We start from the raw sequence: 115343 nt of genomic DNA, 5'->3' as shown, positions 1-115343 counted from the left end.
ATCATAATATTGACGCCGTGCTGACCCAGAGCTGGGCCGATCGGAGGAGCTGGGTTGGCTTTTCCCGCCGTAATCGCCAACTTAATTACTGCAACAACTTTCTTTGCCATTAGTTAGTTCTGTTTCTGAACCTGATTGAACTCCAATTCTACAGGCGTATCGCGCCCAAAAATCGAGAGTAAAACTTTGAGTTTGTTTCGTTCCGGGCTAACTTCAATCACATCACCTTCAAAATCCTTAAACGGCCCGGAAAGTACCACAACGTGGTCTCCAGTAGACATCGATATTTTGACAACCGGTTCTGATTCCTGAGCGTTTCGGAAGATCCGTTCTACTTCTGAATGACTCAGAGGTAGCGGTTTGACGTGACCCCTGCCGCGCCCGTAGCGGCGTTTCTGCTCTGCCCCGACAAAATTAATTACATTCGGGGTATTCTTGATCACCTGCCACGTATCCTCGTCCATAAACATACGGATGAGTACGTAGCCGGGAAAGATTTTTTCATCTGACTGTCGCCTGGAACCGTCTTTGCCGACTTTGATCGCCGGAGTTTGCGGAATTTCCACTTGAACGATGCGATCGGCAACATCCAAAGTTTGAATCCGCTGATCCAAGTTTGCCTTCACCCGCTTCTCGCAGCCAGAGGCAACTTGAACAGCATACCAGCGAGCATCAATCTCCGGCACATCTGGCGATGCTGGCTGTCCCGTCGCTTCTGTGGAATACTCTGATTCTTCTGATGCAAAAGTCATGGCCCAAACACCTTTCCCGCGCCCCAGTTAAAGAAGTTATCCACCAAATAGATCAGGCTTGCTGAGAGGATTACCATCAAAAGCACGGCCAAAGACTCGCTGATTAGCTGCTGCCTGCTGGGCCAAACCACTTTGTCGAGTTCTTCTCTAGTTTCCTTTAAAAAACCCGCAGGGTTAAACCCAGGCGCCGTTATTTCTTGAGTTTCTTGAGCTTCGTCTTTTTTCGCCACGATTTAATCCCCCTTGCGATTTTAGATTTTAGATTTTAGATTTTAGATGGTGTGAGTGGCCCGCGGCTCTCAGATTTTGTGACACTAACCACTTACGCCCAAGTCCCAAATCTCAAATCTAAAGCCACGACTTTTTTACAAGCCCAACCAATCAACGGCGTAAATGCCGATCGCCGAAACCGATGATCGAGAAGCCACACCGAGCATTTGTTGATGGCATTTTTTGCGAACCGCCCACAAAAATTAATTCTACCCGAAAGTTTGCGGTTTTGACTGTTGCCAGCCAATAGTCCGGGCGCTTTCGGGCAGAATTTAATGTTTGGTGATTCAGCGCGCCCTGGAGGACTTGAACCCCCGACATCAGGTTTTGGAGACCTGCGTTCTACCAACTGAACTAAGAGCGCACAGGTGAGGTTGCTGAAATTCGCTTAACCTCTAGATTTCTATTTTAACACAGTGCGCTCGTAAATGGGAAACTTTTTTTTGAAATTTTTCAATTTCCCATGAACCATGAACCAAGGGAAAGCTGGGTGCATTCCTACAGGGAGCGATCGAACCGCTGTTTGACGCGAGTAGCTTTGCCCACCCGATCGCGCAGGTAGTAAAGTTTTGCTCTGCGGACTTTCCCGCGGCGCATCACTTGGATCGTGGCGATGCGGGGCGAGTGAATCAAAAACACCCGTTCCACGCCGACGCCCTGAAACACGCGGCGGACGGTGATTGTTTCATTAATCCCGCCGTTACGCATGGCAATCACAGTCCCTTCGTAGGGCTGAACCCGTTCTTTGTTACCCTCTTTAATTCTTACGCCGACTCGCACTGTGTCGCCCACGTAAATTTCGGGGACTTGTTTATTGAGTTCTTGCTTGACTCTATTTATTTCTTCCGTTTCGATAGAACGGATTATTTCTGCGCCTTTCATGGGATTTACCAAAACTCACAATCCCTTATCATATATCGAAATGCCCGTTTTATGTCAAAAAATTTCTATGTTAGATACCTCTGGGGTCGTATTTCTGCAACTAGGGGCAATGGCTGCACTGGCCTTGTACGTCGCCGCCAACTTGGGGGCCAACGATGTCGCTAACTCGATGGGGACATCCGTAGGCTCGAAGGCGCTAACGCTGCGGCAGGCAATAATTGTTGCAGGCATACTGGAGTTTTCCGGCGCAGTGCTGTTCGGCCAAGGAGTTTCCGAAACTCTCGCAACAGGAGTTGTGAATGCACAAGTGTTCGCTGCCCAACCGCAAGTATTTTTAATCGGGATGGTGTCAGTGCTGATAGCTTGCGGCTTGTGGCTGCAAATCGCTACCAGTCGAGGTTTGCCGGTTTCTTCATCCCATGCAGTGGTGGGCGCGATCGCGGGTTTTAGCTGTGTTGCAGCCGGAATTAATGCAGTTGATTGGCGAACCATCGGCACTATCTCCCTAACTTGGCTGGCGACACCTGTTGCCAGCGGTGCTTTAGCCGCACTATTTTACAGTGTGGTGAAGTATTCGATTCTCGATCGGCCAGATCCTCTATCTCAAATGCGCGAGTGGATACCTTGGCTGAGTGCAGCAATGCTGAGCGTATTTGGGATAATTGTACTGCCGTCTGTTGTGAATGTCGCTTTGGTGCAGACAGGGGCGATCGCCCTAGCGCACGATCGATTTGGCTGGAATCTTCCAACTCACGATATTGTCATTGGCATCGGGGCAATAGCTGCGATCGCCCTGACACTCAATAGCTGGAAAAAATTAGAATCAGTTGAGAACGAAGAAGGAAGAAGGAAGAAGGAAGAAGGAAGAGGAGATAAGGGATTCGGCCCAAGTACAAACTCGTCCCCCACTCCGACACTCCCCCACTCTCTCATCGAGCAACAAATGGCGAGATTTCAAGTCTTGAGCGCCTGTTTTGTAGCATTCTCCCACGGTTCCAACGACGTAGGAAATGCAGTTGCTCCCCTAGCTGCGATCGCCTACATCCGGCGCACAGGTTCCTTTCCCTCAGGCGATTTCAGCGTACCACTGTGGATTTTAGTCGTCGGAGGCGCAGGAATAGTCATCGGTTTAGCCATCTGGGGCAAAAATGTAATTGCCACAGTCGGCGAAAAAATCATCCAACTGCAACCAAGCGGCGGATTTTGCGCGGAATTAGCCACAGCCACCACAGTCTTGCTAGCATCCCGCTTCGGTTTGCCAGTTTCCACATCCCACGCTTTAGTCGGTGCAGTCGTCGGAGTCGGGCTGATCAAAGCTTGGAAAACAGTACGCTTGGAAACTTTGCTGTCAATTGGTTCCGCTTGGCTGGTGACAATTCCGATCGCAGCAGGTTTGGGTGCTATCATCTTCAGCATCGCGCAATCCATTGGGCAATTTTAGATTTTAGATTTTAGATTGAGGCATTTCAGAACAGTCCTCAGTCAACAATCACGGATGGGTGCTGCAACCAGAATTGATTGAATTAATCTGCGTTAATCTGTGTTTATCTGCCCTCATCTGCGGTGAAAAAAAGAGAATGTAAACCGCAGATGACAAGGGATTGACGCTGATTCACGCAGATGAAGATCAGATTCAGGACTAATAGCGCTTTCGCACATCAAACCCGGTGGCGGCACACCAGCACGCGGGCCACTCAATGACTTAATTCCCGATCCAAGCAATGCTTTAGCTGTTGAGCCAGCACTTCAACGTTGGGCTTTCTCAACATAGTAAGGTGATTCCCAGGAACTCTAATTACCTCTACTTTTTCCGTCGTTAATTCGCTCCAGCCAAGAGTCGGATCTTGATGACTCATGCTTAGCTGTTCCCTAGATCTAAACAGAGTAATTCGGTGCGGATAAATTTTCGGTACATAGCTTATAGTTGCTTGACTGTTAGCCTGAAATACAGTAAACATCGAAGGAATTGCCAGCTCGCGCCAGCTCCGTTCTTTTGACTCCTGAGATAGGATGCTAACCATAACGGCCTGTTTCCAATTCCAGCGATGCCAAAAATTAGCTATTAGATTAAGCATCTTATTTAATTTCGGAAACCTGGCAGCAATACCGCCAAATTGAACATTTTCCGCAGCAGCCACCAAGCGAAAATAATCTACTACAAAAGGCCAGATAGAGCGCGAAACAGTAGTCAGAATAAACTTGCAACCGTCCCAAAAAGAAGGTTTGTTAGCAGAAACCGGCGCTAAATTATCCAGCACAGCAAGTAAAGCCACTTCATCCCCCGCTGCGAGCAACTGTTGAGCCATCTCAAAAGCAACCAAACCTCCAAAAGACCAGCCTCCTAAAAAATAAGGCCCTTTTGGTTGAACGGTACGCAAGGCTGCGATGTAGTCAGTCGCCATCTCTTCAATGCTAGTTAACGGAGAACTTTCGCCGTCAATTCCCTTTGGTTGCAGCCCGTAAAACGGTTGATTTTCTCCTAGCTGAAACGCTAATTCGACATAAGGAAATACCACGCCAAAGATGGGATGGACGCAGAAAAACGGGGGATTTTTACCGCGAGGTTTAATTGCAACTAAAGGCGACCATTCCAGAGAATTTGTTTCTGAAGATAGCGAATCGGCTAAACCTTCAATTGTCGGATTTAAAAAAAGAGCAGACAGCGGCAACTCGCGCTCAAATTGCTGGTTAATCTCATTGATGAGGCGGATTGCCAGCAGGGAATCTCCACCCAAATCGAAGAAGTTATCGCGAATGCCAACGCACTCTGCGTTGAGGATTGTGGCCCAAATTTGGGCGAGGGTTGACTCGGTTGGTGTGCGAGGTGCAATGCAGCTTTTATCTATTGAATTGCTAGTTAGATTTCCCGGTGCAGGTAGGCGCAGGCGGTCGATTTTGCCATTGGGAGTTAGGGGCAGAAAATCCATCGCCACAAAAGCATTGGGAATCATGTAATTGGGCAGTTGTTGTTTGAGGAAATTGCGTATTTCCACAGGATTAATCGTCTGATTGTGGTTGGGGACGACATAAGCAACTAGGCGTTTGTTGCCCGACAAATCATCCCCAGCAACCGCCGCTGTTTCTTTGACTGCTGGATGCTGAACCAGCAGCGCTTCAATTTCTCCCAATTCTATTCGATAACCGCGAATTTTTACCTGTTCGTCAGTGCGACCTAAAAACTCAATATTGCCGTCGGGAAAATAGCGAGCTAAGTCACCAGTTTTATAAATTCGTTCTCCTGCTTTCTGGCTAAACGGATTAGCAATAAATCGCTGGGCGGTTAATTCGGGGCGGTTCAGGTAGCCTCGCGCCAATCCGCTGCCGCCGATGTACAATTCACCGGGAATTCCAACGGGTACAGGCTGTAAATTTTTATCTAAAATATAGAGTTGAGTGTTAGCTATTGGGCGGCCGATGGGCGGTTTTTTGCGTGAAGCGAAGCTATCCCGCAGGGAATCGCCAATTTCGGCCAAACTTGACCAGACAGTCGCTTCTGTAGGGCCGTAAGCGTTAAAAAATCTGCGCCCAGAAGCCCAGCGTTTAACAATATTCGGGGAACAAGATTCGCCAGCACAAATGATTGTTTGCAGTGCCGGAAGTTCGGCGTTTGGAAGGACAGCTAGCAGCGAGGGCGGGAGGGTAGCGTGGGTAATAGCATTGTCCTGCAAAAATTGGATTAATGTTTGTCCGGGCAACAAAGATTCTTTCTTGGCACAATAAAGTGTTGCTCCCGTCCCCAAGGCCATGACAATCTCAAAGATTGAGGCATCAAAACTCAGGGAGGCGAATTGCAAAATGCGGTGATTTGAGTTTAAGTTAAAAGCTTCTATTTGAGCTAGGGCTAAGTTGTAGAGTCCCCGATGTTCGATTAAAACGCCTTTGGGTTTTCCGGTTGAACCAGATGTGTAAATCACGTAGGCTAGGTTTTCTGGGAGGATTTTTATAGTTGGGTTTTTGGAGCTTTGTCGGGCGATAATTTCTCTGTCGGAGTCCAAACATACTACTGAAAAAACTCCGTTATTTTCCGGCTGCGTCAAGTTTTGGGCTAAGTGCTGCTGAGTTACCAAAATCGACACCTGAGCATCTTCTAACATGAAGTTAAGCCGCTCTTGAGGATAAGTTGGATCTAAAGGCAGGTAGGCTGCGCCTGCTTTGATAATGCCTAGCAATCCGACGATCGCATCTAAGGAACGTTCTACACAAAGGCCCACTAAAACTTCTGGTGCTGCTCCCAATTGCTGCAAGTAACGTGCAAGTTGGTTGGCGCGGCTGTTGAGTTGGCGGTAGGTTAAGTGCTGGTTTTCAAAGACGGCGGCAACAGCATCGGGCGTTAGCGCGACTTGCTCTTCAAATAGCTGATGGAAACACTGGTTTTGCGGATAATCTCTCTGAGTGTCATTCCAATCGATTAATAATTGCTGGTATTCTGGCGCTGTCAGCAAAGCCAAGTCGCTGAGGTGCTGTTTGGAATTGGCAACAATGGCTTCGAGCAGCGTTTGGAAATGTCCCGCCATGCGCGCAATTGTAGCGCTATCAAATAAGTCTGTGCTGTAGACAAATTGCCCTTGAATACTTCCTGCATCTTCCCACAAGTGGCACTCTAAATCTAGCTTGGCGGTTCCCGCGTCAAAGTCGATCGCCTCGAAAGCAATTCCCGGCAATTCTAGCGCTGCTACAGGAGTGTTTTGCAGGCTGAAACTAACTTGAAATAGGGGGTTGCGGCTCAACTCGCGATCGGGGTGCATTTCCTCAACCAACTTCTCGAAGGGCAAATCTTGGTGGGCGTAGGCTGCCATTGCTACCTTTTTTACCCGATGCAATAGTTCCCGAAAAGTTGGGTTTCCTGATAAATCTGCACGCAGCACTAAACTGTTGACAAAAAAACCGATTAATGCTTCTATTTCGCTCTGGTTGCGATTGGCGATCGGCGTTCCTACTGCAATATCTACTTGTCCTGTATAGCGGTACAGCAAAGTTTGAAAAGCGGCCAGTAGAGTGATAAATAAAGTCGCGCTTTCTTGCTGGCTCAATGACTTTAGCGCCTCGCTCAAAGCAGGTGATAGTGTTATAAATTGTTTGGCGCCGCGGTAGGAGGGAACGGCTGGTCTTTGCCTGTCTGTTGGTAGATTGAGTGTGGTAATTCCGTTTAACTGCTGCCGCCAATAAGCTAACTGGGTTTCTAATACTTCGCCCTGCAACCATTGGTGCTGCCATTCTGCAAAGTCGGCGTACTGCACGGGCAGTGCTGGTAAGTGCGAGATCCCATTTTTTACAAAGGCTGTGTAGAGCGTTCCCAGCTCTCGAATTAGCACTCCAATAGACCAACCATCAGCCACAATATGATGTAAATTCAGCAACAATATATGTTCTGTTTCACTGAGTTGTAACAGCGTTACTTTGAATAACGGCCCGGCGGCTAAATCGAAAGGGCATTGTGCTGCATCGGTTGCGAGTTGCAGTGCTGCGGTTTCCTGCTGAGTTGGCGAGAGATTTTGTAAGTCAATTGTGGGGAGGGATACGGTTAAAATGGGAGCAATAATTTGTACCAGTTCCCCTTCCAAAAGCGTAAAAGTGGTGCGTAAAGTTTCGTGCCGCTGCACAATTTCGTTGAAGGTTTGCTCTAAGGATCTTAAGTGGAGGGAACCTGTTAAGCGGAGTGCTGTTGAGACATTGTAGAAAGGATTGCCCGGTGCTAATTGATTGAGGAACCAAAGCCGCTGCTGGGCAAATGATGCGGGGAAGACGAAAACATCTGTTTCTTGCTGCATATTTATCGAAAGTGTACCCTGTTCAACAGCGCTCATTTTTATTTAATTTCTTGATTAAAAGATGATAGCTTCCTCCGCCGACTATCGCGCGAAATCGCCACTAAAGCCGGAGCCCCACTTTTAGCATTCTTATCTTTTAAATTCTCAACAATCTTAGACAATTCTCCGATTGTCGGTGCTTCAAAAACGCTGCGTAAAGGCAACTCTACCCCGAAAGCATCTCGCACTCTAGAAACAAGCTGAGTCGCCAGCAGCGAATGGCCTCCTAATTCAAAAAAATTGTCCCGGATACCCACTCGCTTTATCCCCAAAACCTCAGCCCAAATTTTCACTAAAACTTCCTCAATAGAAGTATGAGGCGCAACATAACCGCCAGCCCATTCTAACTTAATCGGCTGCGGTGCAGGCAAAGCGAGGCGATCGACCTTTCCGTTAGCCGTCACAGGTAGCGACTCCAGCACCACAAAAGCCGACGGAACCATATATTCCGGCAGTTTTTCTGCTAGATAAGCCTGCAACTGTGGCACTAATTTCCGTGCTACTTTACCTTGTAAGGGATTGTTAGCATAAGAGCGCCAAGGACGCAAGTTATCGCTTCTGGTTTCTTGCACAAAATCTCTAATTTCGCCCCGTGCAAACACTACATCGTAGCGCCCTTGACTGTCGGAATTAGACCAACTAATATTAACATTATACGGAACTTCTAAAGCATACCACGCTTCGGGATCTACTCCTAAATTCTCGACTTTTTCCACGGCTTTCTGCAACAGACCTGCTGTTGGAAATTTATCGACAACAGACAGCAATTCTGCCGCCTTAACTGCTGCCATTACCCGCGCATTAGGCACATTAGCAATTCTTAAAACATCGAGTTGATTTTGCAATAATATTTGTTGCACCGTGGTAAGAGTCTGATTCGGATTTTCCTCCAACCAATCCAGCCGTTTTTCTGTGCCCCACTCCCCTTTTGGCGATGATTCTGGGCGTGCTGTTTCCGACGCAATATGCAAAATAGCATTGTACCGAAAATTAGTTAACTCATTGTGATAACTACCGCGAATTAATTGAATCTCTACGCCGCCAATCTGCGGAAAACGGTGCTTTAATGCGCTAAAAAAATCTGGTTCAATAACTAACTCTGTTTCTTGAAAAATTTGCATTTGTACTCGCTGCTGCAACTGTTCGCCAGCGAGAGAAGGTTCGGCTTGATACAGTTGTACCGAAGCGTGAAAAGCTGCCAGCAACGGCAAGCTGCGGACATCTCCGATGAATATAAAGCCGCCGGGGGCAGTTGCTTTCACCGCACCTTCTAGCACCTGCACGAGATAGTCGATATTCGGGAAATATTGCACCACAGAGTTGAGAATTACTGCGTCAAAAGCTGCTGTCTCTACTCCTTCAAAGTCTGTCGCCATTTTCTGAAGCAGCGTTACATTAGCTAATTCTTGATTTGCCAAGTGCTGCCGAATATAGTTTAGCGAAATAGGTGAAAAGTCTGTTCCGCAATATTGAGTGCAGCGAGAGGCAATTTGGAACAGCAACAAACCTGTGCCGCAGCCAATTTCTAACACTCGGCTAGGCTGCAAAGCTAAAATTTGGGCGGCTTGATTGTTCGCCCAGTCGCGCATCTGTTCTGCTGGGATTGGCTGATTAGTATAACTGCTATTCCAGCCGACAATATTAAATGTTGGATCTGAGTCAACAGCAGGTTGATTGTAAGTTTCATTGTAGAGCATTTGCCACTGCAAAACCTGTTCGTCCTGCAATTGCATTATTTGGTTTTTTTCGCTGGCACTGCTATATTGTGCATTCAGGGCAATATAAGCTACTAAACGTTTATCTCCCTGTCCATCTTCCGAAGCTATTGCTACAGTTTGCTGCACCGCCGGATGTTGAGTTAATACTGTCTCGATTTCTCCTAATTCGATGCGGAAACCGCGAATTTTTACTTGTTCGTCAATGCGTCCTAAAAATTCAAGGTTGCGATCGGCTCTGTAGCGCACTAAGTCGCCGGTTTTGTAAATTCGCTCTGCTGAATTTGGTTTAAAAGGATTGACAATAAAGCTTTGTGCGGTTAAATCTGGGCGGTTGAGGTAGCCGCGAGCGAGTCCGTTTCCGCCGATGTACAATTCGCCAATAACGCCGATCGCCACTGGCTGCAAATATTTGTTTAATATGTAGAGTTGAGTGTTAGCAATCGGGCGGCCAATTGTCGGGGCGATGTCTGTTTGCTCTGTTAGAGGAATATAACCGGAAGTTGTAACGACGGTGTTTTCGGTTGGGCCGTAATTATTTAGTAGCTTAAATGGATGGGATTTTAAAGGATGTTGTTGCAGTTTTTCGCCGCCTGTGAGCAAGATTCGCAACGCTGTTGTTTGAGGCCAATCTAAGAGCAAAACTTTCTCGGCTAAAGGTGTTGGCAAAAAGCTAATTGTGATTGCTTTTGATACTAACCAGTTTTGCAGTTTTTCAGGATCTCGCCTGATGTCATCTTCTGGAAAGTAGATGCTAGCTCCGGCGGCGAGATAAGGCCAAATTTCCCACCCGCAAGCATCAAAGCCGATCGCTGCAATTTGCGTTGCTCGATCGCCCGCTGACACCCCAAACTCTCTTTGATGCCAAAAAACGAGATTTAACAAGCTCCCGTGCTCAATTTCCACTCCTTTCGGCTTTCCCGTGGACCCGGAGGTGTAAATCGCGTAAACCAGATTTTCGGCTGTGACTGCGCTGGTGGGATTGTCGGCGATTTCTTGGGAAATCATCTCCCAGTCTGTGTCTAGAAAAACAACCCTTGGATGGTGAATTTTATCATCTGACTGTGTTTCTAAATTTTGCACTTCGCCATCATCCACCAGGGAATAAATTCCCTGGCTCATAGCTGAAGTCGGCTGAAGCCGACTGGAAACTTGTCCTCCTTCAGTCGTCTTTAGACGACTTTCGCTATTAGACAGGGAATTTATTCCCTGGCGGGTAAGCAATACTGACACTTGAGCATCTTTTACCATAAAGCTCGATCGCTCAGCAGGATAGCTCGGATCTAAAATTAAGTAAGCTCCTCCCGCTTTCAGGATACCCAACATCCCCACGATCAGATCGAGCGATCGCCCGCAGCAAAGCCCGACTAAAACTTCCGCCCCAACCCCAATTTTTTGCAAATAACGTGCTAGTTGGTTGCTGCGGAGATTTAGCTCTCGATAGGTGACTCGCTCCTCTCCAAATACCAGCGCCACAGCATCCGGTGTCCGATCGGCCTGCATTTCAAATAGCTGATGGATGCACAAATTTTGCGGATAATCCGCCTGAGTATTGTTGCATTCAACTAACAAATGAGCGCGCTCTTTTGCGCTCAAATATTGCAAGTTGGCAATTCGCTGTTGGGGATTTGTCACAATGCTTTCTAACAAGGCTTGAAAATGCCCGATCAGGCGGGTAATCGTAGCTTCATCAAATAAATCGGCGCTGTAAATAACCATGCCGCTGATACCCTCCGAGCTATCAACCCACAGCTTATTGCTGGGCGATTGGTTGCTTCCCGAACTGTTGGGCGATCGCTCCCACAAATGAAACTCCAAATCAAACCGCGCTGTACCCACATCTAACTGCTGCGGGCTCAGTGTTAATTCTGGCAATTCTAACCCATTCCCCGGCGCGTTTTGCAGCGCAAACGCCACCTGAAATAAGGGATTTTGGTTCAACGCGCGATCGGGGTGCAGTTCTTCTACTAACTTCTCAAACGGCAAATCTTGGTGAGCGTAAGCTCCTAATGCTACCTCTTTGACTCGGTTTAAAAGTTCCCGAAAAGTTGGATTTCCCGACAAATCTGTACGCAGCACCAAACTGTTGACAAAAAACCCGATTAATGCTTCAATTTCACTGCGGTTGCGATTGGCGATCGGCGAACCTACAACAATATCTTCTTGCTGGGCGTAATGGTAAAGCAACGTTTTAAAAGCTGCCAGCATAGTCATAAACAGCGTCACTCCTTCGCGCTGGCTCAAGGTTTCTAAAGCCTCGCTCAGTTGTTTTGGCAGTTGCAAAAATTGCCTTTTGCCTCGGTAACTTTGAATTGCTGGCCTGGGTCGATCCGCAGGCAAATTTAGCATAGAAATGCCGTTTAACTGCTGTCGCCAGTAAGCAAGCTGCGTTTCTAAAACTTCCCCTTGCAGCCATTCGCGCTGCCATTTTGCAAAATCAGCATACTGGATCGACAAAGCCGGTAAAGGCGAAGGTTTTTCGCTAGCAAAGGCCGTGTAAAGTGCGCCTAATTCCTGAATTAGCACTCCGATAGACCAACCATCGGAGACAATGTGGTGCATATTCAGCATTAGTAAATATTCGGCATCATCTAACTGCAATAATGTGACTCGCAGCAACAAGTCATTGGACAAATTGAAAGAGCGTTGAGCTTCCTCAGCGGTGAGCCTGTTTGCTTCATTTTGTCGAGATTCCTTTGGCAAGTTTCGCAAGTCCACTACATTAATCGGGAGGTGGAAAGCAGCAGCTATTCTCTGAACTGGTTGCCCCGAAACTACTGCTAAAGTCGTGCGTAAAGCTTCGTGGCGGCGCACAATTTCATTGAAGGTTTGTTGCAGCGCCGAAAAATTGAGCCAACCTGTCAAACGCAATGCTGCAGGAACATTATAAAAAGGATTGTTGGGTACTAATTGGTCGAGAAACCACAAGCGCTGCTGTGCAAAGGAAAGCGGTTGATTTCCGTCCCGCCCCATAGGAACAATCGGTGTAGGAGTGAAACTAGAAGTACGATTAGCTGCTTTTAAAAATGAAACTATTTCGGCTTTTTTCTGAGAAATTTCGGCGCGCAGTTCGGGTGTAAGAATTCCTTCGGGAGCGTTGCAGCGCAGGATCTCGCCCTCAACAAAAATATTAATATCTAGACTGCGAAGGTAAGATAAAAACTCAACTAACTCCACCGTGACAGAATCTCTTGCATTTGGCGATGAACTCGATATTTTTGGCTCGGGCATTTTGAGTCATCCTGTCATTACTTGGGCACATCAATAAAATAAATTCTACCAGCGCACAAATTAAGAGCTTAACTTACCGCTTGCTTACTGTGGCCTAACCTGAGTATGATTCTGTTTGAATCCGCAACCCAAATTCTACCCAAGGTTTCAGCTTATGCCGTTCATGCCCTTCAATTTCCTGTTCCTATGGCTGGTAGGACTGCTGTCCATCGGGGTACTTGGCGGAGGTATATACATTATTTACGAATGGTACATCGGCGAACTTGTAGGGATTTCCTACTTAGTCAGCGGAGTGTTGATGCTTCTTTGGTCTGTTGGCGGCCGCTTTATCAGTTTGCCGCTGTTCCGCCGCCCCGGTGCTGACGAACCGAAGCCGACGCGGACGGGTACGGTTCAGCGGGTAGAGAGGCCTGATGGCACCATTTTACAAGTAGAATTCTACGGCCCAGAGGACGGACAGCCGATTATCCTCTCGCACGGTTGGGGGCCGAACAGTATGGTTTGGTATTACGCGAAACGGCAACTAACCGATCGCTTCCGAGTGATTGTTTGGGATCTTCCAGGTCTGGGAAAATCCACTAGACCAAAAAACAGCGACTACTCCCTAGAAAAATTTGCCCGCGATCTCGAAGCCGTCATTGCCATAGCAGGAACTAAACCTGTTATCCTACTCGGACATAGCATGGGCGGCATGATTTCTCTAACCTTCAGTCGGCTTTTTCCAGAACTTCTCGGTAGTCGAGTAGCTGGTTTAATTCTGGTAGATACGACTTATACTAATCCCCTCAAAACCGCTATTTTTAGCGGTTTATTACGCGCTTTGCAAAAGCCGCTGCTCCAACCTCTGCTCTACCTCACCATAGCTCTTGAACCAATTATGTGGGGAATGACTTGGCTGAGCTATCTCAATGGTTCACTGCACATCAGTGTAGAATTATCGGGATTTAAAGGCACTGAAACACGCGGTCAATTAGAGTTCTCAGCTTTATTATCAGCCTTGGGTTCTCCCGGCGTTCTCGCTCGCGGCACACTGGGAATGCTCAAATTTGATGAAACAAAAACTTTGCGATCGATTGACATTCCTGTGTTGGTGATCTGCGGCGATTCAGATATCGCCACTACGCCCCCAGCTAGCCTGCGAATGAAAGCAGAATTACCTCAAGCAGAGCTAGTTACTATACAGAAAGGAGGACACATGGCATTAATCGAGCACAACCAGCAGTTTGCAGAAGCTGTCAGGGCATTCTGCACTGAAATAGTGTAATCGGCGTACTAGGCGCACCATATTTCAATACGCTTGGGTTAAGGAAAATTAGACCTCTTGCAAAAATCCTTTTCCTCAATTAATGGGACGGGCTCTCCGGCCCATCTCACAAGAAAAAATAACTCTTGTGGGATGGGCCGGAGAGCCCGTCCTAATTATTTTTGCAAGAGGTCTATTGTAGCGAAAATGTTGGGCGGAGTGACACAGAGGGTTCGTTCCCTCCGGGCCCAACCTACGCACTGATTCGGTCTAGTTCCTAGACCTCTTTGTCACCCTCCCACATTTAACTGAAAATGCGCTTCAGGGCAGGAATACGAGCCAACACGAAATAATCCAACAGCAGAACGGTGACGAGTGAAAGTCCTACAAGCGGGAAGGCAATCCCTAAAACAGCAACGATTGCGAGTGGCACTTTCGATCCCTGAACATGGGTGGGCATTGCAGGCGCACCGAGCCAACCCGTCCCTTTCGGACGACGCTGCCACCACATCACTGTACCACTGACTGAAAGCACAATCAAAATTAAGGATGCAAACAACATCAGTAGTTGATTGCTCAATCCAAAATATTTTCCCATGTGAATTGAAATTCCCATTGATACGACTTTGGGTACTAACCCGTAATCCTTCCATCGCACATCTGCTAATACTTTGCCACTGTATTGATCGATGTGCAAAGTGATTTCTTGCGCCGGATTATTTGGAAATGCCGAAACCGTATACACACCCGTTTTGGATTCTGGAAAACTAACACTAAATCCAGGGGGTGCGCCTTTGGCTTGAGCTAAATTTACAACAGAATCTAGATTTACGGACGTATCAGCAAGAGTTCGCTCGATAACTTCGTTGTGTCCTGAATGATGCTCATATCTAGGCGTACTCGATTTAGGAATTGGTAATTGCTCTACTGCCCAAGGCACAACTTGATTGCCCTGCTGATTGAGGGAGCCTGTGAGTGTTGTCGATTGAGGCACGTTATCCCGCATTTGTGCAGGGTAGTAGTTCGACAAACGAGCGAAGGTATCTCCCCAAAAACCTGTCCAGGGTAGTCCACTGAGGATGAGGAAGCCAATTAGCAATACCCCATAAAATCCCGAAACGGCGTGTAAGTCCCGCCAAAATACCCGCTTATTCTGACTCCACAGACGCGGAATTAATGTTCCTAAAAAATTTACTTTGCCGCGAGGCAACCACAGATACAATCCCGTAATCAGCAGCACAAGCCCCCAACAGGAAGCAAGCTCTACTAAATAATCTCCCAATTTTCCGATCATCAGTTCGCCGTGAATCTTGCGTGCGATCGCTTGGAGATTATTGTTTTCATCGCGATCGCCTAAAATCTTAGCCGTATAAGGATTCACGAAAACGGCTAATGTTTTTTCATCTTTAGTCGCGATCGTCACTTCAGCACTACGATTAGACGCAACGCTCGGCGTAAATTTTGTTACTTTGGCATGAGGATAAGTTTGTTGAACAACTGCCACCTGTTGAGTATAAGGCATCACCACATCCGCAGGCTGCACAAACATATTCTGGTGATACATCGCAGCATCTAATTGCGGTTTAAACAGGTAAATGATGCCTGTGATTGACAAAATCAGCATGAAAGGAATAACAAACAAGCCTGCATAGAAGTGCCATCGCCAAACGGTGCGATGAAAACGATTACTGGGATGTTCAGCAACCAGTGAAGGCTTCAAAACGCTGTTCAATTTACTCATTGTCGTTTGCCAAAATATCGAGAAAAAATTATTATGCTACACAAGTATGAAAAATGTCAAAAGACGGGCTGTTAAACAGAGTTGCTGCTTCTGAAGTTTTTAGCCGTCAGTAATCATGATGAAAATTTATTCAACAGGGAAAGTAACTAAAGACCAGTATATTGCAATACCGTTTAATTAAGGCTGCCTATCTTTTTTTAGCATAAGCGATGCTCAATATTTACTCCATCAGGGTTTGAGAATGTTTATTTATCCCTAAAGTAAAAATATTGAAATTGCTTCGACTAGGGCGTGTTTTATTGACCAGGAGAACCTCCCTAACCCCCTTAAAAAGGGGGAAGAGCATTATTTTATACCATATTTTTATTCTTAGTCTTAATGTCCAGAACTAAAGAAGAATCTTTGATAAATTGATAATAAAGCTTGTCCCCTTGCCCTCTGCACTTTCAACCGCAAGTGTCCCTTTATGGGCTTCAATAATACTCTTTGCTAAAAATAATCCTAATCCCCAGCCGGTTTGCTCCTCGGCACAGATGGTTCGACGAAATTGTTGAAAGAGGATGGATTGAGCGTCTAGGGCGATCGGATCGCCTTCATTATGGATAGTAAGGCTGATCTGCGTTTCAGTTTGCTGGAGCGTGAGTGTAATCGGCGTACTAGGCGCACCATATTTCACAGCGTTAATTGCTAAATTTTCAATCACCCGCCGTATTTCTTTACGGCTGCAAAAAGTCCTCATATCAGAATCAGAGACTACAACAAACCGCTCTCCATACGCGAAGCTCAAATCTTCTACCACCTCTTGGACTAGCATCACAAAATCGCATTCATCAAATTCAATCTTTAAGCTCTGCCCTGCCCGCAGCCGACTCGCATCAAGCAGATTTTGAATCATCGAATCCAGCCGATTGATCGCACTGAGCATCCTCGCCGCCACATCGATATGGCTGTCTCCTCGTTCAAGCCGCCGCAGAGTTAGTTGAGTTCCCATTTTTACGACATTGATGGGATTTCTGAGGTCGTGAGTTAGCGTCACCATAAATAGTTCTTGAATATCTCGCAGCGTTTCGGAAAATTGAGTGGCCGCGTCATTAACGGCTTGCTCAATGGAGCCGATAATAATGTCTCTATCCTGCACTCCTAAAGGTGCTTCTTCTTCTAAAACTTGAAATATTACTTGACGGAGGAGGTGATACTCGAAAATGAGTTGAGTGATAGAGTAGTCAGCATACCCCGCCCGTTCCTGCCCATGCAGCTTGCCAATCCGCGTACTTTCTACCTCGTCGGCTGTGATTCGGGCAGATGTCCTGACAATTCTGTTTGAGAGTTCATCTACCAGTTGGTTTAAGTACAGAGGTAGGGAATCTTGCAAGACAAGAGAATTTTGATGCGTTGATGCACCGACTTCATCACGCGCCCGCTTCTCCCACATCCGCATAATTTTTTCAGAATTTTGTTTAAGACGGTCAGACGCTTGGTTGGACATCGTTTTTGATTTTCTGGATGAGTGGCTGTTGAGAGAAGATTTTCTCCCTTATTTGTAATGCCCCGCAAGCAGTTTTGCAAGTATATAAGCCGCCTCAGCCTCTAAGGAATGAGAATTAAATAACTTAGAATTTTGATGGTTCTTGTGGGATGGGCGTCCCGCCCGTCCAGAAAGGGCGGGCTAAGAGTGTCCAACCCCTACTCCCCACAAACTTGTGTAAATTATTTAATTCGCGATCCTAAAAGGTTAGCAAGTAACAGGTATAAATCTCCTCGTGAAGCAGGCTTGAATATCAGTTCCCATTGCGGTAATTTCTACCGACAGGGCAGATGCCAATTCCACAAAACAATCAAAATCATCCCCCAATTATGTAAGGCCTTAAAATTCCACATCTTCGCGCTCATTTTCGTCGGTTCTGAAAGTATCCAAACCTTTCGCAGCCCAGCGCATTGTCTCAATGTATTTTACCAGACTCGCCACAGTCGGAGCCTCAAACAAACTGCTGACCGATAACTCAACTTGCAAAGCGTCTCGGATGCGAGAAATCAACTGAGTTGCTAGCAGGGAATGCCCGCCTAGTTCAAAGAAATTATCGTAGATACTAACCTGCTGTTTTCCCAAAACTTTAGCCCAAATTTTCCCGATCGCCTTTTCGAGATCAGTCCGAGGCGCTACATAATTTTCTGTTATATCCTCGCTGTCTGTATCTATATCAGGCAAGGCGCGGCGGTCTACTTTGCCATTAGGCGTCAGCGGCATATTCTCCAACACTGCATAAGTTGCAGGAACCATATATCCTGGTAACTTTTCTTTCAAAAATTGGCGCAAGTCACTTGACTTGAGATTGGGAATTTCTAATTTTTCATCGATGCCGTCAGGAATAACATAAGCTACCAAATGTTTATCGCCTGGGATGTCTTCCCTCACAATTACTACTGCTTCGCGCACTTGTGGATGCTGGCACAAAGCCGCTTCAATTTCTCCCAATTCGATGCGGTAGCCGCGAATTTTTACTTGGTCGTCAATGCGACCTAAAAACTCGATGTTGCCGTCAACCCAATAGCGACCTAAATCACCTGTTTTATAAAGACACGAACCAGATTTATTGCTAAAAGGATTAGGAATGAATGCAGCCGCCGTTAAATCTGGCTGGTTGAGGTAGCCTTTCGCCAATCCGTCACCGCCGAGGTACAATTGACCTATAACACCGATCGCCACCGGCTGCAAATCCGCATCGAGGAGATAAATTTGCGTGTTGGCGATCGGGCGGCCTATGGGGATAGATGTTGCGGTTTCGGGTACGTCTTGCACGCAATAATAAGCCGAAAATGTGGTATTTTCTGTAGGCCCGTAAACGTGAATTAATTTAGTGGTTGGATTTTGTTTGAGAATTTTTTTAACCCATCTTATATCGACCGCTTCTCCGCCAAACAGCAAGCAGCGCAGCGAATTAAAAGCTTGCGGTAAAACTCTAGCAATTTGTTGAAATAAGGCAGTTGTTAAAAACAAGACGGTGATGCCTTGTTGGCGCAGTTCTAAAGCTAAATCGTGAGGCGAAAGGGTAATATTTGTGCTAATTCCCACGAGTTGAGCGCCGTTAAGCAAGGCTCCCCAAATCTCGAATGTGGCTGCATCGAATGAAGCGTTTGATGCTTGGGCAATTTTATCGGTAGGTTCTATTTTTATATAGTTGGTGTTGAGTACCAGCCGATTTACTGCTTTGTGGGTGACAGCAACTCCCTTGGGTTTTCCTGTTGAGCCAGATGTGTAAATAACGTAAGCTAGGTTGTCTGCTGTTACTGTGTTGGCAGGATTTTCGGCGCTTTCTTTGGCTATGTCTTCCCAGTCGCGATCGAAGTAAATCACCGAGTTTGAGAAGTCTCGGAAATTCTCAATCAATTTATCTTGAATTAGCAAGACTTTAACTCGAGCATCTTCCAGCATCAAGTTTAGCCGATCGCGCGGATAGCTCGGATCTAACGGTAGGTAAGCTCCTCCCGCTTTCAGTATAGCCAACATCCCGACAATTAGGTCGATCGATCGCTCTGCACAAAGCCCCACTAAAACCTCCGCCGCGACGCCCTTTTTTTGTAGGTAACTCGCCAGTTGGTTGCTGCGACTGTTGAGTTCTCTGTAAGTGAGGTGCTGGCTGTCGAAAGTTAAGGCGACATCCTCCAAATGCTGCCGGGCTCGCTCTTCAAATAACTGATGAATGCACTTATTGTGAGGATAATCTGTCCGAGTATCGTTCCATTCTCTGAATAATTGATTCACTTCATCCTCGCTCAATAAAGGTAAGTTAGCAATTCTTTGTTCTGGATTAGCCACAATGCTTTCCAGCAGCGTTTTAAAATGCCTCAGCATTCGGGCGATCGTAACTTCATCAAATAAATCTGTATTGTACACAGCTACGCCTCGGAGCCCTTCCGAATCTTCCCACTGTTCGCCATATCTGTTCCTAAACTTATCCGAAGCTTCCCACAAATGCAGCTCTAAATCAAAGCGGGTTGTTTGAGTCTCCAAATGAAAAGAACTCAACTTTAATTCTGGCAATTCTAGCTCGTCCACAGGCCCATTTTGTAGCCCGAATACCACCTGAAACAGCGGGTGGCGATTCAACGATCGCTCTGGGTGCAATTCCTCGACTAGCTTCTCAAAAGGCAAATCTTGGTGAGCATAAGCTCCCAGGGTTACTTCTCGCACCCGGCCCAAAAAATCTCGAAATGTCGGGTTTCCCGAGCAGTCTGTTCGCAGCACTAAAGTATTGACAAAAAAACCGATTAATGTTTCTATTTCGCTGCGGTTGCGATTGGCGATCGGCGAACCTACAACAATATCTTCTTGTTGCGAGTAACGGTAAAGTAAAGTTTGAAATGCTGCGAGCAGTGTCATAAATAAAGTCGCTCCTTCTCGCTGCGAGAGCGCTACAAGTGCGTTTTTCAGCTTTTTCGGCAGTTCTAAATATTGAGTTTTTCCCCGATAATTTTGCATAGCTGGTGCAGGGCGATCGGTCGGCAAATTTAACACAGAAATCCAGTGCAATTGCTGCCGCCAATAAGCAAGCTGAGTTTCTAATACTTCACCTTGCAGCCATTCGCGCTGCCACTCGGCAAAGTCGGCATATTGAAGTGATAATTCTGGGAGGGGAGATGGCTGTTGATTTATCAAAGCTGTATAGATAGCCTCCAGTTCTCGAATTAGTACCCCGATCGACCAATCATCGGAGGCTATGTGGTGCATATTTAGCAATAGAATATGCTCGGTCTCTGTCAGCCGCAGGATGGTGACTCGCATCAACGGCCCGGTGGATAAATTGAAAGGGCGAAGAGATTCTGCTGCGGAGAGTTTCTTTGCTTCTGTGTGGCGTTGTTCGGGCGGCAAATGTTGCAGTTCTAATAGTTGTAAATTAGTCTTTAAAGCGGAAGAGATTATCTGCACTGGTTGCCCTGATACCGCGGCAAAAGTGGTTCGCAAAGTTTCGTGCCGCTGCACTATTTCGTTGAAGGTTTGCTCTAAGGCTGTTAAGTTCAGGGAACCAGTTAAGCGCAGTGCTGTTACTACATTATAGAAAGGGTTTTCCGGTGCGAATTGGTCGAGAAACCACAAGCGCTGCTGGGCAAATGATGCCGGAAAGACACACACTTCCGCATCCTCAGAAATATTCAGTCTTTCTACATCGTTTGTAAAGGAATTGTCATAAATTTCGGATGCCATATCTGTTGCTCTTAGGGGATGGGATGTGTTAATTTTTTGATGGCGCGGGGTGGCTTTTTGAGGGTGCGATCGCCTCTTAAAACTTTCGCGAGCAAAAGATCGGAACTTTTAAAATCATAAACCTGGGTGTGCGAGTGCGGCAGAAAGGCGGGCAAAAGAAACCGGATTTCTGGCCGCAGGATCAAGTTATCCGTTGAGGGGCTAGGAGTGCCACCCCCCAATCAAATTTAGTCGCTCAACCGAGTGTTAGGCTTGTGATTCGGGTGCAATCGGGTGAGTTAGATGCGAGAATTACCGGGAGCAATCGGTGGAGAGGTCACGCTGTAGTATGATTTCTAATTGCACAAAGTGTTCTTGGGGGGATTAAGAGCGGGATAGCTTTGCTTCACGCAATTTTCTCACATTTCTAGCTTAGCGACTACTATTGATTAAACAGTGTTCGCAATCTTTTAGATCAACTCACTATAACTTGCGACCTGATGCAGGCAAAATACTTAAGAACACTGAACGTGCAGTTTAAATTAGAGGTTATAGGCTAATGGCGCAGCGGAACGTATACTCGTCAAAGGGCGAGCCAGAGGATGCACAATCAGCAGAAGAAGTCCTTCACTCAGTAATGCAAGAACTGGACGCTTTGCATGAAAATGTCAAAGGCCAGTTAAATCAAGACATTACTCGGCTGCAAACTGAAAAAAATCACCTGATTGAGGATATTGAAGACCTCCGGGAGCAATATCGCAAATTGCAGTCTCAGCAAATGGAATCTCTGTCGGGGCGATACATTCAACAGCAGCAATTGTGGCTGAAGCAGTTGGCTCAAGTTTTGGCTCACAATTTGCAGGATTTGTTGGTGCAGCGGTTCAACGAACTCAGCGCTAATTCGGGAAATTCTCTCAGCAGCCCTATTCCCAGTGGCGAGTTCCCGATACCCTTGCCACCGAGCAACTACGACGAACGGGCCTCGCAGTTGCTGGCGGCGCTGGATGAAAGGATCGATCGCAGTTTCCAGATGCTGGAACAAGATTTAACCAGTTACGAAAGCGAGCTTTCCGTGCGGCTCAACAACATGAAAACCCTGGAACTGCAAGGGGAAGAGCTGTTACAAAATCTCGTAAACCGCATCAGGGAAGAACTCGAATCAGAAGAAGAATATCTTGAGAATCCTTTCGATGCTCAAGATTCCTATGTCGAGGAATCAACTAATTCTGTTAATTCTGTTAATTCTGTCCGCCCGCAACTTCAGCAGTCGCCAACACCTGTGGAAACGCCGCGAGAACCGGTTCCACAGCCTTCTTCAGCGCCACCGACGGCACCCGCTAAAGTAGCTTCTCAAGTGCAGACAGGTTTGGTGCTGGCTTTGTCTTCGGCGGTGGTATTGTCGCTGTTTAATGTTTGTTTGAGAATTCTGATTAAAAGCAAAAATCCTCGGATGGTTTTTGGGTTGTTTGAATTTCCGGGGGTGGTGACTCCAGGTTTTGGAAATTCTTTGTTGATTTTGTTGATGCGGCTGATCGTGGTGATGGCTTTGATGCCGATATTGGCGACATTTCTGTATCCTTCTGTGTGGAAAGATATTAGACGGTTGTTCCAGTCGGGCGATCGAGCTTTGTGGAGTAAAGTTTTAGGAAGCGCATTTTTTCTGTTTTTGTCTCAGGTTTTGATTTATTTGGCGATCGGCAATATTCCGGCGGGGATTGCGATTACGATTTTCTTTATTTATCCGATCGTCACCGTACTAGGTTCTTGGATCTTGTTTGGTTCTCGGCCCAGCACAGTCGGCTTTTTGGCGATAGTCGGGATTACCGCAGGTCTGATTTTAGCTGGGTGGCCGAGTTTTGCGGCCCCAGCTCCGGGCGGCGGCAATGTCGGGGTGGGAGTCACGGCTGCACTGGCTTCTGGGATTACCTTTGCAGGTTACGTATTGCTGACCCAAATGGCCGCGGGCAAGTTGCACCCAATTCCTTTTAGTTTAGTTAATTTCGCCGCGATTTTTGTATTTTCCGCCCTGAGTTTGTGGGTGCCGCTGTCGGACAATTTTGCTCCTAAAATCGACCAAAATGTTTGGCCTGGTTTGATTATGGGAGGTGTTGTTTTAGGGGTGCTGACGCTGTTTAGCTATCTTTTGAATAATTTTGCCATCCGCTTTGCGGGGGCCGCCTTAGCGTCAGTAATTGGCACTTTGGGGCCGGCGATGACCGCACTCTTCGGTTTTCTAATTATCAATGAGAAGTTGCAGCCTGTGGCAATTCTGGGCATGGCTGTGGTGACGTTGAGCGTGGCTGCTATGAGTGTGGAACGCATAATGACTCCTCAAAAGAAGGCTAGTTAATATCAATTCCGGTTGCACTCCTCCGGAATTGTTGACTGTTGACTGTTGACTGTTGACTGTTGACGGGCGGGTCGAAAAACTGAATGATTGAGTGTTAACTGTTGACTCGATTTTATTATTCCGATGCAACCGGAAACGATATAAGGCAAGAATTTGGGCGATCGCCCATTCCCAAACCCGGTTTCTTGAAGAAACCGGGTTTCTCCATTCCGAGACAATATCAATAGGCTTATTGCATAAATCTTTGATTGATAGGGAAACGGTAGAAGCATTTCAAGATAGGAGAACGAATGCCTACAATTGGAGTCTAAACAACAGAAAGAACCACTCGAAAACCCACAATACTAGCCTTGCAATCCGGCTGATATCTGAGGCGGCACGCGCTGCGACAATTCGGAGGATGATCGTTCCAAGAACCCCCCCGCAACAACCTCAGCGAAGAGTCGCCGTCAGACTCCCAAACGCTACCATCAGCAGGCGCACCGTTATAATTATTGTGCCAAGAATCCGCGCACCATTCCCAAACATTTCCGTGGAAATCGTACAATCCAAAAGCATTAGGTTTAAAACTGCCAACATCTGTCGTTTGAAAGCGATAAACTCCCTTCGGCGCATCAGCGTAATTAGAATTTCCGTTGTAATTGGCTAACTCGCTGGTAATCGTTTCCCCAAAGTGAAACGGCCCCGTAGTTTGCCCCCGGCAAGCATATTCCCATTGGGCTTCGCTAGGCAAGCGATAATTCTTACCAGTTTTGCGAGAAAGTCTAGCGCAAAACTCCACAGCCTCGTACCAAGATACATTTTCTACAGGTCGATTTGCACCTTTAAAACGGGCTGCATCGGGATTGAGAAATATTTTAATTTCCGGCAGCGCCGCAACTGCTGTCCACTGAGCCTGAGTAACTGGAAATTTGCTAATATAGAAAGATTCTAAAGTTACTGGGTGCTGCGGTTTTTCGTCGCTATCACCCCGTTCTTTGGGAGAACCCATGAGGAAAGTACCGCCAGGAATAGATACCATTTCCAGCACTGTACTGCTACCAAGATGTTCTTCAAAAAAACGCGCTTTGCCGCTGTTAACATTAGTTTGCTTCCCGCGCTTGTCTACTGTCACCACCTGAAACTCAAAAGTGCTTTTGACAGGGGCAATTTTCTGCGATGCCTTGTTCGGAGGCGGATTGGTGTTGGATTTTTCCCTGGGATTGACAGAGATTTTGCTATTGATTTGCCCGCTTTGATTGAGCGGGAGATTGATAGCAAGTTGTCCTCCTTTTGTGAGAAAAGAATTTATAGCAAGTTGTCCTCCATTGACACAATGGGGTTGGGGAGGTAAAGAATAGAGATTTAAAGCTTTGATTACTTCATCAGCAGATTGATATCTATTTTTGAGATAATCTTGAATTAATTTGTCTAAAACATTTGTCAACTCGCTGCTGATTTTTGTGCCGACTGGCAACCGTTCTCTCCAAATCCAGCCACCGTTTATCGGGTCATAAAGGTCATCTGAACCGTCCATTTTTGGCAAACATTGAGTTAGCAGTCTCAGGCAAGTTATCCCCAAACTGTATAAATCGCTTCCGGGGAAAACTTGACCGCGCATTTGTTCTACAGGCGAATATCCGGGCGTTCCTACCGTCGTGCCTACTTTGCTCATTAGCGAGCCCGTCACTTGTTTGGAAATGCCGAAATCTATCAAAACTAACTCTCCGCGCCCTCCTCTTCGGAAAGCTGAATTGCGAAAATTGCCCACCTTTGGCAGGGAGGAGCTAACAGAGGTGCGACGCCGCATGATATTCTCAAGTTTGATGTCTCGGTGAATGACATGGCGATCGTGCACAAATTTCAAAATCGGCAGTACATCTGCGAGTAACTGCCAAATTTTTTCTTCGCTAAAAACACCCTGCTGAGTTAATTCTGCTAGTAAAGTTTGCCCCTCAATCAACTCTTGTACTAAATAAAGTCGCTTGTCTTGTTCAAAATAAGCAATTAATCGAGGAATTTGGGGATGTTCACCGAGTTCGTAAAGTCGTTTCGCTTCTTCCTTAAACAATTCGGCGGCTTTTTCAAGTGCTGAGGTTCCTTGAAATTGGGGTACAAACTGCTTAATTACGCAGGGATCGTCCATGCGATCCGTATCTACCGCTTCATAAGTTCTGCCAAATCCCCCTTCGCCCAACAGTCGAAGCACGCGGTAGCGGTTTCTGAATAAAGGGTTGAGGCCTTGCGAGCCGCAACTTTGACAGAATTTAGAATTGTCGGGATTGAAAGGATGGGAGCAACTTGGATTAGAACAGTAGAACATATCTGGGAAGAAATGATCCGGTTAAGATTATGATATATCTTTTCGGCTTCCTCATGGAAGATTAACAATTAATAATTGGTTATTGACAATTGACCGTAGGGAGGGCATTACCCGCAGCTTGTGTCGCCCCAAGGGGGAAAGTAGAAGGCAGAATTTAAAACGCCCTTTAATCCAAAGAAAGCGATTTGAGGGCAAAAAATGCCAGCGGGATCGACCGATTTTAGCAACCCGCTTACGGCCGATATTCGTCTGGGTATCTTGGTAATTCCTTTACAGATGCCCGTATAGTATAACTTGGCGATCGCCCAAACCAAAAAGCGATCGCACTCAAAGGACTATCCGACTAGAAACTAAGAAAGCGATTTCAATAACCAATTCCATCGCTTCATTGGGGCGTAAGAGTTCTACAAGCTCGATCGCCCTTAAAGGCGATCGGGTAATTTCACGTAAAATGTCATATTTATGCTGCTTTTAGCAATTTTGTCGTTCCGCTAAATAACTTTATTTGTGAAAATCTTGACTGCTAAAATAAGTAATAAAAACAGACCACAACATGATAATGCCACTATTGTTTCGGTGATATTTGGTGATATGAATATGATAAATCCCTGCTCTTTAATCAAGGCAGAGAAGCTTGAGACACAAAATGGCATGAGATATAACCTGAATGTCTGCCAATTATCTCTTTTGCCTTTACTAGAAGAAACACTTAGCATCAGACCCGTACCGATTACAACACTTATACCAAGTGAATTAATCCATATCTTAACCGAAGGGTCGAAATGAAAAAAAACTACTACCATATACCAAATGAGATAGCACCAGAGAATAGCTTTATCTAATTTGATTTCGTAAAGATATTGTATCAACCATTTCATAGATCTAAAAAGGCTTTTACCTTTTTAATTTTTTTGATGACTACAACCCGGTAGATTGAATAATTAGAGAGGGATGGAGAGCAAAAGAGTCTTCTAACGAGACAAGTTGATACCCCGCATCGGCTGGTGACACAACTGAGATAAAAACCAATGGCTCATCACCGTTGTTGAATACTCCATGTACACATCCGGTATGAGCGACTACAACATCCCCAGCAGCGATCGACTTCGTAGTGCCTGCTTTATCCAAATAGTAGTCTCCCTTCCCGCTTAAAACAGTCCAAGTGTCTTGCCCGTTGGGATGGGTGTGCGCGGGGATTGCCTGACCTGGCTTGATATACCAGGCGACAACGACAGCATCCTTAGATTCGGTAACGATCGAACGAACAGGCTCTCCATCACTCGGTTGAAAAAATTTAGAACTGCTGAATATCCTAGTTCTCCCCATCTTTGCATCACTCTTTGAAAAACTTCTCAAGAGCGATCGTCTCACCGATCGCCTACAAAGAACTGTCTCACCGATAACTTTACGGAAAAAACTTTCCCTGATTTGTCTCGAGCACCCCAAAAAAATAAAAAACCCTCAAACTAATTTAAAAATCGTGGTTTGGGGGTTTTCTTCCTAAAACCCGATCGAATCACAACTTGCAAGCAGCGCGATCACCCTTGACAAAGATCGTACTCTTGGCAGAACAATCAAGTTAGAAACTAAGAGAAATATCGTACCCAATTGAAGAGCGATCGCACCACTGGTAATTTTGAAGTGTTGAATATTGTGATCGCGACCTAACTATTACCGTGACTTGTTCTGCCACTGTCAACTACAAGCTCTGACAATCTTATTTCTAGGCGGATTTCTTAAACAGTTTGGACGCAGCACCTCTCAAAATGTGCGGTACTAACTTTGGGCCCGGCAAGAAGACAATCCCTAATTGCTGCATTAATCCAAGTGCATCGCCCTGCCCCCAATGCTCCGCGATTTTACCGTTCTCGACTCGATCAATGTGCATAATCGCCAAGCTGATTTGTTTGCCCGTTGGCGGCAGGCCCTGAAATTCTCCGAGGTGTGTTGCTGTGAAGGTTCCGCACGTCACTATTTTATCGCCTGCAACCAGGACTTCATCAAAAACGTGTTTACCCTGACTGAAAGCTAGATAAAATGACATCCCGAACTGCTTGAACCCCTCCCCGTCCAATGGCTCCGGGATTCCCGCCATGCGAGCAATAAAATTCGGCGCTAGAAGTTCTAAGGCTTGTTCCATTTTGCGATCGTCGAACGCTTTGTAGAACTGGAGAACGATTGTTTTGTTTTGGTCACTCAGCATACAGAATTTTGTTTTGAGCTAAATTGTAAAGCTTTATTAAGCACATTACACGGCATTGGGGTTTAATAATTGCTCTGATTATCAATAACTGCAAACTGCTCGATCGCCCAAACCAAAAAGCGATCGCACTCTCCGTATAACAATAAGGCTAGAAACTCACAGAGCGATCCTCTTCGAGGGCTCCGCTAACGCACCGAATTGAAGGGCGATCGCTCTACAGTAATAGCGTACCTACGTGCCAAAGTGGATAATGGCTGCGCGGATCGCGATGAACCACACCGCGAGCGTGGCAAATAGGTAGAGGTAGAACCGAAGTATGATGAGATTGAATGTGCAATGGACAGCACTATGCAATGTGCGAAACACAACGAATACCCACGCGGCGTTCACATACACTGTATCCACCTGCTTTGTGATGAACAGATATAGGACAAGCGCATAGAAAAGTACCGGAATCTCGAACAGGTTTTTTAGGTTATCCGATGGATTGGATACGCTTGGTGGCGAAATTTGCGCCAGTGCGCCCGGTACAGCAAGTTCTTTCGGGGTGAGCTTTCTACTGGTGATAAAACTGATACGGCGGATGTACATATACACCCAGACGAGGAATGTGAGAAACACTGTTGCAAAGAAGGGGCCCAAGATTGTATCTTGCGTCATTTTTACCTCTATCTTAACTTAGTAAAACATTGTAGTTAATGCTCGATCGGCACATTTGCTAGACGGCTCCACTCATTCCACGAGCCGTCGTAATTTCGCACATTGGGATAACCTAGTAAATACTTTAAAACAAACCAGGTACACGCCGATCGTCCTCCAATTGCACAGTAAGGAAACACTTCTTTATCAGCCGTAATGCCCTGGCTGCCATAGAGGGTATGTAACAATTCTGGTGACTTAAAAGTTCCATCTTCATTCAGAGCTAGGATGTGTTCGAGATTTACTGCCCCTGGAATATGACCCGCGCGTTCCGTTCCTTCTGGCGGCTTCATCATGAATAATTCGCCACGATATTCTTCAGGGGTGCGAACATCTAGCAACACGCAATCCTTCCGATTCAAAGATGCGTGAACCTCTGGTTGTAACACCCGCAAATTAGCATCGGGGGATTTCGCATGATACTGTGCGGGTGCGAAGTTGGATAACTCCGATACCAGTGGGCGACTTTCTGCAACCCATTTCTGATATCCACCGTTGAGAACATACACTTTGTCATGTCCAAAGGTTTTCAAAAGCCAGAAAATCCAGGCTCCTGTGTTAGGATAGCTGCCATAGGCGATCGCAGTTGTTTCAGAGGAAATTCCCGATCGCGAAAGCAATTTTTCGATCGCCTTTGGATCGAGATTCATGCTGAAATCGGGTCTTAGCAAATCTGTAAAGATATTCCAGAACACAGCACCGGGAATATGAGCGTTTTTGTACGGTTCTGGACTCATATCCACTTCAATCACCCGCACGGTTGGATCGTTAAGACGATCCATGAGCCATTGCGTATCGACCAAAACTTCAGGATGAGCATATGGGGACATTAGTTTTCTCCGATCTTTGGCACGCTTAGCTAAGATTAGGATGGGTAGATTGGCTTGCCCAGTCCTCGATCGGGTACTCTTTTTGACAATCAAGCAATTTGGTTACAAGCCCCCGGATTCATCCGTGGGGTCAATTCTAAAATCTAAAATCTAAAATCTAAAATCGGTTGACACCATGACTATGAAAAGTCCCTTGCAGCTTTTATTTGAAGCGATCGATCGGGTAAAGGACGAACAAGATTTGCGATCGCAAGTCGTGCCGAAAATCGGCGAGTATTTTGTAGCTAAGCGATCGGGAATCTTTTTCTTCGATCGACTGCCGTTGGTAGATAGCAATCTTCAGAAAACACTGCAAATTGGACTATCAATCGAACATAATCCTGTTGTGCGTTATCTAGTGGAGCGTCACGCTCCTGTCCATGAAGCATTGGTGGCATCTCCCAAGGTTTGGACAATAATTTGTCCTCGACCCGATCATTGGCACGTGATGGCGGGACCGATCGTCAGTCGCGGTCAATTAATGGGTGTAGTGGGTTGTACGCGCGATCGGTCAATGCCCGCCTTCGATACCGAAAATCTAGCGGATTTGAGTGCGATATGTTTGCATTTGTCTGTTTGGGCTGCAACAGTACGCGCGGCGAAGCTATCCCCTAGGGAATCGCAACACCAACCTTTCAAGACCTCACGCCTCACGCCTCGTGAATTGCAAATTGCCGAATTGGTTGCTTTGGGGCGAACCAACGCAGGAATCGGGAGGGAACTTTGGATTACAGAGAATTCAGTGAAGCAAGCTTTGAAGCGAATGTTCCGTAAGCTTGAGGTTTCGTCTCGTGCAGAAATGGTTGCACAGCTTTCGGCGACCAAATACCATTTGTCAAGTGTACAAATGAAACATTAAACTCCCCGGAAACCGACCCGATGTCAAGATAGATTTGATGATGGCGGATCATTTTGGGGACATTGTAGAGAATGGTTTAGACCTGTTGAGTCGCATTGGTAATCGTCTGGATAGTTCCCTGATTAGCGATCGGATCGGCACGACTCGCCGCGTCACAGTGGCAACAACAGGCTATTTTGAGCAAGTTCTCAAAGGCTTATTTGGAAGTTCTTTTAATAGCAATATTTCCTAGATTATCGAAGCTGGGCGATCGATCGGTTTTCCATCTGAATCGAAACAGGACATGGCAGTGGCTGGAAACAATTTAATCAATTCTCTCTTCATATCGGGATAATTATCAAATACTGTCATCCATACAGAAAAGAAACCCTCGCTTTGAGCAACTTTCAGCACCAGATCTCTAGCTTGAACGCATCGATCTAAAGTTTCAAAAAGATCTCTACATTTTTCTGCTGCTGTCCATATTTCTTCACGCTGCTGCCATCGTTTATCCCTTGGTGCTGGCCTATCCCAACCAGGGGCTTGATGCCGTTGTAAACCTACTAAATCTAGCAATGCTTGCGCTTTAGTTTTCTGCTGGTTATTCATATTATCGGTTAACCGCACAAACCCACCTTTTGAGTAAACAAAAGCAAGCAAAGTATTATCACGATCTGGCCAGAGAAAGTCGTCAATTTCAACGGTTCGATCGCCTTTAACCGAGTTGCAGTTGGGACAACCCAATCAAAAATTAGTCCACTCAGTTTCCAGCTCTGGATGCAAAACTTTGGGGATAATATGCTCGACTGCCAGACCTACAGGGAGACTACGTTCGCAATAGCTGCAATAGATGCCTAATCGTCCTTCAAGATCTCCAATCGCATCTTGATATCGGATATAGATTTTGGGGGCTACTCCGCGTTCCACAGGTCTCATTGGGTTCTCTCCTTAGCCTTAGCCATTGCCTCCAGCTTGAGCAATGCACTTAATCCAGGATTACTGGAGAAGGGTTCCACTGCTTGGCGATAGGCTGCTTCTGCTGCTTCTAGTTGCCCAGAGTGGCTTTCTTCTGGGTTTTGGAGTAGTTCAAAATATCTTTCTGTGGCTTCATTTAGTTCGTGAGCCTTTAAACTTTGTTGCGGAACTTCCACCAATTGAATATCTTCGGCAATGTCTTCGATCGATTGGTTTTCGTATTCTAGAGACTCTATATCTTCAATATCGAAGCTTCTCAACTCACCTTGACTGATCGATTGAATGATAAAGGGTGAATGGGTGGTGCAAACAAACTGAATTGATGGGAATGTCGTTTTGAGGTCATCTACGACTTGACGTTGCCATTTCGGATGGAGATGTACATCTATTTCATCAATTAGGACTAGCCCTGGTGTTTCTTGCAAAATCAGAGGTAATTTTTGACTAGATATATATTCTGATTTTTCTGTTAGGAAAGAGGCATTTTGAGTAACGATTTTGATGGCAATATCGGCAATTAGACCTACCATCATTTTTTGACCTGCACTAAGGTTACTAAAGGGTTGGGGGTTGCCTTGGATAGAAATAACTATTTCCGATCGCTCTGGGTCAAACCATAGGTCATCTGCATTGGGAATACAACGCAAAATAGCCAACTTTACCACCTTGTAACCAGGGCGCATTTGTCCCTGTCGATTGACCGAAGCGATCGTTTCTTTCTGGAACCAAGTATGGAGATCGGCGATTCTAATCCGTTCTTCAAAGCAGTCATAGAAGGCATCCCAACGGCGGGCGGGGCTGCTCTGGGTAGTGGCTTTGGGGTCACGTTGGTTGGAGGGTAGCCAAGCTCGACCTGCTCCGTAGTAGGCGATGATGGGTAGCCAAATTTTTTCGCCTGCTGCAACCTGTTTAAATAAAGTGGAGATAATTTCTAGAGCTTTTTTGGCTTCTGTGTTGGAGGTTTTAGAGCCGTTAGTTTTGATTTGTCTGAGCCATTGGACTGGCTGACTGTTAATCGTGCCGATCGCTTTAATCTGGACGGGTTTTCGTTCTATAAATTGGGTGATGGTGCCGGATTCGATCGCTTCTAAGCGAATTTCTGAGGGAAGAATGTTACGGCGGCTATTGTTGAGGGTTGTGTCGGGGGAGTTGACCAGCCAAATTCCAGCCGCGATCGCCAAAGCATCGAGGATCGTCGTTTTACCTGTGCCATTGTCCCCAACTAGCAAGGTAAATTGGGGATGCAAGTCAAGGGTATAGTCTGAAAATTTCTTGAAGTTTTCGATTTCTACTCGGTCAATTCTCATGGTAATGTCCCACTGTTGATGGGTATTCAGCTTGTAATTTGTAGCATAGAAATCATCGTAGTACCACACCAACAGCTTTAATTATAGGATATCTATATGTCTCACAAAAAAGAACGATCGGACTAGAAACTAAAAGAGCGAGCACACGCTCATGGAATGGCGCTTGACTCACTGGTAATTTTGAATTATTGGGTATTGAGTATTGCGATCGCTAGCAACCTCAACTGATTACGCCTCAATCTTTCACCGCTACATCAGATCGAGCTGACAATTTTGGGCCCGAGAAGGAAACACAAGGAAACACTAGGTAGGTGTCTTTTTTCTGGGCTGTGGAAATTACACGTGTATCACAATAGGATTACTCCTATCTGCTTGTTATGGAAATAAATTGTGTGCCATTTCTCAATCGCCTCCGGCGCACTATGTCCTCTGCAGAAGCTTGGGGCTTTAGTGTGGTTGGATATCTGATGTGGTTTGCCTTAGCGCCGTTGATGCAAGCAGAAATTGGCTCCGCATCGCTGTTGGTTTGGATTCCTGGTGTTATCGTCGGAATTCTGTTTAACCTTCAAGTTCAGAGTTTGGGTGAGAAATATCCAGATGTATCTGGGGGAACACCAAATTACATCACGCGATTGCTCCATCCTTACCCTGCTCTTTCCCGGTACTTGGGGATTGCCTACTACTTGGGGTGGGTTTCCTTTCCGCCCATTAATGCGATCGTCATCACAGATTTGATCCAATTCCATTTAGAACCGATGGGGCTGAATATTCCAGAAAAAGTGTTTGAGATCGGTTTTACTGCGATCGCTTACTTTTTAGCATTCAGTGGCACCCGCGCCGTCGCCATTCTGCACCTCTTTTTTATCTTTCCTTCGATCGGCTTTTTACTTCTCTTCTGCGTTCAGGGTTTAGGCTGGCTTGCCTTGGAGCCCCAAAGCCCCGGACTCTTGCCCAGCAGCATTGATGCCATCAGTGTCCAGGACTGGCTGAAATGGTACTTGTTTGCCGCTTATAGCTTCTATGGCTGTGACACAGCTTCATCCTTTGTAGCAGACAGTCTCCACCCAAAAGACACCCTCAAGGCGCTGTCTTGGGTTGCCTGGTTCATGCCTCTGGTGTTTGTGGGTGGCAGTTTAGTGTTGATCCAGTTGGCAACCGCTGCCGGTTTACAAGGCAATTTGTACGGCAATTTCTTGGTGGCTGCCAAGCCTTTCTGGGGAGACGCTGCCCCTGTCATAGTCACATTGCTGGTTGCGGCTAGCTGTTTGTTGGGATCTGCGACTAGCGTTTGCAATACGCCCCGCATCCTTTTTCAACTCGCGCAGGATGGGCTGTTGTCTCCAGTGTTTGGCGCAGCGTCCCGTCGGGGTGCTCTAGAACCAGCGCTGTTGCTAACCTTTATCTGTAGTTTAGGATTTTTAATATGGGGCAACACCACTCGAATTGTCGTGGTATCAGGGGTGAGTTTTTTCATTTCTATCATGGGGTTGCACTTGGGGCTGTGGATGCAGCGCAACGATCCAGTCGTGCGTTGGGGGCGACTAACCTTAGCATTACTGGTGGTGGAGTTCATTTCCCTGGTGGTGGGTGGCGTTGCCTGGGGATGGATGGATTTTGGCATCGGGTTGCTGTTGCCGTTAGCAGTGATAGCGATCGACGCTGCGATTCTGCGGATTCCTTGGCCATCTTTGCACTTACCGTGGTGGGATAGACTCCATAGCAAGCCAGTAACTGCTCCTAAAAACGAATACTTTGTGGTGCTTCAGGTCGGAATTTTGATTGCGCTGATTTGTGGTACAGCGACGATCAGTTGGCTGATTCGCTCCTGGCTGCGGGTAGAAGCCGGAACCAACAATCCCTATCTGCTGATTATTGTGTTGATGACGCTGGCATTTGTGGGAGTGGCGATTGCTTGCTGGACAAGTCTGCCCCAGGTTGCTGCGATCGAAGAACTAGCAATCTCCTCGACCGCGCAAGCTAAAGAACTGGAGACAACCCTAAACGAACTGAAAAAAGCCCAGATGCAAGTTATCCAAAGCGAAAAAATGTCTAGTTTGGGGCAGTTGGTTGCGGGAATTGCCCATGAAATCAATAACCCGGCCAACTTCATCCACGGTAATCTCACCCACCTAGATCAATATACCCAAAATCTGCTGCAGATGATAGAACTCTATCAACAGCGCCATCCCAGCAACGATCCAGACGTGCAAGCAATGGCAGAGGAAATCGATTTGGAATTCCTCACTGAAGATATCCAAAAGATAATTTCATCTATAAGGGTAGGAACCGAGCGAATTCGCGGTATTGTCGTCTCGTTGCGAAACTTTTCTCGCATGGATGAAGCAGACTTCAAAAATGTTGATATTCATCAGGGGATTGAAAGTACATTGCTGATTTTGCAACACCGACTCAAAGATAAACCAGATTGTCCCGGCGTGGTAACGATCAAAGACTATGGAACATTGCCCAATGTGGAATGTTTCCCCGGACAACTCAATCAGGTATTCATGAATATTTTGGTCAATGCCCTGGATGCCCTAGATGAGATGAAAACCAAACGCTCCTATCAGGAGCTTAAAGACACCCCGAACCAGATTAGGATTCGGACTTCTGCGATTGACCATCAATGGGTGGAGGTTGCGATCGCGGACAACGGAATCGGTATGCCAGACCGAGTGAAGCAGCGCATTTTTGACCCGTTTTTTACCACCAAACCCATGGGTAAAGGTACGGGTTTGGGAATGTCGATTAGTTATCACATCATTACTGAAAAACATCGCGGTAACATCAAGTGTTTTTCTACACCTGGCTCAGGCACTGAGTTTGTGATTCAGATCCCCATTCGGCAACAGACAATTTCAGGATTCCCGATCGCTGCTGAATCTTAACCTCTTCAGGTTCAGTGCAGCCCTCAAACAATCTGAGGCGGTACAATAATCAATCGGGGTGTCAATTACCGCCAACTGCTTGATCTGAAGCCGTAAGAATCAAAGATAGCGCGATCGCCCTTTCCAAAGATCGCACTCTCCGTATAAGAATAAGGATAGAAATTAAGAGAGCGATCGCCTGTACTCACGTTCGATCGACCAAATTCATCTTCAAAATAACCGATCGCGGGGAATTCTCTACAAACTGTTTGCCACATTCCTTACAGCGATAGCACTGCTTCCCCCGTCGATAACCGTTTTTGGACAACTGCTCCGATTGACAATGAAGACATTTCATTACTTTCATTACATTGCTTGACCGACCTTCCCCCACATATGGCTCTAAATACGACACCAACAAATCCTCAATCTGCTGTACCAGTTGTTGGCGATGCTGTAGATCCCGGTTGCGAAGTGCCGACAGAATGACCGCATTACTGCTGTGAACGCAAACCTCCGCTAACAGGCTACATTGCGCCTCCCTCAAGCTGGGATTTCTTTGCTTCAAAAGACTCGCCATAAAGTCAATCGCTTCCTGAGTCATACTTTCATCGATCGACTGGAAAATCTCGCGCGCTATATAAAACTGCACGAACACCACCCGCGATACAGGCTGTTCAAACATCTCTGCAACAGCAGTGACAAGGGTATGGATCATTTCACGCAGCGGTGACTGAATGATTTCCGCTGTGTTCGCCTGCGCCCACATAGCCTTAACGCGATCGGCATGACGCAGCTCCATTGCGTTAAAAATGGCAGCTTTATCAGGAAAAAACTGATACAGAGAACCGATGGCTGTCCCTGCTTTTGCTGCAATTAGATGGGTAGTCGCCTCGGAATAGCCCACCTCGTCAAACACTGCTGCTGCTGCATCCAAGATTTTTTCGACTCTTTCTTTACCGCGCTGCTGTTTCGGTTGACGGCGCAAACTGCTTGACGAATGTGAATATTCTGTCATATTCTAGAAAAGCGACAAATCTCTCACAATTTTATGTCTAAAGGAGAACACCATGCAGTCTATGCTTCCCGGTGCGCCTTGGCTGTTGGCACATAAGTCAATGCTGGCAGCGAACCAACCTCGAAAAATTTCCTTGTATGGCACCGACTATGTGGTGTGGAAAGATATTGCCGGAACTATCCATGCCTTGCCCAATGCCTGTCCGCACATGGGAGCAATGCTGTCGGAAGGATGGTGCGAAGCCGAAAGCGATCGCACAAGCGGTGTCGTCTGCCCGTTCCATGCCCTGAAGTTTGATGCTGAAGGCTGCACCGTATTACCCGGATCTAATAAAAAAACATTGCCCTTACTAAAACCGTTAGACCTGATTATTCAAGATGACTTCATTTGGTCTTATGGGGGATACGAGCCGCAAGTCCCCATTCCCAATGTGCTCAAGGAAATCGCAGAAACTTACTACTTCATCGGGCATACCGCCGATCGTAGTATCGAGACGGATTTGCTGACCATGCTGCTAAATATGCACGACTATAATCATCAAAACGGCACTCACCGGGACTTGTTTAGGATTACCGATGTGGAATTTCATCAATTTATTGATGAAGGACATCAATCTCATGCCTTTTACGATATGCCTACTGCCCCTTACAGCTTGGCCGAAAAGCTCAGAAAGCCAGATTTATTGCTACTGCCCAGCACCATTAAAGCGCACCTAGAAAATCATTTCCCATCCCTAGTAATTTTTCATGGAGAAATGCCATTCGGCAAAGCTGCACAGTGTCATATATTCGTACCAGAAGCCGAGAATCGAACACGGACTTATATTTTGCTGTTCGGTCAAGCAAAGCATCCTATATTTAAGGTGTTGGGGGGGACGTATCTCAATTTTGGCAAAGTTGTCGTGGATCAAGATGCGGATATTTTAGGAAAAATTTATCCCGATACGCCTCAGAAAATTAAACTCAATAATGAAGTGGGGATGGACTGGGTACGACGCAATTTTGAAAGCTTTCCAAATGTGAGGGAGCCTAATCTTTCAAGGTAGATACTGAAGATGGCTTCAGCGTCAAGCCACACCGATAGCTTAAGCAGTCAAATTGGGAAGTAAATTTGGATTGATGAGAATTCTGTGAAGCAAGGTTTGAAGCCAATGTTCCGTTAGTATTCTCTTGTATTCTACCAAGTATAGAAACAAGAAAAATTAAGACTAAAAACTAAAAGAGCGATCCTCTTCGAGGGCTTCGCTAACGCACAGCATTGAAGAGCGATCGACCAAATGGTAATTTTGAAGTATTGGGTATTGAGTATTGCGATCGCTCTTCGGCGCGACTCGGTTCTGGGGCTTCCAGAAAACTTTGCAACGTCACACTTGGTTTTGGTCAGTCCACTTCAGGAGATTTTTCAGCGGCTGTTGATAACTACACTTCTAGCGAGGGTGGTGTTCGCCTAGCATACCAGGCATGAATCAGCAGGGTTTGTAAGAACAATACTGGTGTATCAAAGCCACTGGATGCAATTATTGATTCGACTTCAAGTGGCGGTAGCACAGCAACATCTCGACCATAAGAAGCACGAAACTTTTCAATCTCCTCAGCAGGCATTTCGGAATACCTCAGCATTCGCAGCCAAACCTCGGAAAGGCTTTGGTAGGCTGAAGTAGACATATCGGAAGCTATATCGGCACTTACCAAATATCCGTTAGGGCAAAGTCGCGAAGCAATTTGACTAAAAAAGTTGCGCCGCCGATCTTGTTGCATAAAGAAGTGAGAAACCAGAAGGCAAGTGGCCGCATCGAAAGAGTGCGATTCGGGCAGCGAATCGAGATAGCCTTCGTGAAAAGTGCAACGTGACGCGATACCACACTCTTCGGCGCGCTGGCGACAGATGTCAAGCATCGGTGCCGCAGGCTCTACCGCAGTAAACTGCCACTGTGGAAACGCTTGAGCGAGATAAATCAATTCCAAGCCTGTTCCCGCACCGACACAGAGAATCCGTGCATCGGTAGGAAGTTCAGAAAGTACAAAGCGGATCAGTAAATGAAGTGCGTCGCGCATCGGAGCCAATTTAGCGAATCTTTTGTCGTAGGAAGAAGCGCGTTCTCGATCGAAAACAATAGGTGACTCTTGATTTTGCATTCTGGAAAGCCAATAAGCTTGCAATCTGTATTTTAATAGCTATCGGAATTGGATTTTAGCCCCTCGCTTCAAAACTTACTGGGTTCGGGCCAAACAAAAGTAATATAGCGATCGCAAATGGTTTGTAAATCATAAATAATGTATAATGAGGGATGCAGATATAAGTAAGAGTTAAGATGTCCCAAAATAAATGGTCAGAAAAATTCGAGGAGCATGAAGTCCAAGCTTTATTAGAACTCGAAAATTTTATTGCCAGTAATCCCGACCCCAGAGAATTAAAAAGAGCCTTGGCTGTCCGGATGCTAATTAAAGGTATCTGCCGCGAAACTATTCAAAATATCTTGGGAGTCTCCTCTCCATTTATTAGCAAGTGGAAAATCAATTATGCGTTGCATGGAATTGAAGGATTGCTCTTAAATTATCAAGGCTCGCAGGGACAACTTAAGCCAGAAGAACAGTCGGAAATCATCCAATGGTTAACCAATAAAGACCACTGGGATTTATCCGCCTTAGAAAATTATATAGCAGAGCAGTATCAGATTGAATTTCAATCTAAAACTAGCTACTATCGACTCTTTAAGTTAGCAGGGATTAGCTGGAAAAAGTCTCAAAAAAAGAACCCAAAAGGTGATGAAGAACTCGTCAAAAAAAAGCACCAAGAAATTTGTGAAACTCTGGAAGAACACCGGGAAGCTATAGAGTCGAGAAAACTTGTGGTGTATTTGATTGATGAGTGCCACCTTCTCTGGGGAGATGTCTGTGGTTATCTTTGGGGAAAGCGCAATCAGAGAATAGAAATACCGCTGGTGAATGAAAGAGAAAAACAAACTTATTATGGCGCAATAAATTATTTAACTTTCACAGTTTGTTCTCCGAGAATATGCGACTGCAAATTCCGAAAATACGGTCGCTTTTTTAAAGGATTTACAATCTTTAAATCCCGAGGCGAGACATTTGATTATTTGGGATGGAGCTAGCTATCATAAATATAAAGAGATGAAAGCTTACCTAGAAGAAATTAATCTCGGCAACAAAAAAGATGAATGGCCTTTAACTTGTATCCTGTTTGCTCCTAATGCTCCCGAGCAGAATCCAGTAGAGGATATTTGGCTAAATGCCAAGACTTGGCTGAGAAAATTTGGGACTCGTCTGAGCTCTTTTTCCTTGGTTAAATGGTTCTTCAATTTTACCATACAGCAGCAAAGCTTTGACTTTCCCAAACTACACAAGTTTGGTGATTTTCAGCCAACATTCTCATGAAACGACTGCTCGATCGAATCCTCGATCAATTTATGAATGATTTGCGATCGCTATAAGAATCCTAAAAGCTCGATCGCCCAAAACAAAATAGAAAACCCCAAGACCCGTTTAATCATCGAGGTTTTGGGGTTTTCTTCCTCGCATCCGGTTCAAATTACAACTTGCGAGGGTGCGATCGCCCTTGACAAAAATCGCACTCTTGGCATAACAATAAGGATAGAAATTAAGAGAGCGATCGCAATACCGAAATGAAGAGCGATCGACCAAATGGTAATTTTTAAGTATTCGATTTTGCGATCAGGCGTTGAAACTACAACTCATCAATCGTCACTAACCCCCCCTCAGTGAACTGAATCACAAGTTCTTGCTCGTCCAGCAAAGCAGTTCCAATCAGAGGCCTTCGCCCTGTAGCAAATACACGAACTTCTCGTTCTTCCCCGTCCCAAAGGATGATGGCTTCGTGAACTGCTACTAGGACTTCACTGTTATCTGCTAAGTTTACAGGCATATCGTACAGGAACGGCAACCCCAGTAAGGTAACTGCCTCCGCTGGCAAACATAGGTAGTCAGTGAAGCCCGTATCTATGACAAACTCGATCGGGAAAGTAGAGCCGCTTGGGAGGAGAAACGTCAACGCGACGATCGCGTGCCGATCGGTCACAATACCAGAAATCACTTGTTGACACGCTCCATTACACCACCCAACGAAGCAGCCACATTGTAACCAATACGAATGCCAAAAAGTCGAGCATACGGATGCTTTGCCATCAGACTACGTGCGGCTTTTAGCCCAGTTTTATCAACTTCGTAGTCACCTGTTTCTATATCAATGATGACCATCTTGCCAATATTCTCTTCTAATTCAATTTTTTGGCGGATGGTGCTCTCATACAAATGTTTCGCACGACGAGCGACTTCTTCACGACTCAAAAGGATTGTTTGCATACATTCCCTCTTTTTTATAACTTTTGATCCTGTTATGGATATCATACCTCACTTACCATTGTTCGCACCGAATTGAAGAGCGAGCGACCCACTGGTAATTTTGAAGTATTGGGTATTGCGATCGAAGCAGGATGAGTTCCTGAAAATTCTCAACTCCACCTTCAACGACCTCGATACAGTCGGCCTACAACGGGCTTGTTATATCAAGTCCGAGCTGCATAATTTAATTAACTCACAAGTTATTTGATTGCCAAGATTCAGCGTTTCATGAACTTTTTCTTTCAGCTTATTGAAGTCCGTAGAGGATTTTTCCGTTAAATCAAATACCTCTTTCAGGTCTGAGTCTGTGTAGAAGCAACTTGCCAAAGGGTGTAAAGGCTTTGTATTAAATCCGAAAATCCCACCCTTAGAATCTATATACATGGGTTTTGAATTAACCAATTCAATTCTATATCTCAAGGCAAGTAGACTTTTGCATCTACTCTCAATATCATCCAATTGGTGGTAAAATTTTTGAATTTTTGACATTAACTCTGTACTACTTCTAGCAAGAAGTAAACGAGACGATTCTTCTCGCCATACGCCGCGATTTTTACTAAAGCATGATTGCCATTTTTTCGATAAAGCATCTTGATTTTGATTAAGAAGTTCCTGAAGTAAGTTGCAGTCTTGCTGTATTTCCAAGCTCAAAAGACAATGAATAGATGCAACCTGCTCACTACTTATAGATTTCTCTTGATTGCTAAATATCTGTTCCCACTCAGAATAATACTTCTTGAGTAAATCACGATTATTGGGCTCTGCCAAGTCATTGCATATATCTTCCCAAAACACTATATAGACAGGGAACTTATTTTCTAATCTACGCTTTTCATTTAAAGACCGGACAAAATCTTGAAGCTTTGCATCTCTTGATGCCGTAGTTGCAATAATGTACTCACTGAGTGGAGGTGAAAAGCATTCTGCTTTGACAATCTCTGCCTGGATTATTTTCTTGGTTAGCTTGTTATCCTCAACTCGTTTACACTGAACACCTATATACTTGTCGGAACTGTTTTGCCGACCATAAATATCAATACCATTTTGTGCCTGTCCACTTCTGCCATATCTCTGTGCCTGATTGTCGTGCCATTTTCGTTGATAAATTTCCCATGTAATATCCTCAAATTCATCCCAAGATTTAGGTTTTGGTAAATGACTTGTGGAAGGTGTCGGCATGGCTGCTAATGTAATGTTTTTAACAGAGACTCCACTAGGATAGCACAACCACCAAATAATTCAGTTTCGATCGCCCAACCGAAAAACAAAATAGAAAACCCCCAAACCCGATTTTAAAATCGGGTTTGGAGGTTTTCTTCCTAAATCCAGTTTAAATTACAACTTGCTCGGCTCGATCGCCGGAGCACGCAGAGAGACAGTTTTATCCGCAGCAGCCTTAGCCACAAGCGACGGCACAGAATCGCGCAACTTTGCAGTCAACTGTACAGTAGTCGCATCGTAAACCTGAGTCAGCATCTTCGGATACAAACCAATGCCAATAATCGGCACTAACAGAGCCGCAATAACAAACACTTCTCGCGGTTCCGCATCCACCAATTCCTCGTGTTCCGACAATTCCTTATTCTCAGGCCCGTAGAAGATTTCGCGCAGCATCGACAGCAGGTAAATCGGAGTCAAAATCACCCCTACGGCCGCTAGAAATACCACGCAAACCTTAAACACAGGATTGTAAGCATCGCTCGTTGCAAAACCTACAAACACCATCAATTCTGCTACAAAACCGCTCATTCCCGGCAAAGCCAAAGAAGCCATAGAACAAGCAGTCCACATGGCGAAAACCTTACGCATTTTCTGTCCTACACCGCCCATTTCGTCGAGCATGAGCGTGTGAGTGCGATCGTAAGTGCATCCTACCATGAAGAACAAACTCGCCCCAATTAAACCGTGGGAAACCATTTGCAGCATTGCACCGCTAGTTCCCAAATCAGTAAACGAAGCTATCCCGATTAACACAAACCCCATGTGCGAAATCGAAGAATAAGCAATTTTCCGCTTCAAATTTCGCTGAGCAAAAGAAGTTAAAGCGGCGTAAACAATATTTACCACACCCAAAATTACCAAAATGGGCGCGAAGACAGCGTGAGCATCCGGGAGCATTCCCGCATTCATCCGCAGCAAAGCGTAGCCGCCCATTTTTAGCAGAATTCCTGCTAGCAACATGTGGGCGGGTGCGGTTGCTTCGCCGTGAGCGTCAGGGAGCCAAGTGTGCAGCGGAAAAATTGGCAGTTTGACGCCGTAAGCTATTAAGAAACCTGTGTACAGGAGCAATTCTACATTGGGGGCGTAATCTTTAGCTGCGATCGCCCGCATATCGAAAGTCACCGTATCGCCGTAAAACGCCATCGTCAGGGCGCCCACCAAAATAAACAGCGAACCCCCTGCCGTGTACAGGATAAACTTAGTTGCTGCGTAAAGGCGCTTTTTGCCGCCCCAAATCGACAAAATCAGGTAAACGGGAACTAATTCCAGTTCCCAAACCAGGAAAAACAGCAGCATATCCTGCACGGCAAAAACAGCTATTTGGCCGCCGTACATCGCCAGCATCAAAAAGTAAAATAGCTTCGGTTTAAAAGTGACTGGCCAAGCTGCTAAAGTAGCTAAAGTGGTAATAAAACCAGTCAGCAAAATCAGCGGCATCGACAACCCGTCAGCACCCACAGACCAATTTAAATCGAGTTGCGGCACCCAAGAGTAACTTTCTACCAGTTGCAAATCTGGATTGCTGAAGTCGTACTGAGTGTAAAAAGCGTAAACAAGTAGGGCAAAATCGATCAAACCGACAATTAGGGCATACCACCGCACCGTCTTGCCATCCTTATCGGGAATTAAAGGAATCAGCAAGGACGCAGCAATGGGAAACAGAATTGTTGTTGTTAACCAGGGAAAGTTAGCTGTATCCATTGCGTTTTAAAATGATCCATCAGTTATTAGGTTTAAACACATTTTGCCACTTTTAGCCTAAATTTTATACTTTCTTTATACGTAACAAATTTTTTTGCTCTTATTTTGACAATTTATGCGATCGCAACAGTTAAGTTTAATCAAAGATTTATTTCTATTGGCTAATTGTCAATGGTTAGTTATTGAGCTAATACCCGTTCTTAAAAGATCTTCTGGCGGGAAATGGCATTGCCCAAAGCGTGTCAAATTAACCCTAAAAACTTTTGTATCTTTCGTTGCTCGCCCAGTTCAGAGCCCCCTAAATCCCCCTGGTTGTTGGGGGACTTTGAGAGAATACTCTTGTTCCCCCCTTATCAAGGGGGGTTAGGGGGGATCTAGACATCGAGACAAACAAGAGATACGGTCGATTTGACATTAAGTTGACACGATTGGAACCATGCCGTGTCCCTACCGATTTAACTGACTCCAGAAACGATCGCAAAACCCAGAACTGCGACAAACACAATCAGGGCATAAAATTGAGCGCGACCGCTCTCAAAGTATTTCAAACCTTCGCCACTAACCAAGGTGAGAAACCCTGTTAAGTTGACGACACCATCGACGACTCGCAAATCCACTTCCATGACTTGCCGCGCTAAACGGCGGCTGCCTTTGACAAAGAGAAATTCGTTGATATCGTCGAGATACCACTTGTTGAGGGAGAACTCGTAAAGCGGTTTGATTTTTTGGGCGATCGCACTTGGGTCAATTTTACGGCTCAAATACATCAGAGAAGCCAAAGTAATGCCCAGCAAAGCAATACCTACAGAGCTTCCGCCCATAATCAAAAATTCCGTCAAATTGAACTCAGCAGCGTGTTCCAAAACTTCTTCGAGAGATTCGCCCGGAGCGCGAACAAACTGCTCGAAATAATTGGCAAACGGCGTACCGAGAAAACCGATAAACACAGAAGGTACTGCCAGCAACACTAACGGCAGAGCCATTGTCAGAGGAGATTCGTGAGGCAAATGGTCGTGTTCGTCGTGACTTTCGCCAGTTGAGGCCAATTCCTTAACGTTCATCGCTCCAGGGCCGAAAACAACACCGGGTTGCAGGAGTTGCCGCTTGATGGCGCTGTCATTGCCCCGAAATTCGCCCTCAAAGGTGCTGAAATACATTCGGAACATATAAAACGCGGTCATCCCGGCCGTCAACCAGCTAACAGCCCACAAAGCGGGGTTTGCTGCGAAGGCGCTGGCGAGGATTTCGTCTTTTGACCAAAAACCAGCAAAGGGCGGAATTCCGCAGATTGCCAAATTTCCGATCAAAAAGCAAGCAGAGGTAATCGGCATATATTTCCGCAAGCCGCCCATGACTCGCATATCTTGAGCCAGAGCGGGGTTGTGGCCTACAACTGCTTCCATACCGTGAATCACTGAACCTGAACACAGGAACAGCATTGCTTTGAAGTAAGCGTGAGTCATCAAGTGGAAAAGTCCGGCACTGTAAGCGCCGACGCCCATTGCCATCACCATGTAGCCGAGTTGGGAGATGGTGGAGTAGGCGAGGCCTTTTTTGATGTCATTTTGGGTAATCGCGATCGAAGCGCCCATAAATGCCGTAAAACAGCCGGTGCAGGCGATCAAATTCATGACTGCCGGCAGCCCTTCAAATACCGGGTACATCCGAGCGATCAGGAATACGCCGGCGGCTACCATTGTCGCGGCGTGGATTAATGCCGAAATCGGTGTCGGGCCTTCCATTGCGTCTGGCAACCAGACGTGGAGGGGGAATTGAGCGGATTTGGCTGCTGGCCCCAAAAATATGAGGATACCGAAGATTGTCGCCAGAGTCGCCGAAAGAGCACCGGATTCGACCAAGGAGTGCAGGCGTTCGCCCATCACGTCAAATTCAAAGCTGCCTGTGGCCCAGTAAATGCCGAGGATGCCCAGCAGTAGGCCGAAGTCGCCGACGCGGTTGGTGACGAATGCTTTTTGGCAGGCGTCAGCAGCGGGTTTGCGATCGTACCAAAATCCGACTAGCAGGTACGAACACATACCTACGAGTTCCCAGAAAATGTAAATCTGAACGATGTTCGGGCTGACTACGAGGCCTAACATTGAGGCGCTGAAGATGCTCAGGTAGGCGTAAAAGCGCACGTACCCGTCATCGTGAGCCATGTAGCCGTCGGTGTAAATCATCACCAAAAAGGCGACCGTAGTGACGATCGCCAGCATCACCGACGTTAGGGGGTCGATAATATAGCCCATATTCAGCGAGAAGTCGCCAGCAGAAGCCCACTGAATACTGCGGGTGTAGGGTGCGTGGCCCTGTAGTTGACTCCACAGCAATGCGAAGGAGAGTACCATTGACCCTCCGAGTGCGGAGACGATTAATATCGCATTCGCTTGTCGGAGCTTGTTGGTTGCCTGGTTAAAGGTGATTAAGCCTAGACCTACTAGCATTGCGCCTGCCAGCGGCAGGACAGGAATCAGCCAAGCATATTGATAAAGCAGTTCCATGACTGATAGGTAGTTTAAAGTTTCTACTAGATATTGACAAAACTGTAAACAATTGTGACACACGCCTGCGCCACTGGGCCAAAATACTTGATCCAATTCTTTAAGTATTGCTATACCTGAGTGCAATCGCGAGCGAGACGATCGCACTACTTTTTTCCTGGCGAGCGAGACGATCGCACCCTACTCCGAAAATTATTATTCCGGTGGCAAGGAAAAGTATGTGATAAATCTCACAGTCCTGTGCGTTCAAGCCTGCGAGATTTATTTTGGTGTCCGATGGTTGATGCACAAATGGGGAATGCCTTCTGCTTCCTACATAAAAGCCGAAGGCCTTCTAAACAAGAGCCGAATGCCTTGGAGCCCTTACCTGTTGGCGACTTCCTGAAGTTGCAGCCGTTGAGATGGGGAAGCTACGTGAGCCGCGAGCATCCAGGAATCAAGAGTCCGCCGCAGTTCCTCGCGTCCTTGGTAGTCTTCAAATCTAAATCGAACTTTATCGCCCTCAAACAAAATCAGCGTGGGCAGAGTTGTCAGCCGATAAGTGTGGGCCAACTTGAAACATTGATCAGCATTCACCCCTACGAGCTTGACTTTTTCTGCCCACTGTGCCTCAAAAGTCTTAAGCGTGGGGTCGATCGCGCGGCACAAACCGCACCAAGGAGCCGAAAAGTGAACTAAAACGGGGGTAGAGGCTTGAAACACCTCTTGTGCAAAAGTGCGTTCGCTAACCGACAACACCATGAGCCCTCAAAATTTAATAATTTTTTTTCTATCCTAGGGATCATGCTACCAGTATATGTTCCTAGTGACACGCATCAAAAAAGGATGAATTTCCCACAGCAGGCCCGTAAAAATTACTACACCTAGATAGGAAGGGCGCAGAAATTCAAGCAAATCAAGGGTTTGACGCTTTTGTAGGATTGCCAAAAAAGGCATGATTGAGGTTCGAGATTTGATGGTTTCAAAGGATTCTCCAAAACGAGCCTGAAGTCGTCTGTCGCCGTGCCACACTCCGAACAGGTGATGAAGTACCAAACCGATGGAAGTGACGAGGGTAAAGCTAGTGCCAATCCACAGGGTGTGGGCCACGCACCAAATCACCTGTCCTACCATTTGTGGGTGACGGGTGATGCGAATGATGCCAGTTTCGTAGAGGTGAACTTGGGGCTTTTGGACGGCGGCAATTTCTAGGAGGTTGAAAGTTGCTGGGTACAGAAACAGAAAAGAAATTGCCGAAAGTATCCAAACTGCCGGTTTAACTCCGGGTAATCCCTGTACTTGCCAAAGCTGCACGCCGTCGTAGCGGTGGTTGAAAAAGTAGACAATCAGAATGACGGCTAGCGGCAAACTGACAAGGGCAAACAAAACCCGGTAAAGTCTCGGCCCGATCAGCTTTTCACCTTTGGGCCGGAGGGCTGCTAAACCGCTGTGGGCGATCGCAAAAACCAGTAACAGGCCCAGAATAACTAAGTGGGAGTCGAGCGCCAAGTCGATCGTCATTGCAAATATTAAGAAAAGTTATTGATTCTCGGCCAATTTGTGTCACAAAGTATCTATGGGAGCATTCAGCGGTTATCAGTCAGTTAACTGTTCACTGTTCGCTGTTGACTGTTGACTGTTCGCTGTTCGCTGTTGACTGTTCGCTGTTGACTGTTCGCTGTTCGCTGTTCGCTGCCTACAGTCAACCGTCAACCGTCAACTGACAACTGACAACTGACAACTGACAATTTAGATATATGTCTGACCTTCCTTTCACTTTAGACCAGTTACGCATTCTCAAGGCGATCGCCTCTGAAGGAAGCTTCAAACGCGCCGCGGACAGCCTCTATGTATCCCAGCCAGCAGTTAGCTTGCAAGTGCAAAACTTAGAGAGACAATTGGACGTGCCGCTGTTTGACCGGGGGGGGCGGCGGGCTCAACTGACCGAAGCCGGACACCTGCTGCTGAGTTACGGCGAGAAAATTTTATCGCTTTGCCAAGAAACTTGTCGAGCTCTGGAAGACTTGCAAAATCTCCAAGGCGGTACTTTGATCGTCGGCGCTTCTCAAACAACGGGAACCTATTTGCTGCCCCGGATGATAGGAATGTTTCGTCAAAAGTACCCGGACGTAGCAGTACAGCTTCACGTTCACTCGACCCGCCGCACGGCGTGGAGTGTTGCCAACGGGCAAATCGATTTGGCAATTGTTGGCGGAGAAATTCCTACCGAACTTGTAGAAGCTTTAGAAATTGTTCCTTACGCTGAGGACGAACTGGCTCTGATTCTTCCTCCGTCTCACCCGATGGTACAACAAGAAAGTATCCAAAAAGAAGACCTTTACAAATTGCAGTTTATATCCCTCGATTCGCAGTCTACGATCCGCAAAGTAATCGATCAGGTACTGACTCGCTGCGGCATTGACACGCGCCGGTTGAAAATAGAGATGGAACTAAATTCGATCGAAGCCATTAAAAATGCCGTTCAGTCGGGGCTGGGAGCTGCTTTTGTCTCGGTTTCGGCGATCGAAAAAGAGTTGCTCATGGGCGTCTTGCACAAATCTCAAATGGACGAAGTTTTGGTAACTCGCATTTTGTCGCTGATTTACAACCCCAACCGCTACCGTTCTAAAGCAGCAGAGGCTTTCAGCAATGAAATTTTGCCCCAGTTTGCTACTTATTCGACCCTCCTGGAGAAGAAAGAACCCCCGGCGCTCGATTTGGGATTCATAGAAATAGCAACTCCCAACTCGGCGGGGAGTTAATCTCTTAGGTCGCTGGCAGTTAGCAGTTCGCGGTTAGTTGAGAAATCGAAATCTGATTTAACAATCACTTTTTCTTCCCTCTTCCCTCTTCCTTCTTCCCTGTTCCTTCTTCCCTCTTCCTTCTTCTTACCAAACAAAAATGGAAGTTTACTGCACCCGACCGGGCTGCCCGCGCCCTCAAAACTATTTTCCCGACCTTGATGACAGTTCGCTGCTGAAAACCGTGCAGCAAAAGTTTTGCACGACTTGCGGGATGCCCCTAATTTTGGGCGGGCGCTATTTGCCCGTCAGGTTGTTGGGTCAAGGCGGTTTTGGGGCGGCATTTTTGGCGAGAGACCGCTATACTCCGGCGATGCGGCAGTGCGTTGCTAAACTTTTGCAGCCGTCGGTAAGTCTGACTCCGCCCCAGCTAAAAATCGCTCAAACTCTGTTTGAACGGGAAGCGGCGGTGCTGGAAGAACTGGGAAACGAACATTCCCAAATTCCGAGTTTGCTGGCTTTTTTTGAGCTGACTGTTACGAGTTTGCAGCCGGGAAAAAACGAGCAGTTTTTCTATCTGGTTCAAGAATTTATTGACGGTAAAAATTTGGAGGATGAACAGGCTGTTAAAGGCAAGTTTTCGGAGGCGGAAACGGTGGAGGTGCTGCGGGAAATTTTGAAGGTTCTCGATTTTGTTCACTCTCGCGGTTCGATTCACCGAGATATTAAACCTGCTAATATTATGCGGGGTAAAAACGGTCGGCTTTATTTATTAGATTTTGGGGCTGTTAAACAAGTAACACAAAGTGTTGGGAGTGCAAAAGCTTCGACTGGTATTTATTCTTTGGGTTATGCTCCGCCAGAACAGATGAGCGGGCAAGAAGTTTATCCGGCAACGGATTTGTATGCTTTGGGTGTGACTTGCATTACTTTGCTGAGTGGTTTGCAGCCGACGGAGCTTTTTGATAGTTATAGAAATGAGTGGAATTGGCAGTCGCGGGTGCAGGTAAGTTCGCGTTTGGCTCACGTTCTCGATCGAATGTTATTATCGGCTCCCAGCCAGCGTTTTCAATCTGCGAGTGAGGTGGAAGCGGCTCTGATGTCTGGGCCTCAACAACATTCTCAACCACCTACAGTCGTGGTGGCGCCGCCTCCGATACCTCTTCAACCGACTCTGCCTCCTCCTGTACGGGTTCCGGCGACGCCTCCGGGAGGGCTGCAACCTTCGCAGAGAGCGACTTTTTCGATTTGGGAGGTTTTGTCGGGGGCGGCGTTTACGGGTTTTGAGGCGGGGGTGCTGGCGATCGCCCTGACGAGTTTGCTGCCGTCTCCTGGGTTGAGTATCGGATTGTTGGGGATGATTGTGGCGGGTTTGATTTACGGCCAGTACCGCAGGGCGATCGAACAAACTGAGATGTTGATTATTGGTGCAGGTACTGTGGCTTTGCTGTGGTTTTTCCCGGCTTTGCAGACAGCGGCAGTTGCGATTTATCCGAATTCTCCGATCACTGGCGTGTTGTTTGTGGGATGGTTGGGTGCTTTGGGTGCGATCGCTGGCACAGCTATTTTTCGCTTGATTTATAAATTACTTTCTAATATTTTTTAAGCTAACTAAATCGATGCAAAATCAGAAGTCTATTTACCCGAATTGGGTCATTGCTTGGGGCCCCGCAGCCCGATCGCACCCTGCAACTTGGGAGACTTCCGGTTTTGCGATAATCGGAGCTGAACCCACCTTCAGCCCCAATCAGCGATTTGTGCTGGTAGGTGACTGCTGCTTCGATCGCACCCCAATGCTCCAACAACAGATTGATACCGATGGATTGACCGATTTGGCGATCGTCGGGCGGCTATGGGAACAGTCAGGCCCTCAAATTTTGAGCTTACTGGAAGGACAATTTGCCGTGGCAGTGTGGGATCGAGAGGAGAAAACCTTGTGTCTCGGGCGCGATCGCGTAGGAGCCAAAACCCTCTATTACACCTGTACAGGAACGACTCGCTGGATCGCGCCTCGACTGCGATCGCTCAATCCGTATCACGATCGAGAACTTGATTTAGTTGCTTTGCGCGACTACTTGTGCTGTGCGTTTGTACCCGGAGCACAAACGCTGTGGGAAGCGGTGCGAGAGTTGCGGCCCGGTAGCTACCTGTACTTACCGGATATTGACGCGCAGAGATACTGGCAGCCACAGGAGCAAATTACTAACGCCGATCGCCCTTTGGAATGGCACAGTCAACAAGTGCGATCGCTTTTGGAACAACTGGTGCAGGAAGCGCTACCAGCGGGAGAACCAGTTGCAGCATATCTTTCGGGCGGGATAGACTCAAGTTGCGTCACTGCGATCGCCACAAGGCTGCACGATCGTCCGGTACACACTTTTTCGATGCACTTTGGCGCGAAATATCCCAGCGAGATTGAATTTGCCAACATCGTTGCGGCACATTGTGGCACTGAGCACCACGTTTTGGAAGTTTCGCCGCAGCAAATTTGGGAGTTGCTACCGGAAACGCTGGCGGCGATGGATGATCCGGTGGGGGAAGGCTTGACGGTTCCCAATTTGCTGCTGGGGCGATCGGCAAAGCAATTCGCAGACGTGGTACTGAATGGCGAAGGTGGCGATCCGTGCTTTGGCGGGCCGAAAAATAAGCCGATGTTACTCAACAGTTTGTATGGTTCGATTCAGGGTAAACCAGATCCGATCGCAGCTTACTTGACTTCGTTTCAAAAATGCTATGTGGATTTGCCACGTTTGCTGAAGCCGGAGGTTTGGGAAAAGGTGAAGAATGCGCCTTCCGTGTTTGCTGAGGAATTGCAACAGACAGAAACGACGTTTTTGAATCGGCTGATGCGGCTCAACATTGAGTTTAAAGGAGCCGACTACATTTTGACCAAGGTGAATAATCTCACGGCTGCGGCGGGACTAAAAGCTCGATCGCCCCTATTCGATGCGCGGATGGTGGCACTGAGTTTGCAAATTCCGCCAGAGTACAAGCTTTCGGGCGCGCAGGAAAAAGCGGTTCTCAAAGCTGCTGTGGCGGATTTGCTGCCCGATGTCATTGTCAACCGTCCGAAAAGCGGGATGGTGATGTCGATGCAGCAGTGGTTTTTGAGGGATTGGCAGCGGCAAGCGCGATCGTTGTTGCTGAATCGTCATGCGGCGATCGCGCCTTACCTCGATCGAACACTAATCCGCGAGTGGCTAAACTATCGTGGCGAAGTTTTTCCCCGCTATGGGCTGAAGCTGTGGCTGCTGGTGACGCTAGAAATTTGGTTACAAGTAAATCGCCGTTAGTTACCCCCAATTAGGGTACGGGGCCGTGCCTTTCGTCGTGTCAACTTCAGCAGTTGATCTTCAAATTTCTCGATCGACAGTGGCATTTTCCCTATGCGGTTTTCGCTCTTGTTTATAGAACCGATTTGATATCTTTTAGGCTGCCAGCTTTTTAATCATCAGCCTAATAATATGAATTCCGGTGGTATGGGAATGCTTAAACCGCAGAGGGCGCAGAGGATACAGAGAAACGGAAGAGACAGATGAATGATTCCGATGCCAACGGATTGGATAGAAAACAAAGATTCACCTTGGTCGTCGAATTAGCCAGAACTCTCTCAAAATTATTAACGAGGATTTTGCACCTTTCTATCCAAGAATTTTATATCCTGTCCGATCGATTAATCATAATATCCCGGTCGGGGCGAGTTTTTGATATTGTCAATTATTGGCAGGTATTCTTGGTGAACTCGCCCTTAAAAAAATCGCGGTTCCTCGACCGGACATGATATCAGTTGTGAATTTCTTATTTAAGCATCCGCATTTTTAACCCCCAATTTTCAGCACTATTTTACCAGTTACTGAGCCTGTTTCTAACAGTTCGTGAGCGGCTTGCGCTTCTTCGAGAGGGAAAGTTTGGCTGACGTGAATTTTTAGCAAGTTGCGATCGCACAAACGAGCACACTTCTGCAAAATATGAGCCTGCTGTTCCTGTTCCTCCACCAAACCTTCCAGCATCGGTGTTAACATTAATTCCAGACTAATTCTCAGATTCCGCATTCTCGCTGTTTTCAAATTGCCCAAAGCCGGATCGGGTTCCAAAATAGTTACCAAATCTCCATAAATCTTCACAGCCGCAATAGTTTGGTAAAAAGTTTCTCCCCCGACTGTATCGAAAGCCAAATCAACTCCTTGTCCTTGAGTCCAAGTCAAAACCTCATCGACAACATTGGTATTTTTGTATAAAATAACTGAATCTGCACCTAAGTGCTTGACAAAATTGGCTTTTTCCTCCGAACTAACAGTCGTGCAAACCTCTGCCCCCTGCAACTTCGCCAACTGTACCGCGACGTGGCCGACACCGCCGGCACCAGCTTGAATCAGCACTTTTTGGCCGGCTTGCAAGCGCCCTCGATCGTACAGCGATTCCCAAGCTGTAATTAAAACTAACGGTGCCGCCGCCGCCTCGGCAAAACTTAAAGAAGCAGGCTTGAGGGCGAGAAAGCGTTCGTCTACTACGGCAAACTCAGCATAAGTACCGATCGATCCGCCCAAACCGCCATTGCAGAAAAAAACCTCGTCTCCCACTTGGAAACTTTGCACACCAGCACCGACAGCCTCTACGACTCCAGCACCGTCGCACCCCAAAACGTGAGGAGCTTTATCGGGGTAAAAAGTGCCGCGCGATCGCAACTTAGTATCGATCGGATTGATACCCGCCGCTCGCAACCGTACCAAAACATCTGTTTCTGTTTGTATAGTAGGGGGGGGGATATCTTGCAGCTTCAATACGGACGGGCTTCCGGGCGTTTGAAAAACGATCGCTTTCATCATGGGTGTTACACTAGATCGGATAATCCCTAGACTTTATTGTATATTGCTTAGCAAAGCAACAAAAAAATTTTCGTTTCTCCCAAAATTTATGAGGGTTGTTGAAAGGCATTACATAGATCGGCAGCATCAGTTTTATAAACAGTTTGATGACTTATCATTTCTGTTCAAAAATCTCTACGATCATGGTAAATATTTATGAGGACACACTTTTTCACTTCGGGATCTAAAGTTGGTGGCACTAAATTTATCAGACAGTTATTGGCCATCTTAAAACCTAGAGACTGCTCTCAATCATTCCCTGCTAATATTAGCAAGCCAGTTTTCAAACAAGTTGTTCACGATTGGGAGGATTGCCAAAAGTCAAGAATAGCTTATGACCGAGATATACCTAAATTTTCATTTCTCCCCAGCATCCCCCAATACCAACATAAAATCTGTACACGTAACTTGTTCAGTTCTGATAACCAATCCATAGAAAAAAGGGGAATAAACCCCAATAAGGGACTAATTCATTTATCTCAAAGTGACATAATATTTTATACAAAATCCCAAAAGGTCATCAAGGTAAGGGTAGTTCCTGCAACAGCGCTCTACTTTTTGGAGGTTGCTAATCAAAAGCCTGTAACGTTGGTGGATTTAAATTACTACCTCAGAGCAGGTATAGAGTTAGGGATTGATAACCTCGTCGCTGTGGCATCTAATAAGCCAACATTTACTCCAACTATTTATGATAAAAATCTCAAATCAATCAATCAAGGTTTCAATCAGCGCCGAGCATTTTTACTGTCAAAATTTGACCAGGAAAAATCTACCCCGCGCTCAATCCAGCAAATCACCTTTAATCGAAACAAGCCATTAGAAAACTACCTTTTTCCAACCAGCAGTTTGATTGTCAAGCTGTTGGGGTATGAGAAAATAATCCAGTTAATTATTGGCACAAAAGTGAGGGGTAAACAAAATATAAAATTAGAAAGAAAACATCACACTTTTGGAGTAATTCATCATACCCAGCTCATAAAATTTATTACTTACAAAACTGAGTTAGTCGGTCTCAAGGTAATAGTTACACAAGCATATTATACAAATAAGTGCAGATTTGGGAATTTAGAGCCTGTCGGTAAGCAAGAGTCTTACCACCGTAAGAGCGGTAAACGCGGGTGGTTTCGGTCTTTCAAGGAAAGTCGAATTAATGCTGATGTAAATGCAGCGTTAAATATGATTAGAAAAGTAAACGTAAACTCACCCCCTTAGAGGAGTGCCACAACCGTATATATGTGTTTGCAATTTCATCTGTACGGGTTCAGCCTGTACGAAAAAATCACAAAAAGTTCGGTAATGTCAAGTATTGCCAGGTTTTTGGTGAACTGTTTACTCTCTTGTCGCCTTCACGGCGATCTGACCTTGTATTCGTTACCCATCCGTGACGATACTTAGTTATTTTTAAATAGATTGGCTTCAGATAACTACAATAATTGTCGAGCGGTGCTAATCGATGTTCGATCTAGATTTATTTTTTTACTTTGAGATTCTTGCATATCTTCTGGGATTATTGGCGACTTTAGCCGTGGTGTCCGCGATTTATCTCAAGTGGCGCCGAAGGCCTTCCAGTCTACCGCTAGCCCAAGAGCAACGGCTGTTGGCAGACTTAAAGCCGGACGATTTATCTGCAGGATTCAAAATGCGGAAAAACTTTTTGATTTTCCCCAACTCAAATCGGTGGCCGGCAACTGACAGCTTCTTGGGTAAAGTTTTAGGTATGGGCCGCGCTGTATTCTTGGCCAAGCAACAGCGCCTAACTGTGAATTCTTCGCCACTTGTGGGGCCTGGAACCTGCAAAACCCTAAGTCTGAGCATTGCGGGTTCGATGGGGGAAAATCCCGATCGCCCGAATGCCGAGAATCCTCCCAAAGTTACTGCTTCCGAGCAATTAGAGGAACATTTGTTGGGGGAAATCCTAGCAGCTACTGATTCGCCGGGGGGAGCTGAATTCTTTGATGCCTTAGTTTGCCACTTAGCCTCAGCACTCGGAGTTCGCACCGCCGTCGCTGCCAAATCGATTAAGCCGAAGGCACGCACCAATGCTGCTGCCGATAGATTGCAACTTATCAGTTTTTGGAGCGACGGACAGCAGCAGCCAAACTGTGAGTACGACATCGCCAATACTCCCGAAGCGCGGGTGCTGGAGGGGGGAATGTATTCCTGTCCCGACAACCTCTGGGAAACCTTTCCAGAAGACCGCAGACCGGTAGTTACAGGTGCGCGCAGTTTCCTGGGAGTCTTGCTCAAAAACTCTTACGGTGAACCTTTAGGCATTATTTGTATTTTTCACGATCGACCCCTGGTCGAAGCACATCTTGCCAAATTCCGATTAATTCTCAGCATCTTTGCGGGACGGGCCGCTGCCGAATTAGAGCGGCAGCGCCTAGAAGCAGCACTGTCCACTGTAGAAGCGAAATACTGCGCCCTGGTAGAACAAATGCCCGCTGTCACCTACATTTCTCCCCTCAACCGCAAGGCTGCCAAACTTTACATCAGCCCGCAAATCGAGACTTTTCTAGGTTATTCTGTAGCTGAATGGAGAGCAGATCCCGACCTGTGGCTAAAACTCGTTCACCCAGAAGACCGTGACCGCGTGTTAGTGGAAAACGCCACACAGAAATTCAGCGATGGAGAAGATATCTTCTGCGAGGGGTCGCTGGTTTCAGAATACCGCGCGATCGCCCGCAACGGCCGAGTCGTCTGGTTCCGCGATCAAGCGACCGCAGTTCGCGATGAAGCAAGCAAATCTGTCATCCTTCAAGGCGCCATGTTTGACATCACAGAGACTAAAGTAGCTGCCAGCGCGCTGCTAGAAAGCGAATACCGCTATTACACTTTGGCAAAAATACTGCCGGTCGGGATTTTCCGCGCCGACGCTGCTGGAGATTGCTTGTACGTCAATGAGCGATTTTTGGAGATGGCGGGACTGACTGCGCCAAAGGCAATAGGCGAAGGTTGGGCGCAAAGTTTGCATCCGGAAGACCGCGAGCGTGTTTTGAGCCAGTGGTATCGCGCTGTCACCGACAAGTTGCCCTGTAAGTTAGAGTACCGTTTTTGCAAGGGTGACTTCACAACCTGGGTCTTTTGGCAAGCAGTGCCAGAAATGACCAAAAGCGGTGAAGTTCTAGGCTATCTCGTCACGTTGACGGATATCACCGATCGCAAGCAGGCAGAATTCGCCCTGCAACAGGCGGAAGAGAAATACCGCAGTATCTTTGAAAATGCGATCGAAGGCATTTTTCAGACAACCCCCGACGGACGCTACCTCAGCGCTAACCCTGCTTTGGCGAGAATTTACGGCTACGAGTCGGCCACCGAATTGATCGCGAATATCCAAGACATAGACCGCCAACTTTACCTCGATCCCATCCGCCGCGTCGAGTTTTTGCGCGCGATCGAAAAACACGGTTTTGTGTCTGAGTTCGAGTCCCAAGTTTACCGCGCTGACGGCACTACTATCTGGGTTTCGGAGAACGGTCGGGCAGTTCGCGACCCTGACGGAAATTTACTTTACTACGAAGGCACTGTCGAAGATATTACCCTCCGCAAAATAGCAGAAGATAAGTTAGTACACGATGCTTTGCACGATATGCTAACCGGTTTGCCCAACCGAGCTTTATTTATGGATCGTTTGGGGCACGCGATCGACCTTTCCAAACGCCGCCCCGATATTTTGTTTGCGGTGCTGTTTATCGATCTCGATCGCTTTAAGGTTGTTAACGACAGTTTGGGGCATTTAGTGGGCGATCGGTTGCTGATCGCGATCGCGCAGCGCCTGGGAATCTGTTTGCGGGCTGGAGATACCGTTGCGCGTCTTGGCGGCGACGAATTCGCTATTTTGCTGGAAAATATCAAAAGCACCGAGGATGCGATCCAGATTGCCGAACGAGTGCAAGCGGAACTGGCTGAACCTTTTTACCTTAACGAGTATCAAGTTTTTACCAGTGCTAGCATTGGGATTGTTTGTTCTGGTCTTCCTCCGTATCCAACGGAAACCAGCAAACTGTCGAGTCCCGAAAATCTGGGAAATATCGATCGGGAAACTTCTTTGTCTTGCTTATCTTCCGACTCTCCTGTTTCCAATGTCCCGTTGTCCATATTGTACGATCGGCCTGAAGAACTGCTCCGAGATGCAGATGCTGCCATGTATCATGCTAAGGGATTGGGCAAAGCTCGCCACGAAGTTTTTGACTTAAGTATGCACACTCGCGCCGTCGCCCTTTTGCAACTGGAGAACGACCTGCGACGCGCTTTAGACTCCCAGGAATTTCAGCTTTACTATCAGCCCATCGTCTCTCTAATTACTGGTAAAATCAGCGGTTTTGAAGCGCTGCTGCGGTGGTATCACCCACAGCGGGGTGTCGTATCTCCTGGCGAGTTTATTTTAGTAGCTGAAGAAACTAGATTGATTATACCTATGGGCTGGTGGATGATGCGATCGGCTTGCCGTCAGATCCACGAGTGGCACCAAAAATTCCCAGCAAATCCGCCGTTGACTGTCAGCGTCAACCTTTCTAACCAACAATTTAAACAACCGGATTTAATCGATCGCATTCGTGAAATTTTACAAGAAACTCAGCTTGACCCCCGCAGTTTAAAGTTAGAAATTACTGAAGGCGTCATCATGGAAAATGCCGAATCAGCAGTCGCTATCCTCGCGGAATTGAAAAAGTTAGAAATTCAATTATATATTGACGATTTCGGCACTGGCTATTCTTCTTTGAGCCGCTTGCACACTTTTCCAACTGATGCTTTAAAAATCGATCGAGCTTTTGTGAGCCGCATGACTGAAGATGAAGGCAACGAAGCGATTGTACAGACTATTTTAATTTTAGCCAGTCATTTAGGTATGGATGTAATTGCTGAAGGAATCGAAACCAGCGAACAGCTTAATTTACTCAGAGCTCTGCAATGCGAATACGGACAAGGATACTTTTTCTCAAAGCCGATAGACAGCATCGCAGCCACACTTTTGATAGAAAGTCAACCTAAATGGTAATTTTACTGTTGACTGTTGACTGTTGACTGTTGACTGTTGACTGTTGACTGTTGACTGTGGATTATTAACTTTTAGGTTTTTGTTTTAGTGAGTTGAGATAAGCATTCAGTTTTGGTGAAAGTTCATTTAATAAGGGATGCAGGCGATCGCTCTGTTCTTGAGTTAAAAGATTTCGAGCGTAGGCAAGTCTTAACCTGTGTCTTGTTTCGTTTAAGGAGCCTCTGGCAATTTTCACAAAACGCTGATTATCTTGGCAGTTATAGCGTCCATGTCCTTCTGCAATATTAGCACCAACACTATCAGCCGATCGCACTATTTGTTTGCCCATCGTATCCTTCGCAAAGTCGTCCCATTTTTTAACAATAAACCATATTTCATTTGATATTTTTTCAGCTAATTGATAAACTCTTAGCTGTTGGAAGCTTTCCATCTTAGCTCCTTTAACATAGTCAACAGCCAACAGTCAACAGTCAACCGTCAACAGTCAACCGTCAACAGTCAACCGTCAACTTCCTTAAAGTTTCGCTTCCAAAGACTTGAGAAACTCAGTATTTACCCCCGACTCTCGCGTCAGGGCAATTTTCCCAGTACGAGCAATTTCCTTAATCCCAAATTTATTCAGAACCTGGACGATCGCCACCATTTTACCGGGATCTCCGACAACTTCCAATGTCAGCGTATCATCACCAATATCCACAACTCGCGCTCTAAAAATTTGAGCTAACTCAATGATCTCCGATCGCGTCCCGCTAGCAGCATTAACTTTCAGCAACATCAACTCCCGTTCCACACAGGGAATTTCCGTTATATCCTGAACTTTAAGCACGTTAATCAACTTGTACAGTTGCTTTGTCAACTGCTCGATTATCTGGTCATCTCCGGGTACAACCATCGTAATCCGAGACACTCCCCCTTGTTCTGCCGGGCCAACGGCCAGACTTTCAATATTAAAACCCCGACGGGCAAACAAACCAGCAATTCGAGTGAGGACACCCGCTTCATCTTCAACTAAAACCGAAAGAGTGTGTTTCATTTCTCCAAAAAGACGCATTTCGTGCAATTCTACTTTCGCCAATTCGCCTTTTAGCAGAACTGCACGGTCATTGAACCTGTATTAAACAATATATAGCAGTTGACAGTTGACAGTTGACAGTTGACAGTTACATATAGCAGTTTGATCGCTTTGTGAGGTACGCCCGCTGTCCCCTATATCCCAAAACACCTGATGTTACTGAGAAAGGCTCTAGTATCCGACTCAAACCGTTGACGAAGCAAGGGATCGCGGGATCTATTCATGACGTTATTTATGTCAAGACCGGTATAGCGGTTGCTATATTATCTTGTACGAGCAGGTATGGGGTCGATTCTTCAATTCTAAAATTGCTTTCACATTGTTCGCGCTCGCCCTGCAACCTCTAAAATCTAAAATCTAAAATCTAAAATCGATTGACGGGGACTGAAATTTTGAGACCCAATGGGTCTCAAAATTCCTTCACAGAAAAACCCGGTGTTGCAGAGATGGCATCTGGCGGCGGACTTGTTCTAGTCGATCGGGATTAATTTCTGCGATCGCCACACCCGGTTCCTCTCCAGCATCCGCCAAAACCGCGCCCCAAGGGTCTACAATCATCGCGTGACCGTGTGTTTGACGGCGACCGTAGTGGCGGCCAGTTTGTGCAGGGGCGATCATATAACAAGTATTCTCGATCGCCCTAGCTTGCAACAAAACCTTCCAGTGATCCTTGCCAGTGTAAGCAGTAAACGCCGCCGGCACGAACAAAATATCAGCCCCCTTGTACGACAAATGCCTGTACACTTCCGGGAACCGCACGTCATAGCACACCGAAAGTCCCAGCGTCCCCAACTCCGGCGACACATAAACTGACGGCAAATCTTCACCAGCTTTCACAGTGTTCGATTCCCTGTAAGTAATGCCGTCGGGAACATCCACATCGAACAAATGTACTTTTCTGTACCTTGCCACTTCAGTGCCGTTTGGGTCTACCAGCAAACAAGTATTGTATACCTTCCCCCCCTCCGTCGGCACCGGAAATCCGCCGCCCAGAATCGTTACCTGGAACCGTTGGGCCATCGTTTTGAGGAATTTTTCGCTTTGGAGTCCGATCTCCTCGGAAAAAGCAATTTTTTCCTCCTCTTCTCCCATAAACGAGAAATTTTCTGGTAAGGAAACTAACTCCGCCCCCCGACGCACTGCCAGGTCGATTAATTCCTCTGCCTGAACCAAATTTTTTTGCAGGTCAGGCAAGCTAGTCATTTGAATTGCTGCGGCGAGATAAGACTTCATCGATTCAAAATATTAGTCAATAGTCAATAGTCAATAGTCATTAGTCATTAGCCATTAGTCATTAGTCATTGGGAACTAATTTGATAACTAAATAGTTTAGATCCTTGGCTTTCACCCATTTCGGCGCTGGTTTTGCACGAACTGGTATGGTGTGAGAGTTTTGATATTTGAGCTTTAAATTCACCTGTAACTCATCACTCAAAACTCAAAACTCTCAACTTTTTCCTACTAGGTTTTCCAACCTAATTTCCTTCAAATCTTACGGCATCGGATGGAAAAGCAGGTCGGGGAAAAAGCGGTTAAATTCAATTAAAGCCGCAGCTTGAATAGATATCCAAAGGATAGCCAATACTGGTGCTGTCGAAAGAAACTTGACAAAGTATTGCATGAATTCTGCTCCTGAAAATTCGAGACAGTTAGTAATTGCCGATCGGTCGAGCGCTAATTGCTAATTTCTAGTTAATTACTTAACTGTTAGCTATTAGCTCTTCTCCATTTCCCAATTTTAGCGGGGGGAAACAGTAATTTCGTCTTCCTTCGCAAACATTTCACCGCTGGTGATTGAGGTGAGAGCTGCCAGAGGCCATAAAACGCCGCTCATCATACATTTGATTGCCAAAGGAACGTCGATAATAATCTCTTTTTCCTCTGGGGTTGCTGATTTTTTGGTAACTTGCAGATAAGAACGGCCCACCCAACCAATCCAACCTGCGATATACAAGAACAGTATGCTAGGAATCAAAAAGTCCCCTGCTCTGCTCAAGTTGCCGTCTACGATTAAGTGCGGGTATCCTTCCGGGCCGCACATAGCTTGAGAATAGCGATCGAACCGCGCTTTCGCAGATGCCGGGTCGCCATTGGTAGAACGTGCATTTTTAGCCAGTTCCTTGAATTCGGGAGAGTCCTTGCACGGCACTAAATTGTAAGCCGAAGCAACTGGAGCAAAACTGAACCAGACACTCAACACTAAAATTGCAGCAAACAATCGTCGCATGGAATTGTTTCCTTTTGTTACAAAACAATAAGTTTTTGTACAAGCATTTCAACTTGCCAATCTGGAATCCAGATTACCGTGTTTGTTGACAGTGTAAAGTATCCATCATTGATGTGGCAAAGCCCAATAGAATGAGGGATTCCCGTTTTCATAGGTCAATGCTGAGCTAGCAATACCGCGAGGATATTCCTTCATTGCATCAGAGGATGGTCTTACCTGTCGATCGGGCAAAAATCCCTTAACAATAACCTGAGTACAGGTAGAGCGGGGGACTTGCGCCGAATTAGCTAAGCTAGCAATAACTAACCTATCAAATAAAATTACCAGTTAATGGCAACCATTTTCGCGATCGAAACAAGTTGTGACGAAACAGCAGCAGCGATTGTTAAGAATCGTCAAGTTTGCAGCAATGTTGTAGCATCACAAATTAAAATCCACGAGCAGTTTGGCGGAGTAGTGCCGGAAGTGGCTTCGCGGAGTCACCTAGAAATGCTCAATCAGGTAATTGCCCAGTGTCTCGGTGAAGCAAACCTGAGTTGGTCAGAAATTGACGGCATTGCAGCGACTTGTGCCCCCGGTTTAGTAGGTGCATTGTTAGTCGGGCTGACAGCGGCGAAAAGCTTGGCAATAGTCCATCAAAAACCTTTTTTAGGCGTCCACCACCTCGAAGGGCACATCTACGCTTCTTACCTTACCGAACCCGACTTGCAGCCACCGTTTTTGTGTTTGTTAGTTTCCGGGGGACATACTAGCTTTATTTACGTCAAAGATTGCGGCGTTTATGAAACAGTAGGACAAACACGCGACGACGCCGCGGGCGAAGCTTTTGATAAAGTCGCGAGACTGTTGCAGCTAGGATATCCGGGCGGGCCGCTGATTGACAAATTGGCCGCCCTTGGCAATCCCCAAGCATACCCTCTACCAGAAGGCAGAATTTCCTTGGCTGGTGGTGGCTACCATCCTTACGACAGTAGTTTTAGCGGCTTGAAAACCGCAGTTTTGCAATTAGTGCAGAAACTCAAGAAACAAAATAACAATCTGGATGGGGAAGGCTTATTGCCTGCCTCTACAATTAATGATATTGCGGCCAGCTTTCAGGAAACAGTAGCCAAGGGTTTAACAAAAAGAGCGATCGACTGTGCCGTAAATTTCGGGCTGACCACTATTGTAGTCGGTGGGGGAGTTGCAGCAAACAGCGGACTCCGAAAAAATTTACAAGCAGCAGCAGCAAAACACAACTTGCGAGTATTGTTTCCGCCCTTAAAATATTGTACAGACAACGCAGCAATGATTGGCTGTGCGGCGGCAGAACACTTGCAGCGAGGACACACATCGCCGCTGATTTTGGGACCAAATTCAAGAATGGCCCTCAGCGATATTATGGAACTGTACAAGAGTCCTTAGTTATTAGTCATTAGTTAACAGTCAACAGTCAACAGTCAACAGTCAACCCAACGATGAAAATCCGCGACGCAAAAGAAAGCGATTTGCCAGCAATTGTCCAAATATATAATGCAGCAATACCGGGCAGAATGGCCACAGCAGATTTAAAACCAGTCTCAGTCGAAAGCCGCCTCCCTTGGTACAGAGAACACTCCCCCAATTCCTGGCCGATTTTGGTAATGGAATCAGAACAAAATATTGTTGGCTGGCTGAGTTTTCAGCTTTTCTACGGACGCGCTGCCTATCAGCATACAGCCGAAGTTAGCATCTACGTCGCACCCGATCGCCAACGCTGCGGAATCGGACAAAATTTATTGCAATCGGCAATTGTGCGGAGTCCAGAATTGAAGCTTAAAACTCTCATAGGAATAATTTTTGCTCACAATCAGCCGAGTGTAAGATTGTTTGAGAAATTTGGCTTTCAGCGGTGGGGATATCTGCCACAAGTTGCCGAACTTGACGGTCTTGAAAAAGATGTCGTAATTCTCGGCTTGCGTTGTCCGTAGGGAAACGGCAATGCTTTTTATCGTGTTAACTTAAGATTAAAAACCTTTGTATCTCTCGCTTATAGCCGAGGCCAGATCCCCCTAAATCCCCCTTAAGAAGGGGGACTTTGAATGCTCTTTATTTTCCCCCTTCTTAACGAAACGAAAGAGAAGACTCTTTCCAGTTAAAAAGGGAGACTTAAAACACTCTTGTCCCCCCCTTTTTAAGGGGGGTTAGGGGGGATCTGGACTCAGCTACAAGCGAGATTTTCCCAAGCAAAATCGGCCCAGGCGATCTGATGTTTGCTCAATCTGCTAAAATTGTAATTTCTTCCAAAGATGCGATCGCCACATCAGCATTTTCCAAATGACTAACCTGGGCCTTCCCCCAACAAATCCCGATACAGCCAGCCGCGCCCGCATTTTTACCCATCTGAATATCGCCCGCTGAATCTCCTACCATCAAAGTTGCTGCGGGATTTACTCCGAGTTTCTCACAAGCTTGCAAAAACAATTTCGGATCTGGTTTATGAACCGTTGAATCAACTCCCATTTCTAACTGAATCCACTCGGCTAATGCGTGGTGTTTCACAAATTTTTGCACCGATTCTGTTGTAGCCGCCGAAAGAATTCCCAATTTTAAACCCGCTTCCGAAAGATATTTTAGCACTTCCAAACTGCCGACAAATAAAGGAGAAACCGCACTATGTTTAAACATTTCGTCAGCTTCGTCAAAAGCGCGGCGCGCAATAGTTAAAGATTCCAGCCATCCCCTGCCGGTTTCGGCGATGTATCCCGCCGCCACAATCTCATTTTCCCTACGACTACCGACTGCTAGCAAGCCTGTGGGGTCGATGCTGCCACCTTCGATGCCGAAAGCCATTTGTAAAGGCTCTCCAACGCCCGGAATTTGAGCGTCTGCGAGGCGCGATCGCTTAATTCCCAACAATCTCAAAAATTCTTGAGAATCCTCTAGAGTGCCGTCTTTGTCAAAGATTACGGCTTGGATATTCGAGAAGGTAATGCCCCGACATTTAATAGTTACCAAGAATCTGAACCCCGTAATTTTTATATTTTTTGTATGGTCTCATATTGTCCTATTTTTAGCAATTGTTTTTAGCGCCACATAACTCTCTTGTCCCCCCCTTACTAAGGGGGGCTAGGGGGGATCTGGCCTTAACTATTACGAGATTGATCGTACTCTTGTCCCCCCCTTATTAAGGAGGGTTAGGGGATATCTGGCCCTAAGAATGACGATCGCACGCACCCAACAACTCCTGACAAACTCCCTCAAAACACTGCAACACATCAACATTCGTAAACCTGACAACTTGCAGTCCATACCCCTCGAAAATCTCTGTTCTTTCCGCATCATATTGTTTCCCCTGTTCAGTAAAATGACTCTCGCCATCAACCTCAATTACCAATCTTAAAGCAGCACAATAAAAATCTACAATAAAATTGTCGATCGGTCGCTGTCTCAAAACTCTAAAAGGGAAATTTCTCAGAAAATTTTCCCAAAGTTTCTTTTCGGCTGGAGTTGGATTTTTCCGAAGTTCCTTGGCGATAGGGATGAGTTTTGGGTTGTAAGGTAGGTGGAAATTCGAGTCGTTTAATTTGATCATCATCCTCCTAATCTCGGATCGATCCCCCCTAACCCCCCTTAAGAAGGGGGGGACAAGAGTTTAACTGCCTAATCTAATCTCAAACATCATAAATCAAAACTCCAAAATATTTAAAATCGTCCTACTAAATTAGCCACCATTAATCCTAGTACAACCGGCTCGACCGGCTTAACCATATGCCTTTGAAAACCAGCTTCGATCGCCCTTTCGCGTTCTTTATCGCCCGCATAGGCAGTCAGCGCCGCGGCTGGGATTTCTCCTCCGGCTTCCGCAGCAAGAGCTCGCACTTCTCGAATTAAGAAATACCCATCTTCCTCTGGCATTCCGAGATCGGAGATTATCAAATCATATCTGCCCGGATTTTCAGTCAAAGCAGCGATCGCACTTTTGGCAGATGCAACTGCCAAAACCTCCGCCCCGTAGCCTTCAAGCACAAATTGTAAGAACTCGCGCGTATCGATCAGATCGTCTACGGCTAAGATGTGCAAGCCTTCTAGAGAGGGGACGCGATCGCTAGAGGCGTTTAAAGGCCCTACCAAATCAGTTGACTTTAAATCGATCGCCGATGTCAACTCTTGAGGCAGCGATCGCAACGGCAATCTCACAGTCACTGTAGTTCCTTGTCCCTCACCCGGACTTTCGGCTTGCACCGTTCCCCCGTGCAATTCAACCAGGTGACGCACGATGGATAAACCCAATCCCAGCCCTTGATTCCCTTTAACGCTGCTGGAATCGGCTTGATGGAAACGATCGAAAATATACGGCAAAAATTGTGCCTCAATGCCTTTTCCCGTATCGCTGACTCGAAGTTGAGCATGATTCTCGATCGCCGATAGCATGATTTCCACTCGTCCCCCCGCCGGAGTAAATTTAATCGCATTAGACAGAAGATTCCACACAACTTGCTGCAAGCGATTGATATCCCCTAAAACAGTCGTAGAAATCAACTCCGAAACAATTTGAATGTTTTTTGCCTCGGCGGATAATTGCACCCCGTCCAGCGCGGCTTGCACCGCTAACCGCAGATCTATCGGACAAATGCACAGTTGAAGCTTGCCACTGGTAATGCGGGAAATATCCAGGATATCTTCGATTAACTGAGATTGCGCCCTCGCGCTGCGATCGATCACCTCTAGAGCGCGAATAGCCTGTGCTTCATTAAGCTTGCCAGAGCGCAGAATTTGTGACCACCCCAAGATCGGAGTCAGGGGATTGCGTAATTCGTGGGAGAGATTTGCGAGAAATTCATCTTTAGCACGGTTGGCGGTTTCTGCTTGTTGGCGGGCCAACTGTTCGTGCTCCAATAACTGCGCTCGTAGGGTCTCAAACTGCTTGCGATCGGTGATATCCTCGATCGACAACAGAATCATTAAAGCTTGGTCTTCTCGTTCAAGTTTACAAGCATTCAGCAGCATGGTTTTCTGCCCGCTCTGCTCAAACAGGTGATTCAACTCAAAGTTTTCAAGCTGAACATCACTCACCAAAATATCTTCCAAAATCCCTCGCAATTGGGGGATATTCCACTGCCCGTTGCCTAGCTCAAACAGCGAAGATTTTGCTGTTTCTGACGGTGAAACCTGAAACATTTCATAAAACGAGCGATTTGCTTTATTCACTCGGAAATTAGCATCTAGGACCACTAAAGGCGTTTGCACAGTTTCCACAATGGTTTCAGAATAATTTCGGGCCTCCTCCAAGGTTCTGGCACTGCGTTTGAGGGCATCAATATCGAGCAAAACCATCACCACGCCGTCAATCTGGTTTTCTGTTGTCCGGTAAGGACGAATGCGGAGGTTGTACCAATATCCCGATAAGGTTTGAATTTCTTGTTCTTTCGTCTGGAGAGTATCAATCACCTCCAAAATCATCTGTTCCAAGTCAGGAACGTTCAGAGTTGAGCGGATGTCGCTAAAAGGTCGTCCAACATCTGTGGGAATCACACTAAAAATTTGCTGTGCCGTTGGCGTAAAGCGTCGAATCTGTAAATCGTTTGTCAGCATTAAAATAGGGATATTGATACTGGAAAGCAAATTTATCAGATCGTTATTGACCAGGCTTTGTTCAATATTGCGGCTGCGAAGTTCATCGTTAGTGGTAGTGAGTTCCTCGTTAGTGGCTTGAATCTCTTCTTTGGCAGTTTCTAACTCCTCGTTGGTGCTTTGCAACTCCTCGTTGCTCGATAGGATTTCTTCGTTGGCAATTTTGATGTCTTGGTTGAGATTTTCGTGTTCCTCGATCACCGCTTGCAGTTGCGCTTGAACCGCAGTTTTGTCTTGGTAAGCGGTTGCAAGTGCCTGTCTCAGCAGCTCTATTTCGCGCAGTAAATCAGCTTGCTCGAAGCTTTCAGAAGGGAGGGTGGTGAGGTTAAGCACCGGGAGTGAAGCCGGTTCAAATAGCACCAAAAAGTAGCGTCCTTCGACCGCCTGTGGCTGGAACGGAATCACCTCAAAATTGACGATACTCGATCGTCCGCCCGATTCAACAACCGATACCCCTTCTTTCCTAACGCTCACATTCTGCGTTTGTGCCTGATAAATGGCGGTGCGAAGCTCACCCAGCAAGCCTTCCCTTGCCATTGTCAGCAAGTTTAACTCGGGCGTTCCGAATGCCAGTCTCAAGTAAGGATTGATGTCTCCCCGCACTTGCAGGATGTTCATGAGCTCGTTGACAACTACACCGCCTAGGGGATAGCGATTCAAAATCAGTTGGTCTGTTTGTCGCTGTAAATCAAAGCTATTTGTCAAATTTTCCTTCACTCCCTGCCGTTCACGTGCTTTAGCTACGGGATAGGAACTCGGCGTAAACGAAAGATTGGGGCGAGTCGCAGTCAACTTTTTGGCATAAATTTTATATTTTTTATGCACTGAAGTAAACAAGTATGAGAATTTTCCGGTGCTCTCAGAAGTGCCTAACAAGAGAAAGCCATTTGGGTTAAGACTGTAATGAAAAATGGGCATCACTTTTTTTTGCAATGACTCTCCCAAGTAGATCAGCACATTGCGACAGCTAACTAAATCGAGATTGGAAAAAGGCGGGTCGCTACCTAAGTCTTGTCGGGCAAATACACACAGTTCGCGGACTGCCTTGCTGATTCTATAGCTACCTTCTTCTTGAGCAATAAAGTAGCCAGTACGTCGTTCGGGTGAAACATCTACCATCTGGTTTTCTGAGTAGACGCCAGACCTCGCTTTGCCGATCGCCTGTTCGCTAATGTCTGTGGCAAAAATCTGGATCGGTGGCTGGATGACTCGATCGCTCAAAAACTCTAACAAGCAAATCGCGATCGAATAAACTTCTTCACCTGTCGAACATCCCGCCACCCAAATCCGAATCGGAGTTTCGGCCGATTTATTTTGGGTAATCCGGGGGAAAACCAGTTCTGTTAACTTTTCAAAGGCTTCGGGATCACGGAAGAAACTGGTAACGTGGATCAGGATTTCTTCATACAGGGCTGTGACTTCAGCCGAATGGTGTCGAAGATGTTGGGCGTAATCATTCAAGGTTTCCAGCTTGTACAACACCATCCGTCGCTGAATGCGTCGAGAGATCGTGGTGGGTTTGTAGTGACTAAAATCAACGCCTGTGGTGGATTTCAGCAGCGCAAAAATAGTTGCCAGGGCATCTCCCTGTTCGGGCGATTCCTCAACTTTTGTCAGGGGAAGCGGGCCAGTCAGAAGGGGATTGCGACTATAGTTTGCCAGTTCCTCGGCAATTTTTTCCGGTGGCAGAACGAAATCGACATTGCCTGTCGCAACAGCGGTATTCGGCATACTATCGACTTTTGCCGTGTCTTGACATTGAGCAAAAGTCATGCCTCCGGCTGCTTTGATTGCCTTGAGCCCCAGTGAACCGTCTCCGTCTCCCCCGGATAAAACTACGGCGATTGCTTTGTGCCCGCGATCGATCGCCAATGAGGTAAAAAACGCATCTCCCGGCAGATATTTGCCGTAAATCTTCTCGCGCGGTGATAGTTGCAGCACGCCTTTACATAGCACCATCTTGGTGTTGGGCGGAATAACGTAGACTTGATTGGGCTCTACAACTACGCCGTCTTTTACCTCATTAACAGGCATTTGCGTCGTTCTCGCGAGAATCTCGCTCAGCAAACTTTTGTGATTGGGATCTAAATGCTGAATCAGCACAAACGCCATACCCGTATCGATGGGTAAATGGCTCAGTAACCCCGTGAATGCTGCCAAACCTCCTGCTGAGGCAGCAATCCCAACAATGGGAAACGGGGCATCGGTTTCGGCTAATTGTTCGGAATCGAGGGCGACTGGTGCGATCGATTCGGGTGTATTTTCTGGAGATTGTTGAGGAGAAGTCATGATGCGAAGTCCTCGACTTCAGTTATTTAGTAGAATAGATACCGGGCAAGCCTAATGCTGAGTAATTCGGGCTATTTTTATCAAAGCGTACTTAAGTGATCGGCATTATGAAGCTCCATTAAGGATGAGCTACACTGTGGGAGCCATGAGCTGATCGCTATCGCACAATTCTATCTGCTGTTGGGGCGAGCGCAACAAGAGGCTGGCAATAACCAAGTAGTATATCAGCTTTTGTACTTAGCTTTTTTCACCCGCCAGTGTAGCAGACAGCGCGATTACTGATTCGGTATTAATTCTAGCAGTATAAGCAACTTGTGCGCCTTGTATTCCTTTTAAATCTTCTACTCGTTTTTGAATTTCGGAGACTCCAGCAGCTTTTAATGCTGTTAAAAATGCTTCGTCGCTGTAAACATCTTCGGAAAATGAAACTTCGTCACTTTTAGAAAGATTTTGAATGCGGGCGGCTTTGTTGACTGTAGAGCCAAAATAGTCGATCGAATTATTAAGATTTACCAGCAAAGCCGTACCTCGGTGAATGCCAATCCTGACTTGAATCCACTCTTGTGCTTGGCGAGTGGAATTATACTCTCTCAAACAGGCTACAGCACCAGCGGCAGCCATAATAGCTTGTTCGTTGCTAATAAAGGAAGCCATGACGGCATCGCCGATGGTTTTAATGACTTTACCGCCAAATTTCTCTATCGAGTCAAAGAAAATTTCAAAATGATCGCGCACAATATTGTAAGCTTTAGTATCTCCCAGTGTTTCGTACATTCTGGTAGAACCGGTAATATCAGTAAACATAATAGTAATCGCCCGAATCTTGACTCGCTCTCTTTCAGATATTACTTGAGCGCCGAACAAACGCTTATAATCCGGGTGATGAAGCAGTTGCACTCCTGACAGCCGCAGGGGCAGTTGTTCTACTGTCAATTCATCGGGCAATTCATCTGAATGCAAAATCAGCCCCGACAAATTGTGTTCGGTATTAGTTAATTCTATCTTGAGTTTTCCCGGACGCACGGCAAGCTCTTTTTTATCGAAATCTGGGCCGGCCAACTGCTGGAGTTTAATTTCTTGTATCTCTTCTGTTTCTTCGCCTTCAACCTTTAAAATCCCTTTAGCTAAAGTCAGGGGACAGCAGTAGCGGTATCGACCTTTTTCTAAGCTAACAGTCTCTGATTCGGTGCAGTATAAAGGCGTTACCAGTTGCAGTTTGCTCTGGAGTACGGGAGGGGGAGCGCAGACGGGCCGCAGTTGCGGGTCTTCGATTTCTTTGTTTAGGGAAAAAGTAACTTCGACACGATCGAGCAAATCAATTTTAAACTCGCGCTCGCACATCGGGCAAAAAGACATTTCTGATGTGTCTGCCAAATCCTTAAATTCTTCTGTAATCATGTTGCAGTGCGGGCAGTGAATATCCCAGTGCAAGTCGAAGGCGCCGGCTTTCACTCCGTGCAGAAATTCGGAAGTAATTTTTTTAACATTCTTGACTGTATCGCCTGCTACGTAGTAAGGATTAATTCTCAATCTCTGCAAAATGTGGGAACCGGTTAACCAGTTTTCGATTTGGTCGATCGTTCCTTTGCTACAATTGGGACGTTTTTTTAGCTGTTCTAATTTTTCTTTTAATAGTTCGATGTTCATAATCCACTTGCCTTTGAGCGTCAAGGCAAGAAATTTATAATAATTTTGTTCTATACTTTGCTCGTCTGGTTGGTTCTGCCGTGAGAATGCTGATGAGGTTGCACCTGTGCGGATGTCGCTGATATTTATAAATCTTAACAAATTAGCACCCTGAAGACCATGCCTATTTAGGCAGATTGATCGCGCTGTCACTTTTTTTAATTCAAAGTGCGATCGCTGCATCGGTCTACATAAATATCTTAAATCTCGGTAATTAAGAATGGGGAATTGGGAATTGTCAACCACCCAGCAGCGACTAATATCGTTTCCGGTTGCATCGGAATAATAAAATCGAGTCAACAGTTAACAGTCAACAGTTAACAGTCAACAGTCAACAGTCAATAATTCCAGAGGAGTGCAACCGCTATTGATATAATAATTAATGACTAACTAAAAAAAAAAGAGGGAAAATTCCCTCTTTTAATCACACTAACTGCGATGTTATTCTTCCGTCGCAGGAGGGATTTCTTCCTCTACATCTAATACTGCTTCGGGTGCTGCTTCGGGTGCTGCTTCGGGTGCTGCTTCCGGCAGATCCTCTTCCATTGCTGAGGGTACGTCTTCGAGCATTTCGTCGGAGAGGTCATCATCAGCATCGATCGAGTCTACAGGAATGTCTATGCCTGCTTTAGCTTGCTTTTGAGCCAGCATTTTCTCGCGGAACTTAGCTGCCATTTCCTCAGCTTTTTCGTATACCAATTCGCGATTTTTGACCATCGCGCCCGGTTCCGGTTCCAACTGCTTGGTGGAGAGAGAAATCCGGCCCCTCTCGGCATCCAAGTCAATGATCATCACTTTCACTTCGTCGTTGACATTGAAGACGCTATGAGGCGTATCGATGTGATCGTGTGAAATTTCCGAGATGTGCAGCAAGCCGCTGACGCCGCCGATGTCGATAAAGGCACCGTAAGGCTTGATACCGCGTACTGTACCGATGACGACTTCCCCGACTTCGAGGCGGTTCATCTTGCGCTCAACTAAGGCGCGACGATGACTCAACACTAGGCGGTTGCGGTCTTCGTCTACCTCTAAGAATTTTAATGGTAATTCTTCGGCGACTAATTCTTCCTTCGGTTTGCGGGTACTTATATGAGAACCGGGAATAAAGCCTCGCAAGCCTTCTATTCTCACGAGTGCGCCGCCGCGGTTGGTGGCAAATACTTGCGATCGTACTGTGGCATCTTCTGCTTGCAGTTGTCGCACTCTTTCCCACGCCCGCATATATTCGATGCGCCGGATGGACAGGGTTAATTGTCCGTCTTCATTTTCATCGGTTAGAATGAAAAATTCTCTGGTTTCGTTTGATTGCAATACCTCTTCAGGGCTTTCGACTCGATTGATCGACATTTCCTGAATGGGAATGTACGCTGCTGTTTTAGCACCGATATCAATCAGAGCGCCCCTCGGTTCTATACTAAAAACTGTACCCGCTACTACATCGCCCGGGCTAAAGTGATAGTCATATTTATCAAGTAGGGCTGCAAAATCTTCGTGAGTAAAGCCGATGTCTTTGACTGTGGTTTTGAGATTGACCATGCGAATAGTTTCCTAGGATTTCTCTCCTTCATGTTTTTCGTTTGTGCCGGCAGATATTAGAGATTTTGATTAAAAAGTAATTAACTTTTTTCAAAATCTTTTACTAAAGTCAGTTTTCGCTAACTTTTGCCAGGTGCAACTGCACACCAGCGCTTGCCATTACTGTTACTCCATACTCTGTGTTAAAACGTTTAATCTTAACATTCCGAGTCAAGTAGACTATTATAACTTACCCGCATACTGGTTTAAAATTAATTTAAGCGAGCTTAGCTGGGAGTAGCGCAGGATGCTGGGCTTTCTCGATCGACTGATTCCGAATCCGACAAATCTGCGTCAAAATTCGGTCTAGTTTCTGTATCTTCAGCTTCGTTGAGGGGATTCTGAAGGTGATTTAGGGTATCTACAAAATCTCGGATGCCTCGAAATTGCCGATATACGGAGGCAAAACGGACATAAGCAACTTCGCTGAGCGGTCGCAGGTGCAACAGCACCAGTTCCCCTATTTCTGAACTGGCGATTTCTCGGAGCGATCGACCTTGGAGTTGGGCCTCGATTTCTTCGGCCAGAGTTTCGAGATGCCCGGAAGACAAACCTGTTTTTTCGCAGGCCCGAATCAATCCCCTGACTAATTTTGACCTGTCAAAAGATTCGCGCTTGCCGTCCCGCTTGATCACCGTAATCGGCACAAATTCTATGCGTTCGTAAGTTGTGAAGCGGTGCTGGCAGCTCAAACACTCACGCCGCCGACGGATGCTTTGACCTGATTCGGCTGAACGCGATTCTAGAACGCGGCTATTTGTGTGTTGGCAGGAGGAACAGCGCATGATTGCTGATTTTAACAGGCATTGCCAGCAAATTGCCATTCATCTAACCGCCTGGGGTCTGATGAATGGCTGGACTAGAAATATAACTTAGCAAACAGCGGTGAAATAGTCCCGCACCAAATTCGTTAGCGCAGCCCTCGAAGAGGATCACTATGATGCGGGCTAACCGCAGTCCGGTTCAGGATATTTTGGACTTGCCGCAGGCGTCTAGCTAATTATTTGCCAATCCGGGGAGGTTCCCGAAAGGCGATCGCAAAAAATAGTACACCTATGGCTAAAGCCAGAATCAAAATGTAAGCAACGCTTTCCATGTTAAATTTTCCCTATCTTCCCTTGCCGTATTATTTTATCTTAATTGCTGGTTTTATTATTAACTAAAAAAACCCGGTTTCTTGAAGAAACCGGGTTTTTGTGTAGCGGGGAAGTTTCCCCCCTACCCAGATGCTGGCGAAATTTAGAGAGGTTCTTCTCTTCTGGTGGTCACGTCGCCCAGTTTTTGGAACAAGCCCCACTCGACTTGTTCTTCCATGTCAGCCTCAACTCCAGCAAACACGTCGCGGAAAATAGTCCGAGAACCGTGCCAGATATGGCCGAAGAAGAATAGCAAAGCAAAGCAAACGTGTCCGAAAGTGAACCAACCGCGAGTCGAAGTGCGGAAAACGCCGTCCGAGTTCAAGGTTTCGCGATCGAAGTCAAATACTTCACCCTTTTGGGCGGCGCGAGCAAACTTCTTAACATCTTGAGGATTATCAAAGGTTTGACCGTTAAGTTCGCCACCGTAGAAGCTGACAGTAACTCCGCTTTGTTCAAAGCTGTATTTTGATTCAGCACGGCGGAAGGGGATGTCAGCGCGAACGACCCCATCTTTGTCAGTCAAAATTACTGGGAAAGTTTCAAAGAAGTTGGGGAGGCGGCGCACCGACAAAACCCGACCTTCGCTGTCAGTAAATACTGGATGGCCCAGCCAAGATTTAGCAATACCGTCGCCATTGACCATCGCGCCGGCCCGGAACAAACCGCCTTTAGCAGGAGAGTTGCCCACGTAGTCGTAGAAAGCCAATTTTTCGGGAATTTGTTCGTAAGCTTCTTGGAAGCTTTGGCCACCGGCCAAGCTAGCTTGAGCTCTGCGATCGATTTCTTGTTGGAAATAGCCGCTGTCCCACTGATAGCGAGTCGGGCCAAAAAGTTCGATCGGAGTTGCAGCAGAACCGTACCACATCGTACCCGCAACCACAAAGGCTGCAAAGAACACGGCAGCGATACTGCTAGAAAGTACAGTTTCGATATTCCCCATCCGCAGGGCTTTGTAAAGACGTTCCGGCGGCCGCACTGTCAAGTGGAACAAACCGGCAATTACGCCGACTACGCCCGCTGCAATGTGGTGAGCCACGATGCCGCCCGGATTGAAGGGATCGAAGCCTTCAGGGCCCCAAGAAGGTGCCACTGGCTGCACGTGACCGGTCAGGCCGTAGGGGTCGGACACCCACATTCCTGGGCCAAAAAGTCCCGAAAGGTGAAATGCGCCGAAGCCGAAGCAGAGCAAGCCGGAGAGGAACAGGTGAATGCCAAACATTTTTGGCAAGTCGAGGGCTGGTTCACCGGTGCGAGGGTCTCTGAAAAGTTCTAAGTCCCAAAATACCCAGTGCCAAACTGCTGCTAAGAACAGCAGGCCCGAGAGGACGATGTGAGCGACGGCGACGCCTTCAAAGGACCAGAAGCCCGGATCGACGTTACCTTCGCCCGTGATGCTCCAACCGCCCCAAGAACCCGTAACTCCCAAGCGAGTCATGAAGGGCAACACGAACATCCCTTGACGCCACATCGGGTTCAAAACTGGGTCTGTGGGGTCAAAAACTGCTAGTTCATAAAGGGCCATTGAGCCGGCCCAACCTGCCACGAGGGCAGTGTGCATTAAGTGTACAGAAATCAATCGGCCTGGGTCATTTAAGACGACTGTGTGTACGCGATACCAGGGTAGTCCCATTGACTGCGGTTCTCCAAGGTGTAAGTGATGATGTCTATTTTTACGGAAAAATCAGATTCTGAATCCCCAGCAGTTACCTGCAGGGTCGAAACTCTGCCTTTTGCCGACTGCCATCTACCTTCAAAGGTGGAGGCATAAAAATGAAAGTTATTTAAAGAAGTGTATCGAGTGTTAGAACCGATTGCAATATGTTGAGCATTACATTAGTTGCGGGTTGCCCATTTCGCAGCGGGCGGCGATCGTCCCGAGGCGTTCGAGGACTTGCTCGGCATCGATCAGTCTGGTGAGGGTGACGTTGCCGATATTTTTGGCGGGATCGGCGGGATCGGGACGGACTGCTGGTTGGACTTCTACCATGAGTACGGCGTCTTCTACGCGGTAGAGCCACATTTTTTCGTTGCGATCGGAAAGACAGAGGTTGAGCTGTTGGATGTCCGGCGCCCGCCTCCAGGCGGCGTGACTCCACTCGCCGCCGACGCCCCAGACGCGCCCAACTTTCCACCCATCGGATAAGAAGAAGTATTTCACTTGTGTACGCTTGTTGAGATTTTTTTGTCTAACATAGCGCAAAACTGCAACAGTACGGAATTATTGAACCGCTTTCGTCGCGAAGGGTGCATATAAATATTGTTATTCGATCGACTATTGCCTATAATATGCTATGTCAGGCATAATTTACTCAAATTAAAATAGCAGATAGTAGATTTACCGGTCATTTGAATAAGTTAATCGAGCAAGAAACAGATGACAATTAGCCTGAAGACTATTATGGAGAATTTGCCTCCCGAACAACGAGCAATAGTCGAAAAGCGCTCGATTGAGTTAATGGCTGAAGAAATGACCTTGCAAGACTTACGAAAAGCAAGGAAATTTACTCAGATTCGCATGGCAGAATTATTAAATATGCGTCAAAAAAATGTGTCGCGACTCGAACGCCGTGCGGATTTTTTGGTATCTACTTTGCAAAGTTATATCGCGGCAATGGGTGGGGAGTTGTCATTTGTCGGAGAATTAAAAGATCGACCATCGGTAAAAATTACTGGATTAACCTCGATGTTTGAAGAAAGCAGCTACACTAAGGGAGAGGAAGAGTTTTAATTGACGAACATCGGTTTTTTTAGTGAGAGCGATCGAGTCTTCAAAGTCGTTTGCGGTGTGCAAAGTTTTGGATTAGCTGAGAGTATTTAGGCAAGTAGCTTGGGTTAGGTTGGCATCGACGGTGGCGAGGGTTAGTTCGTAATGAACGGCGGTGGCGGCAATGAATCGATCTGCGGGGTCTTGGTGTATTATATCTAGTTGACGGCTCAGAATCGCAATTTCATTGGTGAGGATTGCTTCTTTTGTGTCGAGTTCTTGTAGACTTTTTTGAATCCATTTTTCTGGTGTGGGTTCTAGGGTTAATCTTCCTTTTTCGGCAAGTAGTAGGGTTTCCCAAATGCTAATGGGACTTAACCAAAGTTCGTTTTCTTCGTTAGCAATCGCCGTTTGTAAAGTGGTTGATAGACGAGGATTCCCAAGACGATACCAAAGCCAAATGTGGGTATCTAGTAAGAGTTTCATGACAGGACATCCCAAGTTACGATGTTAGAGGTTGGCTCGATGATATCTCCGATAATTTTGCCGGTATCTTTGACAGATCCGAAAGCTGCTCGTTTACTTTTTTTGATGGGGGAGATAATGGCAACAGGCTGATCGTTTTGGGCGATGGTGAGGGGTTCGCCTGTTTGTATGGCTTGGGTGAGTAGGGCTTGGATGGTTTCGGGAAGGTCGGAAAGGGCGATCTGTGTCATGGTGTTGGTGGGGTGAGGGTATAGGGACTTACCGTACATCGATTTTAAGCTGTTGTGCATCTAGATTATCTATGATATTAGAGGGGGAGAGGATTTGACGATTTTTGGAATGTTGGGTTTCGTTCCTCAACCCAACCTACAATTTAAGCCAATTCTAGGGAAAGAAAACACGCCCTAGTCCTACCCGGACTAAAACCTAATTTTGCCAGATGTCTATTATTCAATCTAAAATCTAAAATCTAAAATCTAAAATCGAATGACCACACAAACTCCTGTACAATTCCAAGACAGTTTTGACATCATCGTAGTAGGTGGCGGACACTCCGGCTGCGAAGCCGCCCTCGCCACTTCTCGCCTCGGCTGTCGCACCCTTCTCCTCACCCTCAATCTCGATAAAATTGCGTGGCAACCTTGCAATCCGGCTGTCGGCGGCCCGGCTAAAACCCAACTTACTAACGAAGTTGATGCGTTAGGCGGGGAAATTGGCAAAATGGCCGATCGCACCTACTTACAAAAGCGCGTCCTCAACGCTTCGAGAGGCCCCGCAGTTTGGGCCCTGCGAGCACAAACCGACAAGCGGGAATACGCCGCTGTGATGAATAATATTGTTGAAAATCAACCCAATTTGACCATCCGCGAAGCGATGGTAACAGACTTAGTTTTGGGCAAAAACGAAGAAGTTATCGGAGTCGAAACATACTTTGGCGTCGCTTTTGAATGCAAAGCAGTAATTCTGACCACAGGCACTTTTTTAGGCGGCACGATTTGGGTAGGAAATAAGTCGATGCCCGCCGGACGTGCGGGAGAATTTGCGGCCGTTGGTTTGACGGAAACTCTCAATCGTTTGGGCTTTGAAACGGGCAGGTTAAAAACAGGAACTCCGGCAAGAGTTGACAAACGTACTCTCGATTACACCCACCTGGAACCGCAGCCGGGAGATGCAGAGGTTCGCTGGTTTAGTTTCGATCCAGAAGTTTGGATCGAACGGGAACAAATGCCTTGTTATTTGACTCGAACTACGCCAGCTACTCATCAGTTAATTAGAGACAATTTGCACCTTTCTCCAGTCTACGGCGGCTGGGTTGATGCTAAGGGGCCGCGCTATTGTCCGAGTATTGAAGATAAGATTGTGCGGTTTGCGGATAAGGAAAGTCACCAGATTTTTATTGAACCCGAAGGTAGAGATATTCCGGAACTTTATATCCAAGGATTTTCGACTGGTTTACCGGAAAATTTGCAATTGCAAATGCTGCGGACTCTTCCGGGTTTGGAAAAGTGCGAGATGATGCGCCCTGCTTATGCTGTGGAGTACGATTATTTGCCTGCTACTCAGTGCTTTCCAACGCTGATGACTAAGAAGATTGAAGGGCTGTTTTGCGCGGGTCAGGTGAACGGTACAACTGGATATGAGGAGGCGGCGGCACAGGGGATTGTGGCGGGGATTAATGCAGCCAGGTTTGCGAAAAATCAGGAGATGATTGTGTTTCCTCGCGAGCAAAGTTATATCGGCACTTTGATCGATGATTTGTGTACGAAGGATTTGCGGGAACCTTACCGGATGTTGACTTCGCGATCGGAATATCGGCTATTATTGCGATCGGACAATGCTGATCAACGCTTGACTCCGCTGGGACGGGAAATTGGTTTGATTGACGATCGCCGCTGGGAGTTGTTCGATCGCAAACAAGCTAATATTGTGGCAGAGAAGGAACGCTTGTACTCGACGCGGGTGAAAGAGCACGAGGAAGTAGGCAAGGCAATTTTTGCTGATACTCAACAAGCGATTAAAGGTTCAATTACTCTGGCTGATTTGTTGCGTCGTCCTGGTTTTCATTATGTGGATTTGGAACGCTACAATTTAGGCAATTCTAGTCTGAAGTTGGCCGAGAAAGATGGTGCAGAAATTGACATCAAATATTCCGGCTACCTGCAAAGACAGCAAAATCAAATCGATGACATTGCCAAACACGAACGCCGACAATTGCCTGCCGATTTGGATTACATGGCAATTACAACTCTCTCCAAAGAATCGCGGGAAAAGTTGGCTAAGGTGAAACCGCTGACGATTGGCCAAGCGGCGAGAATTGGTGGGGTAAATCCGGCTGATGTTAATGCTTTGTTGATTTTCCTGGAAGTGCGAAACCGTCAGCAGCCAGCGGGTGTGGGTAAATAAGCTAAACTAGAGGTGTCTCAAGGCTTCCTTCAATTTTAGGAAATCGCAGTATGAAAAAGTGTGACTATTGTGGAACCACTATTTTCTTCTGCGGATTTCATATTGAGGGATATAGATTCTAAGCTTTGCTGATTCACGGTATAAATCAACTTTTATCGGAAGTTACAAAAGTCACCATACTGGGCTTATAAAAATTACGAAATCTTGAATGTATACCTGTATTCAGCAATGCCATAAAAAAGGAAAACTGGCAGAATGTCAACTCTAAGTGATGAAATTCTGCCAGTATATTGTAGATATTTATAAATCCTCGAACCAAGCCTGAATTTCGCAAATATTCCGCATAAGAATTAGCATTCATCGGTGGTTCAAACGTCCCCGCAATCCCCACCAGTGTTGCCACCCTCAAAGCCTTAGAAGAGCAGCTAGATGCCTTGCTGTATGCTTATATACGCGCTCACTGGTGGTATTAGGGAATAGAGCGGAATTTGGTATTGGGCGATCATTTCACAGCCGGCTACATAATCATTCCCCAACTTCCATAAAGAGTTCGAGAGAGAGGGGGAGACAGCGAGAGGGAGAGGGGGAGAGGGGGAGAATTGGGAAACAAAGTTAAATTCATCCCTGTATCCGTGTCCGAATCCGTGTCATGCCCTTGTTCCCTCTTCCTTCTTCCTTCTTCCTTCTTCCTTCTTCCTTCCTTTAATGTGCCCAGAGAATCACGCCAGCTTCATAAGGACTGCTGAGATTATCGTGCTTCGGCAAAACCCGCAACGACAAACCTTGCAAACCACTAGAAGTATAAGTAATGTCAGCCGTATAAAGGCTAGCATTGTTAGCATCTTCTCCCAAATACTCCATCACCACCGGCACGCCGCCGACAATATCTCCGTTAGCATCAACCGAACCTTGATAAAGTTCGACTTGCACGTCTGCAGGCGTCAATCCCATCAGATTAATCCGAGATTTAACAGAAATCGACTGATTGACCTTAACTTCTTTATCCTGGGAAATATCAACAGCCTCAATCTTAATATCCTTCCACTTCGCGAGAACGTGCTTCTTCCAGTGAGACAATTCCTTGGCCGGAGCACAATTATCCGAAGTCATCGTGAAGAATCGATCGCTCACCGGGAAATAAGCCCGCCGCGCGTAATCCTTCACCATCCGAGCCGTATTGAAGAAAGGACAGTTCAAGCGAATCGAATCCTTCATTTTCTCCGTCCAACCGCGGGGAATGCCATCAGCATCCCGGTTGTAAAACAGCGGTACAACTTCCTTCTCCATCAAGTCGTACAAAGCATTCGCCTCGACTTCATCCTGATACTTAGTATCTTCGTAAAATTCCCCATGTCCGATCGGCCAACCGGTACGAACATAATCAGCCTCATCCCACCATCCGTCAAGAATGCTCAGATTCGGCAAACCATTCATCGAAGCTTTCATCCCGGAAGTACCCGAAGCCTCACGCGGGCGGCGCGGCGTATTCAGCCACACATCGCAGCCAGAAACCATCATCCGAGCAACGTTAATGTCGTAGTTCGGTAAAAACACCATCGAGCTCATCGTCTCGTGCTCGCGGATGAAGTGAACGATATCCCGAATCAATTCCTTACCCGGAATATCCATCGGGTGAGCCTTCCCAGCAATCACAAACTGCACCGGGCGATTTTGATCCCGCATGATCCGCATAATTCGATCGACATCGCGCAAAAACAGCGTCGCCCGCTTGTAAGTAGCAAAGCGGCGGGCAAACCCGATCGTCAGCACCTTCGGATTGAGTGCCTCCCGCGCGTGTTCGATTTCCGTTTGTGCCGCACCGCGCTCGCGCAAAGTCTTTTCCAGCCACTCCCGCGCGAACACCACCAACTCCGATCGACAGCGTTCGTGATTGCGCCATAGTTCCTCATCAGGAATCGACGACATTCTGTCCCAGAGTCGATCGTCCTTGCGAGTCATTTCCCAGTCCGGGCCGAGGTATCGATCGTACAACTCCTGAGTAGACTTCGCCACACAACTGCGAGCGTGCACCCCGTTGGTAATCGAAGTAATCGGTACTTCTTCCTGCGGCAAACCCGGCCACAAACCCTGAAACATCGGGCGCGACACCACACCGTGCAAAGCCGCCACCCCGTTGACAAAACTCGACATTTTAATTGCCAAAATTGCCATATTCAGAGGTGCGGACAAATCGCCAGTATTCTCCCGGCCCAATCCTAAAAACTCATCTTGCGACAAGCCAAACATCTTGGGATACTGACCTAGATAGTGCATCACCATATCCGGCTCGAACAAGTCAAACCCTGCAGGCACCGGCGTGTGAGTCGTAAACATACTGCTCGAAACCACCACCTGTTCCGCTTCCACGAAACTCAGGTGATATTCCTCCATCAGCATCCGAATGCGTTCCAAAGCCATGAAAGCCGCGTGGCCTTCATTCATGTGATAAGCCGTAACTGTCAGCCCCAATGCCTTGAGCATTTTCACGCCGCCGATGCCCAGCATGATTTCTTGGTGCATCCGCAGAGTTTTATCACCGCCGTACAGTTGGTCGGTAATATCTTGGTCGTAGCGGCTGTTAGGTTCAATATTTGTATCCATTAGGTACAAAGGAACCGTTCCCACTTGTACCCGCCAAATCCGGGCATACACCTTGCGGCCGGGATAGTCCACCTCAATCCGCAATTCCGAACCGTCGGGATTGCGTTCTGGGTGCAGCGGCATATTGTAGAAATCGTTGAGCGGATAGCGTTCTTGCTGCCAGCCGTCGGCGTTGAGATACTGCGAAAAATAACCTTCTTGGTATAGCAAGCCGACACCGACTAAGGGCAAGCCCAAATCGCTAGCTGATTTGAGGTGGTCGCCTGCGAGTACGCCCAAACCGCCCGAATAGATCGGTAGGGCTTTAACTAAGCCGAATTCCATCGAAAAGTAAGCGTAGCATTCTTGCTGCTCGGTGCCGCGCTGTTTGCGGTACCAGGCGCGATTTTTGAGATAATCGTCTAACTGCTGGGCTGCTCGGTTCATTTGGGCAATGAAGCCTTCGTCTTCTGCCATTTCTTGCAGTCGCTCTTGAGATATGGTTCCGAGCATCAGCACCGGGTTTTGGTTGCTGGAGTCCCACAGGTCTCGATCGAGGCGGCGGAAGAGGTCTTTGGTATCGACGTTCCAGTCCCAATGCAAGTTGTAAGCAAGCCTGCGTAGGGGTTCGAGAATTGTCGGTAGCGACGGGGAAACGTTAAATGTGCGAATTGGCTGCATAGACAAAGCCTTTATGTTGGGGTAGCGATATTTTCCTCTGTCTTTAGGTACAAGTCCGTTATTCTGCACACTATTTTAAGTTTTAACAAGGGCGGGCGATCGCGATCGACCATCATTAAGCACACGAAGCCGTGCCGTGTCCCTACCCCAGCTAAGCTTTTAACTGCGGTGGCGGGATTTAGGACTTGATGCCCCTGAGCTGACAATTCTTCAAGTTAATAGCGCTGTGTCACGCTTTGGGCAAGAATCTTAACGAATTGCCCGACAACTTAGGCCCGCCGCAGCGCTTTAGCAGTGATGATGTTGGGGGTGCAGCGGAGGAAAACCAGTCCGGAGACTAAGATTCGCGGTCAAGAACCATAACTAATAACTAATGACTCATTAAGCAATTTGCACTTTCCTCAACATAGAATTTACCAAAAGTTTGGTAGCATCGCCAGCCGAGAGCGCAGGGCTGAAATAATAACCCTGAATTTCTTGACAGTGGAGTTCGCGCAAACACTCCAACTGCTCTTTAGTTTCTACTCCTTCGGCTACCACGCTCAAATTCAAATCTCGCCCCAGCGTCGCTACAGCCTTGGCGATCGCCCGTTCGCACGGATCAGTCGTCAATCCGCTGACAAACGACCTGTCTATTTTTAAGATATTCAAAGGAAACTTTTTGAGATAATTTAGAGAACAATAACCCGTGCCGAAATCGTCCAGCGCAATTTGCACTCCCATATTCTGCAACTCCCTGAGAACTTTTGTGGTATAATCCACATCTTGCATGGCTGTCGTCTCGGTAATTTCTAACTCTAAATACTTGGGTGCTAAACCGCTTTTTTCCAAGCAGTTCGCTACCATTTCTAATAAATTAAATTGCTGGAACTGCCGAGCCGAAACGTTGACTGCTACCCGCAAAGCTGGCTGCAAAGCATCCTGCCAAGCTTTATTTTGAGTGCAGGCTGTTTGCAGCACCCATTCTCCAATAGCTACAATGAGCCCGTTCTCTTCGGCGATCGGAATAAATGTAGCGGGAGTAACTAAACCTAGTTGTGGATGTTGCCAGCGCAGCAGGGCTTCCATGCCCTGAATTTCCCAAGTAGTGATGTTGACTTTTGGCTGGTAGAAAATCTCAAATTCTCCCTGTTCTAAAGCCTCGTGCAGCCTGTTTTCTATAGTTAGTAACTGGCTGCTTTGGGGATTAATTGTTGAAGTATATAACTGATAGTTATTTCTTCCCATTTCTTTAGCGTGGTACAAGGCAGCATCGGCATTTTTGACTAAAGTTTCGGCATCTTCACCATCATCTGGATAAAGAGCAATGCCGATGCTGCTGCTAACATGAAACGGTTGTCCTCCTAGTTTAAATGCTGGCTTTAAATTGTGGAGGATTCTTTGAGCTGTTTTAACTGCATCTTCTAAGCAATTGATATCGGGAAGCAGTATGGTAAATTCGTCGCCTCCCCAGCGGGCAACCGTGTCAGTCGATCGCAAAGTGTCGCTGATGCGTCCGGCAAAACCTTCTAACAGGCGATCGCCCGCAGCGTGACCTAGTGTATCATTAATCTTTTTGAACCTGTCTAAGTCTAAAAACATCACCGCTAACATTTTTTTAGTTTGTTTAGCTTGTTTTAAGGAAGCCAGCAGCCGCTCATTAAAAAGTATCCGGTTCGGTAAACCGGTGAGTTGGTCATAAACAGCTTGATAGCGAATAATTTCTTCAGCTTGCTTGCGCTGAGTAATGTCCATCATCGTACCGATCGCCCTTACTGCTTTGCCATTTTCATTACGGATGATATAGCCGCGATCGAGTACAAAAATGTATCCCCCATCTGCACGGTGAAAGCTGTATTCTTCCGACCAACATTGAGCGTCTGAATTCATTGCTTCGTGGAAGCTTAACATCACTCTTTCTCGTTCTTCGGGATGAATATTTAGCCACCAAGATTCTAATTCTATCGTCTGAGTTTCGTTGAGTTTGTATCCAAAAACTTTTTCAAATTCTACGCTTAACCAATACTCATTTTTTAACAAATCAAAATCCCATACGGCATCATTCGTCGCCCGCGTCAGCAGGTGAAAGCGTTCTTCGCTTTTGCGTAGTTTTTCTTCGGATTGCACCCGTTCCGTTACATCCCGAAAGCTGAATACTCGACCAGTAATTTTGCCTCCCGTGCGCTGGGGGAACGAGTAGCGCTCAAAGATTCTGCCATCTGTCAACTCGATGATCTCGTAACTTTCTTCTGCGGGGCGATCGGACAATTCTTTAGCACGGTTGAGAAATATTTCCGGGTATTTTAACTGGTTGATTCCAAACCCCAAAATTTGGTTGTTATCTCTCGAATCCAGCAGGAAATCCGGCAACTGCCACATTTCGGCAAACTTGCGGTTAAAGGTGATAACTTTTCCTCCACTGTCAACCGCCAGAATAGCGTCAGCAGTAGATTCAATGGTTGCTTGAAGCAACGAAAGAGATGTTTCTAGTTGTGACTCTGCTAATTTGCGATCGCTGATATCAAATGCTGTGATTAATAGTGAGGCTTTTTTTTCAAATTTGATAATATCTACAGTTGCTTCAATCCAGCGCAACTTTCCGGTTTTCGTGACTATTATTAATTCATATTTAGAGCCTGCAGTTGAGCGCGCGTGGCGGGATTTACCCCAGTTTTTAACTATTTCTATAAAATCTTGATGAATTAAGTCGTATAAATCCAATGCTAGCAATTCTTCGCGAGTATATCCTGTCAGAGCTTCTGTCTGAGCATTGACATAACGTAACTGTCTGCGGTGATAGATAAATGCAACAGCATTCACAGTTTCTATCAGTTGGCGAAACTTTTTTTCACTGCGGCGCAAATTTCTTTCAGCCCGCTTGCTATCGGTAATATCTTGTGCTATGTATAACTGGCCGCTGACCTTGCCTTGACCGTCGCGAATAATTAAAATAGAAAGCTGTACAATTATTTTTTTTCTCTGTTTAGAAATGTAGACTTTTTCGACGTTGCGGACAGAACCTTCGGCTGTTAAACTTGCTAAATCTAACTCCGGGTCTGGTGATTCAGTTTTCTTAAAAAGTCCGGCTATTGGTTTGCCTAACAACTCTTTTTTAGAGTATCCCAAAAGTTGACAGGTAGCTTGGTTTAACGACAGGATATGACCGGCCGGGGTGGTCGCAATTATCGAGACGTTCATTTCCTCGCAAATATCCAGGGCATATTCGGCAGTTTGCTGCAAATCTTGGGTCATTTGGGCAATAGTATGCCAGATATCCAGTTCTTTTTTTGGATACAACACTTTTTCTCCTTTTGGTAGCTTGTCATTCTCTGTTTCAGACTTGGCCTTGATTAAGCTCATCGTCTTGGATAAGCTATTTACTGTTTTACCCCTAATGAATAATGAAATTAATAAAAAAATAAAAACCAGATAATTACCGATTATTGTTAACCTAAAATTAGGTTTTTTCCTCTGACTTTCCTGAGATTGTATATAATTGTAAGTCGGTAATTGTACTGGCTCAATTGGGGATAATTTATCCAAAAATAATGTGGCGCTTGCAGAAGTAAGGGGGCGAGATGCCGATCGCAAATAGCTATGTTTCTGAGACCGAACCAAAATCCCTGCTACAGGGGGAGTGCCATGCCCATCTCCTAGACTTGTCGGTAATATTTTTGGATTTATGCCACATTCCACACCAAAAATAGCAAGAGCGAAATATCCCAACATTAATTGAAAAATTATTTTCATTGGCTCTATTTCCTAATTTTAAATATTTTTTTAGCAATCATAAATGTCAAAAAGTTTAGCAAAACTTTCTGTACAATAGGAAAACCCAGCCACCCGGAATTGATGTGGATTTGTAAATTAAATTTTACCAAGCTAATAATTTAGCTTTATAACTAATTACAATTTTAATCTTAATTTAAAATGTGTCATCAGCCATTGTGCCACAAATTATCCGCCATTCTGCCTAGACACCGCGTGGGAGCGCGCTAAAATTAGATAATTCCCGCAAGGAGGCGACCGGGATTTGTTAGAAAAATAAACAATTAGCTTAAAATCGATGCAGAGGTCCACTAATTGAACCCATGAGTCAGACCATCCCAGAACTCCAAAAAGAAGTCCGCACGCTGCAAGCAGAAGTTACCGCCCTGCAAGAGTCGCGGGAAAAACTTGCCGTACAGCGCTCAGAGTGCCGAGTGGCAGTCAGTTTTCCCAAAAATAATACTCCTGAAGCCATTGCCGAGTTCCACCAGCAAACTGCTGCTTTTGGGGAGCAGTGGTTGCAGCAAATCCAGGAAATTGACCGAGAGACTAAAAATATTGAAAAGCAACTGCAACAAAAACAGGCTTTACTCAATTACAAGCAAGGTGAACTAGAAAAATTGCTGGCCGGAGAGCACTGGCAAGAAATAGAAAACACTGTTCAAACCGGCGAAAAGCGCTTGCAAGCACAAGCTCGCAGAATCAATCAAGTCGCAGCGCAGCTAGAGGTAGAAATCCAAGCTTTGAAAGCACTGTACGACCAACTAAATCCGAGTTATTCCGAGTGGTTTCAACAACCCACTGAAATAGTCAAATTTTCTGCAACAACTATTCCTTACGCTGTTCCCAGCAGCAGCGGGTTGATATTGGAGAATAAGGAGATTGAGTGGGAAAAAAAGTAGTTTTGACTTGTAAATTTTAAAGGTAAATTAGTGATTTGAATGTCGCCGTCGAACGCTCCCCTAAGCAAGACAGATTCGACGGCAACATCCCAAGGCTGTTACCTGCTTGTTTAAATCAAAAATACAAAACTGCCTCTGGCACAGCTAATTTTAAGATTTTTGAGTTTCATTTTTTGAAACAGGTTTATTTTTAACTCTGGTGTCAACCTAAAATCTAAAATATAACACTTCTGGACGCATCAACCGGGTTTTACGAAAAGACTTTGTTGCAGCCCTCGCTTTCGCTAAAAAACCCGGTTGATGAGAGCGAGGAGTGCGTAAGCTCTGTCTAAAATCTCAAATAGACTTACTGATGAAACAATTGATTTGGATAGCGCTATTTATTCTGGTTGCGGTTACGGCTGTGGGTTGGCGTTCTGGCTCGTGGCAGCGGTTGTCGGCTGTACCCTCAGTTTCGCTCGATCGCAATATTCACATTTCGCCAAACCCGTCTCCCTTACCGCTTCCTGCTGAAAAAACTACTTTTTTTCAGCCGCAAATTGACCCGTCCCGGCTGTGGAAACACGTCGAGACTTTAGCAGGAGAACGTGAGGGAGAAGGATCTCGCTCTTTTACTAGAGATTACATTTCTAAACAACTGCAAACATTAGGATTTTCCGCAGATTTGCAGGAGTTCGATCGCGGAATCAACGTCTTCGCTGAGAGAAAAGGTACTGACTCAAACGCCGGTGCAATTTTAGTGGCAGCACACTACGATACTGTACCAAACTCCCCAGGCGCTGACGACAATGCGACGGGAGTTGCAGTAGTTTTAGAAGTAGCAAGATTACTGGGTTCTCGCCCCACGCCTCGGACATTGCAGGTAGCATTTTTCGACAGGGAAGAACTCGGACTTTTAGGCAGTTTAGCATTTACAGGTAGCGAGGCGCGGTTAAAAAATTTGCAGGGCGCGATCGTCCTAGATATGGTAGGTTATGCCTGCCGCACGCCCGGATGCCAGCAATATCCCGAAGGATTGACAGCGCAACCTTTTCTAGAAGCATCGGGGGTAACTTCTCCCGACAAAGGCGAGTTTATCGCTGTGATTGGAGATGCGGAACATCCGCTGCTATTGAAAAGTTTTGCGGAGTCTGGAAAAGCCGATTTGCCGCCTGTGGTGGCGCTACCGGTTCCCCTGAAAGGGTTGCTGACTCCCGATGTTTTACGCAGCGACCACGCGCCTTTCTGGTATAAAGGAATTGGTGCTGTGTTGGTGACGGATACTGCAAATTTGCGATCGCCCCACTATCACCAATCTAGCGATACATTAGCAACTATCGATCGACCTTTTTTCGCCGGTTCTGCTCAAATTGTTGTTAATGCCGTGGCTAAATTATTGGAATTAGCTAATTAGTAATTGGTAATTGGTAATCCGTAATCTACTCGTTACCAGGCTCTGCCTGGTAACGCATATCCGGAGGCTCTGCCTCCAATTTTCCCACGCCAAGCAAGCGAGGCAGAGCCTCTGGAAATCGGTTCCTAGGCAGAGCCTAGGAACTAGGTAAATAACTAATACGTAATAACTAATAAGTAATAACGAATGACTAACAAAGAAAGCCTGCAACGGCATTTACTGCAACTAGATAATAGAGGCTACAAAGCATACAAAGACATTCAAGGTAACTACGAATTTTCTGAATTCACATTAATTATTGATTACGTGCAGGGAGATCCGTTTGCTTCTCCCAGTAAATTTAGAGTCATAGTTCCCCCCAACATTGCTCAAATACCCCGCGAACTTTTCAATTCTCGCAGTCGAGAAATAGCCTTGCGAGATTACCTAACTCGCCAGTTTGACAAAGCAGCCTACAGCATCAGCAGCAAACGCGGCACTGGGAAAAGTGGTATGATTGCAGTGACTCGCTTCGGACAAGAAGTTTTAGAGCGAACTTCCGCATTTATCATTTCCTCAAATACATCCGATATCGAAGATTTAGGAGGAGTTGAACTGCGATTTGCCGTCGGACTTCCAGCGAGTGGACGCAGTATTTTAGGGCGACAAGCTGCTGAAATGCTGTGCGAAGATATCCCGCAAATTGTCAGCAATTCTCTGAAGTATGCTAACTTAAATGCTGCTGAATGTCGCCGTCACGTTGAAACAGTAGAAGATGCTGACTGGCTGCGGCAGCAGTTAGCTGAAAAAGAATTAGTTGCGTTTGTTGCTGACGGTTCTATTTTGCCCCGGCGCAGCGGTGTTGACAACAGTCCTTTGTTAAATAATGCTGTGGCTTTTCAATCGCCGCCGTCGTTAAAAGTTGAGTTTAATTGTCCGAATCGCGGTTTGATTTCCGGTATGGGTATTTCCGCTGGCGTTACTTTGATTGTTGGCGGCGGCTATCACGGCAAATCAACTTTACTCAGGGCGATCGAGTTGGGAGTTTACAACCGAATTCCGGGAGACGGTAGGGAATTTGTGGTGACTAATCCGGCGGCGGTGAAAATTAGAGCGGAAGATGGCAGAAGTGTTGCGGGAGTTGATATTTCGCCTTTTATTAACCACTTACCACAAGGTAGAGATACTGCACAATTTTATACTGAAAATGCGAGCGGTAGCACGTCGCAAGCTGCTAATATTATTGAGGCTTTGGAAGTGGGGAGAAGGAAGAAGGAAGAAGGAAGAGGGAAGAAGGAAGAGGGAAGAGGGAAGAAGGAAGAAGCTCAGTCTTTTGTTTTAGAGACGCAATTACTCGCTATTTCAAAAGAGGATTTAGTGCCTGTTTTATTGGTGGATGAGGATACGGCGGCGACGAATTTTATGATTCGCGATCGCAGAATGCAGGAACTCATCGCTAAGGATAAGGAACCGATTACGCCGTTTATTGATAAAGTTAAACATTTGTATGCAGATTATGGGGTATCGACTATTTTAGTCATGGGGGGAAGCGGCGATTATTTTGATGTGGCGGATACTGTGATTGCAATGGAAAATTTTCAAGCATATAATGTGACGGAAAACGCTAAAGATATTGCTAAAAATTACTCGATTAGCCGCGCTGCTGAAGGGGGAGAAAATTTTGGTGAGATTACTCAAAGAGTGCCGATTCCTGCTAGTTTAGATCCGAGTCGGGGACGGCGAGATGTGCGGGTGAAGGTGCGGGATGTTGATGAATTGGCTTTCGGAACTGAGGAGATTGATTTGGGTGCTGTTGAGCAAATTGTGGACAGCGGACAGTTAAGGGCGATCGCTGCGGCAATGGTTTATGCTAAGCAGCAATACATGGACGGAAAACGCACTTTGTCGGAAATCATAGATTTGGTGATGGCAGATATTGACGCCCAGGGGATGGATATTTTATCGCCTTTTCCTGAAGGGGATTTTGCCATGTTTCGGCGGTTTGAATTGGCGGCGGCAATTAATCGGCTTCGCAGTTTGTCGGTTGTTGCTAAGTAGACTTGCTTAATATAAGTGTATTGTTGTCCTACTTTTGATATGCTGGCGAAAGTGAGTGCAAAAACCGCGATTGAAGTATGACAGGCAATATAGGACAACTGACTGCTTTAAGCGATCGACCTTATATAGTATTAAGCAATCAAGGGGAGGTTTTACAGTTAGAGTTAAAACAGCAGCAGCACGTATTGGGGCGCGATCGCACTCGTGCTGATTTAGTCATTCCCGAACCCTGGCGCGCAGTTTCCGGCGTTCACGCTGTTTTGCGCCAAATTGGGGATAATTACTGGATTTACGACGGTGACGGCCAGCGGCCTAGCACTAATGGCTTATTTGTCGATCGCACTCGCATCACTCCCAATGACGGTTATTGTCTGAAAAACGGCACTGAAATTAAAATCGGTCTCGATCCTCAAAATCAAGTTTTGCTGAGTTATTTTAATCCGCTGGCGAATCAGGTTGCTGTCCCTAGCAAGCAGTCAATTCTTCTTAAGAATCGGTCGGTTTTGTTGGGCCGCGATCCAAATGCTTCGCTGCAATTAGATGCGCCCCTTGTTTCTAGACGCCACGCCACAATCGACCAAGACAGTCGTGGCAATTATATTTTGAGAGACCACAGCGTTAACGGGGTTTTTGTTAACGGTCAGCGAGTGACAAATTCTGTACAATTGTCCGAGGGAGATGCAATTCGGATCGGCCCGTTTACTCTAACTTACCGCAGCGGTGAGTTGCAGATGCAAGACTCGGGCCATCAAATTCGTTTGGATGCTGACAGTCTGGTGATTCCGAAGCGTTTGGATAACATCACTTTGGCGATCGAACCGGGGCAGTTTGTGGCTTTAGTCGGCGGTAGCGGCGCTGGCAAATCTACTTTAATGCGGACGCTTTTAGGCATCGAAAAAACTACTAACGGCGCTGTGTTTCTCAACGGCGACAACCTGCGCCAAAACTTCAATATTTACCGCAATCAAATCGGTTACGTGCCTCAAGATGATATTGTACACGCAGATTTGACAGTAGAAGAAGTCTTGAGTTATGCAGCTAAATTGCGCTTACCTCCCGATACAGATGTCAAGCAGGTAGTCGCGAAAACTTTAGAAGATATTGAAATGACTCACCGCCGCAAGGCTTTTGTAAAACAGCTTAGCGGCGGACAGCGAAAGCGGGTCAGCATCGGAGTTGAACTGTTAGCAGACCCGAAACTTTTCTTTTTAGACGAACCGACTTCAGGACTCGATCCGGGTTTGGATAAGAAGATGATGCAACTGCTGCGAAAGTTGGCAAGTCAAGGCCGGACGGTGATTCTGGTGACTCACGCGACGGCAAATATCACGATGTGCGATCGCATTGTTTTTATGGGTCGCGGCGGACGCCTTTGTTACTTCGGCCCGCCTAGGGAAGCACTCGATTTTTTCGATGTCAAAACAGGCGATTTTGCGGACATTTACAACGAATTAGAAACAGGAGAAATCAACGTTCAAAGCTGGGCAGAAAAGTTTAATAAATCTCCCTACTATCAGCGCTATATTGTCAACCACTTCAGCAGAAGCCAGGCTAATGCAAAAATACCTTCTGCACCTTCTGTACCAAAATCTCAATCTTTTGTAAAACAACTCGTTTTGCTTGCCCAGCGCTATTTTCAACTCGTTTTCCGCGACTTAGTTAACTTGAGTTTAGCTCTTTTAACGGCTCCGATCGGCATTAGTTTGCTGCGGCTAGCCGTCAGAGATAAAGACCCATTAATTGGCGCACCGGAGGCAACTTTAGCACCTTTAGCGCTCCGAGTTTTATTTGTATTTACCTGCGCGGCTATTTGGGTAGGACTGGCAACTTCTCTGCAAGAAATCGTCAAAGAATCTGCTATTTATCTGCGCGAACGTTTGGTCAATTTAGGATTGTTTGCTTATTTAGGTTCAAAATTTTTTATACTTTCTGGTTTAGCCGTATTGCAAACACTGTTAATGGTAGGAGTTATTCTGATTGCTTTTAAATCCCCCGAACCGAGTTTTATTTCCTGGCCTGTGGGAGCAAGTATTACCACTTTCCTAACTTTAATGAGCTGCATGAGCCTTGGATTAGTCGTTTCCGCCATTGTTAAAAATAGCTCTCAAGCTAACAGCGCTTTGCCTCTATTACTGTTGCCTCAGATTATTTTTTCTGGAGTTTTGTTTAAGATGGAAGGTGCGGCGAGCACATTTTCTTGGCTGATGTTAAGCCGCTGGTCTGTGGGTGCTTACGGCTCTTTAGTTAATGTGAATGGGATGGTTCCCGCGCCTACTACATTACCGGATGGGAGCATACTTCCTCAGCCGTTTGAACCTACTCCGGTTTACGATCCCACCTGGGAGAATTTGGGTTTAAACTGGGGTATTTTGTGCGTGCATATTTTCGTTTATTTGATGTTGACTCTGTGGTTGCAGAAGCGGAAGGATATTTTATAATTAAAATTACGCCTTTTTAACTCACAGTTCATTATCAAATCACATGGGGGGAGGAATAAATGTTAGTTAAAACCAACGCATTAGTAGAAATCGCTGCATCGCCGGAAGTAGTCTTTGATTTTGTTACCTCCCTGTCAAATCTGCCCAAAGTCTTTCGCGGATATGGCCCAATTCCAGCAATTATTAAAGCTGAGATGGCAGATGGTGGAGAGATGCGTGAAGGCGGCGTGCGGCGGATAGAAAATTCCGACACTTCGGTGATTGATGAAGAAATCATTACTTTCAAAAAGCCAGAAAGACAAACCTACCGACTGGTTAGAGGGTTTAAGTTTCCGATTTCTCTACTCATTGAGTCTGGTGGCGGAGATTGGAATTTCACTGCTACAGCAAAGGGAACTCGGATTGATTGGGAGTTTTATTTTATGCTGACTTCTCCGGTATTCTATCCGCTTGGGTTGTTGCTAGTTCAGGTTTTTATGCAAAAAGCTATGCAGCAGTGTTTAGATAAAATTAAAGAATATTTGGCTAACCCAAGCGAATTAATTGTATGAATTATTGGCTAATGAAGTCGGAACCCGATGTTTATAGTATTGCGGATTTGAAACTGAATCGCACTTCGATTTGGGATGGCGTTCGCAACTATCAAGCGCGCAATTTTATGCGAGAAATGAGTCGCGGAGATTTAGTATTTTTTTACCATTCTAATACTAAATTTCCGGGTATTGTCGGGTTAGTGCGCGTCGTGGAAGCTGGGATTGCTGATCCGAGTCAGTTCGATATGAATAGCGAATATTATGATCCTAAATCGCCCTTTGATGCTCCTCGCTGGCAAACTGTGAGAGTTGAGTTTGTTGAGGAATTTGCTAAGTTAATATCTTTGGATGAACTGAAACAAAAGTTTAGCGCTGATGAGATTTTGGTGGTGAGGAAAGGCAATCGGTTATCGGTGATGCCGGTATCTGAAAGTGCGGCACAGAAGATTTTGAAGATGAGAGAATCTCATGATTAAACCGCAGAGAACGCAGAGAGCACAGAGTCAGAAAAAAGAGAGATGAATAATTCCGACCCCAACAGATGTGATATTACCCACAGTCAGGACACGGCAGTGCCGTTTCCCTACAATTAATCTGGCGCTGGTTACATCTCTCAGGTCGTGCTCATGATTATTTTGGGGTAGGGAAACGGCAATGCCGCTTCCGTCCTTGCCTATCATGTCTGAGTGCAACCGGAATTAATACCACAGGCAGGATGCCTGTGCCACAAAAATTATTGTGGGGTGGGCATCTTGCCCGCCCCAAATATTTGCAATCTCCTAAAGACCGGCCGCACAAACAGCCGCACCAATTAACCCTACATTGGGATTCAAAACCAATCGAACTGGCATCATTTCTAACAGCGAATCCATCCGGCCTTTGTGCGTAAAAGCTCGCATAAAACCCCCTTCTTGAATCAGCGGCAAAATCTTAGCAGCAATGCCGCCAGCTACGTACAAACCGCCGTAAGGTAACAGTGTCACAGCGAGATTTCCGGCCACTGCACCGTAAGCTTCTACAAACATTTGCATTGTTTGTTCGGAAAGCCGATCGCACTTTTTGAGTGCCGCCTGTGCAATTGTCGCCCCCGGATCGACAGTCTTCTCGCTTTTACCGATTTCTGACTCCCATTTTTTGATAACTTCCCCTATCTCCGGCGATTCAGGAGCAAACTTTCTGTCCCGCAAAAACTGGTAAATTGAAACAATCCCTAGTCCCGAAACCACACGCTCGATCGATATTCTTTGAATGTCGTGTTTTGCTAACAAATATTTCAGCAATTCAAACTCCAACTCCGAACGAGGAGCAAAGTCACCGTGCCCCCCTTCCGAAGAAAATACCCTGATGCCATTTGCCTCGGGAATTCCAAAACAATTTCCCAAACCAGTACCCGCACCAATCACAGCAATTGGATCGTGTTGGCGGGGTTTTCCAACTTGCAAAGTGTGCAAATCTCGATCGTCCAAAGCCCACACGCCGTAGCCAACCGCGACAAAATCATTAATTAAACTAACGTGTGATATTCCTAATTCCTGTTCCAGACGCTTCGCATCCAGCATCCAAGGCAAATTAGTCAGTTTTGCAGTGTTGTTAACCACCGGGCCTGCGATCGCAAAACAAGCTTTTTCAGGCAATGGCGCAAAATCCAATTTCGTAGCAGCTTCTGTCAAAAACTGCTGCACCATCGGTACTAAATCTGGAAACTCCCCGCTCGGATAGCGAAACTCGTAAAGAGCGTTCATTTCACCGTTAACAGTCCTTTCCACTAAGCGCAAAATTGTCTTAGTTCCGCCAATATCGCCCGCTAATAATAATGCCATAAATCTCTTTTTCCACCAAAGATAACATTCCCCATTTAAACACCCACAGTATTAATTGCCAACCAAGCCCGCAGCACCTCAGCCACAGTCCAAGCTTGAGCCGTGCAGCCCCGCGGCGAGTGGGGGGCGTCGCCCTCAAAAATTTCGCCCAGACTGCCAACTCCGCCGGCTCTTATATGATGTGCCATCGGTTCGAGAAATTCGATCGCTTGTGCTGGGTTTTTGTATACGTGCAAGTGCGCCAAGACAAACGGGCCAATCAGCCAGCCCCAAACTGTGCCCTGGTGGTAGGCGCTGTCGCGCTGCAATTGGTCGCCTCCGTATGCGCCGCGATACTGCGGGTGCTGCGGCGAGAGGCTGCGGAGGCCGACAGAAGTGAGAAGCTGTTGAGCGCAGGCGTCCACCACGCCGCGCTGCTGGATGGGCGTCAGTAACGGTGTATACCGGGTTTCCTGGCGCATCCCCGCTGACAAGGAGTTGGCGGAGTGGGGAGGAATCGAGTCTAGGGGCAGGGATACGGCGAATATTTGGTTGGGCCGCAGCGAGGCATCGTGTCCGTCGGGGCCGTCCAGAACGTCGTAACAGTAACCAGTTGAGGCGTTCCAGAAGCGAGGAAATCCGGCTGCTGTTCGATCGCCCAATTGCTGGTATTCATTGTGAGGCTTGCCCAGTTTTCGAGCAAAACTTGCCATAGCTTGTATAGCATTGTACCAAAGGGCGCTGAGTTCGATCGGCTTACCAATCCGGGGTGTCACCACCCAATCGCCGATTTTCGCGTCCATCCAAGTCAGTTGCACGCCGGTTTCGCCGGCGTAGATTAAACCGTCATCGGGATCGAGGCGGATGTTATACCGAGTTCCCTGTATGTGCCAATCAACAATCTCACATAAAGTAGGCCAGAGTTCGCTCAAAAGTTCGTCGTCCCCCGTGGCATCAATATAAGCGCGGATTGCCTCAAAGTACCACAGCGTGGCGTCTCCGGTGTTGTATTCCGGTTCGCCTCCCGCATCCGGGAAGCGGTTCGGCAGCATCCCCCGATCGACATACCGCGCAAATGTCCGCAAAATCGATCGCGCAATTTCCCATCGCCCGGTACAGATTGTGAGGCCGGGTAGGGCGATCGTCGTGTCGCGCCCCCAGTCGCTGAACCAGGGATATCCGGCGATAATCGTTTTGCCTTGGGATTCCTCCGGTAGCGGGCGGCTGACGATAAATTGGTCGGCGGCGAGCACTAAGTGATTGATCCAGTCGGGAGATTCGCTCACTTTTGACCAGTTTTGCAGCAGTTGTTGGTCATAAGCGCGGCGCACCTCTAAAGCTGTACCGCCGTTGAGTTCGGTATTTTTCTCGGTGCTCGCTATCAATGTGAGAGAACTTCCCGGTGCGATCGTCATGTGAAAAGTCGCCGCGTGCAAGTGATCCTCGCAGTAGTCCAATCCCCGGCGCTTTTCGGCTGCTAGGTCAAATCCGTAATGCCAATTGTATAAAGGCGTAGAAACTCGAAATTTCGCCTCTGGTTCGGCATCCGTCAGCAGGTACAGGGGTACAGACTTGGGAAATGCAGTCACGCAAACCCCGCGTTCCAAGGTTTGTAGGCTCATCTGCCAGTCGCCGACGCTCGTCGTGTGGTGGTAGTCGCGATAGTTTACTAGGGCTTTGACAGCGAGGGCGATCGGTTGTGAGGCGCGGTGCAAGCGGTATTGAATATATGTTGTGTTAGCACCTTGCTGCATCCAAATCCGCTTTTCCAGGATAGCGTCGGCGAGAGCAAACCTCCAAACAGGCGTCGTGCCTTCGAGGTGAAAGCTTTCGATGTAGTTGTAGCCGTGGGGTTCCATCGTCGCGTCGGCCCAGCGGTTTGTATAAAGCGGATAGGCGCGATCGTGATACACAGCCGTCTCGTCCAGCTTGGCGAGCATCAGAGTGCGTCCCAGCGGGGGTTTGAGGGCGGCTACCAGCAAGCCGTGATAGCGGCGGGTGAGGAGATTTGCGATCGTCCCGCTAGCGTAACCGCCGATCCCGTTTGTGACCAACCACTCCCGAGACTCCGCCGAGTCGAGATTGCAGCAGATTTCCCGTCCAAAAGCCATAACCATAAAATCCACACTCGCGCTGATTTTTGACCTACCTTTAGGTAGATTTTCGACATGATATCAACCAGAAATATTAACGCTTCCAGGCCGTTAATTTGGCGATCGCCCTCCTGCCGATTCCCGATCTAATTTAGACATAACTAACCGCTACTTTTGCCCCTTACACAATTTTAGCCTTTGATACCTCTGTCTAAAGTTAGTTGTTTGTTATATTAAGTAATATTACCGTCTAAACAGGCGCTGAACGTTAAGGGCAAAGCATTTGATAGCGCGTCGGGCGATCGAACCACCAACCTATTTTATAAGGAGAACGGCTCAAAGTGAAGATAGGAGCAAATTACCTCGGCAATAACCAATGTGAATTTACCGTTTGGGCGCCCACCCTCAAACAAATCGCAGTCCAAATTGTTTCCCCAAAAAAACGCCTGATACCTCTGGAACAATCGGCAGAAGGTTATTGGCAAACCACAGCTACAGACATCGAACCAGGAACCCTTTACACTTACCAAATTGAAGGAAAAACCGAGCGACCAGACCCAGCCTCAAAATATCAACCCCAAGGCGTACATGCTCCGTCGCAAGTAATAGATCAAAATATTTTTACTTGGACTGACACAAATTGGCAAGGCGTGCCGCTAGCCGAAATGATTATTTACGAACTGCACGTCGGCACATTCACCCAAGCCGGAACATTTGAAGCAATAATTCCCCAGCTAAAACAGCTTAAAGAATTGGGAATCAACGCCATCGAAATAATGCCAGTAGCCCAATTTCCTGGCGACCGAAACTGGGGATATGACGGCGTATATCCCTACGCAGTTCAAAACTCCTACGGCGGCCCCGAAGGCTTCAAAACACTCGTCAACGCCTGCCACGAACACGGCATTTCAGTAATTCTCGATGTAGTTTACAACCACCTCGGCCCCGAAGGAAATTATCTCAGGGACTTCGGCCCCTACTTTACATCCAAATACGGCTCAATTTGGGGAGACCCCCTCAACTTCGACGACGCCTACAGCGACGGGGTACGCAACTACTTTATTGAAAACGCCCTCTACTGGTTTCGAGACTATCACATCGATGCCCTGAGATTAGATGCAATTCAAGCAATATTTGAAGTAGGTGCAAGACCTTTTTTACAAGAACTATCCGATGCCACAGCCGATATTTCCCAAGAACTAGGACGGCAACTTTACTTAATAGCCGAAAGTGACTTAAATGATGTTCGCACTATACGTCCCAAAGAACTCGGTGGCTTCGGACTAGACGCCCAATGGTGCGATGATTTCCACCACGCACTGCACGCCTTGCTGACTGGAGAAGACGACCGATACTACCAAGATTTCGGCAAGTGCGAACACTTAGAAAAAGCCTTCAAAGAAAGCTTTGTTTACTCCGGCCAGTACGCCCCCCACAGAAAGCGGAAACACGGCAATTCTGTTAAAGATGAACCGGGTCATAAATTTCTGGTGTTTGCCCAAACCCACGACCAAATCGGCAACCGCATTTTGGGAGACCGACTATCCAAAATAGTTGACTTTGAAGGATTGAAACTTGCAGCCGGCACAGTCTTAATTTCTCCCTACATTCCATTCTTTTTTATGGGAGAAGAATACGGAGAAGAAGCACCGTTTTTTTACTTCGTTTCCCACTCGGACGAAAACTTAATTGAAGCTATCCGCAAAGACAAACAACAAGAATTTAAAATCTTTGAAGGTCGAGGCGAGTTTCACGACCCCCAGAGTCCTGAGACTTTCGAGAAGTGTAAGTTAAACTGGGAAAAACAAACCGAAGGCAAACACAAAATCCTTTGGGAATGGCACCAACATTTGATTCAACTTCGGCGGACAATACCAGCCCTTAAAAAACTCGACAAAAACAGTCTAGAAGTATCCAGCATTGAAGCGGAAAAAATCTTATTTCTACGTCGCTGGACAGATGACAGCCAGATCTTCTGCATTCTAAACTTCAGCAGGCAAGAGGTAGCTTTTACGGCTGCACTTCCCCAAGGCAACGGTCACAAAATTTTAGACTCTGCTGATGAAAAATGGATGGGTTCAGGTTCTAGCTTGCCTGAAAAGATAACTTCAGATCAAAAATTGACCGTTAAACCGCAGAGTTTCGCACTCTATGAATTACAGTAATTAACACGGGAGGCAGAGCCTCAAATACAGGCGTTCCCAGGCAGAGCCTAGGAACAAGCAACAGGAGGCAGAACCTATCTCGTTCTCAGCCTCTGTCGCGGAATCTAGTCCCACAAGAAACGGGAGGCAGAGCCTCTCTCATGCCCAGCCTCTGTCCGGGAATGCAGTAGAGGAGGCTCTGCCTCATATATTAAAAAAGAAAACCCTAAAAAACCTGGAGTAAAATTAACATGATGAGAATTCCCACAACAACTTATCGGATTCAATTTCATGGAGGTTTTAACTTTGAAGCCGCCAAACAAATCCTTAGCTATCTGGAAGATTTAGGAATTACCGACGTTTACGCTTCACCAATATTTAAAGCCAGAAAAGGCAGCTCTCACGGATACGATGTCGTTGACTCAAATCAGCTCAATCCCGATTTGGGAACATCAGAAAATTTTGAAGGCCTCACATACGAAATCAAGAAACGGAACATGGGATGGCTGCAAGATATTGTCCCAAACCACATGGCTTACGACACTCAAAACTTGCTGCTGTTAGACGTATTGGAACACGGGCCGGATTCCGACTATTTCGATTACTTCGATATTGAATGGAATCATGCTTACGAACATCTCAGAGGTCGAGTGCTGGCTCCGCTGCTGGGCAATTTTTATGGAGAGTGTCTGGAAAATGGCGAGATTCAACTCAAATACAGCGAGATTGGGCTGACCATCAATTATTATAGTTTACAATTGCCAGTAAGAATTGAATCTTATGCTAAATTTATCAGTCATAATTTGGGGCATTTAGCCAGGGAATTAGGGAGACGCCATCCAGATTTTATCAAGTTTTTGGGAATTCTTTATTTGATTAAAAATACACCTTCAGAAACTAAAGGTAAAACCAGATACGATCAGATAGCTTTTGTCAAAGGACTGCTCTGGGAACTCTACAATCAAAATCCCCTGGTACAGGAATTTATCGATGAAAATATCAAAGTTTTTAACGGAGAAAAGGGAAATGCCGAAAGTTTTAATTTGCTAGACGAATTGCTTTCCGAGCAGTTTTACCGTCTGTCTTTCTGGAAAGTGGGGGCAGAAGAAATTAACTACCGAAGGTTTTTTACGGTCAACGAACTTATTTCGGTTAAAGTTGAAGAGATTAAAGTTTTTCACAAAAACCATGCTCTGATCTTCGACATGGTTGAAGAGGGAAAGTTTACGGGATTGAGAATTGACCACATCGACGGACTTTACGACCCCACAGAATATTTGAAACGGCTACGGGAGAAAATCGGAGACACTTATATTACTGTTGAAAAGATTCTGGAACACGAAGAAGATTTGCCGTCATATTGGCCGATTGAGGGAACTAGCGGCTACGACTTTTTGAATTACGTAAACGGCGTTTTTTGTCGGTGCGATCGCGAGCAGCAATTTACCGAAATATATCAGAGATTTACTCGCTTAACTGTTCCCTACGAACAGTTGTTTTTAGATAAAAAAGGACTGATTGTTGAGAAAAACTTGGCGGGAGATGTAGACAATCTAGCTCAACTTTTGAAGAATATCTCCGGTCAATCGAGACAGGGAAATGACTTTACTCGTCCCGGTTTGGAAAAAGCATTGGCGGCTGTTTTGACAATTTTTCCAGTCTACCGAACTTACATCAATCAAGACGGTTTGAGAGAGTCCGATCGCACTTACGTAAAATATGCGATCGCCCATGCCAAAGAACAAGTACCCCGACTCCTCAAGGAACTTAATTTTATCGAAACGGTGCTGTTGCTGGAAGAAGAAGAAACTCTAACACCAGAACAAAAAGAGCAGCGCCGGCACTTCGTAATGAAACTCCAGCAGTTGACAGGCCCCTTGATGGCAAAAGGCATTGAAGACACGCTTTTATACGTCTACTATCGGCTTTTATCCCTCAACGAAGTCGGAGGAAATCCCAGTCAGTTCGGCGTGTCGCTGGTAGATTTTCACGAGTTCAACCACAAGCAGCAAGTAGCTTGGCCGCACAAAATGAATGCTACAGCTACCCACGATACCAAACGTGGCGAAGATGTGCGAGCCAGACTTAACGTTTTGTCAGAAATTCCCGATGAATGGGAACAGCAAGTCAGGTCTTGGAGAGAGGTAAACTCTTCTAAGAAAGTCAACTTTGTGAATCGAATGGTTCCAGATACTAATGACGAATACTTCCTGTACCAAACTCTGCTCGGCAGTTTTCCCTTTGAGGGAATTGAAAACACTGATTATGTCGCTCGCCTGAAAGATTATGTCATTAAAGCTGTCCGTGAAGCAAAAGTTTATACGGCTTGGCTGAGACCGGATAACGACTACGAAGCTGGTTTTATGACCTTTGTCGATAGCGTTCTCGAACCTTCGGAACAAAATCAGTTTCTCAACAAATTTATACCTTTCTGCAAAAAAGTAGCTAATTACGGAATTTTCAATTCTTTATCTCAAACGCTGCTGAAAATCACTGCTCCCGGCGTTCCAGACATTTATCAAGGGACGGAATTCTGGGATTTAAGCCACGTCGATCCGGATAACCGCCGTCCCGTTGATTTTGAGCGCAGAATCGAGGTTTTGCGGGAAATTAAAGAGCAAGCTCAGACGGATATTTTGCAACTGGTTGAAGATTTGATTGCGACGCGAGAAGACGCGAGAATTAAGTTGTTTTTGACGGCAAGAGCGCTAGAAGCGAGAAAAAAATACTTGCAAGTTTTTCAATCAGGCGATTATCTGCCCCTGCAAGCAGTGGGCACGTTTAAAGATAATGTTGTTACCTTTGCCAGAAGCTTTGGAGAGACTACAGTTATTGTGATTGCTCCCCGGTTTTTGACGGGAATTGTCAAACCCGAAGAAATGCCGATCGGCAAACAAGTCTGGAAAGATACTAATTTGAAGTTATCAGAGCAAATGCCGTCGGTTTGGAAAGATGCAATTACAAATCAGTCAGTAGAAAGTAACGGTACGTTGGCAATTGGTGACGCTCTGAGTTACTTTCCCGCAGCTCTGCTGATCGGTCAAAAATAGCAATTAAAAGCTGGAAAATTCAAGAATTATCCGAGATTCCCAGGAGGGGGACTTGAGGCTCTTCCTCAATATATTCTTTCCCAGGCACAGCCTGGAAGTAAACGGGTAGGGGCAGGGCATTCCCCTGTCCATTTTCAGAATTGATATTATATCAAATCCGTTAGCATCGGAATAGTAAATTCGAGTTGACGGTTGACGGTTGACTGTTCACTGTTCACGGCGTCAACAGTCAACCGTCAACAGTCAACATCATTCCGGTGTAACCGGAAATGATATTAAACCTGATTTGAAGTCAAAAAATCGATCGCCCCTACCAACCAAACAAAATTTATACAACAAAGACGGCAAATACAACACAACGTATACGGTTTGCCACAATACCCGAATCGATCGCACACCGTACATTGGGAAGAGTAAAGAAAAGCAGTCAACAACTGTAGCGGTGCAAGCCTCACGGATGCAACCGTCCCCCACCAGGTTCGGTAAATACCCCTTCATCGCAAGGTCTACCGCCCGCAGTATAGAGATCAGCACCCTATCGAAGACTGTATTAAAGCAGGACTCACTACCCGTAAACCGCGAGGTAAAATCGCAGTCCTGAATAACCAGACTATCGCACAGATAAAACACCAAAATTTTGTAGAGATTGGAGCCGGAACACCCCTATGGGAAAAGTAGTTGGAATTGACTTAGGTACGACAAACTCCTGCGTCGCAGTTATGGAAGGCGGCAAACCCACCGTCATAGCCAACGCCGAAGGGGGTCGCACCACACCTTCTGTAGTAGCATATGCTAAAAATGGCGATCAACTTGTCGGACAAATCGCCAAGCGTCAAGCCGTGATGAACGCCGAAAACACCTTTTACTCAGTAAAACGGTTTATCGGGCGTCGGGTTGATGAAGTAGCCCATGAAACCACTGAAGTTTCCTACAAAGTCCTCAAAGTTGGCAACAGCCTCAAACTAGACTGTCCCGCCCGCGGCAAGCAATTTGCCCCAGAAGAAATTTCTGCACAAGTTCTCCGCAAACTGGTAGAAGACGCCAGCAAATACCTCGGCGAAACAGTCACCCAAGCGGTAATTACTGTTCCCGCTTACTTCAACGACTCTCAGCGCCAAGCTACCAAAGACGCGGGAAAAATTGCCGGTATAGAAGTGCTGCGGATTATTAACGAACCTACAGCAGCAGCTTTAGCTTACGGATTAGATAAAAAGAGCAACGAAACCATCCTCGTATTTGACTTAGGTGGCGGTACTTTCGACGTATCTATTCTCGAAGTAGGCGACGGCGTATTTGAAGTGCTAGCAACTTCTGGAGACACTCACCTTGGCGGTGACGACTTCGACAAAAAAATCGTCGATTACATCGCTAACGAATTCCAAAGAGCCGAAGGCATTGACCTTCGCAAAGACAAACAAGCACTGCAACGCCTGACGGAAGCAGCAGAAAAAGCCAAGATTGAGCTTTCGAGCGTTACCCAAGCAGAAATCAACCTGCCGTTTATTACCGCGACTCAAGACGGGCCAAAACACTTGGACACGACTTTGACGCGGGGCAAGTTTGAAGAACTCTGTTCAGATTTGATCGATCGCTCTCGCATCCCCGTAGAAAATGCGATCCGCGACGCCAAATTAGACAAATCTGCAATTAATGAAGTCGTCTTAGTTGGTGGTTCTACGCGGATTCCTGCGGTGCAAGAACTGGTCAAAAAAATCCTCGGCAAAGAACCCAACCAAACGGTAAACCCGGACGAAGTGGTTGCAGTCGGTGCAGCAATTCAAGCAGGCGTACTCTCCGGCGAAGTCAAAGACATCCTGTTGCTCGACGTTACTCCGCTGTCTCTCGGCGTCGAAACCTTGGGTGGCGTGATGACCAAAATCATTCCCCGCAACACCACTATTCCTACCAAGAAGTCGGAAACTTTCTCGACTGCTGTAGACGGCCAAACAAACGTGGAAATTCACGTTTTGCAAGGCGAACGGGAAATGGCGAATGATAACAAGGATTTGGGAACCTTCCGCTTAGATGGAGTTCCACCAGCTCCCCGTGGCGTACCTCAAATTGAAGTTACTTTCGATATCGATGCTAACGGTATTTTGAATGTAGCTGCTAAGGATAAAGGTACTGGTAAGGAGCAATCGATTAGCATTACTGGTGCTTCTACTTTGCCCAGCAATGAAGTCGAGAAAATGGTCAAGGAAGCCGAGGCGAATGCGGCTGCTGACAAGGAACGTCGCGAAAGGATCGATCGCAAAAACCAAGCTGATTCTCAAGCCTATCAAATCGAGAAGCAGTTGGCAGAATTGGGCGATAAAGTTCCCGCTGATGACAAAACTAAGATTGAAGGGTTGCTTAAAGACTTGCGATCCGCGATCGAGAGTGAAGATGACGATCGGATCAAAACCTTGACAACAGAGTTGCAGCAAGCATTCTACGCTGTCAGCAGCAACCTGTACCAGCAAGCAGGCGGCCCAACTGATGGCCCTGGCGGCCCTGGCGGCCCTGGTGGCTATGGAGACGGCGGCCCCACTGGCGGCGGTGACGACGTGATTGACGCCGACTTCACTGAAGGCAACAAATAAAAGGCTAAATTAAAAGCCCCCAGCTAGAAGCAAGAAACCCGGTTTTGAACAGAAACCGGGTTTCTGTTCATTCAAAAACAAACCAAAGCCGAGCGCCCAAAATCAGTAAAAATCTGCTTGAGGCATAGTGAAAAAAATTGAATATGCTTCAATAAATATCATAAACTAGCAGTAATATCGCAATCGAGAGCAATCAAATGTCACGTTCTCCTATACAAAATTCTTCCCCCAATACTCCCAGCCCATCTCATGTAGCATCCTTGCGCCGACTCCGCCGGATCAGCCATGTACTAGACAATGCAATTCCGATTCCAGGCACAAAATACCGCATTGGGCTCGATCCGATATTGGGACTTATACCGGGCGGCGGCGATTTAATCAGTTCAATTTTTGCAGGATATGTTGTCTTTAAATCCGCTCAACTGGGAGTGCCTCAAGAGACTTTAGTAAAAATGGCAACTAATATCGTATTTGATACAGTTGCTGGTACTGTACCGGTAGCAGGAGATTTGTTGGATGTTGCTTGGAAAGCTAATGTCAAAAATATAGAATTGCTGGATGCTCATTTAGGTTCTCCGGAACAAGGCAAAAAAGCCGATTGGCTCTTTGTGGCGGCGTTGCTGTTGGGTTTGATGTTAATTGTTGGAGGCGTGATTTTCTTGAGTGTGATGCTTCTTGGCTGGTTATTTCAAGTAATTGCAGGGCGTTAATCTTGGGTTTGATGCTCAGGATAAATCACTCTCTTTGTGTCATATTAATAGCATATAATCGGTTAATTATTCCTTAAAAATCCTTTTTAAGGAGGATGATTCCCGACAAACACAAACATCTGGGTTTAATTACCCGTTGGCTGCGTTGCTTTTTTTTATCCTTCAACAAAGAGCGAGAATCTCACATATCCGTACATTAAAAACAGGGCGAGTGGCAACAAACCCAACACTTTTTTTGCAGCAATACTTGAGAAAAATAATATCAGTATCACATACCCAAAAACAGCGGGTGCGCTCAATATTTAATAAATAAATACTACAATGTGTTAGGGTTTAAAAATTCAACCAAGCCCTACCAATAAAAGTTATGATCCTCTTACCAAGAAGAGATATGTGGCAGAAATCCGACTTATTGAGCAGAGTCTATTGAAGCACTTCGGAGACATCAAATACCAGGCAGCATCTCAATTGTGTCAAAAGTGAGATGCTGCCGTTTCTCTGACCGAAATCGAGGTAAATTAACACTCTTCTTATCTCTGAAATGGGTTTTATAATCAAAAATAAAGCGATCGACCTCTTTTGACCTCAATATATATACTTTAAGGGTGTTGACAAATATCTTTTAATGTGAATTACACTCTAAATATTCTTTTAAACTCGGTATTGACCCGATAGCCCTTGAGTCCGATATAGTGATATAATCCAGACTATAATATCAACTTGATATAAATGCTTGAATTATCAGCCCTTGGGCTGCTACAGTGGCAACCCCTGCACGGCTATCGGCTAAAGCAACAACTGGAGCTGTTTATGAGCAGTTGCATCAGCGTCAACTACGGAGCGATTTACCCGCTGCTGAAGCGCTTGGAAGAGCGAGGCGAAATTTCGGTAATAGCCGAAGAAGCCGGAGATGCTGGCTGTACGCGCAAAATCTACGGAATTACCGCCAAAGGGCGCGAACTGTGGCGGCAAAAAATGCTCGAACACCCTCAAGAAAGCTGGGTTAACAGTGGTTCCCGGTTCCAAATCAAGTTTTTCTTTTTTGGCGACTTAGAACCTGAAGAACGGCTGAAGCTATTGGAACACCGCTTGCGAGCCTGTTACACCCGGCAAGACTACATCGAAAGCCTCAAGAGCGAATATCCACTAACCGACGACTATCAATTCGCCTCTCGCGATCGCTGCAAGTCAGTGCTGGCGTCAGAGATAGAGTGGTTAACCGAGCAACTAGCCAAGGAAAAAAGCGCGACCGCCGGAGTGCGTGACTCCCCAACCTCCCCTGAATCCGCCGACTCCAAGGGACAATCCTTCCAACTCACCCATTCAGGTGACTCATAAGAAGGATGTGTAATCTTCCCTGCCATCGTAACTTTTGAGAGATAACAAGAAGCTTTCCTAAAAAGAATCACTCCCTGGCTTTGCTAACTGCGATCGGACTAAAGCCCTGCACATACCCCAACCTCATTAAAAAGGTACTTTCCCGATTCCATCCTGTTTAAAATCGCTTGTCATTATTCCCCCATGTTTGAAGGGGGCGCCGGAGAAATCAAAGATTCCGCCCAAGTCTCAGTAAGTCAGAAGTTAAAAAAAATCTAAGTGGTGCTGCCCATGAGTTATTCTAAATCCCCAGAATCCGTCGTTGAAGCCCAAGAGCAAAAATCTCCCACACCGGAACTGCACCCAACCGATGCAGACAGCGAGCAACTGCAGGATTCTGCAACCGTTGCCGATCGCCCCGAACCTGTTGCTAAACCACGATCGCGGTGGCCTCTAATTGCCGCGCTCGCGATCGCCACAGGCGCAGCAGGTTTCGGCTGGTACTCGTGGCAATCGGGTCATAATCGCGCACAGCAACCGGCAGCAGCAGCCCAACCCCCAGGCATACCAGTCAAGCTCGCCGCCTTAAAAACCAGCTCAGTCGAAGATGCCTCGGAATTTGTTAGCAGCTTAGAAGCCAAGCGTTCGGTAGAAATCAAACCCGAAGTAGAAGGGCTAGTCACTGAGATTTTTGTCAAATCCGGGGACTTCATAAACAAAGGGCAAGCTATCGCCCGCATGAAAAGCGACAGCGCCCAAGCTGACTTGAGGCAATCCCAAGCCAACCTGATTCGCGCTCAATCCCACTTAGCGGAATTGCAAGCAGGAGCCAGGCCCGAAGAAATCGCCCAAGCTCAAGCCCAAGTCGCCCAAGCCCAAGCCAACCTCGCCCAACTGCGATCGGGCTCTCGGCCAGAAGAAATAGGCCAAGCCCAAGCCCGCGTCGCCCAAGCCGAAGCCAACCTAGCGGACGCCCAAACAGGTAGCCTCTTAGAAGACATTGCCCAAGCAAGAGCGCAAATAGAAGCAAGCACAGCCGAAGCAAAATTAGCCAGCCAGCAGCTTGCCAGATATCAGGCATTGGCAAAAGAAGGCGCAGAATCCGCCAACACCCTCGAACAATACACCCAAAAAGAAGCCACCGCCAAAGCCAATCTCCGAGAAGCTCAAAGGCGGTTCGAGCAGCGGCAAAAAAACAGACAAGCCGAGATCGAGCGCCGGACAGCGGCCTTGCAACAGCAGCGGCAAGCTTTGCGGCAATTGCAAAACGGTTCGCGCCCAGAGGAAATAGCCAAAGCCGAAGCAGAAGTCGCACAAGCCAAGAGCAGATTAGCGCAGTTAGCCAACGGTACGCGCCAAGAACAGCTCGATCAAGCTGAAGCGCAAGTTGCCGAGGCCGCGGCTCAAGTGCGCGGCTTTGAAGTACAACTACAAGAAACTGCGGTCATCGCGCCCTTCGCGGGAGTCATCGGCGACATACCAGTGAAAGTAGGTGATTACTTGCAAAAAGGTAACGCCATTGCCACCCTGACAGAGAACCAATTGCTAGACTTGCGGTTATCAATTCCTTTGGAACGGATGCCTCAATTACGCTTAGGGCTGCCAGTACAAATGCTCGATGCTCAAGGTAAGGCGATCGCCCAAGGTCAAATCAGCTTTATCTCCCCGAACGTCAGCGCCAATTCCCAAACAATTTTAGCTAAAGCCACCTTTCCCAACCCCACCGGCGAACTGCTTAATCTCCAGTTTGTAAAAGCTAAAGTCATCTGGAAACAGAACCCCGGAATTTTAGTTCCAGTCACAGCAGTTACTCGCTTAGGTGGGGAAACATTTGTCTTCACAGCTCAAAAGCCGGAACAGCTAAAACCTGGAATGCCACCTTTAGTAGCCCGACAAAAGCCCGTGAAATTGGGAGCCATTGAAGGTAATAATTATCAAGTTATCGAAGGTTTGCAAGCCGGGGAAAAAATTGTTACTGCAGGCATCCTTAACCTGACAGACGGCGCTCCCATCATGGCTCAAGAGGCAGAGAGAGCAGCAGGAGAAGGAGCAGGGAAAAAATTACCAGTAGCTAGCAAAAATCAAGGTAAGTAGTTGCGTTTTAGCGCTCTTAATTCACCTATTAAGAGCGCATAAGCGCAACTACTTACCTTATGTCAAACTACTTGATTGCTCAGCTCTTAAGAAGGGGGCAATGGGAATTTTTGACTCAAGTGCAATTAGCAATTAGGAATTAGCAATTATCAACTAAAAACTACCCATTACCCAAATAATGTTTGCAGATTTTTTTATTAAACGACCTGTCTTTGCTAGCGTCTGCGCCTTAATTATTGTTTTGGTAGGCGCAATCAGCATTCCCACATTGCCGATCGAGCGCTTCCCCGACATCAGCCCCACCCAAATCAACGTCACAGCCAACTATAGCGGTGCGAATGCTGAAGTTGTCGAAAATGCGGTAACAAACATCCTAGAAAGGCAAATCAACGGCATTGAAGGACTGAAATATCTAACTTCCAGTAGCACTAACAGTGGAACTAGCACCATTACAGCCACCTTTGATACTTCCCGCGACAAAGATATCGCCGCCGTCGATGTGCAAAATCGAGTTGCAGTCGCTCAACCACAACTCCCAGATGCCGTACAACGCACAGGAGTTACAGTTACAAAACAATCTAACAGCCTGCTGCTGGCTATAGGATTATTTACCGAAAATAAAGAATACGATACCATATTTTTAAGCAACTACGCCGACCTCTATTTAGCAGATACTTTAAAAAGAGTAAAAGGCGTGGGCGACGTGCGAATTTTTGGGGAAAGACGCTATGCTATGCGCCTGTGGATCGACCCCAATAAATTAGCTGCTCGTAATCTAACAATGCAAGATGTAACAAGAGCAATTAACGAACAAAACTTGCAAGTTGGTGTAGGAAGAATTGGTCAAGAACCAGCCCCCGAAGGGCAAATGTATCAGATTGATTTGAGTGCAGAAAGCCGTCTCCAAAGCCCCACAGAATTTGAAGAAATTGTTATTAAAAGCGAAACAAATGGAACTTTAGTTAAGTTAAAAGATGTCGGTAGAGCCGAACTAGGAGCAGAAAATTATAACTCTTTTCTGCGATTTCGAGGTAATGACGCAGTGGGTTTAGGGATTTACCAATTGCCCGGAAGTAATGCTCTAAATGTTGCCCAGGCCGTCAAAGCAGAAATGGAAAAATTATCGAAAAACTTCCCTCCGGGGGTGATACATAGAATCGCACTAGATACGACTCAATTTGTCCAAGAGTCAATGGCAGAAGTAGTCAAAACTCTGTTTGAAGCAGTCTTGCTAGTGGTGATAGTTATTTTTGTTTTCCTGCAAGATTGGCGCACTACGATTATTCCCACCATCACAATTCCCATTTCTTTGATTGGGACATTTGCATTTATCAAAGCCTTCGGCTTTACGATTAACAGTTTGTCTCTATTTGGTCTTACCTTAGCAACAGGTTTAGTGGTAGATGACGCTATCATCGTAGTCGAAAATATTGACCGTCTAGTCCGCCAAGGTATGAATGCCCGCCAAGCCGCTTCCGAGTCAATGCGGGAACTTTTTAGTGCTGTAATTGCCACTTCCTTAGTATTGATGGCCGTGTTCGTACCAGTGGCATTTTTCCCAGGGACAACGGGAGCACTCTATAAACAATTTGCCCTGACAATTGCTTTTTCAGTGCTGCTTTCTACCTTTATGGCGGTTACTCTTACTCCCTCACTTGCCGCTATATTACTGCGCCCAGGTAAGAAGTTTGGTGGTCCGTTGGGTTGGGTGTTTAACCGGATTAATATTTTTCTTGATTGGATACAAAAGAAATATAGAGATTCCTTAATATTCTTAACACGATTTAAAACCATTGTTACCCTGTTGTTTATTGCTTCTCTGGGATTCACCGCTTGGCTTTATTTAGCAGTACCCACCGCATTTATCCCAGAGGAAGACCAGGGCTATTTTCTGACAATTATTCAAGGGCCTCAAGGCGTTTCGCTGCAATACACCCAGCAGGTAATGGACGGAGTTGAACAAGAAATTCTCAAAGTTCCTGAAGTTGTGGGGACTTTTTCTGTAGGTGGCTTTGGTTTTAGTGGTAATAGTTCCAATCAGGGGATTATATTTACTACCCTTAAACCTTGGAAAGAAAGGGAAGGTGAAGATCAAACCGTACAAGCGATTATTGGTAAATTGCGGGGTAAGTTTTTCTCGATTCCCGAAGCGAGAATTTTCCCTGTGAATCCGCCGGCTATTCAAGGTTTAGGTCAATTTGGAGGCTTCCAATTTCAATTGCAAGACCGCAAAGGTAACAGCGGTTTAGATTCTCTGGTTCAGGCGATGGGTGGGATTTTAAAGCAGGCGAATCAGACACCGGGATTGCAGGCGGTATTTAGTACGTTTGCTGCGAATACGCCTCAGTTAGTTGTGGAAGTTGACCGCAATCGCGCTAAGGCTCTAGATATTCCCATTAATGATGTTTTCAGTACATTACAAACGGCTCTGGGCTCTCAGTATGTGAATGATTTTAATCTGCAGCAGCGCAATTATCGGGTGTATGTTCAGGCGGATAAACAGTTTCGTGATAACCCTGAAGATATTAGTAAGTTGTATGTCCGATCTGGAAAGAATGAAATGATTTCTTTGAGCAATTTGGTGAAGATAACTCCCGTGGTGGGAGCGCAAACTGTTAACCACTACAATTTATATAGGTCAATTGAAATTAGTGGCTCTCCGGCTCCCGGATCGAGTTCTGGACAGGCGATAAAATCGATGGAAAAGGTGTCTGCTGAAGTTTTGCCGTCTGGTTTTGGGTATGAATGGTCGGGGAGTTCTTTAGAAGAAATTGAGTCGGGGGGTCAAGCACCAATTATTTTTGGTCTGGGACTGATTTTTGTGTTCTTGGTTTTGGCGGCTCAGTACGAAAATTATGTCGATCCTTTCATTATTTTGCTATCGGTTCCTCTGGCGATTTTAGGTGCTCTTTTAGCTCAGTCGTTGCGGGGTTTGGCGAATGATGTTTATTGCCAGATTGGTTTGGTGATGTTGATTGGGTTAGCTAGTAAAAATGCAATTTTAATCGTGGAGTTTGCTAACCAGTTGCGGGAGCAGGGATATTCAATTGCTAAGGCGGCAGTTGAGGCTTCTCAAGAGCGTTTACGGCCGATTTTGATGACTTCTTTATCATTTATTTTGGGGATTGCTCCCCTAATTAACCCAGAAGGTGCGGGCGCCGCAAGTCGTAGATCGCTAGGGAATGCGATCGCCGGGGGGATGGTTGTTTCTACTGTCTTGAGTTTGTTTATAGTGCCGGTTTTGTATGTGGTGGTTGTCTCGGCTCGCGATCGCTTTCGGAAGCGCGATCGCCCGCAAAATCCGCCCGATGATGGCACAATTTTGAACGGGAAAACGACTCCCAGCGATGAGGTTGAACGTGATAAAGTATCGCCGTTGTAGTTGGTAAGTTGAAAGGCGATCGTTTTGTGAGTCTCATTGGTGCGATCGCCCAAAACCCGCCAATCCCGCATCAAAACCCCCAAAGTCCCCAGATTAGTCCGGGGATCAATTCTTCAATCCAAAATCCCAAATCGAAAATCCAAAATGGATTGACGGCGGCCCCCATCTGCGGCTACGCTTTGAAGTTAGAGGTTGCTTGCTTGTAGAGGAGGCAGCCCGCGTCGCCCGAAAATCTAGTTGCACTGCCCAAAGCTGTTGGTAGCAGCAATGGACAGCTAACCGCCAAACTGAGAGTAGCAGTCTGGAGGCTAACGGAAGATTCTAACATCGTCTGTAGCCGCCCTGTTATATGTTGAAAAGCGGGGCGGCTGGGTTTTTGGGTTTTTCTAGAAAACCCAAAACCAGGAGAACATATTATGTCACAGGAATTCGTGCCTGACGACAACAAATTTGAGCGCCCAAATGACGACTCAGCAGTATGCGAACAGGAAGTGGTGCTGTTAACGGTTGTCGGTTCGCCCAAAGGTGTCAGGGAAACCATACTCACTTTGTACCGACTGGGATTTGCAGAAGTGGGCGATTGGAGCCCCGTACAACGTGCAGCCAATCCGAAGCAGGTGATGAGCGTGCTGATCCGTCGTTCGCGGGCTAACGGTACACCGCCGAGAAAATCTGGACGGTAAGCTGCGCTGTCATTTTGATTGAAGCGAAGAATCTTCGTGGGGTGGGCGTCTCGCCCGCCCTAAAAATACCATTACTTACTGGGCGTTGATATTGGATTTCAGGGTAGAAGTAAGAGATTGGCGATCGCAGGCAACAATTTACTGCAAGCTTCCACCAACGTCGCCGCACTAGGTAAACCAGCAATAGTCCCTTTCAAAATCTTCATTGCCGTTTTCCCCGTCTTTTGCATTGTGCTTTCTTGGGGATTTTTCCCTACTTCTGCCAAAGTTTTTACCTGTTCCAACGCTTCAGCTTTATCATCATCAGATAAATCAGTTTCAGCCTCGATGGCTGTTTGTAACTCTGTCAGTAATTCTTTGATTCCCGGTTCATCTGGTTTAGCAGAATCAGATAATTGATTAATTGTATTGGCAACAGTACCGCTGATATCACCTAAACTTAAAGCTCCTGCACCGCTAGCGTTAACGGTTCCGCCTGTAATTTCTATTTTGCGACTTTGGTCGATTTGGTCACTCATAACTTTATTCTGTGATGTAGATTTAACTTCATTAATAAATTTAACATTAACAGGGGGCGGAGTCAACAATTTTACAAATTCATTCAGTTCCCCACTTTTAGAATTCCCTCCTTTTACTAAGTCTAGAAAGACATTCAAATAATGTTTTTGAATGGCAATAATTTCATCTTTAGATTTTAATTGCTCGGCTCGCATTTGAGCTTCTAGCCTTGCTTGATAAACTTCGTCCCAAATTTGCTCAACTTTACCCTTATCTGTTCTTTCGGGAACTTTGAGAGTCAGTAAAACATCATTTTGTTTCTTATCAATTCTTTGAATTGACTCCGGTGTAATGTCTGGAAATTCTAGCATTAACTTCTGAAAAGCGGCGGTAAAAGCTTCGGGGTTAATCCCATCTTTGAGCAGGATTTGCACGGTTGTCATAATTTTTTTATAGAGTTTCTCGAAATCCCCCGGTTCAAAAAATTTACTGATGTGGTGAGGGCGGCGTTCGCGATCATCAGTTCCGGGTTTGGCGTTTTCCAGAAGATAAACAAACCGACAGTTAACGCGATCGAGCTTTGTATGAGCATCAATGTTCCAAGCTTCCAAACAAGCACCTGTAAAACAAGCTGCTGTAAAATCTGTTGCCAAGGCTTGAGTTTCAGTGAGATTGGCGAATTGCAAATCAGCTTGATGCAAAGTTGCTTCGCTGAGATTAGCCTGCTTGAGATTAGCATAGCTGAGATTAACATCGCCTGCTGGGGGGGTGACAACCAGCCTGAAACCCAGAGGTGGTGAGGATTGAGCCCATGTGTGCTAAAAAAAGATAGGCAGCATAATTGTTACACGCTTGCCTATCCCAAAAATAATG

At 46.4% G+C, this 115343-nt stretch carries 83 protein-coding genes and 1 tRNA gene (1 of these 84 running past the window's edge); 34 read left to right on the top strand and 50 right to left on the bottom strand.

The features are described from left to right. From rplK to rplS, 6 genes are all read right to left on the bottom strand, one after another. On the bottom strand, positions 1-110 hold the 5' portion of the coding sequence (rplK, locus tag NDI35_RS19065; RefSeq protein WP_006635588.1) for a 50S ribosomal protein L11. It extends 316 nt beyond the left edge of the window; 110 of the gene's 426 nt are visible here — the first part of the coding sequence; it begins with the start codon at positions 108-110; the stop codon falls past the left edge of the window. A 3-nt stretch (positions 111-113) separates the two neighbouring features. Further along, the gene (nusG, locus tag NDI35_RS19060; RefSeq protein ID WP_445314100.1) at positions 114-752 is read right to left on the bottom strand and encodes a transcription termination/antitermination protein NusG; all 639 of its coding nucleotides are present in this window, start codon (positions 750-752) and stop codon (positions 114-116) included. Next, positions 749-982: a preprotein translocase subunit SecE gene (gene secE, locus NDI35_RS19055; protein ID WP_333234828.1), complete on the bottom strand. Its 234-nt coding sequence runs from the start codon at positions 980-982 to the stop codon at positions 749-751. Before secE ends, nusG begins: the two co-directional genes overlap by 4 nt. Positions 983-1133: 151 nt before the next feature. Beyond that, a complete protein-coding gene (locus NDI35_RS19050; RefSeq protein WP_333054361.1) occupies positions 1134-1343 on the bottom strand; it encodes a hypothetical protein in 210 nt (69 codons plus the stop codon). After that, positions 1314-1386, bottom strand: a tRNA-Trp gene (locus NDI35_RS19045). The genes NDI35_RS19050 and NDI35_RS19045 overlap by 30 nt, the downstream gene beginning before the upstream one ends. A 134-nt stretch (positions 1387-1520) precedes the next feature. Beyond that, on the bottom strand, positions 1521-1904 hold the full coding sequence (gene rplS / locus NDI35_RS19040; protein ID WP_242721249.1) for a 50S ribosomal protein L19: 384 nt from the start codon (positions 1902-1904) through the stop codon (positions 1521-1523). A gap of 67 nt (positions 1905-1971) precedes the next feature. On the opposite strand from rplS, the gene NDI35_RS19035 reads away from it, so the two are divergent. Continuing rightward, entirely contained in the window at positions 1972-3345 is a 1374-nt protein-coding gene (locus NDI35_RS19035) for an inorganic phosphate transporter (RefSeq protein WP_445314099.1), read from the top strand. A gap of 253 nt (positions 3346-3598) precedes the next feature. Here the strand turns inward: NDI35_RS19035 and NDI35_RS19030 are convergent, their stop codons facing one another. Then, the gene (locus NDI35_RS19030) at positions 3599-7708 is read right to left on the bottom strand and encodes a non-ribosomal peptide synthetase (protein WP_445314098.1); all 4110 of its coding nucleotides are present in this window, start codon (positions 7706-7708) and stop codon (positions 3599-3601) included. Between the two features lie 2 nt (positions 7709-7710). Continuing rightward, complete coding sequence (locus tag NDI35_RS19025) at positions 7711-12657, bottom strand: non-ribosomal peptide synthetase (protein ID WP_445314097.1); 4947 nt, start codon at positions 12655-12657, stop codon at positions 7711-7713. A gap of 154 nt (positions 12658-12811) precedes the next feature. Here NDI35_RS19025 and NDI35_RS19020 point away from each other — a divergent pair, with 154 nt between their 5' ends. Continuing rightward, the gene (locus NDI35_RS19020) at positions 12812-13921 is read left to right on the top strand and encodes an alpha/beta fold hydrolase (RefSeq protein WP_445314096.1); all 1110 of its coding nucleotides are present in this window, start codon (positions 12812-12814) and stop codon (positions 13919-13921) included. 283 nt (positions 13922-14204) lie between these two features. Here the strand turns inward: NDI35_RS19020 and NDI35_RS19015 are convergent, their stop codons facing one another. From NDI35_RS19015 to NDI35_RS19005, 3 genes are all read right to left on the bottom strand, one after another. After that, positions 14205-15641, bottom strand: coding sequence for a PepSY-associated TM helix domain-containing protein (locus NDI35_RS19015; RefSeq protein ID WP_445314095.1), 1437 nt, complete (start codon positions 15639-15641; stop codon positions 14205-14207). Positions 15642-16029: 388 nt separating this feature from the next. Further along, the gene (locus tag NDI35_RS19010; RefSeq protein ID WP_445314094.1) at positions 16030-17127 is read right to left on the bottom strand and encodes a sensor histidine kinase; all 1098 of its coding nucleotides are present in this window, start codon (positions 17125-17127) and stop codon (positions 16030-16032) included. Positions 17128-17505: 378 nt separating this feature from the next. Continuing rightward, a complete protein-coding gene (locus NDI35_RS19005) occupies positions 17506-20841 on the bottom strand; it encodes a non-ribosomal peptide synthetase (protein ID WP_445314093.1) in 3336 nt (1111 codons plus the stop codon). Positions 20842-21379: 538 nt separating this feature from the next. Between NDI35_RS19005 and NDI35_RS19000 the strand changes: the two genes are divergently transcribed. Beyond that, positions 21380-23170 (top strand): DMT family transporter, encoded by a 1791-nt coding sequence (locus tag NDI35_RS19000; RefSeq protein WP_445314092.1) that lies wholly within the window; start codon positions 21380-21382, stop codon positions 23168-23170. Positions 23171-23477: 307 nt separating this feature from the next. Here the strand turns inward: NDI35_RS19000 and NDI35_RS18995 are convergent, their stop codons facing one another. Then, a complete protein-coding gene (locus NDI35_RS18995) occupies positions 23478-25472 on the bottom strand; it encodes a bifunctional serine/threonine-protein kinase/formylglycine-generating enzyme family protein (RefSeq protein ID WP_445314091.1) in 1995 nt (664 codons plus the stop codon). A gap of 516 nt (positions 25473-25988) precedes the next feature. On the opposite strand from NDI35_RS18995, the gene NDI35_RS18990 reads away from it, so the two are divergent. Next, positions 25989-26258, top strand: coding sequence for a hypothetical protein (locus NDI35_RS18990; protein WP_445314090.1), 270 nt, complete (start codon positions 25989-25991; stop codon positions 26256-26258). A 132-nt stretch (positions 26259-26390) separates the two neighbouring features. Here the strand turns inward: NDI35_RS18990 and NDI35_RS18985 are convergent, their stop codons facing one another. The 4 genes from NDI35_RS18985 to NDI35_RS18970 all read right to left on the bottom strand — a co-directional run bounded on the left by NDI35_RS18985 (position 26391) and on the right by NDI35_RS18970 (position 29204). Continuing rightward, positions 26391-26798 carry a cupin domain-containing protein gene (locus NDI35_RS18985; RefSeq protein ID WP_445314089.1) on the bottom strand — a complete coding sequence of 136 codons (408 nt, stop codon included), beginning with the start codon at positions 26796-26798 and terminating at the stop codon, positions 26391-26393. A 397-nt stretch (positions 26799-27195) separates the two neighbouring features. Next, positions 27196-27675: an ester cyclase gene (locus NDI35_RS18980; RefSeq protein WP_445314088.1), complete on the bottom strand. Its 480-nt coding sequence runs from the start codon at positions 27673-27675 to the stop codon at positions 27196-27198. Between the two features lie 231 nt (positions 27676-27906). Then, positions 27907-28335, bottom strand: coding sequence for an MAPEG family protein (locus NDI35_RS18975; protein ID WP_445314087.1), 429 nt, complete (start codon positions 28333-28335; stop codon positions 27907-27909). Positions 28336-28370: 35 nt separating this feature from the next. Next, entirely contained in the window at positions 28371-29204 is an 834-nt protein-coding gene (locus NDI35_RS18970) for a sulfurtransferase (protein ID WP_445314086.1), read from the bottom strand. Between the two features lie 175 nt (positions 29205-29379). Between NDI35_RS18970 and NDI35_RS18965 the strand changes: the two genes are divergently transcribed. Together NDI35_RS18965 and NDI35_RS18960 are read left to right on the top strand one after the other, a co-directional pair. Continuing rightward, on the top strand, positions 29380-30102 hold the full coding sequence (locus tag NDI35_RS18965; RefSeq protein ID WP_445314085.1) for a LuxR C-terminal-related transcriptional regulator: 723 nt from the start codon (positions 29380-29382) through the stop codon (positions 30100-30102). A 37-nt stretch (positions 30103-30139) separates the two neighbouring features. After that, positions 30140-30334, top strand: a complete 195-nt coding sequence (locus NDI35_RS18960; RefSeq protein ID WP_445314084.1) for a hypothetical protein — start codon at positions 30140-30142, stop codon at positions 30332-30334. Here the strand turns inward: NDI35_RS18960 and NDI35_RS18955 are convergent. Both NDI35_RS18955 and NDI35_RS18950 read right to left on the bottom strand, forming a co-directional pair. Continuing rightward, positions 30331-30741, bottom strand: coding sequence for a hypothetical protein (locus tag NDI35_RS18955; protein WP_445314083.1), 411 nt, complete (start codon positions 30739-30741; stop codon positions 30331-30333). The two genes, NDI35_RS18960 and NDI35_RS18955, sit on opposite strands and share 4 nt — an antisense overlap. Positions 30742-31013: 272 nt before the next feature. Continuing rightward, positions 31014-32432: an AAA family ATPase gene (locus NDI35_RS18950; protein WP_445314082.1), complete on the bottom strand. Its 1419-nt coding sequence runs from the start codon at positions 32430-32432 to the stop codon at positions 31014-31016. Positions 32433-32755: 323 nt separating this feature from the next. Here NDI35_RS18950 and NDI35_RS18945 point away from each other — a divergent pair, with 323 nt between their 5' ends. After that, positions 32756-35251 (top strand): ATP-binding protein, encoded by a 2496-nt coding sequence (locus tag NDI35_RS18945; protein WP_445314081.1) that lies wholly within the window; start codon positions 32756-32758, stop codon positions 35249-35251. Positions 35252-35435: 184 nt separating this feature from the next. Here the strand turns inward: NDI35_RS18945 and NDI35_RS18940 are convergent, their stop codons facing one another. Further along, positions 35436-36248, bottom strand: coding sequence for a TetR/AcrR family transcriptional regulator (locus tag NDI35_RS18940; RefSeq protein WP_445314080.1), 813 nt, complete (start codon positions 36246-36248; stop codon positions 35436-35438). Between the two features lie 52 nt (positions 36249-36300). On the opposite strand from NDI35_RS18940, the gene NDI35_RS18935 reads away from it, so the two are divergent. Further along, positions 36301-37293 carry a Rieske 2Fe-2S domain-containing protein gene (locus NDI35_RS18935; protein ID WP_445314079.1) on the top strand — a complete coding sequence of 331 codons (993 nt, stop codon included), beginning with the start codon at positions 36301-36303 and terminating at the stop codon, positions 37291-37293. Positions 37294-37492: 199 nt separating this feature from the next. On the opposite strand, the gene NDI35_RS18930 is transcribed toward NDI35_RS18935, so the two are convergent. Both NDI35_RS18930 and NDI35_RS18925 read right to left on the bottom strand, forming a co-directional pair. After that, a complete protein-coding gene (locus NDI35_RS18930; RefSeq protein WP_445314078.1) occupies positions 37493-37615 on the bottom strand; it encodes a hypothetical protein in 123 nt (40 codons plus the stop codon). A 51-nt stretch (positions 37616-37666) separates the two neighbouring features. Further along, a complete protein-coding gene (locus NDI35_RS18925; protein WP_445314077.1) occupies positions 37667-38383 on the bottom strand; it encodes a class I SAM-dependent methyltransferase in 717 nt (238 codons plus the stop codon). Between the two features lie 176 nt (positions 38384-38559). Between NDI35_RS18925 and NDI35_RS18920 the strand changes: the two genes are divergently transcribed. Continuing rightward, positions 38560-39643, top strand: a protein-coding gene (locus NDI35_RS18920; RefSeq protein WP_445314076.1) for an IS630 family transposase whose coding sequence is annotated in 2 segments (ribosomal slippage) — positions 38560-39240 and positions 39242-39643 — 1083 coding nt in all. Because the reading frame shifts where the segments join, the coding sequence is not laid out codon by codon here. 36 nt (positions 39644-39679) lie between these two features. Beyond that, complete coding sequence (locus NDI35_RS18915; RefSeq protein WP_445314075.1) at positions 39680-39895, top strand: hypothetical protein; 216 nt, start codon at positions 39680-39682, stop codon at positions 39893-39895. Between the two features lie 58 nt (positions 39896-39953). On the opposite strand, the gene NDI35_RS18910 is transcribed toward NDI35_RS18915, so the two are convergent. The 7 genes from NDI35_RS18910 to NDI35_RS18880 form a co-directional block, all read right to left on the bottom strand. Continuing rightward, positions 39954-40319: a clan AA aspartic protease gene (locus NDI35_RS18910; RefSeq protein WP_445314074.1), complete on the bottom strand. Its 366-nt coding sequence runs from the start codon at positions 40317-40319 to the stop codon at positions 39954-39956. After that, positions 40316-40588, bottom strand: a complete 273-nt coding sequence (locus NDI35_RS18905) for a hypothetical protein (protein ID WP_172190858.1) — start codon at positions 40586-40588, stop codon at positions 40316-40318. Before NDI35_RS18905 ends, NDI35_RS18910 begins: the two co-directional genes overlap by 4 nt. Positions 40589-40786: 198 nt before the next feature. Then, positions 40787-41806, bottom strand: a complete 1020-nt coding sequence (locus NDI35_RS18900) for a restriction endonuclease (RefSeq protein WP_445314073.1) — start codon at positions 41804-41806, stop codon at positions 40787-40789. 156 nt (positions 41807-41962) lie between these two features. Further along, entirely contained in the window at positions 41963-43549 is a 1587-nt protein-coding gene (gene ndhD1, locus NDI35_RS18895; RefSeq protein WP_445314072.1) for a photosynthetic/respiratory NAD(P)H-quinone oxidoreductase subunit D1, read from the bottom strand. Positions 43550-44004: 455 nt separating this feature from the next. Next, complete coding sequence (locus NDI35_RS18890; protein ID WP_445314071.1) at positions 44005-46050, bottom strand: NAD(P)H-quinone oxidoreductase subunit 5; 2046 nt, start codon at positions 46048-46050, stop codon at positions 44005-44007. 363 nt (positions 46051-46413) lie between these two features. Further along, positions 46414-46791, bottom strand: a complete 378-nt coding sequence (locus tag NDI35_RS18885; RefSeq protein WP_333292629.1) for a thioredoxin family protein — start codon at positions 46789-46791, stop codon at positions 46414-46416. 45 nt (positions 46792-46836) lie between these two features. Then, positions 46837-47550 carry an NnrU family protein gene (locus NDI35_RS18880; RefSeq protein ID WP_333095535.1) on the bottom strand — a complete coding sequence of 238 codons (714 nt, stop codon included), beginning with the start codon at positions 47548-47550 and terminating at the stop codon, positions 46837-46839. 236 nt (positions 47551-47786) lie between these two features. Here NDI35_RS18880 and NDI35_RS18875 point away from each other — a divergent pair, with 236 nt between their 5' ends. The 3 genes from NDI35_RS18875 to NDI35_RS18865 all read left to right on the top strand — a co-directional run bounded on the left by NDI35_RS18875 (position 47787) and on the right by NDI35_RS18865 (position 52063). Further along, positions 47787-48791, top strand: a complete 1005-nt coding sequence (locus tag NDI35_RS18875; RefSeq protein ID WP_445314070.1) for a LysR family transcriptional regulator — start codon at positions 47787-47789, stop codon at positions 48789-48791. Positions 48792-48930: 139 nt separating this feature from the next. Then, the gene (locus NDI35_RS18870) at positions 48931-50376 is read left to right on the top strand and encodes a protein kinase domain-containing protein (RefSeq protein ID WP_445314069.1); all 1446 of its coding nucleotides are present in this window, start codon (positions 48931-48933) and stop codon (positions 50374-50376) included. A gap of 13 nt (positions 50377-50389) precedes the next feature. Then, complete coding sequence (locus tag NDI35_RS18865) at positions 50390-52063, top strand: asparagine synthetase B family protein (protein ID WP_445314068.1); 1674 nt, start codon at positions 50390-50392, stop codon at positions 52061-52063. 525 nt (positions 52064-52588) lie between these two features. Here NDI35_RS18865 and NDI35_RS18860 read toward each other — a convergent pair. Next, the gene (locus NDI35_RS18860) at positions 52589-53593 is read right to left on the bottom strand and encodes a zinc-dependent alcohol dehydrogenase family protein (RefSeq protein WP_445314121.1); all 1005 of its coding nucleotides are present in this window, start codon (positions 53591-53593) and stop codon (positions 52589-52591) included. A gap of 198 nt (positions 53594-53791) precedes the next feature. Here NDI35_RS18860 and NDI35_RS18855 point away from each other — a divergent pair, with 198 nt between their 5' ends. Next, the gene (locus NDI35_RS18855) at positions 53792-54847 is read left to right on the top strand and encodes a zinc ribbon domain-containing protein (RefSeq protein WP_445314067.1); all 1056 of its coding nucleotides are present in this window, start codon (positions 53792-53794) and stop codon (positions 54845-54847) included. Positions 54848-55088: 241 nt separating this feature from the next. Then, complete coding sequence (locus NDI35_RS18850; RefSeq protein WP_445314066.1) at positions 55089-58634, top strand: sensor domain-containing protein; 3546 nt, start codon at positions 55089-55091, stop codon at positions 58632-58634. Positions 58635-58698: 64 nt separating this feature from the next. Here NDI35_RS18850 and NDI35_RS18845 read toward each other — a convergent pair whose 3' ends face one another. From NDI35_RS18845 to NDI35_RS18825, 5 genes are all read right to left on the bottom strand, one after another. Continuing rightward, positions 58699-59064, bottom strand: coding sequence for a four helix bundle protein (locus NDI35_RS18845; RefSeq protein WP_445314065.1), 366 nt, complete (start codon positions 59062-59064; stop codon positions 58699-58701). An 84-nt stretch (positions 59065-59148) separates the two neighbouring features. After that, on the bottom strand, positions 59149-59667 hold the full coding sequence (ilvN, locus tag NDI35_RS18840) for an acetolactate synthase small subunit (protein ID WP_445314120.1): 519 nt from the start codon (positions 59665-59667) through the stop codon (positions 59149-59151). A 459-nt stretch (positions 59668-60126) separates the two neighbouring features. Further along, on the bottom strand, positions 60127-60939 hold the full coding sequence (locus NDI35_RS18835) for a carbon-nitrogen hydrolase family protein (RefSeq protein WP_445314064.1): 813 nt from the start codon (positions 60937-60939) through the stop codon (positions 60127-60129). A gap of 259 nt (positions 60940-61198) precedes the next feature. Further along, complete coding sequence (gene psaJ, locus NDI35_RS18830) at positions 61199-61327, bottom strand: photosystem I reaction center subunit IX (RefSeq protein WP_333037175.1); 129 nt, start codon at positions 61325-61327, stop codon at positions 61199-61201. A 117-nt stretch (positions 61328-61444) separates the two neighbouring features. Next, positions 61445-61933 (bottom strand): Photosystem I reaction center subunit III, encoded by a 489-nt coding sequence (locus tag NDI35_RS18825; protein WP_445314063.1) that lies wholly within the window; start codon positions 61931-61933, stop codon positions 61445-61447. A gap of 330 nt (positions 61934-62263) precedes the next feature. On the opposite strand from NDI35_RS18825, the gene tsaD reads away from it, so the two are divergent. Both tsaD and NDI35_RS18815 read left to right on the top strand, forming a co-directional pair. Beyond that, positions 62264-63337 carry a tRNA (adenosine(37)-N6)-threonylcarbamoyltransferase complex transferase subunit TsaD gene (gene tsaD, locus NDI35_RS18820; RefSeq protein WP_445314062.1) on the top strand — a complete coding sequence of 358 codons (1074 nt, stop codon included), beginning with the start codon at positions 62264-62266 and terminating at the stop codon, positions 63335-63337. Between the two features lie 53 nt (positions 63338-63390). Continuing rightward, positions 63391-63882, top strand: coding sequence for a GNAT family N-acetyltransferase (locus tag NDI35_RS18815; protein ID WP_445314061.1), 492 nt, complete (start codon positions 63391-63393; stop codon positions 63880-63882). 286 nt (positions 63883-64168) lie between these two features. Here NDI35_RS18815 and NDI35_RS18810 read toward each other — a convergent pair whose 3' ends face one another. From NDI35_RS18810 to NDI35_RS18770, 9 genes are all read right to left on the bottom strand, one after another. Next, on the bottom strand, positions 64169-64909 hold the full coding sequence (locus NDI35_RS18810; protein ID WP_445314060.1) for an HAD family hydrolase: 741 nt from the start codon (positions 64907-64909) through the stop codon (positions 64169-64171). A 196-nt stretch (positions 64910-65105) separates the two neighbouring features. Continuing rightward, complete coding sequence (locus NDI35_RS18805; protein ID WP_445314059.1) at positions 65106-65489, bottom strand: endonuclease domain-containing protein; 384 nt, start codon at positions 65487-65489, stop codon at positions 65106-65108. A gap of 107 nt (positions 65490-65596) precedes the next feature. Next, positions 65597-69814 carry a chemotaxis protein CheB gene (locus NDI35_RS18800; protein ID WP_445314058.1) on the bottom strand — a complete coding sequence of 1406 codons (4218 nt, stop codon included), beginning with the start codon at positions 69812-69814 and terminating at the stop codon, positions 65597-65599. 237 nt (positions 69815-70051) lie between these two features. Further along, positions 70052-71800, bottom strand: a complete 1749-nt coding sequence (locus tag NDI35_RS18795; protein ID WP_445314057.1) for an adenylate/guanylate cyclase domain-containing protein — start codon at positions 71798-71800, stop codon at positions 70052-70054. A 141-nt stretch (positions 71801-71941) separates the two neighbouring features. Further along, a complete protein-coding gene (locus NDI35_RS18790; RefSeq protein WP_445314056.1) occupies positions 71942-73036 on the bottom strand; it encodes a 30S ribosomal protein S1 in 1095 nt (364 codons plus the stop codon). A 266-nt stretch (positions 73037-73302) separates the two neighbouring features. Further along, positions 73303-73860: a transcriptional regulator NrdR gene (nrdR, locus tag NDI35_RS18785; protein WP_445314119.1), complete on the bottom strand. Its 558-nt coding sequence runs from the start codon at positions 73858-73860 to the stop codon at positions 73303-73305. Between the two features lie 215 nt (positions 73861-74075). Then, on the bottom strand, positions 74076-74171 hold the full coding sequence (locus NDI35_RS18780) for a photosystem II reaction center protein T (RefSeq protein WP_006635641.1): 96 nt from the start codon (positions 74169-74171) through the stop codon (positions 74076-74078). Positions 74172-74314: 143 nt separating this feature from the next. Then, positions 74315-75844 carry a photosystem II chlorophyll-binding protein CP47 gene (gene psbB, locus NDI35_RS18775; RefSeq protein ID WP_445314055.1) on the bottom strand — a complete coding sequence of 510 codons (1530 nt, stop codon included), beginning with the start codon at positions 75842-75844 and terminating at the stop codon, positions 74315-74317. A 198-nt stretch (positions 75845-76042) separates the two neighbouring features. Then, positions 76043-76372, bottom strand: coding sequence for a hypothetical protein (locus NDI35_RS18770; RefSeq protein WP_039887994.1), 330 nt, complete (start codon positions 76370-76372; stop codon positions 76043-76045). A 216-nt stretch (positions 76373-76588) separates the two neighbouring features. On the opposite strand from NDI35_RS18770, the gene NDI35_RS18765 reads away from it, so the two are divergent. Further along, a complete protein-coding gene (locus tag NDI35_RS18765; RefSeq protein WP_445314054.1) occupies positions 76589-76942 on the top strand; it encodes a helix-turn-helix domain-containing protein in 354 nt (117 codons plus the stop codon). Between the two features lie 72 nt (positions 76943-77014). Here NDI35_RS18765 and NDI35_RS18760 read toward each other — a convergent pair whose 3' ends face one another. Together NDI35_RS18760 and NDI35_RS18755 are read right to left on the bottom strand one after the other, a co-directional pair. Then, positions 77015-77404, bottom strand: coding sequence for a type II toxin-antitoxin system VapC family toxin (locus tag NDI35_RS18760; RefSeq protein ID WP_445314053.1), 390 nt, complete (start codon positions 77402-77404; stop codon positions 77015-77017). Then, positions 77401-77694, bottom strand: a complete 294-nt coding sequence (locus NDI35_RS18755) for a type II toxin-antitoxin system Phd/YefM family antitoxin (protein WP_445314052.1) — start codon at positions 77692-77694, stop codon at positions 77401-77403. The genes NDI35_RS18760 and NDI35_RS18755 overlap by 4 nt, the downstream gene beginning before the upstream one ends. A 196-nt stretch (positions 77695-77890) precedes the next feature. On the opposite strand from NDI35_RS18755, the gene mnmG reads away from it, so the two are divergent. Further along, on the top strand, positions 77891-79807 hold the full coding sequence (mnmG, locus tag NDI35_RS18750) for a tRNA uridine-5-carboxymethylaminomethyl(34) synthesis enzyme MnmG (protein WP_445314051.1): 1917 nt from the start codon (positions 77891-77893) through the stop codon (positions 79805-79807). A gap of 702 nt (positions 79808-80509) precedes the next feature. Here the strand turns inward: mnmG and glgP are convergent. Continuing rightward, the gene (glgP, locus tag NDI35_RS18745; protein WP_445314118.1) at positions 80510-83068 is read right to left on the bottom strand and encodes an alpha-glucan family phosphorylase; all 2559 of its coding nucleotides are present in this window, start codon (positions 83066-83068) and stop codon (positions 80510-80512) included. 381 nt (positions 83069-83449) lie between these two features. Continuing rightward, positions 83450-86407: an EAL domain-containing protein gene (locus tag NDI35_RS18740; RefSeq protein WP_445314050.1), complete on the bottom strand. Its 2958-nt coding sequence runs from the start codon at positions 86405-86407 to the stop codon at positions 83450-83452. A 731-nt stretch (positions 86408-87138) separates the two neighbouring features. Between NDI35_RS18740 and NDI35_RS18735 the strand changes: the two genes are divergently transcribed. The 6 genes from NDI35_RS18735 (at position 87139) to NDI35_RS18710 (ending at position 94594) form a co-directional block, all read left to right on the top strand. Next, on the top strand, positions 87139-87717 hold the full coding sequence (locus NDI35_RS18735) for a hypothetical protein (protein ID WP_445314049.1): 579 nt from the start codon (positions 87139-87141) through the stop codon (positions 87715-87717). A gap of 352 nt (positions 87718-88069) precedes the next feature. Next, complete coding sequence (locus NDI35_RS18730; protein WP_445314048.1) at positions 88070-89110, top strand: M28 family peptidase; 1041 nt, start codon at positions 88070-88072, stop codon at positions 89108-89110. 186 nt (positions 89111-89296) lie between these two features. Then, complete coding sequence (locus tag NDI35_RS18725) at positions 89297-91147, top strand: ABC-ATPase domain-containing protein (protein WP_445314047.1); 1851 nt, start codon at positions 89297-89299, stop codon at positions 91145-91147. A gap of 77 nt (positions 91148-91224) precedes the next feature. Continuing rightward, complete coding sequence (locus NDI35_RS18720; protein ID WP_445314046.1) at positions 91225-93585, top strand: FHA domain-containing protein; 2361 nt, start codon at positions 91225-91227, stop codon at positions 93583-93585. A gap of 59 nt (positions 93586-93644) precedes the next feature. Then, complete coding sequence (locus tag NDI35_RS18715; protein WP_445314045.1) at positions 93645-94136, top strand: SRPBCC family protein; 492 nt, start codon at positions 93645-93647, stop codon at positions 94134-94136. Continuing rightward, the gene (locus tag NDI35_RS18710) at positions 94133-94594 is read left to right on the top strand and encodes an EVE domain-containing protein (protein ID WP_445314044.1); all 462 of its coding nucleotides are present in this window, start codon (positions 94133-94135) and stop codon (positions 94592-94594) included. The genes NDI35_RS18715 and NDI35_RS18710 overlap by 4 nt, the downstream gene beginning before the upstream one ends. Before the next feature lie 303 nt (positions 94595-94897). On the opposite strand, the gene NDI35_RS18705 is transcribed toward NDI35_RS18710, so the two are convergent. Both NDI35_RS18705 and NDI35_RS18700 read right to left on the bottom strand, forming a co-directional pair. Next, positions 94898-95938 (bottom strand): glucokinase, encoded by a 1041-nt coding sequence (locus NDI35_RS18705; protein WP_445314043.1) that lies wholly within the window; start codon positions 95936-95938, stop codon positions 94898-94900. A 35-nt stretch (positions 95939-95973) separates the two neighbouring features. Continuing rightward, a complete protein-coding gene (locus NDI35_RS18700; protein WP_445314042.1) occupies positions 95974-98034 on the bottom strand; it encodes an amylo-alpha-1,6-glucosidase in 2061 nt (686 codons plus the stop codon). Between the two features lie 317 nt (positions 98035-98351). On the opposite strand from NDI35_RS18700, the gene treZ reads away from it, so the two are divergent. From treZ to NDI35_RS18655, 9 genes are all read left to right on the top strand, one after another. Next, the gene (gene treZ, locus NDI35_RS18695; RefSeq protein ID WP_445314041.1) at positions 98352-100175 is read left to right on the top strand and encodes a malto-oligosyltrehalose trehalohydrolase; all 1824 of its coding nucleotides are present in this window, start codon (positions 98352-98354) and stop codon (positions 100173-100175) included. A 233-nt stretch (positions 100176-100408) separates the two neighbouring features. Next, on the top strand, positions 100409-103204 hold the full coding sequence (gene treY / locus NDI35_RS18690) for a malto-oligosyltrehalose synthase (protein ID WP_445314117.1): 2796 nt from the start codon (positions 100409-100411) through the stop codon (positions 103202-103204). A 665-nt stretch (positions 103205-103869) separates the two neighbouring features. Next, positions 103870-105786 carry a molecular chaperone DnaK gene (dnaK, locus tag NDI35_RS18685; RefSeq protein WP_445314040.1) on the top strand — a complete coding sequence of 639 codons (1917 nt, stop codon included), beginning with the start codon at positions 103870-103872 and terminating at the stop codon, positions 105784-105786. A 197-nt stretch (positions 105787-105983) separates the two neighbouring features. Next, positions 105984-106496 carry a DUF4112 domain-containing protein gene (locus tag NDI35_RS18680; RefSeq protein ID WP_445314039.1) on the top strand — a complete coding sequence of 171 codons (513 nt, stop codon included), beginning with the start codon at positions 105984-105986 and terminating at the stop codon, positions 106494-106496. Between the two features lie 729 nt (positions 106497-107225). Next, positions 107226-107834: a PadR family transcriptional regulator gene (locus NDI35_RS18675; protein ID WP_445314038.1), complete on the top strand. Its 609-nt coding sequence runs from the start codon at positions 107226-107228 to the stop codon at positions 107832-107834. A 270-nt stretch (positions 107835-108104) separates the two neighbouring features. Then, complete coding sequence (locus NDI35_RS18670) at positions 108105-109907, top strand: efflux RND transporter periplasmic adaptor subunit (RefSeq protein WP_445314037.1); 1803 nt, start codon at positions 108105-108107, stop codon at positions 109905-109907. Between the two features lie 178 nt (positions 109908-110085). Next, positions 110086-113289 carry an efflux RND transporter permease subunit gene (locus NDI35_RS18665; RefSeq protein WP_445314036.1) on the top strand — a complete coding sequence of 1068 codons (3204 nt, stop codon included), beginning with the start codon at positions 110086-110088 and terminating at the stop codon, positions 113287-113289. 26 nt (positions 113290-113315) lie between these two features. Continuing rightward, positions 113316-113495, top strand: a complete 180-nt coding sequence (locus tag NDI35_RS18660) for a hypothetical protein (protein WP_333254815.1) — start codon at positions 113316-113318, stop codon at positions 113493-113495. 210 nt (positions 113496-113705) lie between these two features. Then, positions 113706-113972 (top strand): hypothetical protein, encoded by a 267-nt coding sequence (locus NDI35_RS18655; protein WP_445314035.1) that lies wholly within the window; start codon positions 113706-113708, stop codon positions 113970-113972. Positions 113973-114070: 98 nt separating this feature from the next. Here NDI35_RS18655 and NDI35_RS18650 read toward each other — a convergent pair whose 3' ends face one another. Next, positions 114071-115249, bottom strand: a complete 1179-nt coding sequence (locus NDI35_RS18650; RefSeq protein WP_445314116.1) for a pentapeptide repeat-containing protein — start codon at positions 115247-115249, stop codon at positions 114071-114073. Between the last annotated feature and the right edge of the window lie 94 nt (positions 115250-115343).

This window comes from Microcoleus vaginatus FACHB-2002 (assembly GCF_040004035.1).
GTDB classification, from domain to species: Bacteria; Cyanobacteriota; Cyanobacteriia; order Cyanobacteriales; family Microcoleaceae; genus Microcoleus; species Microcoleus vaginatus_C.
Note: the sequence above shows the minus strand (reverse complement) of the source record. Positions and strands in the feature narration are given on the sequence as shown.

Coding starts and splice junctions, on each gene's coding strand:
- nusG (WP_445314100.1), bottom strand. CDS start 752: ATGACTTTTGCATCAGAAGAATCAGAGTATTCCACAGAAGCGACGGGA.
- NDI35_RS19050 (WP_333054361.1), bottom strand. CDS start 1,343: ATGTCGGGGGTTCAAGTCCTCCAGGGCGCGCTGAATCACCAAACATTA.
- rplS (WP_242721249.1), bottom strand. CDS start 1,904: ATGAAAGGCGCAGAAATAATCCGTTCTATCGAAACGGAAGAAATAAAT.
- NDI35_RS19035 (WP_445314099.1), top strand. CDS start 1,972: ATGTTAGATACCTCTGGGGTCGTATTTCTGCAACTAGGGGCAATGGCT.
- NDI35_RS19030 (WP_445314098.1), bottom strand. CDS start 7,708: ATGAGCGCTGTTGAACAGGGTACACTTTCGATAAATATGCAGCAAGAA.
- NDI35_RS19025 (WP_445314097.1), bottom strand. CDS start 12,657: ATGCCCGAGCCAAAAATATCGAGTTCATCGCCAAATGCAAGAGATTCT.
- NDI35_RS19020 (WP_445314096.1), top strand. CDS start 12,812: ATGCCGTTCATGCCCTTCAATTTCCTGTTCCTATGGCTGGTAGGACTG.
- NDI35_RS19015 (WP_445314095.1), bottom strand. CDS start 15,641: ATGAGTAAATTGAACAGCGTTTTGAAGCCTTCACTGGTTGCTGAACAT.
- NDI35_RS19010 (WP_445314094.1), bottom strand. CDS start 17,127: ATGTCCAACCAAGCGTCTGACCGTCTTAAACAAAATTCTGAAAAAATT.
- NDI35_RS19005 (WP_445314093.1), bottom strand. CDS start 20,841: ATGGCATCCGAAATTTATGACAATTCCTTTACAAACGATGTAGAAAGA.
- NDI35_RS19000 (WP_445314092.1), top strand. CDS start 21,380: ATGGCGCAGCGGAACGTATACTCGTCAAAGGGCGAGCCAGAGGATGCA.
- NDI35_RS18995 (WP_445314091.1), bottom strand. CDS start 25,472: ATGTTCTACTGTTCTAATCCAAGTTGCTCCCATCCTTTCAATCCCGAC.
- NDI35_RS18985 (WP_445314089.1), bottom strand. CDS start 26,798: ATGGGGAGAACTAGGATATTCAGCAGTTCTAAATTTTTTCAACCGAGT.
- NDI35_RS18980 (WP_445314088.1), bottom strand. CDS start 27,675: ATGCTGAGTGACCAAAACAAAACAATCGTTCTCCAGTTCTACAAAGCG.
- NDI35_RS18975 (WP_445314087.1), bottom strand. CDS start 28,335: ATGACGCAAGATACAATCTTGGGCCCCTTCTTTGCAACAGTGTTTCTC.
- NDI35_RS18970 (WP_445314086.1), bottom strand. CDS start 29,204: ATGTCCCCATATGCTCATCCTGAAGTTTTGGTCGATACGCAATGGCTC.
- NDI35_RS18965 (WP_445314085.1), top strand. CDS start 29,380: ATGACTATGAAAAGTCCCTTGCAGCTTTTATTTGAAGCGATCGATCGG.
- NDI35_RS18960 (WP_445314084.1), top strand. CDS start 30,140: ATGATGGCGGATCATTTTGGGGACATTGTAGAGAATGGTTTAGACCTG.
- NDI35_RS18940 (WP_445314080.1), bottom strand. CDS start 36,248: ATGACAGAATATTCACATTCGTCAAGCAGTTTGCGCCGTCAACCGAAA.
- NDI35_RS18935 (WP_445314079.1), top strand. CDS start 36,301: ATGCAGTCTATGCTTCCCGGTGCGCCTTGGCTGTTGGCACATAAGTCA.
- NDI35_RS18925 (WP_445314077.1), bottom strand. CDS start 38,383: ATGCAAAATCAAGAGTCACCTATTGTTTTCGATCGAGAACGCGCTTCT.
- NDI35_RS18915 (WP_445314075.1), top strand. CDS start 39,680: ATGATTTGCGATCGCTATAAGAATCCTAAAAGCTCGATCGCCCAAAAC.
- NDI35_RS18905 (WP_172190858.1), bottom strand. CDS start 40,588: ATGCAAACAATCCTTTTGAGTCGTGAAGAAGTCGCTCGTCGTGCGAAA.
- NDI35_RS18900 (WP_445314073.1), bottom strand. CDS start 41,806: ATGCCGACACCTTCCACAAGTCATTTACCAAAACCTAAATCTTGGGAT.
- ndhD1 (WP_445314072.1), bottom strand. CDS start 43,549: ATGGATACAGCTAACTTTCCCTGGTTAACAACAACAATTCTGTTTCCC.
- NDI35_RS18890 (WP_445314071.1), bottom strand. CDS start 46,050: ATGGAACTGCTTTATCAATATGCTTGGCTGATTCCTGTCCTGCCGCTG.
- NDI35_RS18885 (WP_333292629.1), bottom strand. CDS start 46,791: ATGGTGTTGTCGGTTAGCGAACGCACTTTTGCACAAGAGGTGTTTCAA.
- NDI35_RS18880 (WP_333095535.1), bottom strand. CDS start 47,550: ATGACGATCGACTTGGCGCTCGACTCCCACTTAGTTATTCTGGGCCTG.
- NDI35_RS18875 (WP_445314070.1), top strand. CDS start 47,787: ATGTCTGACCTTCCTTTCACTTTAGACCAGTTACGCATTCTCAAGGCG.
- NDI35_RS18870 (WP_445314069.1), top strand. CDS start 48,931: ATGGAAGTTTACTGCACCCGACCGGGCTGCCCGCGCCCTCAAAACTAT.
- NDI35_RS18865 (WP_445314068.1), top strand. CDS start 50,390: ATGCAAAATCAGAAGTCTATTTACCCGAATTGGGTCATTGCTTGGGGC.
- NDI35_RS18860 (WP_445314121.1), bottom strand. CDS start 53,593: ATGAAAGCGATCGTTTTTCAAACGCCCGGAAGCCCGTCCGTATTGAAG.
- NDI35_RS18855 (WP_445314067.1), top strand. CDS start 53,792: ATGAGGACACACTTTTTCACTTCGGGATCTAAAGTTGGTGGCACTAAA.
- NDI35_RS18850 (WP_445314066.1), top strand. CDS start 55,089: ATGTTCGATCTAGATTTATTTTTTTACTTTGAGATTCTTGCATATCTT.
- NDI35_RS18845 (WP_445314065.1), bottom strand. CDS start 59,064: ATGGAAAGCTTCCAACAGCTAAGAGTTTATCAATTAGCTGAAAAAATA.
- ilvN (WP_445314120.1), bottom strand. CDS start 59,667: ATGAAACACACTCTTTCGGTTTTAGTTGAAGATGAAGCGGGTGTCCTC.
- NDI35_RS18835 (WP_445314064.1), bottom strand. CDS start 60,939: ATGAAGTCTTATCTCGCCGCAGCAATTCAAATGACTAGCTTGCCTGAC.
- psaJ (WP_333037175.1), bottom strand. CDS start 61,327: ATGCAATACTTTGTCAAGTTTCTTTCGACAGCACCAGTATTGGCTATC.
- NDI35_RS18825 (WP_445314063.1), bottom strand. CDS start 61,933: ATGCGACGATTGTTTGCTGCAATTTTAGTGTTGAGTGTCTGGTTCAGT.
- tsaD (WP_445314062.1), top strand. CDS start 62,264: ATGGCAACCATTTTCGCGATCGAAACAAGTTGTGACGAAACAGCAGCA.
- NDI35_RS18815 (WP_445314061.1), top strand. CDS start 63,391: ATGAAAATCCGCGACGCAAAAGAAAGCGATTTGCCAGCAATTGTCCAA.
- NDI35_RS18805 (WP_445314059.1), bottom strand. CDS start 65,489: ATGATGATCAAATTAAACGACTCGAATTTCCACCTACCTTACAACCCA.
- NDI35_RS18800 (WP_445314058.1), bottom strand. CDS start 69,814: ATGACTTCTCCTCAACAATCTCCAGAAAATACACCCGAATCGATCGCA.
- NDI35_RS18790 (WP_445314056.1), bottom strand. CDS start 73,036: ATGGTCAATCTCAAAACCACAGTCAAAGACATCGGCTTTACTCACGAA.
- nrdR (WP_445314119.1), bottom strand. CDS start 73,860: ATGCGCTGTTCCTCCTGCCAACACACAAATAGCCGCGTTCTAGAATCG.
- NDI35_RS18780 (WP_006635641.1), bottom strand. CDS start 74,171: ATGGAAAGCGTTGCTTACATTTTGATTCTGGCTTTAGCCATAGGTGTA.
- psbB (WP_445314055.1), bottom strand. CDS start 75,844: ATGGGACTACCCTGGTATCGCGTACACACAGTCGTCTTAAATGACCCA.
- NDI35_RS18765 (WP_445314054.1), top strand. CDS start 76,589: ATGACAATTAGCCTGAAGACTATTATGGAGAATTTGCCTCCCGAACAA.
- NDI35_RS18760 (WP_445314053.1), bottom strand. CDS start 77,404: ATGAAACTCTTACTAGATACCCACATTTGGCTTTGGTATCGTCTTGGG.
- NDI35_RS18755 (WP_445314052.1), bottom strand. CDS start 77,694: ATGCACAACAGCTTAAAATCGATGTACGGTAAGTCCCTATACCCTCAC.
- mnmG (WP_445314051.1), top strand. CDS start 77,891: ATGACCACACAAACTCCTGTACAATTCCAAGACAGTTTTGACATCATC.
- glgP (WP_445314118.1), bottom strand. CDS start 83,068: ATGCAGCCAATTCGCACATTTAACGTTTCCCCGTCGCTACCGACAATT.
- NDI35_RS18740 (WP_445314050.1), bottom strand. CDS start 86,407: ATGAGCTTAATCAAGGCCAAGTCTGAAACAGAGAATGACAAGCTACCA.
- NDI35_RS18735 (WP_445314049.1), top strand. CDS start 87,139: ATGAGTCAGACCATCCCAGAACTCCAAAAAGAAGTCCGCACGCTGCAA.
- NDI35_RS18730 (WP_445314048.1), top strand. CDS start 88,070: ATGAAACAATTGATTTGGATAGCGCTATTTATTCTGGTTGCGGTTACG.
- NDI35_RS18725 (WP_445314047.1), top strand. CDS start 89,297: ATGACTAACAAAGAAAGCCTGCAACGGCATTTACTGCAACTAGATAAT.
- NDI35_RS18720 (WP_445314046.1), top strand. CDS start 91,225: ATGACAGGCAATATAGGACAACTGACTGCTTTAAGCGATCGACCTTAT.
- NDI35_RS18715 (WP_445314045.1), top strand. CDS start 93,645: ATGTTAGTTAAAACCAACGCATTAGTAGAAATCGCTGCATCGCCGGAA.
- NDI35_RS18710 (WP_445314044.1), top strand. CDS start 94,133: ATGAATTATTGGCTAATGAAGTCGGAACCCGATGTTTATAGTATTGCG.
- NDI35_RS18705 (WP_445314043.1), bottom strand. CDS start 95,938: ATGGCATTATTATTAGCGGGCGATATTGGCGGAACTAAGACAATTTTG.
- NDI35_RS18700 (WP_445314042.1), bottom strand. CDS start 98,034: ATGGTTATGGCTTTTGGACGGGAAATCTGCTGCAATCTCGACTCGGCG.
- treY (WP_445314117.1), top strand. CDS start 100,409: ATGAGAATTCCCACAACAACTTATCGGATTCAATTTCATGGAGGTTTT.
- dnaK (WP_445314040.1), top strand. CDS start 103,870: ATGGGAAAAGTAGTTGGAATTGACTTAGGTACGACAAACTCCTGCGTC.
- NDI35_RS18680 (WP_445314039.1), top strand. CDS start 105,984: ATGTCACGTTCTCCTATACAAAATTCTTCCCCCAATACTCCCAGCCCA.
- NDI35_RS18675 (WP_445314038.1), top strand. CDS start 107,226: ATGCTTGAATTATCAGCCCTTGGGCTGCTACAGTGGCAACCCCTGCAC.
- NDI35_RS18670 (WP_445314037.1), top strand. CDS start 108,105: ATGAGTTATTCTAAATCCCCAGAATCCGTCGTTGAAGCCCAAGAGCAA.
- NDI35_RS18665 (WP_445314036.1), top strand. CDS start 110,086: ATGTTTGCAGATTTTTTTATTAAACGACCTGTCTTTGCTAGCGTCTGC.
- NDI35_RS18655 (WP_445314035.1), top strand. CDS start 113,706: ATGTCACAGGAATTCGTGCCTGACGACAACAAATTTGAGCGCCCAAAT.